The following is a 115,343-nucleotide window of genomic DNA, read 5'->3' as shown; positions in this document are numbered from 1 at the left end:
TCATCATTGGTGTAGAAACGCACATAATCATTCGAAAAAATCTTCTGAATTAGCTTAGCATTTGCATCACTGGTTGAGGCACAGGAAATCGCCGTCAGGTCTTTTTGGGCGACATTTTCGGCATGGCTGGGACCGGAAATTGCGACAATTTTGTCTTCATCGTCGGGATAAATTTCCTCTGACAAAATTTCCGAAATTAATTTTTTGCTGCCCGGTTCAATTCCCTTAGTTGCCGTTACCAGCAGCGGCTTAGTCCCAGAGGTCAGTAAAATCTGGTGCACATTGCGGGCAACACTGCGGATTGCCGGCGTTGGCAGCACAAACAAAATTATTTCTGCGCCAGCCAAAGCCGGCTCCAACTTTTCGGTTGCCGTAATTGTCGGATTTAACCGCCAATCTTTCATATAATGCTCATTGGTGTGCTTCTCATTAATTTCTTGGTTAACCGCTTCGTTATTGCCAAACAGAATCACGTCGTTGCCATTATCCGCTAGCATTGAGGCTAGTACCGAACCCCAAGAGCCGGCACCTAAAACTGCAATTTTTGTCATTTTCTCTCCTAAAACTTTCTCTAAAATATTTTTCTATTAATCTCGTGAATACGGATACTTTAACCCGCTTCCATCAAGATACCACTTTGGTTTGACTTTTACACGCCGATAAATAAATAATGCGACAACTAAAATAAGTAAAAGCAGGCTCAACATTTGCGACACCCGAATTACACCAAACAAGTACAAGCTATCAGTTCTCAATCCCTCAACAAAGAAACGGACAACGGCATACCAGGCCAAGTAAGTCATGAAAACTTCTCCTTGCTTGAAGACATGCTTTTTATGCCGCAAGCTCAAAATAATTATTAAACCGATCAGATTGAAGAATGATTCATACAAAAAAGTCGGCTGATAATAGACACCGTTGATTCTCATTTGACTGATAATAAACTGCGGCAAATGCAGACTCTGCAAAAAATGCAGACTGGTCGGACCGCCGTGGGCCTCTTGATTAATAAAATTACCCCAGCGCCCCAAGATTTGTGCGGCCATCACACCCGGTGTAATCACATCCAGCATTAAAAAGGGCGGCAGCATCCGCTTGTAACAAAAGGCAAGCAAAACAATTAAGCCGGCAATCAAGCCGCCATAGATCGCAATGCCGCCGTTCCAAATCGCAATTATTTGATCGGGGTGCTGGCTATAATAGCCCCATTCAAATATAACATAGTAAATCCTGGCACCGACGTAACCTAAAGGTACTGCCCACAACAATAGGTCAATGAAGTCATCACTCATAATCTGCCGCTTTTTGCCTTCACTAATCGCCATCCATGCCGCCAAAATAATGGCAGCGGCCATAATTACGCCGTACCACTTGACACTTAAACTGCCTAAGTTAAAAGCCACCGGATTAATCGTCAATATCATGTTCAACTTTATCCTTTACTGCATCTTTTTTTGAATTAGCCGCAATCAGTGCAGTCAGATTATCATCAAAGGTTTGAGCGGCATCATAACCTGATCTCTTTGCCCGAAAATTCATGGCGGCAACCTCAATAATATCTTCCATGTTACGGCCAACCTTAACCGGAATCGTAATCTGCGGCAGCTCAACGTTACAAATTTCCCGCTTGCTCTCTTGAAAACCTAAGCGATCGTAATTGGCATGGCTGTCCCAATTAACTAATTTAATTACCAGTCGGATACTAGAACGATTTTTAATGGCGCCAACCCCAAATAATTCCATGATATCAATAATGCCGACACCACGAATTTCCATCAGGTGCTTCAAAATTTTGGGTGCTTCACCCATAACGGTTTCATCGTCGCGCTGGTAAACATCTACCCGGTCATCGGCAATCAGCCGGTGGCCGCGCTGAATTAGGCCCAAGGCAGTTTCCGATTTACCAACGCCGGAATCTCCAGTAAGTAAAACGCCCATGCCCTTAATTTCAACCATGACGCCATGAATGCTGACCCGTTCAGCCAGCCGCTCACGCAAATATCCCGTCAAAATACTGGAAATGTAAGTTGTTGATTCATCCGATGACAAAATAGGAATATGCGCCTGATCCGCTGCCTCTTTCAGCTCTTTTGGAACAGGAAGTGAGCGCGAAACTAAGAAACAAGGCGTCTTGCTGGTACACATTTTGGTAAACACGCGCAAACGACTTTCATGGTCTAAACGCGCGGCATAAGAAATTTCTGTCCGCCCTAAAAGCTGAATCCGCTGTTTAGGATAAAAATCAAAATAGCCGGTTAACTCAAGGCCGGGCCGATAAATATCAGAAACGGTAAGCTGTTTGCCGCTAACATACTGTTTGCCCTGATATATATACACGATATGATTGTCGCGAATCAATTTCTCTAGTTCAACTGCATCTGCCATTTTTATCCCCTTAAACTACTTATCAACGTCTTTTGTATGGACATCCCGCGCTTTTTTACGGTGCTGGTTAGTTGTCTGGCGATTAGTAAAGAAATCATAGTAATTAGACCCGCTAGGCACATTTTCATGATTATTTTTATTCGAAAAGTGATAAATCAGCCAAATTATTAAAATCGCTACTAACGCCACCGGCAACAGGGCAAAAAAGATATGAAAAAACGTAAATAACATACATAAAGCAAGGACAGCAACTAAAACTAAACCGACAATTCCCCAAAAACTCATTTTTTCACCTACTCTGGATTTTCTTGGCTAAGCAGCCACTGTAAATACGCATAAATAAACGGCTGCAGCTTTCCATCCATTACACCATTGATATCAGCCGTTTCATAGCCTGTCCGCAAATCCTTAACTAAATTATAAGGATGAAAAACATAGGAACGAATCTGTGAGCCCCAGCCAATTTCCATCTGGTCGCCCTTCAGGGCCTGCTTTTGCTTACGCTTTTTTTCTTCCTCCAAGTGAAACAGCTTAGCACGCAACTCATTCATCGCCGTTTCCCGGTTTTGCAGCTGCGAGCGCTGCGCCTGGGACGTGGTTACAATTCCCGTCGGCAAGTGGGTAATCCGAACTGCACTGGAGGTTTTATTGATGTGCTGGCCGCCAGCACCGCTTGAACGGTAAACATCAATCCGTAAGTCTTTAGGATCAATATCAATCTGAATGCTGTCATCGACTTCCGGAATAACTTCAACCGAAGCAAAGGAAGTATGCCGCCTTTTAGCCGCATCAAACGGTGAAATCCGGACCAAGCGGTGAACACCATTTTCGGACTTTAACAGGCCATAGGCATTCTTACCGCTAATCCGAACGCTGACGCTTTTAATGCCTGCCTCTTCACCCGCTTCGTAGTTATTAACCTCAAACTGCAGGCCGCTCATATCAGCGTAGCGGTTGTACATTCGAAATAACATCTGACCCCAGTCCATTGCCTCGGTGCCGCCGGCACCCGGATGAATTTCCAAAAGCGCATTATGACTGTCATACTTGCCAGCAAGCAACAGATCTAGCTCATAATTACGGAATTCATCCTGCAATTCTAGCAAATTTTTCTCAATTTCCGTCTGTAATTCCTGATCATTTTCTTCCCGCAACAGTTCAAGCGCCGTGGCCTCGTCTTGGTAAGCTGACTTTAATTTCAAAAACGAATCCCGTTTTTCTTTTAACAGGTTGGTCTCCGCAATCAGTTCTTGTGCCCGGTCTTGATCCTGCCAGAAATCCGGTGCCGCCATTTTCCCTTCATTTACCGCAATGCTCTCGTCAATTGCATCCAGGTCAAAGAGACCCCCTAAAGTTAGCCAGCCGCTTCTGCAATTCGTCCAGCGTACTTTGAATTTCACTAATTTCCATAAATTCTCCTAATTTAGTAAAAAAAGAGAAAGTATATTGCTTTCTCCCTAATTTTATTTTTTACCGGCTAAGATTACGCCTAATTTCTGCCTTCATGAACAGGCGGGTAACGTCAAATTCAATATTTGAAATCATTTCTTCAAACATTCTGTAGCCAGAATCCTGGTATTCAACTAACGGGTTAAGCTGACCATACCCCCGCAGTCCAATCGACTGCCGCAGCTGATCCATCGCGTCAATATGGTCGGTCCAGCGCTCATCAACTACACGTAAGATAACAACTTTTTCAAACTCAAGCATCTGCTCAGGGTCACCTAAGGCCTCTTCTTTTTCTTTGTAATTGGTCTCAACGCTGTCATACAATTTTTGCTTCAGCTCATCAACACTGATATTTTTATAGTCAATCTCATCGGCTTCTTTTTCAGAAATTAAGCTGGAACCAATGAAATCACGCAGAGAATCAAGCCGCCACTTGCTGCGGTCACCTTGGGTAAACATGTCAATCTGACTGCTGATTGTCCGGCGGAGCATTGGAATTAATACGTCCTTAAGTGATTTTTCTTCACCAATGACCTGCATCCGCTCACCGTAAATGATTTCACGCTGGATTCGCATAACATCGTCATACTGCAAAGTTTGCTTACGCGTATCGTAGTTATTACCTTCAACCCGCTTCTGGGCAGATTCAACCTGCCGTGTAATCAGGCGGCTCTCGATCACTTTATCATCATCATTATCGGATAAGCGATCCAAGAAGTCCTTGACCCGGTCGCCGCCAAACCGTTTCATCAAATCATCCTCAAGTGAAAGGTAGAAACGGGTTTCGCCTGGATCTCCCTGCCGGCCGGAACGTCCACGAAGCTGATTATCAATCCGCCGCGATTCGTGCCGCTCGGTGCCGATCACCGAAAGGCCGCCCAGTTCTGTAACACCAGGCCCTAGTTTGATATCCGTACCACGACCAGCCATATTGGTGGCGATCGTGACCGCACCACGTTGACCGGCGTTCATGATAATCTGTGCTTCCTTGGCGTGGTTTTTCGCATTTAAAACCGCATGCGGAATCCGCTCTTTATCAAGCAGCCTGCTGAGCCGCTCTGAACTTTCAACCGCAACCGTTCCAACCAGAATTGGCTGGCCCTTCGAATGCCGTTCCTTGATTTCATCAACAACGGCATGGAATTTTGAGTCCAAAGTTGGATACAAAATATCTGGATTATCGACCCGGATAACCGGCCGGTTGGTCGGAATCGTAATAACCTGCATGTTGTAAATTTCGCGGAACTCTTCTTCCTCGGTTTTAGCCGTACCGGTCATTCCGGAAAGTTTTTTATACATTCTGAAAAAGTTCTGGTAGGTGATTGTCGCCTGCGTTTTTGATTCTTCCTGAATTTTAACGCCTTCCTTGGCCTCAATCGCCTGGTGCAGGCCATCGGAATAACGCCGACCCTGCATTACCCGTCCGGTAAAGGAATCAACGATTAGTACTTCACCTTCCTGAACCACGTAATCGATATCCTTAAGCATGATATAATTAGCCCGCAGCGCTTGATCAAGGTGGTGCACCAGCTTTTGGTTTTCTACATCGTACAGATTCTTCAAGCCAAAATGTTCACAGGCCTTCTGAATACCGGTCCTTGTTAACGAAATCGTCTTGGTCGGCCAGTCAATCTTATAGTCACCATGATCTTCGTCATCATCGGCATCGTCGTCACTCTTGTCTTCCGACAGAGTTTTAACAAAGCGGTCGGCCCGAATATAGTCGCTGTTAGCCCGCTCAGCCTCACCAGAAATAATTAACGGCGTTCTGGCCTCATCGATCAAAATTGAGTCAACCTCATCAATAATTGCAAAGTTAAGCGGCCGCTGCACCATTTGTTCCTTGTAAACAACCATGTTGTCGCGCAAATAATCAAAACCTAATTCTGAGTTAGTTGAATAAGTGACGTCACAACTATAAGCCGCACGCTTCTCATCCGGAGCCATTGAATTCAGGTTCAAGCCTACCGTCAGACCAAGCCACTTATAAAGCTGCCCCATCTCTTCTTCATCACGGCTTGACAAATATTCGTTAACCGTAACAACGTGCACGCCTTTGCCGCCTAGTGCATTCAAATAAACGGGCATCGTGGCCGTCAAGGTCTTACCTTCACCGGTCATCATCTCAGCAATATTACCAAAATGCAGGGCAATTCCCCCTAATACCTGAACATGAAACGGGTATAGGCCCAGCACCCGCTTGGCACCTTCTCGCGCAACCGCAAATGCTTCGGGCAAAATATCCTCTAGACTTTCATCTTTTTGCAGGCGCTCTTTAAATTCCGGCGTTTTGGCCTTTAACTGCTTATCTGAAAGCTTGCCGTATTCATCAGCATAGCTTTCCACCTGATTAGCAATCTTTTCAAATTTTCGTAATTCTCGTTTATCAGTATTGTATAGTTTCCTTAAAATGTTTACCATTTAATCGATCCTTAATATGTAGTTTAAGTATAAAAACACATGATAATTTTAACATGATTAGCAGCAAATTAAAAATATCCAAAACGAAGACCTCACATTCTGTGTGAGGTCTTTTTCATCCTATCTTTATTTTACCATTTATTCCGTTTCAATTAAACCATATTTGCCATCATTTCTGCGATATACCACACTTGTGCCATTGGTTTCGGCATCTTGGAAAACAAAGAAATCATGTTCCAGCATATTCATCTGCAGAATTGCTTCTTCTGGACTCATTGGTTTCAAGCCAATCTGCTTGTTGCGGACGATATCAAATTCACTAGTTTCTTTTTTATCTTCTTTTTCTTCTTCAGCCGTTTCAACAAAGAAGTCTTCATAACCTTTTTCCCGGCTCTTGCGGTTTACCCGCGTCTTATACTTTTTAATTTGCCGTTCAAGCTTTTCAGACACAAAGTCAATACTACGATACATATCATCGGTGGTTTCTTCCGCACGCAAAACTAGGTAAGGCAGCGGGATAGTAACTTCAACTTTAGCAGAATGATCCCGATAAACTTTCAAATTGACATGTGCAACCATGTCCTGACTCAAGTCGAAATATTTTTCCAACTTCTTCAATCTTTTCTCAACATATTCTCTTAAAGCATCAGTTACTTCAATATTTTCACCACGAACGTTGTACTTTAGCATAGAAAACACTCCTTTACTGTTTTTCTTTATACTTTCATTATACAGAAGCTGGAAGCGCTAAACAAGGAAAGAAGCTAACGGCAAATTGAAAAGCTGGAAATCTTTGCCTGGGGGAAAACCGTCAGCAGCTTGTCCCGTGCGTGGTAGAGGGTTCTGCCAGTGGTATAAATATCATCCAGCAATAATATTTTCCCAGAAAAATCTGCCGCAAGATCATTTTTGCGGATAATAAAACTTTGTTTGCTCCGCATCCGTTCCCGCTTATTTTTCTCACCTTGCGCACCGCCGCCCGGCTTCTTATCAAGCAAAAAAGTCAGAGGAACCAGTTCTTGGTAAATTGCACTCACCGTATCAAATTGCCGTTTTTGCCGGTGTTCAGGGGAAGTTGGGACTGGCACATATAAATCAGCGACAATTTTCGCCACTTCTTGCCCGCACAATTCTTGCAAAACCGCATATAATACATAATCCCCGTAGCGTTTATAATTGACCATCAGATCATGAAAGGCATCGTTATAATGATATAAAGAATGATTATACAACAGATTTTTTCCATAAAACTTGCCCCAGGCCCTGCAGTCATTGCAGACATCCCCGTCAGCCCATTCCCTCGAACAAACTTGACAGCGGTTACCGGACAACGGCGTAAAACGCTGCCGGCAGTGCAGACAAATCACAGGTGGCTTTTTCTTCTTAACTGAAAAAATTTGTAAAATTGTGGTGTGCCCGGTAAACTCCTGGCCGCAAAGCAAACAAGTCGTCATCTGTTCATCTCCCTAATCTGCCTAACCGCCAGTTTTATATTTTTAGTATACTGATGATAGCAGTACACAACCAAGCCGGTCGGATCATGCTGCGCACGGCCAACCCGACCAGCAATCTGAACCAAGCTGGCTGTCGTATAAATTGCATCGTCGGCAGCCACGACAATTACCCATACATGGGGAAAGGTGACCCCGCGCTCCAAAATCGTGGTGGTAACTAGTATCTGCAGTCTTTGTTCACGAAAAGCTGCGACCTTTTCTAAACGCTGCTTGTCTGCGGCGTAAACACCTGCTACCTGCGCTTTTTGCAGCCGGTGTTCCTTTCGCAACGCTGCTAAGTAGACAGGAATTTGCTCAATCCGCGGCACAAATAACAATAATGGGTGCCCTGACTCTACTGCTTTGATTATTTCAGAAAGCAGTTTGGAATGGAGCCGCTCTTTTTGCAAAAAAGGCCGTAAAAAAAATTTTTCTTTCGGAACCGGTAAAAGGCCGCCATGAAAACGCCGGTTTAATTTTAGTAACCTTAACTTTTTCTGTTTCACTTCTTCCAGCAAGTCAGCGGTTGGCGTGGCAGTTAGGTAGACTCTAACGCCTGAAGTTTTGACTGCATTCTTAGCCCCGAAGTGAAGCTGCGGATCCCCCACATAAGGAAAAGAATCAACCTCATCAATGACCAGCAGGTCAAAGGCCTGATAAAATTTCAACAATTGGTGTGTCGTACAAATTGTCAGCTGGTCTAAGTCCGGCTCCTTAAATTCACGGCCGTGATACTTGCCAATTTTAATCTCAGAAAAAGCTGCTTTGAATCGAGGATATAATTCATTAACAACATCAATCCGCGGCGTTGCAATGCAGGCACGCTGCCCATTCTTCATACATTCAGCAATTAATTGAAAAAGCATCTCTGTCTTACCGGCACCAGTTACCGCATGAACCAAAGAGTTTTTCTTTTCAAGAAAATTGGTGACCAAACCAGCCGAAATTTTTTCTTGCTGCGAGGTTAAGTGCCCAGACCACGTTAACCCGCCATTTTTTTGCTTAGGAAATTCAGCATGACCCAGATAACGGACAAGCACGTTGCCTTCAACAGCACGGCCAATACCAATGCAGGCACGGCAGTAAAGCTTGCCGTTAGGTAATTTGGCTGAAACAAAAGCACCGCAGCGCTGACAGCGACCATTTTCAATAATATTAACTTGGGTAGCCGCAGCAAGTATGCTAGAATGCCCTTGTTCAGCCGGCCATTGACGGCCAGCTAGTAAAGTTAGATTTTTCATCGCAACCCTCCAAAGAGAAATACGTAAAAAGAGGTAAAAATTTTGGCAGAACAAGAAAATTATTTAACCATTAAAGAAAGCGGCAGCCATGAACTCATTATCAAAAAGAGCAGATTCATCGCCAGCTGTGCAAGAACCCAGACTGTGGTCGAGGCCAATGCCTTTATTCAAGAAATAACCAAAAAATATCATGATGCAACTCATAATACCTACGCTTACGTTGTTGGCCCTAACAATGAACAAGTTAAAGCCAGTGACAACGGTGAACCCTCTGGAACCGCTGGTGTTCCCGAATTAAAAGCACTGGAATTAATGAACCTGCGCAATGTTACCGTCGTGGTGACCCGTTATTTTGGCGGGATCAAACTCGGTGCCGGTGGTCTCATCAGGGCTTATTCCAACAGCGTCACCCAGGCAGCCGAGCACATTGGCGTCGTCAAGCGAGTGCTGCAGCAGGAAATAATTTTTCACCTTGCTTATAATCGTTTTGATGAGGTAAATCATTTTTTAACGCAGCAAAAAATCTATATAAAAAAGGTCGACTACGGCACCGATGTCGCTCTGCATATCTTTCTTGATTATGATGAGCAAAACGCTACTAAAAAAGCACTTACCGACCTGCTTGCAGGTCAGGTCAACTTTAGTAACGGTGAAAAGCGCTATAATGAGCTGCCCGTGAAAGAACACAATTATCACGACAAGTAAAAAGTCGCAGCTTCAGTTGCGACTTTTTACTTATTGTCTTTTTTCTTTAATTGGTTCGGCTTTTCTTCACCCAAATGCCACACTTCAACTGTTGGATCCTTGGCGCTGCGGGCGCTGATTATTTTTTGCGCCAAATGCAGGAGCGGCTTATATTTTTCACCCAACAAGCCAATCGATTCAACAAAGAATTCGAGGGCAAACAGCAATCCAATTGCTAATAACCATGTTCCCCATACCGGCGAAAGCAGGAACAAAAGCGAGATAAAGGAAAAAATTAGCGATAGCGCATAAATAGTCAGCACAGTTTGCCGGTGGGTTAGCCCCATCCGCATCAATTGGTGGTGCAAGTGATGCTTATCCGCTTGTGAGACGGGACGGTTATTTAGTTTCCGGCGGATCATCGCGTAAATTGTATCGGTAATTGGTACACCCAAAATAATAATCGGAATCAGCAGCGAAATAAAAGTTACATTTTTCAGACCTTTTAACGAAAGAACTGCGATCATGAAACCGATATAGAGAGCACCTGTATCACCCAAAAAGATTTTTGCGGGATGAAAATTATAGGGTAAAAAGCCCAGCAGACAGGCCGCCAGCATGAAACAGGCAATTGGGATATATAGCTGCTTGGTATGGAGAAAAAAGTAGCCAACAATTCCCATTGTTGTGAGTGAAATCATGGCCACACCGTCGGCCAAGCCATCCAGGCCATCAATCAAATTAACGGCGTTGGTCAGAGCCAAAATCCAAAAAATGGTAATCGGCAGGCTCCACCAGCCCAAATCAATTGGGTGCTTCACAAACGGCAAATTAAGTACATTCATCCTGATCCCGGCCAAAAAGTAAATAATCAGGGCAGCAACAAAGATGCCAAACATTTTTTGCTTGGGCTTAAGCTCCATAATATCATCAATTATTCCCGTAAGCACAATCACACTGGATGCCAGCAAAATTGAAAAAGCTTCGTGGGTGGGAAATTGCTCCCGCAAGAGAACAAAGACGCCAATGTTAAACGTCACAAAAATGCCTAATCCGCCTAGCGTTGGCATCGGACTTTTGTTAACCCGGCGAGCATTGGGATCGTCAACTGCTCCCAAAACAAAGGCAAGGCGGCGGATAAAAGGGGTAATTGCCACTTGAATAATAACCAGAAAGAATAATTCAACGATAATTTTAAACATAAGATCTGCTTTCTTTAACTTACTTGCCCCTAATTATACAAGCTGTTGAAAAAATGCACAAATATGACCAAAACAAAAAGCTGGATCTTAAAATCCAACTTTTTTATTATCTTACACTTAATTTACTTACTTATTTGCTTTTTCTAATGCACTAGCAACTGCTTCCTTAAATGCCCGACTAGTCGATGAAGCCCCGGAAACAACATCTACATCGCTTGTGTTTTTTTCAAGCATTTCTTTTTGCAATTGCTTTAAAGCTTTTTCACCATAATCTGGTGATTCACTTTCTTGTAAAATTTCAATATTCTTCAACTGTTTTCCGTCATCAACCGTAATCCGAACTACAATTTCATTGCCCATGCCGCTAGTTGACTTGCCTATATATTGATTTTCAGTTGTTGCATAGGTCTTTTCATTCAAATCCGAAGCTGGGAAGTCAGCATTTTGCCAAGATTTAGTTTCGCTAGCAGCACTAACTGCATCAGCTTCTTTCACTTTAGCAGCATTTTCACCCGCAATTTTACCAAAGATTAAGCAATCAGCCACATCTCCACCGCCATTATATTGGTTAGCACCAATATGGCCTAATTCTCCAGCACCATACAGATGCGGAATAACTTTTTGCTCGGTATCCAAAATTTCTGCATTCTCGTTACGACGCGGTCCACCCTGTGTATTCAGCATGGTATGTTGCTGCGCCAAAGCATAAAACGGACCAGTCATTGAAATCTTGGTCATTGTCTTAGGGCTTCTGCCACATTGATAATCAACGCCTTGATCAACAAAGAAATTGTACTCTTCAATCGTTTTTCTCAATACTTCAGGCTTAACGGCAATTTTTTCTGCTAAGCCTTCAATTGAATCAGATTTTATCACTTTGGACATTATTTGCTTTTGAAAATCTGCATTATTAGAATCCATCAATTCATCGTATTTCTTTTGGTCAAAAATCATATGAGGGTGAACCTGTGCTAACGGTATCCGCCAAATACCATGATTATAACGATGACCATGCCTAGTAGCATCATCTTCAGGAACATAACGGGTGCCATCATCGCCAATCGTAATTAGTGATCCACTAAACAGTGCACTCCAACCCATTATGCTATATGCTCTTTCACCCTTGTTAGCAGCAAAGTTAACAGAACCGCCTGGCTCATAATTATTCATGTGCCACAAATCTGCACCTACTTCAATCGCCATTTTAATTCCGTCACCATTATTATATAGAGTACCGTATGGTAATAAATTGGTTTCTCCTAAATAGTCTTGGATCATTTGCTCATTATTTTCAAAGCCACCAAGTGCCATTACAACACCATTATTTGCTTTGACATTAAATTCTTTGCCGTTATTCTCAATTTGAACACCCAAAATTGTCCTGTCTTCAGCCTGAAGTAAATGTTTAGCCGGAGTATCATAAAGAACATCAATTTTGTTTTTACGGTCCAGCACATTTTGGCGTAAAATTTTCCATAAAGCAGCGTCAAAGATCCGATCATGCACTAACAAATCATCACTCGTGTCCGCACCTGCAAATTCCGGATATTCAACTGCCATATAAGCTAATAATGCCACATTTTTATTATCTGGATTTTTTCTTACACTAAAAGCCTTTTTACCCAAATACTTTTCAAAATATTCAGGCAGTTCTACCATTCCAGAAATATATTTATCCAAAACTTTTTCGTCTAAATCTAAAGGTGCTGTCATTTGTTGATAATATTTTTTTAGTTTGGCAAAATCATAACCAGCTTCAACAATTTGTCCACTGTAACGTGTATTACCGCCTTCGTGACCTTCTGGTGCACGATCGATCAGTAAAACTTTAGCATTTTTATCTGCCGCGAAACGTGCAGCAGTTGCACCAGCACCACCAAATCCGATCACAATCACGTCATAATTTGCATCCCATGATATTTTATTATTCACAATCATAATTATTAATCCTTTCCTAACTCATTTACTTAATTATTCGGAAACTGCTTTTTTCATATTTTTATTTAAAATAATTTGGTGTCTATAGTTTAAAACAGTTTTTCCAGTCCATTTTTTAAATGATTTATAAAATGAACTAACACAATTAAACCCAACCAAAAAACTTATTTCTGCAGTGCTTAAATCAGGATCCTGCAACAAATTTAATGCCAAAACCTTTTTTACAAAATTTAATTGCTCCTTAAAATTAGTTCCTTCTTTTTTTAGCCATCTTTGAATCGTTCGTGGTGACATTTTCATTGAGTCAGCTAGATCTGTCAACTGAAATCTGCCACTTACAATCAAATGAAACAAGTTATTTTGAACTGCAACTGAAAACGGAGGTTTAACGCTCGCCTTTTCAATATATTTTTGTAAACCTGGCTGCATAACATTCCAAATAATCTCATTAGTTGTAACAAATCCTTTTAATAAATCTTTTTTCTCAAAAACAAGATAATTATCTGCACTTTTCCGCGGTTTAATCTGCAAATATTTAATGATTTGCGAACCATAATCAAATTTACTCCCAATTGCCTTAGGAATAATATTTAAATTGGTTCCGGTCCTAAGCAAACTAACTAGCGAAAGTTGATCAACAAGTAAGCTAAAACGCGAATTTTTGCGATAATTATCAAGATAGCTAATGTGAATTCTTAAATCTATCCCTTCCTCAAAAGTGCCAATCACAATTGGACCAACTAATTGTTCATAGTTTGCTAGGCGCGTCACAGCTTGTAAACCATTTTTACTTGATAACGCCGCCAAAAAAGATGGAACAAATTTATAGATCTTGCTGGCATCGCTACAAGTCAACAGTTGTGTATCATTAGCATACTTATCAAATAACGCAAAAGAATTAGCAACCTTATTCCAAACAAAACTAAAATCGTCAGCCTTAGACAAATCTGTATTTTTCAAAATAGAATTAAAAGGGTAGCCTAGGCTAAGCAGAGATTTATTCAATTCTTCCCCAGAATCCTTATTCACTGTTGTCCTCCTTTCGCTTGCTATTGTATTCCCTTTCATTTTAGCAAAATATAGTTGCTGACGTCATTTTATGTTCAAACACGCCAAAAATTTTAGCAAAATAAAAAAGCTGAATTTTTCAAAATCCAACTTTTTTATTATTTTGCAATTGTAACAACACGTTTTTCCCGAATAACAGTAATCTTAATATTTCCCGGGTAATCAAGCTCCTTTTCAACCTGATTTCGAATATCACGTGCTAAAACAGTAATTCGGTTGTCCGAAATTTCATCTGGTTCAACCATTACCCGAACTTCACGTCCTGCCTGAATTGCGTATGCTTGCTTAACGCCCTTATAGCGCTTGGCAATCTGTTCCAATTCAGTTAACCGCCTAATATAATTTTCTAGGCTTTCACTTCTTGCACCCGGACGTGCCGAGGAAATCGTATCTGCTGCAACAACAAGTTCAGCAATAAACGATAATTTCGGCACATCGCCATGATGCGCTGCAATTGCATTTACAATTACATCTGATTCATGATATTTTCGTGTTAATTCCACACCGATTTCAACGTGTGAGCCTTCAATATCATGATCAACTGCTTTACCAATATCGTGTAATAATCCCGCGCGAACTGCTAATTTTTCATTTAAGCCAAGCTCAGCAGCCATTGTACCTGCCAGTTTGGCCACTTCAATTGAATGTGCTAAAACATTTTGCCCATAAGAAGTCCGATACTTGAGCCGGCCGAGTATCTTAACTAGCTCAGGATTCATCTTATGAATTCCCAATTCCATTAAGGCACTCTCACCAGCCTCATAAATGTCATCATTAACTTCTTTTCTGGCCTTATCGACCATTTCTTCAATGCGGGCCGGGTGTATCCGGCCATCCTTAATCAAGCGCTCCATTGCCCGTTTGGCGATTTCACGTCTAATTGCATCAAAGCCGCTTAATGTAACCACTTTGGGAGTATCATCAATAATCAAATCAACCCCAGTCAAAGCTTCAAATGAACGAATATTGCGTCCTTCACGGCCAATAATCCGCCCCTTCATTTCTTCGTTTGGCAGATCAACTACCGATACCGTGGACTCAGCCACCGTATCTGCAGAACTGCTCTGAATAGCATCAATTATTACTTTATGAGCGTAATGATCAGCCTTGGCTTTGACCTCTTCATTGCTGCTTTTAATCATTTCCGCACGCTCATTAACCAATTCGTCAGATAATTGACTTAAAACCAGCTTCTTTGCCTGTTCTTGATTTAAATTAGCAACTTCATAAAGCTTCTGCTGTCTTTCCTTAACCAATTCGTCAGCAACGGTTGCTTTTTTCGTTAAATCAGCCTGCTGCTGTTTCAATTGTTTTTCTTTTTGCGAAAGTTCATTCTCACGTTCATCCAATAATGAATTTTTATGGTCAAGATTATCCTCACGCTGCTGAAGACGATTGTTGTCACGAGAAATATTATCGCGTTTAACACTCAGCTCATCCTCAACTTTTTGCCGGTAATCCTGAATTTTTTCTTGAGCTTCGAGAATTTTTTCTTTCTTAGTATTTTGTGCGCTTTGCTTTAGAGCTGCGGCCGCTTGCTTTTGTGCCTTGACTTCGGCTTTGGCGGCAGCTACGTGTACTCTAGCATCAGTTAAAATCTGGTCAGCATTATTTTTTGCATTATGCACTTGCTTTTCCCAGATGTTTTTTCGGGTGCCATAACCCAAGCAAAAACTTAGTAAAATTAAAATAATAGCAGTTGCGACGGGAATCAAAACTTCATTTATCATGATTCTATCGCCTTTTTTCAAATTATTAACACACTATTATGATAAAGAACCTGACTGCTCATGTCAATTAAGACAAAAAAAACCTTGAAATCAAATTCCAAGGTCCAGATCAATTTCCTCAATCTTTTTTACTTTTGCTGTCAGCTTCTTTTTTATCAGAAGCTGGTTCACCTTCATTTTTTTCTTTAACTTTTTCTGGATCTTCGCGATCAGCAACTGACTTTTCATCAATCCCAAACGATGACCGCACTTTTTCCTGAATATCCTGATAAATATCTTGGTGTTCCTCAATGTACTGCTTGGCATTTTCACGTCCCTGACCGATGCGTTCGCCATCATAAGAATACCACGACCCGGCCTTGGCAACAATATCCTTATCGACAGCCATATCAAGCAACTCCCCACTTTGAGAGATGCCCTTGCCATACATCATGTCGACCTCGGCTACCTTAAACGGCGGTGCCACCTTGTTTTTTACAACTTTGATCTTGACCCGGTTACCGATAAAATCGGTCCCCTGTTTAATCTTTTCGGCACGCCTAATTTCTAAACGGATTGTTGCATAAAATTTTAATGCACGTCCGCCCGGGGTCGTTTCCGGATTGCCAAACATTACGCCAACTTTTTCCCGGATTTGGTTGATAAAAATGGCAATTGTCTTAGTTTTAGATATATTTCCCGACAGTTTACGCAAAGCCTGGCTCATCAATCGCGCCTGCAGACCAACGTGTGCGTCACCCATTTCACCGTCAATTTCCGCTTGGGGAACCAGAGCGGCAACAGAGTCGACAACCAAGATATCAATTGCACCGCTGGCAATCAGCGTGTCAGCAATCTGCAGGCCCTCCTCACCAGTATTCGGCTGCGACAAAATCAATGCATCTACATCAACACCTAAAGCCTCGGCATAAGCCGGATCCATGGCATTTTCTGCATCAATGTAGGCTGCTGTGCCGCCCCGCTTCTGTACTTCTGCAACCGCGTGCAAAGCAACCGTTGTTTTACCAGAAGACTCTGGACCATAAATTTCAATGATACGCCCGCGCGGATATCCGCCAACACCAAGCGCTGCATCAAGTGCAAGTGAGCCTGTTGGCACCGTCGAAATTTTGGTATCGGCCTTATCGCCCATGCGCATAACCGCACCTTTGCCAAAATTCTTTTCTATTTTTTTAAGTGCTTTCGCTAAAGCCTCTTTTTTTTCGTCTTTTTCTTCTTTGACCAAGCGTTTTACCTCCTAGTAACTTACATTTTATAATTATACTTTGCTTAACGGCAGGATTGCAAGATTAAAGCGAACAGATGTTTACAGATCTTACTGTTCTTTACTATGTACGCAAAAACATCCATTATTTTTTGCTAGTAATTGCTAAAAATAAATTTTTGAATAAAAAAAGCACTAACTGCTTAGTACTTTCTTACATCGAACCCTTGAAAACACCCCATGATTGATGGAAATAATCATAGCCGGAGTAAATGGTAAAGATTAATGCCAGATAAAGCAAAATGGTACCAATATGGTAAAAATCACCAATTAGCAAAAAGATAATCGACAACATCTGACAGGTCGTTTTTATCTTCCCTGGCATTTTAGCAGCCATCACCTGACCCTTATTTTCGGCTAAAATCAGGCGCAAGCCCGTTACGGCAAGCTCACGGCAGACAATGATTGCCACTATCCAAGCAGGAGCTAAATTCAACGAAATCAGGAAAATAAAGGCGGTCATCGTTAGCATCTTATCGGCTAGCGGGTCGGCAAATTTACCAAAGTTTGTTACCATGTTGCGTGAACGCGCGATATGCCCATCAAACCAATCGGTGGCCGAAGCTCCAGCAAACACAACCGCTGCAACTACCAATTTCCAGTAAACTGTCGTTCCAGCTACCTGTACATGGGCATTACCCCCAAAAATCACAATCAGCGCAAACACTGGTATCAAAAATATTCTAAAAACCGTTAATTTATTAGGTAAATTCATTCTTAACTATTTCTCCTATCTATTGCCCATTGCTGTCATTATCACTTTTTCCATCATCGTGACTGTCTTGCCCACTTTGACCGTTATTGTTATCAGTGGAAGAATTGCTAGAATTGTCGGAATGTGAATTGTTTTGGTTGTGCTGACTATTATTCTGCGTTGACTGGCTATGCTGCGAATTATTGCTGTGCTGCGTTTGACTACTGCTATTATTCTGTTTGTTTTGCGAATTAGTAGTTCCAGTATTGCTATTTGTCGTATTTGTATTATTTTGGTTGGTCTGGGTGTTAGTGTGATTATTTTGTGTCGCTTGTTGATGCTGCGCATTTCCGAGTAAAAATGTTAGAGACAAAGAGCTATTAAGATTATCGTACGGCACTTTGCGGCCGCCAACTGTAATTGCAGTGCCTAAAGCGTTACTAAAGGTAACAACAAAATTTTGGGCGTCGGCCGGAAGATCCATTGTGTGCTTTTGAGCCGCAGCTAGTGTTTGACTCCAGCGTGTAATCCCATTGACTGCAACTGTTACCGTTACTGCCTGCTGACCCGCACGAACAACTAAGCGCCGGTTATTCTTCAAACCGGTTACCCGAAACTGATTGCTGGCCAAGCGGTGAATCTTAACCGGATTTTTCTTGATAACCTTCTTTTTTTCCTTTTTTTCCTTCTTTTTCGGAGTCTTATTCTGTGAAGCAACTGTCACATCATTATTTTCAGGCTTATGACTTTGCTGGTTAGCCATGCTATGAGCATACAAAGCATAACCAACTAGGACAACGACAATCACCGCCAGTCCAATAACAATCCGCGGAAGATAATTTTTCCACAAGCGGCGCTTAGGACTGGCCTTCTTCTGCACCTCTTTACTCTTATTGTCGATTGACTCTTCGACATACTCGTCTGGTTCTGCTTTAGGGACATCCTCACGATATTCACTGAGCAGCTCTTTGCCATCAAGACCCACGATCTGGGCGTACTGCCTGATAAATGCACGTACATAAAAGTCGCCGGGAAGCTTATCAAAATCGTCCTGTTCAATCGCACTTAGGTATCTGCTTTGAATTTTTGTTGCCTTTTCAATGTCCGCAAGCGAGAGTCCCTTTGCCTCTCGAGCACTGCGTAATTTATCTCCGATATCTGCCATAACTACCTCTTCATATTTTTATTATTATATAGAGTATAACATTTTATCACTTATATTTACTATAAAAGCCAGCCGCCGCTAACATAAATTGTTTGTCCTGTAAGATAACCGCTGCTTGGGGAAAGAATGGTCTTGACCCAAAAAGAAATATCTGTTGTCTCAGCTAAGCGACCCGCAGGAATTTCTTCTTTTACTTCTTGCATTGTTTCACTGGAAAAGATCTCGTTCATCGGTGTCTTGACTGCCCCCGGCGCAACAACATTTACCGTCAGATTGGTTGACGCTACCTCACGCGCATATGCCTGGCTAAACCTCGTTAAGCCAGCTTTGCTGGCACTGTAAACTGCCTCAAGGGCACTGCCTTCACCGCCATACACGGATCCCAGATAAACAATGCGGCTAAAATCATTTTTAACCAAGACCGATTCCAGCAAATGCGTCAGCTTAATTGGAACAAGCAGATTAGTCTGAATAATCTGTTCAATCACTGCCATCTTTTGGTCGGCAATAAAATTATAATCCGTAATTCCCTGAGCAAAAACAGCTGCATTGATAGTTAATAAATTTTTAGTAAAAGCCAGTAAGTCCGTATCGCTAACTGCAAAATCCAGTTTAACCGGGATAAAATCCTGCTGAGGGTAGCTGCACATCAACTCGCGACCCATTTTTACTGCTTCATCCCACTTTTGATTGCAATGAAGGTAAAGCGACCAGCCATCTGCTGCTAGGTCAGAACAAATTGCCCTGCCGATCCCGCCAGTTGCACCAAAAACGATTGCTCTTTTCATCAACCACATTCCTCTAGTCTTAAGCCTTTATAAAATCATTTTACCATTAATTACACTTAAATTAAGTGCAAATTATGCTATCTATAAATTTCTTAAAACTTTATTGTTTGCCACTGTCTTTTTCTGGAGGCAATAAGACCTGCCGGGGTTTTGCACCTTCCGATGGACCAACAACCCCTTTAGCTTCCATCTGGTCAACAATTCTTGCCGCACGATTATAGCCGATACGGAAGCGGCGCTGCAATAACGACACGCTTGCCGTTTGCTGCTTTCTGACTAAGGCAACGGCCTCCTGATAAAACTCATCTTGATCATCAGCAGCAGCGGTTTGATTTGTTTCTTCGCCTTTTTTAGGAATCATCTCTTGGTCATATTCAGGTTTTTGCTGCTTTTTAACCCAAGCAATCACCCGTTCCACCTCATCTGAGGAAATATATGCGCCCTGAATTCGCTCAGGCTTTGAAGCACCAATCGGCAAATACAGCATGTCACCGCGGCCCAGCAACTTCTCTGCCCCAGTTTGGTCCAAAATTGTCCGCGAATCAATCCCGCTGGAAACGGCAAAGGAAATTCGCGACGGAATATTGGCCTTAATCAAGCCGGTAATCACATCTACACTCGGCCGTTGGGTTGCCAAAATCATGTGAATTCCGGCAGCTCGCGCCATCTGGCCCAAACGGACAATGGCGCCTTCAACATCATGACCGCCGACCATCATTAAATCACTAAGTTCATCAACTACCACTAGGATATACGGCAGCGGCTGCATAACAGGCTTAGTTTTATCCGCATTATTTTCTCTAACCTTGGAATTATATTCCGTCATGTTGCGGACACCGCCGGCAGCAAATAATTTATAGCGGCGTTCCATTTCCTTGACAACTTTTTGTAAGGCATTAGCAGCTAGTTTGGCATCAGTCACCACCGGGATCAGCAAATGCGGAATGCCATTATAAACCGAAAGTTCAACCATTTTCGGGTCAATCAAAACTAGCTTAACTTCTTCCGGCCGGGCTTTCATTAGGACACTCGTTAAAATTGTGTTGATCGCCACCGACTTGCCCGAGCCGGTTGATCCGGCAATCAGCAAATGGGGCATTTTAACCAAATTAGCGGAAACAATTTTGCCGCTGACTTCTTTACCCAGAGGAACCTCCATCGGTATCTTCTTTGCGGCCGTGTCCTGGTGTTCAATCACATCCCGAAAGGAAACAATTGAGGTCGTCTTATTAGGCACCTCTATGCCAATAAAGGGCTTGCCTGGAATCGGCGCCTCAATCCTGATATCCTTGGCAGCCAAAGCTAGAGCCAGGTCATCTGCCAAATTGACAATGCGGCTGACTTTAACCCCCACAGCGGGCTGCACCTCATACCGCGTGATCGTTGGTCCCAAAATTGCCCGCTTAATCAAAACCTTTACGCCAAAACTCTTAAAAGTTGACTGCAATGTCTGCGTATTTTTCCTAATAGAAGCCTTATCAGACGCCTGGTCAACGTTTTTAACCGCATCAAGCAGTGTCAGCGGCGGTTTTTGATAAGACGGATTAACCTTGCTGTTAATTTGCAGCTCACCGTGACTGACATTTGCCAACTCTTGCAACAGCTTTTCGTCCTCGGCAGCCTCTGCATGGGCCTTTGGCAGCTTTGTCTCCGTCCCAGTTTCGTTTTGGCTTTGCGCCGCAATCTGAATCTGTGGTTCCGGATCAAGCTCTTCTTGTTCACTTGGTGCTTGCGCTGCTTGCTCTGTCTCGGCTGCACCTTTATTCTCCGCAGAAAAGTCGGCTACATCAGGAAAAACTGCCACTTTTTCATTTCCCTTCTCCTCATTTTTCGCCTGCAGTCTTTTTTCTTTTAAATCGCTATATTTGCCCTTTAACTTAACCCCGGCTTCCTTATTTTTGCTGATAAATTTCTGACCAAAAGCCTGTAATCCATTAACTATCGTTCGAAACTTAACGTTAAAAAACATCAACAAACCGATGGGAATAAGCAGAATGGCAACAATTCTAATTCCTAACTGTCCCAGCAGCGAATAAAACAACTGGTAGCCGGCCGCACCAAACAATCCGCCCCCAACGGAAACGGTTACGCTTGCCCGGGTAAATTCAGCTGTCATCTCATGCCAAAAGGAATTCATAAAGGCACTGTTCACTAGTTCGCGCGCAAAATACTGTCCACTTTGAATCAGCAGCAGTCCAAATAAGGCAGCAATTAGCCCTAAACTGCGTTTAAAACCCAAATGAGCCGGCTGGTTGTAAATAAACATCACCACGCCAAACAAGGCCAGCAAGCCGCCAACCAGCAAGTACGAATCACCAAAAAATAGCCGCAGACAATTGGCAACCTGCCTGCCTAAAATACCAATTTTAATAAATGCTAAAACCGCAATTAATATTTCTACAAGGCCGACTATTGCCCAAACAATTGTCTCCTTCTGCTTGCGAACCTTTTTGCCTGTCTTTTTCTTTCTTTTCTTAGGCATCTTCTCACCCGGTAAGAACTAAAAGTTAGCCGTGAAGTTTAAGTTGACCGGCTTATCAAGCGCCACTTGGGTAACCTCATAAGTCAGCGTTTCAATATACTCCACAAGTGGCCGGCTCAGCAATTTGTAGTCCGTCTTATCCAAATCGCTGCCGTCGCCAAAATAATCTTTCAGCTGCACAATTTGGGTGATCACACCGCTGACAGAGAAATCTCCTGGTGCGGGCGCCACATCAAAAATAACCGTTATTTCAAAATAATTGCCATCTTCACCTTCGTCAACTGTGCCGTCATCATTTTGCCTGGTGACTTTTTTCAGGCCAAAATTAACTTTATCCTTTACTTCGCTTTCTTCGTTCATATCGTAATGAAACGCCTGGACCATCACTGGTGTTTCTTTTTCAAAATCCATTATCTTTTTTCTCCTAAAATTCTTTCGTACCTTTCGGGACGGTTGTAATTGTCTTTTAACTTGTCATTGCTGTAATGGTGGCTCGTTTCCATGTTGGGAAAGCCTTGCTGACGCAGTGCCTCAAGCAGAACCATTGCCACCGAGTTAGCCAAGTTATAGCAGCGGATATTATCCGACATCGGAATCCGCAGGTTGCGATCATAGTATTCGCGCATAAAGGTTTCCGGCAAGCCCGTGGTTTCCTTTCCGAACACAAAGTAATAATTCTTATCAGGAGCCGTATAATCAACATCTGAATAATTCTTCGAGGAAAATTTTGAAATTAAATATAACTCATCATTTTTACCTAATGATTTCAGAAAGGCAGCCAGATCGTCATGCCGGTGCACTTCAACCTTGTCCCAATAATCCAACCCGGCCCGCTTCATTTTTTTATTATCAATTTGAAAGCCCAGCGGCTCAATTAGATCGAGAACCGTATTCGTCCCGGCACAGGTACGGGCAATATTCCCCGTATTGGCCGGCATCAATGGCTCGTACAGCACAACATGATTTGTCATAGATATCTTCCTAACCTAAAAATAATGCAGTCTTTGCCAACCACATTATTTTGTTTCCTTCTTAATTACTTTTTTATCTTCCAGCACTTCTTCACGCACCACTTCATTACCTGCTTCCTCCTCGGCAAAAACCTGTGAGACATTGCGGTAATAGTTGTAAATCCGCGTAATAATAATCTTTAAAATTGCATAAATCGGAATTCCAAAAATAACGCCCCACAGGCCCCAAACAGCGCTGGCGCCAATTAACAACAGAATCGTTGTCACCGGATGCATTGCCATTTTATTACCCATTACTAACGGACTGATGAAGCGCGATTCAATCGTCTGCTCAATTGCAAAAACAACCAGCACCTTAATAATCATCGGGACAGAACCCATGATGGCAATCACTAAGGCAGGAATAAAGGAAATAAAGGTCCCAAAATAGGGGATTAGATTCATTACTCCGCTTAAAACCGCCAAGGCAATTGCATAAGGCAGGCCAATAATAGAATAGCCAATGGCGAACATGATTCCAACCCAAAAGGCGACCGTAATCTGCCCGCGGATGTATGAAGACAAAGCATAGTTGATATCATACAATAATTTACTGTAGCTTTTCTGCCATCTTTTAGGAGCAAACTGCGTCATGTAGGGCCGCAGGCGGTGGGCATCCTTCAACATGAAGAAGAGAATAAACGGTGCCGTCAGCAGGGTCATCACAATCACCGTCACAATGCTGATCGCCGAGGAAATATTGCTCAAAGTGGCCTCAACTGCATTACGTCCCGTTCTAAACAATGTTTTCTGGGCGTTGTTGATCATATCATTGATATTATTTTTGACACTATGCAGCGCCGGATCGCGCAGAGCATTCTGGGTAATATTTACCGCATCATTCCAAATATGCGGCCAATTCCTAATCAGTGAATTGATCTGTACTTGGACAATTGGCAGCAGACGGTTAATTACCCAAACTAAAGCCACTGCCACCAGAACAAACAGCAGAACGATGGTAGCGATTCGCGGCACCTTAAATTTCCGCTCAAGGAAATCAACCAACGGATTCATAATGTAAAACTGAATCGTGGCAAGGAGCAGCGGCGGCAGTATTGCACTAAAAAATAAGCGGGCCGGATTCAAAACAAACGATATTTTGTTAAATACCCAGATAATCAGAAAGAACAATAGAATGTTTAACAGGACGACACTAAAGCGGTTATTTAAAAACCACTGCTTAAAAACAGTTTGTTTTTTATGATTTTTTGCTTCTTTCATCCAATCATCCTTACTAAAAATCACTCATCTTCTTAAAACTTAATTTTAGCATAAAAAAACCGCTTATAAACATAAGCGATTCTTCTTTTTACTATTTGTTAGTTTTGTGGTAGAAAAGCCATTTTCTTGCTTCCTCAATTAATACCAACGGAATTGGCAGGCAGAAGAGAAACAGCCAGTCTGAGCCAAGCAGCCTTGTTGTGTTAAATAATTCCTGTAACCCAGGCGTTACCGTCAACAGGAAGAAGAGGAAGATTTCAAAAACAATTCCATACCAGATATTCTTGTTGCTGAATATTCCCTTCTTAAAGAGTGACACCCGGTTTGTCCGACAATTCAAAACATTGGCAATCTGACTAAAGACAATTGAGCCCAGAACCATCGTGGTTGCCCGCATATAAACCGGACCACTGGCAGCAAGCGGAACACCCTTAGGCCAACCGTTCTGGAAGTTAACGAAGAAGTAAGCTCCAACCGAAATGGCACTGGACAGCAAGCCATACCATAAGAAAGCTTTAAGCATAACCTGCTTGTTTAACAAGTGCTCATTGCGTTTTCTTGGGGCCTGGTTCATTACGTCCGGATCACTTGCTTCCGCACCAAGTCCCAGTGCTGGCAGCATATCCGTACCTAAGTCAACCGTTAAGATCTGCATAACGGTCATTGGCAGCGGTATTGCCCCAGCGGAAAACAGGAACAGGATTGACGGAAAGGCTTCCGGAACATTGGAGGTCAAGATATAAGTCAAGAACTTCCGAATATTGCTGTAAACGGCACGTCCCTCTTCGATTGCGGCAACAATCGAGGCAAAGTTGTCATCCGTCAAAACAATATTAGCGGCATCCTTAGCAACATCAGTACCGGTCATTCCCATGGCAATACCGATATCGGCCTGTTTTAAGGCAGGGGCATCATTGACACCGTCACCGGTTGAGGCAACAATCTCACCATTTTCCTGCAAAGTCTTAACAACTTTATATTTTTGCTCAGGCGCAACCCGAGCAAAAATAATCTCACCTTTCAGTGCTTCACGCAAATCACTATCACTCATTGCTTCCAATTCGGTACCGGAAACAACCCGTGCTTTATCAGAAGTTAGGCCGATTTGGACAGCAACGGATTTCGCCGTCAAAGTTGAGTCACCGGTAACCATGATAATCTTAATCTTGGCATCATGACAGCGCCGGACAGCATTATAAATCTCTGGCCGCGGCGGGTCACTCATCGTTGTTAATCCGACAAAAATCAAGTGGCTTTCCGCTTCATCAATTGTCAGCTTATTGATATCGGTACTGTCTTTGTCAACAATCCGGTAAGACATGGCCATACTCCGTAAACCCTTAGCAGCGTAATCGGCATTTACCTTATCTGCACGATCGCGGTCTTCTTGGGTCAGCGCACGCACTTCACCATTAACTTGGACTTGATCACATTGCTTGATCACATCACTAAACGAACCCTTAGTGAAGATGATATATTGCTGATCATTCCAGCGGTGAATCGTGCTCATCCGCTTACGGTCGGAATCAAATGGCAGCTCACGCATTCTTGGATACTTAACCAAAACCTTTTGCCGGTCAAAACCAGCTTTTTCGGCCATGATGATCAACGAAGCTTCGGTTGGCGTACCTAAAATTTTCGGTTTACCACCCTTAACCTTGCTCGGCTGCACCGCCGTATCGTTATCAAGAGAGGCAATTTGGATCAGTTTATGCAGATCCGGATTTTCTTCATACCAGAGCTGTTTGCCGTTAAGTTCAATCTGGCCATTATTGACATAGCCGTTGCCCGTAACCTTGTATTCATTCTGCAGCGTCCAAATGTAATGAATTGTCATTTGGTTCTGCGTCAATGTCCCGGTTTTATCCGAACAGATAACGGTCGTTTCACCAAGCGTTTCGACAGAGTTCAATTCCTTAACCAAGGCATGTTTCTTGGCCATCCGCCGCACACCTTGGGCTAAACTCAAAGTAACGGTCGGCAGCAACCCTTCGGGAATAAACGCAACGATCATTCCTAATGAAAAAATAAAGGCTTTAGCAAACGGATAATGAACGAAAAGGATGGCTGCCAACATGAAGACAACACCAATTGAAACAGCAATGATTGACAGCTGTTTCGTCAGGCGGTCAAGTTCTCTAGTCAACGGACTGTCAACTTTTTCTTGCTTTTGCGTTAATTGGGCAATCCGGCCAAATTCCGTTTCCATCCCCGTCGCAAAGGCAATTGCCCGCGCGGTACCGGAGCCAACAGTTGTTCCTGAATAGATCAGGTTTGTTTCGGCATAGCTGCCCTCTCCTGGAGCATACTTGGTCGTTTTTGATTCGGGAACAGATTCACCATTCAACGCACTTTGGTCAACCTGCATTGAACTAGCAGAAATAATTCGCGCATCAGCTGGAATTGCATTACCGGCCTGAAGCAGAAAAACATCGCCCGGAACCAATTGTTTCGAATCAATTTGGCTAACCTTGCCGTCGCGAACAACACGGACATAAGTCGGCAACATACTGTTTAATGCATCAGTTGCTCGCTTAGCCGCACGCTCCTGCCAATAGCTGAATAGACCGTTAATAACGTTGACCATCCAAATGGCGATTCCTAATTCAAGCGTCCCGCTAAAAATTGCCACTAAACCAGAAATCCACAGCAAAATTGCCATCATGCTGATAAAGTTTTTGAAGAAAACTTTCCACTGGGATTCTTCTTGCGCTTTTTTAATCTCGTTTGGACCATATTTTTCTAATCTCTTGGCCGCTTCGTCAGAACTTAATCCGTCGGCCGAAGAGTGTAAATTAGTAAAAACTTCTGAGACATCGTTCTTAGCATAAAGCTCGCGAATCTTATTTTCATCCATTTCACTTTTACCTTCAATTTTCTATAAATTACTTATACTACTAACATCGACACCATACTTTAACACTTTAAATTAAAATGTGAAGCTCTTACTGGCACTTAAAATATTACATTTTCATGTCAGGCGCTCTCTAAGTGCTGAAGTATATTATAAGAATTATAGTCAAAAATTACCAAAAAGATAGTCTTTAATAAATTTATTTGACTAATTACCTTGTTTTAGTACGACAAATTAGCGTCATATTAGCCCTTTATACAAAAATGCTTAATTTTTTATGACTTGAAGCTCAAGAAAAAATCAAAATCGTTCAAATTCGTTCAAAATTGTTCAAGCAGCGTAAAAATACTTACGAGGGTAGACTAACCGGCAAACTAATTTGCTAGAAAAAGCTCGTGGTATACTAGTAGTATTACATATTGCAATAGTTAAACAATGGAGGTTAGTTATGAAAGTGTTAATCGGTGGCTACACCAAAAATACTTCAAAAGGGATTTATGAATTACCTGTAAATGAAAATGCAGAAGAAGTCACATTAGGTCAAGCAGAACCTATCATTACGGTAGGCGGCCCAACCTATTTTCAAAAAGACGGCCCGTTAATTTTTACAATCAACAATGCGGGAGAAAAAGGCGGAATCAGCGTCTTCAAACAAAAGGGCGACGGCTATGAAGAAACATCTAACTATCTTACCCCTGGTTCCTCACCAGCCTATATCGGCATCAATAAACGGAAAAAGTTGATTTACACCGCCAACTACCACACAGGTGTCTTGCAGGTCTTTAATTATTCAGCAGACGGTAAATTAACCTTGCTTGCCGACTGCACGCATATAGCCGACACCCTGGGACCGCGGCCTGAACAAACAGACGGCCCACACCCACACTTTTTTGATGAGACACCAGCGGGTAATTTGGTCAGCTGTGACCTAGGCAACGACCGTGTTGACTTTTACCGGTTAAATAACAACAAGTTAGACCACTTGGCCGCATACCACAACGAACCCGGCTTTGGCACACGTCACATTGTTTTTTCTAAAGATGGCCATTGCTTCTACGTTGCCGGCGAACTATCCAGCAAGATTAACGTTGTCAAATTCGATGAAGAAAGCTGGCAGTTCGAAAATATTGCCACCTACTCCACCATCCCAGAAGACTTTACCGCCCACAATGGCGCCGCTGCAATTAAGATCAGCGGTGACGACAAATTCATCTATGTTTCTAACCGCGGTCATGACTCAATCACGGTCTTTGGTATTAATGATGACAATACTTTGAAATTAGTCCAGCGTGTTTCAGTCTTTGGTGAATTTCCCCGCGATTTTAACTGGGATCCAGAGGAAAAATACGTTGTCGTTGCTAACCAAAATACCAATAATGCAACTTTGTACACCCGCAGTGCCGAAACCGGCTGCTTGACGCCCGTACAGAAAAAGATTGCCGTTCCAGAAGGCACGCGGGTGTTATTCACAGAAAATTAAAAAAGCAATAATCTTACGTAATAAGACCATTACTTTGATCATTGGGGAATTCATTTATTAATAATGAATTCTTTTTTTAGCTTAAAATTACTAGCCTTCCAAATCCACGTAACTTAAGCTGGCAAATCGCTTTAAACCAAGACTTAAAAATAAACTGAAGAAAATTGTGCCGCCATTAAGCAAGTAAGACTGATTGGTAAAGGCCGTTGAAGAACTGGCCTTAGAACCAAAAAAGTCAAACGGCAGAACGTTTAAATATGTCATCTTGACATCCGGTGTGCTTACGCCCGAGAAAAAGTGCAAAAATTTACCATCATTAAGTTTAATAAAGGCAACGATTTCCAAAATAATCACGGCTGCCGTAAACAATAAAATTAATGTTTTGCCTACCGCTGCCTTGCGCACATTTTTAAATAGGGCACAAAACATAAACAGCAATAGATAAAAGCTCAGCAAAGACAATAATTTCTGTAAAGTATAATCGGCAAAAGCAAAATGATAATTTTCTTGATAGTTATTAATATAATGATATAGGTACCCAAATAAAAGTGTAAACAGCGAATAAAAAGCTATTTCGATTAGCGTTAACCATTCATTAGCAAAAGGCAGAATCCCGATCAACCTGTCGCTGCCGACATAATACATCTGCATTATTTTATAGCTGGTCACAAACACCAAAACTGCACTGGCAGCCAGATACCAAATACCATGAAAAGCAGAAATTGTCTCATTTTTGGGCTTAGCCATCCGGAAGAATAAAAAGACTACTTCCACTAACATCGGCACCAAAAACAGTGGTGCCATTTTCCTTAACCGCAAAGATAAATATTCCCTCATTGTCCTACCTCCTAATTTTCCAAGTCTAAATAATTTAATTTTCCGCGTCGTTTTAAAAAAGTAATTACGCTAATGCTAAGCACTATAGTTATGAAATAGGTTAGATTTTCTTGATGATTGCCATAGTTAAAGGAGATTTCTTCCAAAATAATAACGGCTATGGTAGACAATAAAATCAAACTTTTACCTATTAGCGGCTTACTAATATTTTTAAATAAAGCGCAACAACAAAACAATATTGCATAAAACCATAGCAACAATAATGTTCCTTTTGAAGCATATTTCCAAAAAGAAAATTGCTCCTTTTCACCATACAGGTTTACGTAACGAAACATTAACCCAAATAAAACAGAAAACAAGGTATAAAAACATATTTCAATACCTGTCAGCAACTCATTTGTAAACGGTAAAATAGCAAGCACCTGATCACTGCCAACATAATACATTTTTAAAACATTATGGCTTGTAGCAAAAAGTAATACTGCGGCAGCAGCAATATACCAGGTGTCATGAATATATGGAAGAATATTATCTCTAGGATTAGCAATTCTTAAAAATAAAAAGACTACTTCGACTAACATCGGCACCAAAAACAGCGGTTCCATCTTCTTTAACCGCAAAGATAAATATTCCTTCATCGTCCGACTACCTCAGCATAAGCCGTCTCCAGATTTTGATATTTTTCCAGTAATTCGGCCTGTGAATCCATCGCAATAATTTGCCCATTTTTCATGAAAACCACATCATCAAACATTTCGCCCAAATCACGCAGTAAATGTGTAACGATGATGACCGTACTATTTTTCCGCCGAAAATTTTCAATTGCCTTAATAAAAACCTGCCGGTTCAACGGATCAATTGCCGACAGCGGTTCGTCCATCACGTAAAAATCAACATTTCTCGCCAAAACCAGCGCCAGGTGAACCTGTTCATGATTGCCTTTAGAGCCAGAATGAAGCTTCATACTATGCTCCAGGCCAAAGTGTGCCAATATCCGCTCCGCCCGCTGTTCATCAAAATCTGGAAATGCTTGAGCAAACAACTTAATTGCCTGCCCCACGGTCATGCTTTCATATAAGAAAAATTTATCGGGTAAATATGAGATGCTTTCACTTACCTCACGTTCACCGGTAAATTTATTTATTTTTTGCAAGAGCACGTTAATTAATGTCGTCTTGCCCGCACCATTCTGGCCTAAAATACCAACAATATGGCCCCGATTTGTCAACGTAAAATTGACATTGTCTAACAAAGTTTTCCTGCCGTATTTAACGGTTAAATTAGTTAATTTCATTTTCTTACACCTCTTGTGTATTATTGTAGTGGTACACCATTGAAATGTAAAGAATTTTTTGTAAAAAAACAGCCTTATTTTTTAAGACTGTCCCATAATTTTTTCATGTCCTGCGGATCTTCAACCGTAATTTTTGTCTTCTGCTTGCTAGCAAACGGATCTGGAAAGGCCAAGTAGCAGCAATTCAAGGCCTGCCTGGCAAAAGCATCACTAGCGCCATAGAGTTTGTCGCCAAACAGCGGGTGCCCGATGTACTGCATGTGCACCCGAATCTGGTGGGTGCGTCCTGTTAATAAATGCAGCTCCACTAAACTGGCTCCTGCTGTCTGCTCCAACACCCGATATTCAGTTACTGCCGGCCGCCCCTCCGGCCTAATGCAGCGTACAACACTGGCATCCCGTTTGCCAATCGGTGCCCGCACCACACCGCTTAACTCATTATCAGCAAAGTTGCCGTGAACAACCGCATGATACTTTTTAGTAAAATCCTGTTTCGGAATTTTACTGAACATTGCATGGGTAATCGCATTTTTCCCCACTAAGACTAAACCCGAGGTGTCCTTATCCAGACGAGTAATCACATGTGGCTTAAGCTTTTCTACTTGATCACCAAAGTAAAATAATAGCCGGTTTACCACCGCATCATCGTCCTCATAACGCGAGGGGATCGATAATACCCCAGCCTCCTTGTTCACCACCACGTAATTAGCCGTTTCCCTAACAATCTTAATCGGTTTGACCGAGGGCTTAAGCCACTGATTCTTCTTTTCTCTGCCGGTAACAAAAATCACTTCATCACCAGTTTTTAGTTCATAGCCCGTATAACGCCGGCGGTGGTTAACCAGGATCATTCCCTGACGGTTTTTGGCATTATTAATCGCCCTTCTAGAAAAACCGCTCTTTAACAAAAAAGCCCCCAAATTTTTAGGGCTTTTGGCTTCAACCATTAATTTAAACAGCGTCATTGTCATCACCAATAAACGAGTTTTTTACTCGTGTCCAAAAATGATGGTGGCCAAAGCGGTCGAACTGAATTACATGGCTGGAAATGCGAAAAATTATTTTTTTCGCATTAAGCACATTCAGTCTGCTGCCATCAACGGTCATCACGAAATGGTCGGCATTCGGCACAACGGTAATCCACTGATCAGGTGCGAGCACAATCGGCGACGACAATGTGCGAAAGATCCGATTATTAATTGAGGCAATCTCGGTCATTTGCAGTGCCTTGAGCCGGGGATGGATCACGGCGCCACCTAACGACTTATTGTAGGCCGTTGAGCCCGTCGGCGTTGAAATGCAGACACCATCACCACGAAAGTTTTCAAACAACTGGTCATCAATATAAATATTGGCTTCCAAAGTATGCGACACGCGTTTAACCGCGGACTCGTTCAGCGCCAAATAGCGCTTTTTTTCACCAGCTTCTGTCACCAGCGTAACCTCTAACAAAGGATAAGAAGCAGACTCAGGTTCATGCATGAGTAGAGCGTCGACCATTTTATCCAAGTTGTCACTGTACCAATCGGTATAAAACCCCAAATGTCCTGTGTGAATGCCGATAAAGCGAATTGAGCTGACCTGATTGACATAGCGGTGAAAAGCGTTAATCAAGGTACCGTCGCCGCCGACGGTAATGACAATATCCGGATACTTGGCATCAAACACAACATCTTTTTCCTCCAGGAGTTGTTTCAAGCGTGCAACTACCTTCAAGGTCTCATCATTATTGTTATGAGCAATTGCTACCCTCATGATTTTTCCTTACCCTTATTCTTGGTAAAAATTTTCTGTGCTTCCTGCACCTCATCTTTAATCTGCGACATTTCCTCATCAAGGTGATAAGCCGCTTCGGCGGTTGACTTTAATCGTTTTGAAATGTCAGCGGGATATGAACCGTTATATTTATAATTCAGCGTGTGCTCAACCGTTGCCCAAAAATTCATTGCCAATGTCCGTACTTGAATTTCTGCCAAAAGTTTCTTAGGGCCATCTGGCAAATAAACTGTATAAGAAATTACCATGTGATAAGAGCGGTAGCCTGAAGGCTTGGCATTTTGCACATAATCACGTTCCTCAACAACTTCCATATCATCGCGGGCATGAATCAAATCAACCACTTTGTAAATATCGTCAACAAATTGGCAAACAATCCGAATTCCCGCAATATCCTGCATATCCGTTTCGATTACCTCAGGACTGATCACCCGCCTGGTCATCTTCTCCTTGATCGAATCAACCGTCTTAACCCGGCCAACAACAAATTCAATCGGGGAATGCTCACCCGCGGTCAAAAAACTTTGTCTAAGGGACCGAAACTTTATTTTTAATTCACGAACAGCCTCATCATAAGGCCATAAAAAATTTTCCCAGTCAAATTCCATTAGAAAAATTCCTTTCTTATACCAACCCCTTTATTCTAGCATATAATATAAAAGAAAAAGATCGGAGTAATTTCACATGACAAAAGAACGCGAAATTGAAGCAAAAACAATTTTACCAGAGGCTGTTTACCAAAAATTAGTTAGTGACTTTACAAATAAACAGGTGTTTACGCAGGTAAATTATTACTTTGACACTCCTAATGGCATTCTCAAGGCAAATAACATTGGCTGCCGTGTCCGCGTCTTTGCCGATCATGCCGAGCAAACACTCAAGGTGCCTGACCTTGATCCAGTCCAAAGAAATTTTCATGAGGTAATTGAAATTACCGATCAGCTAACGCCTGAAAATGCAAATAAAATCGTTAAGAAGGCCCAAACAGGAGCTACCTGCACCTTCAACGGAAATGTCGGCCAGTACCTGCAGCAGCACTTCGCTGATGAACAGACCCACCTGCGTTTGCAAACTTGGAGTAAAACCAAACGCATCTTAGCAGATGGTCCTGAAGGCTGTGAACTAACCCTTGATGCCACTTCATATCCTGATCAATACACGGATTATGAACTAGAAATCGAAAATACGAATCCGGCACTAATCAAAAAAGTTTTATTTACATTGGAAAATAATTATAATTTTAGACAAACAAGTAAAAATAAAAACCAAAATAAGATTGCACGCGCATACATGCACAGAAGATAAGCAATAATAGGCATATCTTTTGTTTAGAACTTTAGAATTTGGTAAAGTAAAGTTTATATACACAATAAGTAAGAGGTGTACGTTTATGTTTGAGGTTTTTCTTTTTATTAATCCCATCGGCATTTATTGTTATGATACAGAAAATTTAATAAAGAAAACAATTGATGACCTTAATGTTGACGTCTGTTTTCACTACATTCCGCTTGTCAATTCCGAGGTTATCAAGTCTGATATTATTCGCCGAACCAAGGATGGACAAAACATTTCCAACATTTCCAAGTATACGATTGCAGCCTACCAATCGCTAAAGTATTATCACGCGATTAAACTAAATTATGGCAACAAAAAGGCCCGTTCGTTTCTTTTTCAGTTGCAAAAAGCAATCAACCGGAATTTTGCGGTGTATACTCCTGCCTTGCCAATTAAAATCGCTAAAGAATTAAAACTAGATTCAAAAAGTATCACAAGTTACCAGGATACTAATTATATTTTTGATTCAATTAATGAAGACAAGATGTTGGCTAAAAAATATGATATCAAGCACATTCCCACAACAATTATTTTTAATGAGAGTGACACTTATAACGGTATTTTACTTGAAGGAAGAGTTGCCTATAATAATTTGCTGCAGCTGTTTAAGAATGAGAACGGTTGTAGATTTGGCAAGCTTAACCCTTCTCCCGGCTTGCGCTTGATTTAAGATATGATGTGACATTGTCTTGGCTGTTTATTGGACGGAGTGTGCTAAAAACTTTATCTGGCAGATTTTCAAGTGTCTGGTGTTGCTCATAAAGCTCTTGGGCTATTCTTAACCCCATTATTGATTTTTGCGTAAGTTGCAATTGTAAGTATTTTTTCTGTTCCAGTGAATTAACTGCATAGTTCTTAAGAACTGGACAAAAATGCCAGAAGCGCTGTAAACCGATTTCATCGAGGATAAATTTTTCCTGTTGAAAATAGACCTCATTGGTAATTGGTGCCAGCAAAATATTATATTTAAGCCGCAAGAAATTATTTTGCGGATCAATTTCTAAATAATAATCATGCCACAAATGATTTCTGCGAAAGAAAATTATTTGTGTTTTTTTTATTTTTTTGCGTAAAAAATGGCGGTGCCCAACCACCCAAACGTCAATTATTTTTTCTTTTTTATACAATTGGTGGCGGTGGTTAAACTCATTTTCGCTTAAAGGGGCACACTGAACTTCAAACGCCAAGCTGGGTGAAGCCAACACATCAGCACGCAATTGTCCCGCGGCTAATGGCACTTCTGTCTGAGCAGAAAAGCCGGCTGCAGTTAAGGCAGTTTTAAGCAATAGCTTTGCTGAATGATGTTCTTCCTTTTCACCCATTACTTCAATAGACGATGACAAATGCTTAAAGAAAGCATTCTTACTTTGCGAAATAACTAAAATAATTCTTTTTTTGCACCGCGGGCAATAATAGCGTTCGGCATTTAATTTTTTCTTATTATTTTTAACCAGCTTGGCTTCATTTACGGCCAATACCAGTTTCTTATTTAACATGGCTGCATACAAAAAAGATCACCCATGATTAAATACGAAAAAAAGGCGATTTTCGCCTTTTAAATCATCTAATTTTATTTTTAATGCTTGCTCTTAGTAAAATAATACCGCAACTGCTCCAGCGCATCGTCATGAAAAATGCAGTCGCCCAATTTTTCAATATGTTCCAGCATAATATTTTGGACTTTAAAGCCAAATTCATCTGCCACTACCCAAACATCAGCCGGATTTACCTCATGCTCATTTTCATCGCTGAATGCAAGCGCAAGAAAATACTTATCATTGGCGAAATACAGGCTTGACGTTAACTCACTGACACGCAAATTATCTGCCAGTTCAATTACTGCTCCTAAATTTTTAAAGCAATACAACTGCTTGATTTGCTTCTGCCAAGACGGCTTTTCAGTATCAGAAGCGGAATCAGGCGCGAGATCAAAGAAACTCCTTCGCGAATCTTTCTTTGCCTCTTCTTCCTTATTAACACCAGCGGCAGGATTAGCACCAAGCATCTGAGCAAAATTATCCCCTTGACTGCCGGTAACTTTGGTAATAAGCAAATCTAGGCCACCCTTACTTGGCATTACCTGAAAAGTAACCGGTACATCTTGAGTAAAGGTATGATCAGTATCAATTTCATCCAGTATCGAGTAAAAGAAATGTTGTATCTTATTTTTATCGCCCAATAAATCTAAAACCTTAAGGCCACGCCGTGCCAACTCATCTTTTCCTATTTGAACACGAATTGTGTTTTCATTAATATGATCAACGTGCACGAACTTTCACCTCCATCAATAAGATCTTTTACTTATTGTAGCGTATTTTAGCGACAAAATAAAAGTGTTAGCAAAAAAACTAACACTTTTCTCCAAATATTTAAGTAAATTACAAATTAGCAATCTTTTGCAATTTTTCTAGTTCCAACCTGCGTACTTTACGTGGCAAAAACCGGCGAATTTCATCTTCATTGTATCCCACTTGAAGCCTACGATCGTCCATAATAATTGGCCGCCGAAGCAAGCTTGGGTTTTTTTCTACTAAATCAAGTAACTGATCAATTGACAGGTCGTCTAGATTCACCTTTAACTGTTGAAAAGCTCTTGAGCGTGTAGAGATAATCTCTTCTGTGCCATTTTCCGTCATCCGTAAAATACGAATAAGCTCCTGCTTAGTAAGCGGTTCAGAAAAGATATTTCTTTCGTTAAACGGAATATCATGTTTCTTTAACCACGCTTTAGCCTTACGACATGAGGTACAACTCGGAGATACATACAATTCTACCATCTATTTCACGCTCCTTAGGATAATGCTGCTTTAACTGCATATCATTATTATAGCACAATTACTTCTTTTTTGTAAGCAATATTTAATATTAATTCTATGCTTTACATAATATAACCTAAAAATTAATAATCGGTGAATTTTTTGCTAAGTTTATCTAAAGAAAAATACATACACCAATAAGAGATGTATGTATTTGTGTGCTATTTATTAATTTTAGCCATTAAATCGTTAACTAACTTCTCGTTTTCCTCAGCTGTTTCTGAGACATAGCACGCCTTGTTAGCCAATTCTTTAATGTCGTCTCTACTGATCTTCTTCATTAAGCTTCTAATCCGCAAAATTGAAGTTGCACTCATTGAGTACTCGTCAAGTCCCATTGAAAGCAGAATTGGGAACATTGTGCTGTCGCCAGCGGCTTCACCACACATTCCGCACCAGATACCATTTTCATGTGCAGCATCGATTGTGTGCTTGATCAAACGCAAGATCGATGGGTTAGCCGGCTGGTAGAGATAAGAAACATTATCATTGCCCCGGTCAGCTGCCATTGTGTATTGAATTAGATCGTTGGTACCAATTGAGAAGAAGTCAACTTCCTTAGCAAATTGGTCGGCCAAAACAGCTGCAGCAGGAACCTCAATCATCATTCCGACTTGAAGATCAGAACCAACCTTCACACCTTTAGCTACCAATTGCTCTTTTTCTTCATTCAAAATTGCTTTAGCTTTGCGCAATTCATTCAAAGTACCAATCATTGGGAACATAATGCCTAACTTGCCGTAAGCTGAAGCACGAAGCAAAGCACGAAGTTGTGTCCGGAAAATATCCTCGTTCTTTAGTGAAAGCCGAATAGCCCGCACACCCAAAAACGGGTTCATTTCTTCTGGCAGATCCCAGTAGTCAAGGTGCTTATCACCACCAATATCCATGGTTCTGATGATGACTTGCTTGCCATCCATGCCTTCAATAACTTTTTTATAGGCTTCAAACTGTTCATCTTCGGTTGGGAAATCGGAAGAATTCATGTACAAAAATTCAGTTCTGTAAAGGCCAACTGCTTCAGCACCATTATCGTGAACACCCTGCATATCATCAGGTGTACCAATGTTAGCCGCAATCGTGAATTGCTTGCCATCAGCTGTTAGTGATGGCTCATCTTTCAACCGCTTCCATTCAGCCTTTTGCTCTAAGAAAGCCTTACTCTTTTGTTGATAATCAGAAACTTGTTCAGCACTTGGATCAACAACTGCATCCCCGTTCAGGCCGTCAACAACCAGTGTTTGCCCGCTTTGAATATCCTTAGTAATTGATTCAGTACCAACAACGGCTGGAAGCTCAAGTGAACGTGCCATAATGGCTGAATGTGCTGTTCGACCGCCAACATCTGTGACAAAACCCTTAACAAATTTTTTATTAAGTTGGGCAGTATCACTTGGGGTCAAATCATGCGCAACAACGATCACTTCATGATCGATTGCTGCTGGATTAGGCAGTTCCTTGTTAAGAAGGTGGGCCATTACCCGCTTCGAAACATCACGCACATCAGCAGCACGCTGCTGCATATATGCATTATCTGTCATTCCTTCAAAAATTTTAATAAATTTCTGTGCCGTTTCATCAAGTGCAGCTTCGCTGTTAATCTTTTGGTCTTTAATTTCGGTTTCAATAGCACCAGTGAATTCCGGGTCATTCAAAATCATCAAGTGGGCTTCAAAGACTTGTGCTTCATCTTCCCCAATGCTCTTCTTAGCAGCATCGCGAATTTTTTCAACTTCTTTAGTTGATTCGTCAATTGCTTTCTTATAACGAGCTAACTCACTGTCAGTATCGCTAACAGTGGTCTTGGAAAATGACAAATCAGGCTCTACCAAAAGATAAGCTGGAGCAACGGCGATCCCGTCACTAGCAGCAATTCCCTTTAAAGTCTTTGTCATTATTCAGCCAAACCTTCTTTTTCCATTGTGTCAGAAATTGCCTGAATAGCATCCTTTTCGTCATCACCATCAGCAGTAATTGTAACGTCGGCATTTTGACCAACGCCGAGTGACATCACGCCCATAATTGATTTCAAGTTAACTGACTTGCCGTTGTATTCCAAATTGATATCTGAACCAAATTTTGAAGCAGCCTGAACTAACAGTGTGGCTGGACGTGCATGAATCCCTGTTTCTGCAATAACATGAAAATTACGTTTTTCCATTATAATATCTCCTTTAAATCGAAAAAAATAAATCGGTATAAAATACCCATACAAATATTAGCCTATCATTTTTTTGTGATTAAGACAATAAAATTGTAACAGTTTACATCATTTAATCACTAGCTTCGGCGCGCGTATAAATGATTTTACCGCCACGCAAGGCCCGGCCGGTTATGTTTTGCCGTTTGCCATAGGCGCGTAATGCCGTTTGAAAGTCAAATGCGGTCTGTGGATCAACTTCATACTTCTCTAGCTTACCGTTTGCCAGCTCGTCTAGAATTTTTTGATAATCCACTTTAAACGCCCCACATTTCCCTATCTTACGGCTATTATTTCACTTACAGACAAAACAATTTTACCATACTTAGCATGCTTGTGAAAAAAATAATACTTAAGACTTAGCACTTGATTATTGAGAGTGCTAATTATATAATTTAATAAAATTGCAAAGTGAAAGGCGGTAATATAATTGCTCTGTCAAAATTGTCACAAACGGCCCGCTTCCATTCACCTGTTTGCGAATGTGAACGGTCAAGGGCGAGAAATTAACTTGTGTCAGCAATGCTACCAAGAATTGCAGGCACAACAAGGAAATAAAAATATGAATAATAATGATAACAACGGCTTCTTTGGTGATTTTAATGACATCTTTAATTCACTAAACAGTAATAATGCCAATAATATGCGTCAGGGACAAGGACCCCAGATGCAGATGGGAGGAAACGGCGGCAATGGCCGTTCACTGCTCGATCAATACGGAACAGACCTAACCGCACTTGCCAAAAAAGGCAAAATTGATCCGGTAATCGGACGCGACAAGGAAATTGCCCGGGTGATAGAAATCCTGAACCGCAGAACCAAAAATAATCCGGTTTTAATCGGTGAGGCTGGAGTCGGCAAGACCGCCGTGGTTGAAGGCTTGGCTCAGCAAATTGTCGACGGTTCGGTGCCAGCTAAATTGCAGGACAAGAAAATAATTTCTTTAAACGTTGTTTCCCTAGTTCAGGGAACCGGTATCCGCGGGCAATTTGAGCAGCGGATGGAACAGCTGATCAAAGAACTGCAGAATAGAAATGATATCATTCTTTTTATTGATGAGATTCACGAAATTGTTGGTGCGGGGAACGCTGAAGGCGGCATGGATGCCGGCAATATTATCAAACCGGCTTTAGCCCGCGGTGATCTGCAACTAGTGGGTGCCACGACGATTAAGGAATATCGTGAAATTGAGAAGGATTCGGCTTTGGCGCGGCGCTTCCAACCGGTGGAGGTTAAGGAACCATCAATCAGCGAAACCATTCAAATTCTCAAGGGAATTCAGAAACGCTATGAGGACTACCATCACGTTCATTACACGGACGATGCCATTAAGGCGGCTGCCGAATTATCGGCCCGTTACATCCAAGACCGTTTCTTGCCGGATAAGGCGATTGATTTGCTTGATGAGGCTGGCTCTCGGATGAACCTAACGATTCCATATATTGACAAGGATAAACTGCAGGAACGTATCAACGCTGCCCAGCAGCTAAAGCAAGACTCACTGAAAAATGAGGACTACGAAAAAGCCGCATACTACCGTGACCAAATTGAAAAGTACAACAAGGTAAAAGACCAAAAGGTTGACCCGGATAAGTCACCAGTGATTACCAGTAAGATCATGGATAAAATAGTTGAGGAAAAGACGGGGATCCCAGTTGGCGACATCCAGGCGCAGGAAGAAAACCAGCTGCAGAACTTGGCGGCAACTTTAAAGAAGCATGTCATCGGCCAGGACAAGGCGGTTGATCAGGTCGCCCGAGCAATTCGCCGCAACCGGATCGGTTTCAACAAGTCGGGTCGGCCAATCGGCTCCTTCCTCTTTGTCGGTCCTACCGGCGTCGGTAAAACGGAGCTGGCTAAACAATTAGCTAAGCAGATGTTTGGTTCCGAAAACGCGATGATTCGCTTTGATATGTCTGAATACATGGAATCATATTCTGTTTCCAAGTTAATCGGTTCTGCTCCCGGATATGTCGGCTATGAGGAAGCCGGCCAGTTGACCGAACGCGTGCGGCATAACCCATATAGTTTAATTTTACTGGATGAAATCGAAAAAGCCGACCCGGCAGTCATGAATCTTTTCTTGCAAATCCTAGACGACGGTCGCCTGACTGATTCACAAGGGCGTACAGTTTCCTTTAAAGACACGATTATTATCATGACCTCAAACGCAGGCCAGGGTATTAAAAAGACCAGTGTCGGCTTTGCAGCTGAAAATGATGCGGATGCTCCCGATTCTGCCAGAAATTCAATGACCCAGTTCTTCAAGCCCGAATTTCTAAACAGGCTGGACGATGTCATTGCCTTTAACGAATTATCTAAGGAAGACCTAATCAAGATTGTTAACTTGATGCTGACCAATACCAACAGCATGGTGAAAAATCAGGGCTTGCAAATTACAGTCACTGAGGATGCCAAAAAGAAATTGGTTGACGACGGCTTCAACCCAAGCATGGGAGCACGGCCGCTGCGTCGGACCATCCAGGAAGAAATCGAAGACAAGGTTGCCGATTACAAGCTTGATCATCCGCAAGCAAAAGAATTAGTCGCAGATGTTAAAAACAATGAAATTGTGATTACTGAACCGGCAAACGTAGTCAGCGAAGAAAATTATGCTGCCAAATAATTACTTGCTTACTTCAGAATTACATAAAAACATGCTTAGCCAGCAAGCATGTTTTTTTTTGTAAAATAAGCTATAATTAATAAAAAAGGGAGCAACAGAAACGGGTGAAATCCATGCACTTAATAGATGTAACCAATAGTTATGCAAGCTTAGTTCATAGTCAACTTAATTCAACCGATGTTAACTACGTCAAGGTTTATTCTCTTGGCAACACTTCGGTAATTTACACCGAAAGCAACAACGCGATCGGCATTGTTCTTGAAAACCACAGCCGGCGTGTCCGCAGGGAAGAATTTGAGTTTGTGATCAAGCGGCTTGTTAAAGAAAATGATCCTTCTTATCAAATAACAATTGATAAGAACCAACATGTCCTTGAAATTCATGTCAATAAATAACAAAAAAAGTGATGAGATAAAATTCATCACTTTTTTATTTACTATAACTTTTCTGTCAATTCCACGTCCGGGTACTTATCCTTGAAGAAACGTTCCGCAAACTGATTCTCAAACAAAAATAATGGCTGATCATAACGGTCTTTAACCAATAAATTGCGGCTGTTGGCCATTGCCGGATCAAGTTGGTCTGGCTTAATCCAGCGAGCAACCCGGTGACCAATGCTGGTCATCTCAACGTCTGAATTATACTCGTTTTTCATACGAAACTTAAAGACTTCAAACTGCAGCTGCCCCACCGCACCCAGAATATACTCATCGGTTTGATAATTGCGGTAGAGCTGAATGGCACCTTCTTGAACCAGCTGTTCCATTCCCTTGTGAAAGGACTTCTGCTTCATCACATTTTTGGCGGTCACGCGGACAAATAATTCCGGCGTAAATTCCGGCAAACTGGGGTACACGATTTTTCCCTTTCCGGCATAAATGCTGTCGCCGATCTGAAAATTACCTGTATCGTATAAGCCGACGATGTCACCAGCAACGGCATCCGAAACCTGCACCCGCTCACTGGACATAAATTCAGTTGCGCCGTTTAAACGAATCGGTTTATCGGTTCTTGCCAAGGTAACATCCAAGCCCTTTTTAAACTCACCGCTGCCAATGCGCACAAAGGCAATGCGGTCACGGTGGTGCGGATTCATGTTGGCCTGAATTTTAAAAACAAAGCCCGAAAATTCCGAATCGTCCGGTTCAAGCGTTTCATTTCCATTGACCTGATGACTCTCAGGTGCTGGAGCTAAATTAACAAAACTTTTCAAAAAGGTCTCAACGCCAAAATTGGTCAAAGCCGAACCAAAAAATACAGGTGTCTGCTCCCCCTTAGCAATTTTAGCCAAATCAAACTTGTTGCCCGCCTCTTTAATCAGCGTAATTTCATCCAGCGTTTCTCCAAATTGGGGATCGCTGCTCAGCGGCTCAGAGTCCGGGAGCTGACCGTTTTCATCAAGTGCAACAAATCGGTCCTGCCCGTCCTGATGATAAAATTCCACCTGATTGTTGGCAATATCGTATAAACCTTTAAGCGTCTGACCTGATCCGATCGGCCAATTCATTGCTATCCCTTCAATTCCAAGCAGGTCTTCAAGCTCGGCAATCAAATCCAGCGGCGGCCGACCGTCACGGTCAAGTTTATTCATAAAAGTAAAAATGGGAATACCCCGCTGCTTAACAACTTTAAACAATTTCTTAGTTTGGGGTTCAATTCCCTTAGCCGTGTCAATCACCATCACGGCTGAATCAACTGCCATCAGTGTCCGGTAAGTGTCTTCAGAAAAATCCTGGTGCCCCGGCGTATCCAAAATATTGATCCGTTTACCTTGATACTCAAACTGCATAACCGAACTGGTGACAGAAATTCCTCTTTGCTTCTCAATCTCCATCCAGTCACTAGTAGCGTAATGACCTGTTTTCCTGGCCTTTACTGTTCCGGCACTGCGGATGACGCCACCAAAAAGAAGCAGCTGCTCAGTAATTGTCGTTTTACCCGCATCCGGGTGCGAAATAATTGCAAATGTCCGCCGCTTGTTTACCTTATCCAAAAGTTCTTTACTCATTAACTATCTTGTTCTTCCTTAACTACCTCTTTGGGAATCGTCAATAAAACGGTCAAAAGGCGTGAGCGAATCATCCTCCTGGTTGTCAAAGTCATTCCGTTATCCAGTTTGACCGACAATTTTTCGCCCTTAGCGGGAATAATTCCCAGCTTAGTGATCACATAGCCCGCTACCGTATCAACGTTTTCCATTTTTAAATCAGTGCCAAATTGCTCATTAAAATCATCAAGGGACATTTTGCCATAGATGACATACTTATTGTCGTCAATTTGATTAACCAAAACTTCGGCCTTGTCTACCTCATCGTCGATATCGCCCACAATTTCTTCGAGTAAATCTTCAATACTAGCAATTCCCACAACACCGCCGTATTCATCCATCAAAATCGCAATCTGCTGCTGGGTACGCTGCATCTCAACCAGCAAGTCCGACAAGTCAGTTGTTTCGGGAGCAAACAGCGGCTCGTTCATCACATCGCTGTAGTCAAGTTTATCAAAGCCGATTTCACGCGCCTTGCGTAAAACTGTCCTAATATGAATGACCCCGATAATTTTATCCTTATCACCTTGATAAACCGGAATTCGTGAATAAGGTTCACGCAGAATTTCATCCAAATTATCCTGAAAACTAACATTAGCGTCAACCATAAAGGCATCGGTCCGGGGAACCATCACTTCGTGGGCCATCCGGCCGTGGAAGTTCAGGACTCCCTCTAACATGGAAAATTCGGTTTCACTAATTTCTTTTTCTTGGTGCAGGTCCTTAATCTCCTGCTCCAAATGCTCTTTTGTTTCTTCCTCAGTTTTACCAGAAAACTTACTCTTTAGTTTATCAAGTAAGGTGGTCGCCGCAGGGTCACTGCTCATAATGTCATTCTCTCTTTCTTAAAAGCATATTATAAATAATAACATTATATCATGGACGGCCCGCTTATGTTAAAATAGCTGGTAAGAAATGAGGTTGATCGCCATGAAAAAGAGTCATGTTCTCCTGGTATTCACTTTTTTATTATTAATTCCTTACATTTGCAGCTTAACGATTATCGGAATTTGCTACAACGCATTAGTGCTGCATTCCGCTGATCTTTTTCGGACGACGATTGGGGCAATCGTTGGTGCGCTCATCATGTTTGCCGTCAAGGCAACCATTCAGCGACCGGTAGATTTGCTGGCAACAGAAATTGACGATGGTTTCTTGAAGCAGCTTCTGCGCTTCTTCAGCATCCGCAGGCGTTATTTCCTACTTGGGGCCAACATCGTGCTAGATTTTATCCTGTGCTTTATCGCCACGTTCGTCGTGCGTAATTTTCTTACATTGGACCAAATTGTTGGCAAATCCGTCGGAATTGTTATCCTCGTAATGTTAATTTCCACCTGCCTTGGCGCTTATGTGGAATATGACAACTTGTCAATTGATCCCCAGCAACACTGATTATCTTTAATGACTGACCGCCAAATATAAAGTTTGCGTCAGTTTTTTTGTTGCCAAATTTAGTGTCTGCAAAACATAAGGCGTGTTACTATCGCCAATATTTTCGTAGACCTTCGTCCCAGTAGCCGCAACTTTTTGCAAAAAAGGTGGCAAAACCAAATTTAAGGGTTCATTAAAATAAGTTAGGCTCTGATTAGACAGCTCCTCCTGGGCTACACGTGCTTGTGGCAGCTGATACTTCATCAAACCTGCCGGTACAACTTGCATTTCAGCCACAACTCCGTACCAGTACATAAAATTATCGGGGCCAAAAACTACTAAACTTGAACGACAGTCCGCCAAATTATTTTCCTTAAGAAAATTCTGCCAGTTCTGATCATTTTCCATTTCTGCGTTGCTGGCGGCAAATGACCGCTGCTCATTCATCAAGCTATCGGTAAACGGTCGGCCGATAAAAGTAAGGCTTTCTTGTTCCTTTTCCATCTTAATCTCCTAATATTCATCTAATTCTTCTTCAGAAATAACTTCGCCAGCCAGGAAAGAATTTATTTCTGTGGAAGAAAAACCATGTGTAAACAAGTAATTGCGTATTTTGCGCTCACGCTCACTGCCAGTGAAGCGGCGAAATTTTTTGTAAGCCTTGATTCCCTGCTTTTTCAGGGCATCGAGCTGGTCATCATCATCGGCTGTCAAATCTATTTCGTCAAGAATCAACTCACTAAAACCACTATCAAAACCATGCGTAAGCAGCTTAGCGCGCATTTTCTGCTTCAGCTCACGCTCAGACATCTTGCCAATTTTACTCTTCATCGACTTAAGGACACGCTGACCCACGGGAAGCCAAGCTTCATCAGCAACATTTTTCAGTTCAAGCTGACTAGTTTCAGGAGCAACCCCCTTAGCAGACAACTTTTGCAAAACAGCACGGGGCCCATCACTGCCGATGCGCAAATTATTTTGCAGAACCAGCTTGACATACTTTTGGTCATCCAAATAGCCCAGATTGGTCAATTGATCGACGGCAGAATCAGCCGATTCATCAGAAATTCCGTGCTTTTTTAGATATTGTAAAATTTCAAAAATTGTCCGCGGTTCATAGCTCAGAAAACGTGACGCGAGATTGGTAGCTTTGGCATCGGCATCAAACTGCTTAATTTCCGTAATTTTTTCATTAGTCAATTCTTGGCCCTGAAGCAGAATGAATTCCGCAACGGTTTGCTGACTCGCTGAAAAGGCATACTTCCCGTCTAAAAAAATATTGTAGCGGTCAGCCCGCTTTTGGGCACTGACCTTGGTAATAAGTGGCATTGTTTAACCTCACTAATTAATTCTACTACTATGCTAGCAAATTTTTTAATTCATTGCGAAAAACTTTTTCCAGGTAGTACAATTAACTAGCAAAGAATTAGTTTTTAGTAGAAAGAAAAAAAGATGCAGAAAAATTTTAACCATAATTCAAAAGAAAAAGATGTAATTATCACTATCAAGCGCTTAGGGATCAACGGTGAAGGGATCGGCTATTACAAGAAAAAGATCATCTTTATCCCTGGAGCTCTACCTGAGGAAGTGGTGGTTGCTAAAATCACTAAAGAATATCCCCACTACATTCAAGCAGAATTAGTGCGAATTAAGGAAAAAAGCCCCGACCGGGTTGCTTTTCCTAAAGATGTCAGCCCGGCTGTCGGAGGTTTGGAGCTTGCTCATCTTGCATATTCAAAGCAGCTTGAATTTAAACGCAACAATGTCCTTGAAGCCCTCAAAAAGTATCATCCTCGCGGCTACAGCAAGTACAAGGTTAAAAGGACAATTCCGGCACCGGACGAGTGGCATTACCGCAACAAGGCGCAGTACCAAATTGAACAAGAACACCGCGAAACTAAGCTGGGGCTATTTGCGCCCAATTCTCATGAATTGTATGATCTGCCGATCATGCCAACCCAAAATAAAGATACGCAAAAAACGGAAAGAGCAATTAAAAGGTTAATTATTAAATTACACGTGGCAGTTGCCAATCCTTTCCGGCACTTTTCCGGAATTAAAACGATTGTCGTCCGTCAGGCAGAAGCCAGCAAGGAAATTCAGGTGACCTTAATCACCGTTGGCCGTGAAATTAAAAATTTGCCCGCATTAGCCCAAGAAATTATGAAATTGCCGCATGTTGTCAGCCTTTTCCAAAACGAAACCGATTGGCGCAACCCGCAGGTGTGGGGCAATAAAACTACCAAGCTTGCAGGAAAAGACCAAATCATGGAAGAAATTTTAGGGAAAAAGTTTGCGCTCTCGCCCCGAGCCTTCTTCCAACTGAATCCCAAGCAAACGGTCAACCTTTATTCCGAAGCACTCAAGTTTCTGGATCTGACACCTGACCAGACCTTGATTGATGCATACAGCGGTGTCGGTACTCTCGGCATTCTCGCCGCTGACCAAGTCAAGCAAGTGGTTGGCATCGAAACTATTCCGGATGCGGTTGCCGATGCCCGGCACAATGTACAGCTGAATCACATCAAAAATGCCGATTATTTTCAGGGAAGTGTTGAAAAAGTTTTACCGCGCTTGCAGGACGAAGGCCTAAAAGTTGACGCTTTAATCGTTGACCCGCCAAGAACCGGTTTAGCCAAGAGCTTAATCAAGACAATTTTACACACAAAACCGCAAACTTTCGTTTATATCTCCTGCAACCCATCAACTTTGGCCCAGGATTTAGTTCTACTGACCGAAGTTTATGATGTGCGCGTAATTGAAAATGTTGATATGCTGCCACAAACACCACGTTGCGAATGTGTCGTCAAATTAACCTTACGCAAATAAAAAAATCACGAAATTACTTGTTCTAATTTCGTGATTTTTATTAAACTTTAAAATTTTTAATCAATTATTCTTTCGGCAAGCGATGGATAAAAGTACTGGCTGATCTTTTGCTTGATCACGCCCTCGCCGGAAGCAGCAGCATGGATAAATTCGTTATTACCGATACAAATTCCAACATGGGTTGGTGCCGAAGCTGGTCCCCAGAATAAAAGGTCACCCTTCTTCAAATTTTTAAGAGAAACTTTTTTGCCAGCACTGACTTGCGTATATGTTGTCCTTGGCAAAGCCTTATTGCAGGCATTATCATAAACGTACTGCACCAATCCAGAGCAATCAAACGCATTGGGGCCAGTTGAACCATAAACATAGTTCTTGCCCAATTGCTGTTTTGCCAATTCCACAATAGCAGCACGCTGCTCTTTCTTAGAAAGCTCAGCCGCATCGACTTGCTGTACACCATTACCAACAGAAAAGTCAGTAACCGTAATTCCAACAAAAACTAAAGAAAAAAATGTAATTAACTTTAATAAACAATGTTGATGCTTCAATGCCTTTTCCTCTACTTACCCTATAAAAACTGATAGCATTTATAATAATGATTAAATGTTACAAATTCGTTTCAAACCTGCTACCGTAAAGTTAAAAATTTTATATGCGAAGTTACCCAGCTTTTACCTGCTGCTTACGCAAAATTTTTTTGCAAATAAAAGCAGTTGCCGAAAACTCAGCAACTGTTTTTATCATGTGAATGAGAAAGTTCAAGATTAGCAGATTTATATTACCATTTACCAATTTTGCATATAGTTAGCTTGCAATAACAGCCCTATACATTTAAGCTGTTAAAAATTTACTCTAAAATAAGGACATATTTTATCATGAATATTTCTCTTCACGCTTATTATTATAGCTGATTTATGTAAGCGATTGCAACAGCTAATTTATATATTTAGCAAGAAAAGTCTGCAACCGCAGTTTGTATTCTTGGGGATGCTTGGCAAATGACTGCGCATGCTTGGCATTAGGAGCAACCCATAATTCCTTCTGTCCTCGGGTAGCTTGGTAGTTGCGGTAAACCATTTTTGTCGGCACGAAAGTATCTTTGGCACCATGAATAAACAGCATTGGTCGGTGATTTTTATGCAACTGAACAATGCTTGAACCATCATTTAAAAAATAGCCAACTTTTATTCGGTTAATTCCGCTTAGAATTTCTACTAACGGAAAACGAGGAAAAGCCGGCATCCCGTACAGGACTTTGGCTTCATGTTCAATCTCGTCTTTAACACTGGTATAGCCGCAGTCTTCAACAAAGGCCTTAACCTGGGCCGGTAATTTTAGACCGCTGACCATCATCGCTGTGGCGCCACCCATACTGACACCAAAAATGACAATTTGCTGCTTTTTACCCTTCTTCGCAAGTAGAAGATTCAACCACTTTTTAATATCATCTTTTTCCGGCCAACCGTAACCAATATATTTTCCCTGGCTCTCACCCTGACTGCGGGGATCAGGCGTTAAAGAGTTGTAGCCCAGCTGGTGAAACAGAGTAGCATACTCGCCCATATCCTCTTTCGTATCCATGTACCCGGGCAAGATAATGACGCTCTTACGTGAATTTTTATCCGGAATATAATTGGCAACCAGACGATATTTCCCGTCTGCGGACTTAATCGACCATTTCTGCTTCTTATGTTTTTTAAACCAGATCTTTTGCGAATATAACGGATCAGACTTTTTCACATAAGCACTGTGACCACTCAAAAAACTCTTGTGACCAGGAACACAGGCAACCTTAAAGAAATAAAGGCCAGCGCCCACAAAAACCCCAGATACTAGTACAATAAAGACAATTAATGTCAGCCATAGTTTTTTATGTTTTATCCGTTTCACAAGTAACCCCTCAATCCTTTATTCAAAATTCAATATCAAGTAGTATACCACTTTAGAATGCGCAAAATTATGAGATTAACAGATTTCTTACAAATTACAGCAGACCTAGATCAGCAGACAAAATTTTATCTTTCACTTGGAAAAAACATGCTGCCGCTTGCCAAAATCAAAATTGCAGGAAATGAGTGCTTGCTCTACCCAGGCAAGATCGCCATGACTAAGGAAAAGTTTAACCGTTTAATTAAAAATCTCCACCACCGCTCAATCACACTTTGGCTGGTTGATGGAAAGAAAAAAATTGCCACCTTCGGCATCCAAATTGCCCCAGATGGTCAAAAAATCAAACTTACTTAGATTATTTCTTTCTGTACTGCCGCTGACGTTCGCTAATACCGGCAAAATACCAGGTACCTTTCTCAGCATCACTTGTTAACTCTACGTCATCTTGCGGCTCAGTCAAAGCCTGAGTAAATACCTCTTCGTATTCGGCAATTGTCAGCTTGCGCCGCTTTTGCAGCTGCTGCTCATCACTACCTCGCATCAGCATGTTTTGATGGCCAATGATCACCTTACCAGAAAGAAATTCGCCCATGGCACCCGAACCATAGGAAAAAAGTCCAATCCGCGCAGAAGGCGCAAGCGCCCCATTTTCCAACAAGCTCAGCAGGCTGAAATAAAGTGCGGCGGTATAAGTATTGCCGATCCGTTGCCCCAATTGAATCGAAGCAGTAAAGCTGTTATTCAAACGCTTAGTTGTCACCTCATCTTGTCCCGCTACCGCTATCCGGTTGGCCTTCAGACCCATTTTGCTGAAAGGTAAGTGATAGATAAGAGCAGCAAAATCGTTTGTTTTCAATCCCGTCATTTTTTGGTAGGCCGTAAAAGTTGTTTTAAAGAAATCAAGGTAAATCGCTGTTGAAAACTTGCCGTCTACCAAAGCAAGCTTACTTTCGTTAGGGCGCCAAAAATCATTGATATCCGCACTGCAAGCACTACTTTGCGGGTCAAGTGCAAGAATGCCCGGATCTTTTTTAACCAGCAGGCTGATGCTGCCAGCTCCTTGCGTCACTTCGCCCGCTGTCTTTAAGCCATAACGCGCAATATCACTCCCGATCACAATAGCTGTTTTATCGGGATGAGCCTGAATATAATCACGTGCTGTCACCAAGGCCGCCGTCAAGCCGAAACAGGCCTCTTTAATTTCAAAGGTGCGCACATCCGGGCCAAGGCCCAGCGCGCTATTGATAAATAATGAGCCCGACTTTGACTGATCAACTCCGCTTTCGGTTGCTAAAAGCAGCAGACCGACTTTTGCCGAATCAATTCGGTCAAAATAACGCAGCGTTGCATTTATTCCCATCGAAACCGCATCCTGTGTTTCATCGGCCACACTCATTTCTTTTTGCCCGATACCAATCAAGAACTTGGCTGGATCCTCATTGCGCGCGTGGGCCAGATCCACCAGATCAATATACTTATTAGGGGTATACATCCCTATCCGGTCAATTCCAATCTGCATTAATTGTTTCTCCTTAGTTCTTTTAAGATATCCTTACTAGCCTGTTCGCTATATTTTTCAGTGGCAATCATTTCCCTAAGAACTGCCTTTTTTTCTTCTTCGCTGGCGGTAAGCCGTGCAACTACATTTCGCGCCTGTAATTTCATGTGTCCGGCCTGAATGCCTTCCGTAGAAATCGCCAAAAGTGCCGCAAAGTTATTCGCTAGCCCTATACTTGCCGTCACATTGGCTAATTCACTGCTCGTGATTCCGCTGCCTAAAATATTAAAACTCTGCTGAATATCAGCCCGCGAATCGATCGAGCCGCCAACTGTCCCAAGCGGCAGCGGCAGTGTCAATTCACCCACCAATTTTTCGTCTTTAAGCTGCCACTTGCTTAAGCTGTGATATCGTCCACCGCTACTAGCAAAAACAGCCGTTGCCGCTTCCACGGCACGAAAATCATTGCCCGTCGCCAGCAAAACCGCATCAACTCCGTTCATAATCCCCTTGTTATTGGTTACGCCGCGATCGGGATCCGCTTGACCAATTTTGCTCAGCAAAGCGATCTTTTTAGCAACGTCGTGGCCGCCAATCATTGCGGGTTCCAGTTCCACCTTGGCTGCCGTTAACTGGCTGGGGCAATTCGTCAAAATAGCAAATAACTTTTCCACAATTCCAGGCAGTTCTGTTATTTTTTTACCTAAAAATTCTAGAATTGTATTTACCTTATTGGCTCCCATGGCTTCTGCAGGGTCAACCAAAACTCTAAGAAAAAGCAAATCCGCTTCTCTTCTAGCCGTGATCTCCTTGACGCCGCCACCGTGATTGACCAAACTAGCAAATTCATCGTTGACCAAATTAAGCAGCTCAGGAAACTTAGCTTCAAACTGTGATAATGAGAAATCTGCTTTAACCCGCAAAACAATTTGACCATAAATGCCATTGCGAACACTCTTGGCCTCGACGCTGCCATTTTGCGCAAAAATTTTGGCCCCGTGATTAGCTGCTGCGACAACTGACGGCTCTTCTGTCGCCATTGGAACCAGATAATTCCGGTCATTGACCACTAATTTCCCCACCAGACCCAAAGGCAAACTAATCTGGCCCACAACATTTTCGCTTAATTGTTCCAACTTCTTTAGCTCATTTTCATTAACTTTTGTCAGCTTAATTCCCTGGCTACGCAAAAGCTGACGTCGGTCTTTCGCAGACATCTGATAAAACTTCATTTAAAAATCCCTCACGACTTCATAAGCAATCGCCTGCCCACCGCCAATACAAAGGGTAACAAGTGCCCGTTTACCGTTAATCTTTTTAAGACTACTAATAGCGGCCATAACTAGCCGTGTTCCAGAAGCGGCCAGTGGGTGCCCCAAGGCAATGGCCCCGCCAGCAAGATTTAACTTTTCCTCTGGAACCTGCAAATCACGGGCAACTGCAATTGCTTGAGCGGCAAAGGCCTCGTTTATTTCAACAGCATCGTAGTCCGTGATTCTTCTTCCGCTTTTCTGCAATAGCTTTTTAACCGCATAATATGGCGCGTAACCCATATAAGCAGGATCAGTGCCTGACTCGGCAAATTGCCCTAATCGGGCCAGCGGCTGCAAGGCCATTTCTTGTACTTTTTCTTCAGATGCAAGCAGCACTACGCTGGCACCATCACTTAGAGGCGATGAATTTCCCGCCGTCACCTGACCGTTTTCACTGAAAACCGCCGGTAATTTTGCTAGTGCCGATAAGCTGGAATCCGCCCGAATATTTTCGTCTTGGCTAAAAATTATTCCGTTGATGGTTAGCGGGACAATCTCATCCTTGAAAAAATCTTCTTTTACCGCCCTGCTCGCTTTCCTGTGCGATTGCAGGCTAAAAAGATCCATCTCTTCCCGCGAAACTTGGTACTTTCGGGCAATATTTTCCGCTGTTAACCCCATATGCTTACCCGAAAATGGATCCTGCAGCCCATCAATCAGCATCGTGCTGGCAAGCGGCTTGGCGGGATTTTTTTGTACGGAAAAATAAGGGGCATTCGTCATGCTTTCGGCCCCGCCAACGGCAACGAGGTCTAAATCTCCCAGTTCAATCTGGCCCTGAGCGAGACGCAGCGCCTTCAAGCTCGAACCGCAAACTTCGTTCACCGTTACGCTAGCACTTTCCTCAGTCATTCCGGCTTTTAAAGCAACCTGACGCGCCATGTTCTGCCCTAAACCGGTACCAAGGACATTGCCCATAAAAAGGCCATCAAGGGCCCGGGCATTTAAATTAATACTCTCAAGTGTCGCAGTTAACGCAATTTCGCCAAGAGCAACTGCATTTTTTCCACTTAGAAGGCCGTGATAGCGACCAAATGGAGTCCGTTTAGCTGCAACTACATAAATATTTTTCATTAAGAAATCTCCTAGCTCCAATTGTTAAGCACAATCTTAACGGATTGGTTTGATAATGGATAGCTATTCACTGCCAGATTAACTTAATCTTTATAAAAAAGAAATAGGACTCACAAGTCTAATTGAATCCTATTTCTAAACTTTTATATTTTATTTCTGTGTTTTATTTTTCTGATCTTCAGCTTGCAGCTGGTTGCCCAGCATAATCACATACTTTCTGAGGTCATCCTTGATTTCTGGATGACTCAGGCCATATTCAATTGCCGTTTCCATGTATCCTTCTTTGTTACCAACATCATGCCGCTCACCCTTAAAAACGTGGGCAAAAACGCGCTGTGTTTTATTCATCGTATCAATCGCATCGGTCAATTGAATTTCTCCGCCGCGGCCCGGTTTTTGTGTCGCTAAGACATCAAAAATTTCCGGTGTTAACAAATAACGGCCGATAATTGCATAGTCACTCGGCGCCTTGTCAACTTCTGGTTTCTCCACAAAGGACTTCACGTTAATCAAACCGGGCATGATCTCGGTGTCGGGCTCAATCACACCATATTTGGAAACTTCTTGATGGGGCACCTGCATAACGGCAATTGTTGACGCGTGCGTTTTATTATAACGGTCAATCAGCTGCTTGGTCAGCGGCACCTTGTCGTTCATGAGGTCATCCCCCAGCATCACAACAAACGGCTCATCACCAATAAAACTGCGGCTGCGGGCAATGGCATCGCCTAACCCAGCGGGATGCGGCTGACGCGTGTAGTACAGATTAATACCAAGATTTGTAATATTCTGCGACAAATTAAGTAATCCGGTTTTCCCAGTTTCCTGTAAATTCTGTTCAAGTTCGGGATTAGAATCAAAGTGGTCTTCAATCGGTCGCTTATTTTTTCCGGTCACGATTAAAATATCTTCAATCCCCGACTTTTTCGCTTCTTCAACAATAAATTGAATTGTCGGCTTATCAACAATCGGCAGCATTTCTTTCGGCATTGCCTTGGTTGCAGGTAAAAACCTGGTTCCAAGACCAGCAGCCGGAATAACAGCCTTCCTAACTTTCATATAAATACGCTTTCTATTTAAAACTTGTTCCTAATATACCAGATTTAAACGCAATCTGCCAGAACTAATGACGGCGTTTTTGGCGAAAATACTCAGCCAATTTCCCCGCTGAATACTGAACTTTACCATACTTCATTTCCACCAATGCCGAATTGACGCAGCAGCCAACCAGCAAAAGGACCGAAGAAATATTAAGCCAGAGCATAAAAATAATAAAAGTGCCGATAATGCCGTAATTTTCCCAGCTAATGTGAAAATGGTGCAGGTAAAAACTAAAAAGATAAGATAACAGCAGCCAGCCAATTACTGTTGTAACAACCCCCGGCCAGATAATTCGTTTTTTCAATTTGATATTGGGCAAAACATAATTCAAATAATAGACCGCAATAATCAAAATGATGATGACAACAGGATAACGGTAATTAAAGATTTTTTTCACTTCATCAACCGAAAACGAAAAAATCGGCTGAAGAAAATCCAGAACTTGTTGGCCAAATAAGAAAACCACACCCAACAAAGTAAAAAGTAAAATCATTAATGTCGTCAGTAAAATTGTGATCGAGCGCGTCCACACTGTTACCAGCAATTTTTGTTTTAGTTCAATCGCGTGAACCCCATATATCCGGTTCATCCCGATTCTGATGGCATTTACAAGCGACGAAAACGACCAGAGGGCGACCACAATACCAAACGAAATATAACCCGTTGAGTTACTCTTAAGGAGTGAATTAACAATCGGCATGATAAACTTGGCAATCCGGTCGGGAAAAATCAGATTCACATAACTTGCTATCGGCCCCGTATCAATGTGAAACAGCGGCAAAACGTTCCCGATAATAATGATAATCGGAAAAATCGAGAACAAAATATAATAGGCAATCACAATCGAGCTCGCGATTACTTCGCCCTGACCAAATTTGCGTGATACTAATTTATAAAATTGGCCAATCCGCCGATTAATTGCCGCCCTAGTTGCTTGCATTCTTTTACCTAATCATCCATCTCGTCAAAATGCGGCAAATATTTTTCATAGCCGTCGTAAGGTTTCTGCAGTGTTAAAATCTTGGGACCATCCTTAGTAATGGCAAAAGTGTGTTCAAATTGCGCCGATTTTGAACCGTCCGGCGTTGCGTAATAAACCCAGTCATCTTTGGGATCGGCAACCGACTTTTGGACGATCCGCCAATCGCCACCGGCTTCAACCATTGGCTCACAGGTGATGGTCATGCCTTCACGCAGCCTAATTCCATGACCGGCCTTACCCCAATGAGGCACCTCAGGGTCTTCGTGGATACTTGGCTGGATGCCGTGTCCGACAAGTTCGCGCACATCACCGTAATGGTGCTCTTCTTCAACAAAATTTTGAATTACTGCACCAATATCGCCAACGCGGTTTCCTAAAATCGCCTGGTCAATTCCAAGGTACATCGCCTTCTTGGTAACGTCCATCAAATCCTGATCTTCTTTAGAGATCTTGCCTACTGGATAAGTCGTACAGGAATCCGTTTCAAAACCATCTAAATTACAAGTGACATCGACTTTAACCAGGTCGCCCTCTTTCAGGACAAAATCCTTTCTGGGTGTGGCGTGAGCAATTTGGTCATTAACAGAAATGCAGGTGCCATACTGGTAGCCCTCAAAGCCTTGTTCCGACAGCCGACCGCCCCGGTTCTTAACAAATTCTTGACAAAACTCTTCAATTTTCCAGGTTGTAATCCCCGGCTTAATTACTTCACGCAGACCTTCAAACATTGAAGCTAGCAGCCTGCCTGAAGCCTGCATCCCTTTAAGTTCACGAATAGATTTTATTGTAATCAAAATAACTCTCCCCTTAATCAATATACTTGTTTCCATTATATCGTTTTTTAAAAGTTTGCTAAAGCAAATCGAAAAATCACATAATTTATGTATAATGTTTATAATGGATAATATATATGAAGGGTATGAAACATCAATGAAAGCTAGAATTGTTTATGCTAGTATGACCGGAAACGATGCAGACATGGCGGAAATTCTTGAGGAAGATTTACAAGATTATGGATTCGAGGTGGAAACTAGTGAGGCTAGTTTTACCGACGCTAGTGACTATTTGACAACTGATTTATGTATTTTTATCACCTATACCTACGGCGAGGGCAAAATGACCGATGATGTTGCTGACTTTTATGACCAGCTTCAAGAACTTGACCTTACTGGCAAGTTTTTTGCAGTAATGGGTAGTGGTGATAAAAGTTATGGTGAACATTTTTGTGAAAATGTGCTTGATTTTGAAAAGATGTTCAAGCAACTCGGTGCTCAAGAAGTTACTAAGGCAGTTCTAATTGAAAATGCACCGGATGATGACGCGATCGACCAGATTGATCAGGCGGCAAAGGAAATGGCTGATAAACTAAATGACTAAGGAAAGAAACAGAACTTCTTCAGGCGACCCCAATATCCGCACTTTGGGGGCAAAATTAATTAGACGGCACCGTAATTTGTTTGTCTACATGGTCTTTGGCTTCATTGCCGCCCTGATTAATACTGTCGTTTTCATGATGCTGCACCAGTGGTGGCACAGTGTTGTGGTTGTTTCCAACACGATTGCGTTCATTATTTCCAATTTGGCATCGTTCTTCTTTAATCAGAAGGCTGTTTTTATTAATAATGTGGACGAAGAACATACAACTTGGCATAAGCTGGTAGTCTTCTTTGCCTACCGTATTATTAGTTTAATTCCCGATACATTGATCATGCTAGTTGGGCTATCCTGGCTGCACTTGAACGCACTGCTTGTGAAAATTGTCGATCAGGTTCTGGTGGGGATTTTCAACTATTTAACGACAAGATCAGTTTTTCAGGCTCAGGAAACCACGATGGTTGAGCGGGCTAAAAGAAAAATTCAAGAAAAACGGCATAGCAGATAAAAATTCTACATAATAAAACTCCGTGATTGAGCAAACTAATTACGGAGTTTTATTTTGGTTAAATTATCTTTTCAAGCTGACGATATTGAAACTTTATTCCAGCTTAGCTTCAAGCGCATCGGTTAGCACCTGAGACAGATCAAGCTGTTTTTTCTTACCCAAGTCCACCAAATAATCTGGTACCAAAACTTCTTTACGAATTTTTTTTGAATTACGATGTCGGTATTCTCTCATATTGACAGAAACGACAGTTTTTATTTCATTTTTAACTGTTTTAATATCTTCAAGCTTGGAAGACTTAGGATAATCCACCGCATCATACAAAACACAGCCAATCGCATCACTAGCCATAAAAATTGCGTTAGCTAAATCTGTACCTTCTGTCCAAAGACCATCTTCATTGCCGATATCAGGAATATTGACCAGATACATTCCTTTTTCCTCAGGACGTAAAATAATTGGGTAAGTTAATAATTCTAAGTCTTTCATTATTTTAAACCTGCTTCCTTTAGTATCTGCTGTTCCATTCCTTTTCCAAGATTAATTACGCAAAATCTCGCGGCTTTGCACCTTTTTTATCAGAAAAATAATAAGCAATCGCATTTATAATCCGGTCGCTGGCCTTGCCGTCGCCGTATGGATTTTTCGCATCAGCCATTGCCTGATACACTTCCTTATTTTCCAGTAATTCCAGCATTGCCTGTTTAACAGCTGCAGTCTGTGTGCCAACTAATTTGAGCGTTCCGGCTGCAACTCCTTCAGGCCGCTCCGTCGTATCCCGCAAAACTAGCACCGGCTTTCCTAGCGATGGCGCCTCTTCCTGCACCCCACCGGAATCGGTCATAATAAAATAGCTGCGTTTAGCAAGATTATGGAAATCAACCACGTCAAGCGGCGAAATCAGATGAATTCGCGGATCATCATCCAAAATTTCGTGTGCCGTTTTCTGCACAGCTGGCGACAAATGAACCGGATAAATAATCTCAACATCCTCGTGGCTGTCAACCACTTCTTTCATTACCTTAAAGACCCGCTTCATCGGCTCACCCTGATTTTCTCGGCGGTGCATGGTCACCAGAATTACCCGATTACCCGGGCTAATCTCATCCAAGACTTGGTGGTGGTAATCCTCTTGCACCGTTTGCTGGAGCGCATCAATTGCCGTATTGCCGGTAACGAAAATATTTTTGCCTGAATGATTTTCCTTAAGCAGATTTTCCTTGCTGAGCTTGGTCGGCGCAAAGTACAAGTCAGACAAGTCATCTGTCATCTGACGGTTCATCTCTTCGGGAAACGGCGAATACTTATTCCAAGTCCTTAGACCCGCTTCAACGTGCCCTAAAGTCTTCTGTTCGTAAAAAGCCGCAAGGCTAGCCGCAAAACTGGTTGTAGTATCACCATGAACCAAAACAAGATCCGGCTGTTCCTGATGAATTACCTGGGCCAGATCTAACATGACCTTGCTGGTAATTTCTTCCAAAGTTTGCTTTTGCCGCATGATATTAAAATCATAGTCCGGCTTAATTTTAAAAATTTCCAGCACCTGATCCAGCATTTCCCGGTGCTGCGCACTGACAACCGTTACCTCATCAAACCGATCATCCGCCTTTAATTTAAGAACAAGCGGGGCCATTTTAATTGCTTCTGGCCGCGTGCCAAAAACGGTCATTACTTTAATTTTTGTCATTTTTATCTCCGAATTATCTTCAAAAAAATAAAGGTACTATTTTACTAATACCTTTATTTTTTCTATAAGGTAATGTCCCCACTAGCTAACAGCTCATCACACTTAGTCGGCTCAAACTCGCCGCCGGTTGCAAAATTATCCGGCACAACCATGATGCCGCGTTTTTGCGGGGCATGCTTTAAACCAAGCTCACGTGCTGAACAGATCATCCCATATGAATCGACACCGCGCAAACTGCCTGGCCAAATTTGCTGGCCGTTCGGCATCAGTGTTCCCGGCAATGCGACAACCACTTTTTGCCCCTGAGCAATATTCGGTGCACCGCACACAATTTGGTGTTCTTCATTACCAACATCAACTGTTGTTACATGAAGGTGATCAGAATCCGGATGCGGGTCGCATGTTTTAACATAACCGTATACCAAAGTCGGCCTGCCATAAGCCAATTTATCATTAAAACCTGCAGCAGCTATCTTGTCATTCAGCGCTGCCAGCTCCTTATCAGTCAGCCTAACCTGTCCATCGGGCAATTTATCATAGTCAATTAACTGTTCAACATTGAAAAAGTTAAAACCAATTAAATTACCTTCTTCATCCGTAATTCTGGTGACATCATCTTTTTCTTCAAATTCACTCTTACCGTTATCTTGTGCCAAAATAACGATTAACGTATTGGGATAACTGCGCTTATTAATGCTCGTAATCATTTAAAAATTCCCTTCTATCACTTAGTCTAGCGACCGCAAAAAGTCTTCAACTTCTTGTTTAGTTTTGCGATCCTTATTGACTAGTCTACCAATTTCTTGCCCATCTTGGTAGACAACAAATGAAGGAATTCCCATAATATTCAATTCTTTAGCCACATCAACGGCACCATCACGGTCAATCTGATAAAACTTGCTGTCAGAAAAATCTGCTTCAATTTCCGGCATAAACGGAGCCAAAAAACGGCAGTCTGGGCACCAGTCAGCAGAAAATTCCAGCACAACCCGACCCGATTTAGTAATTTCTGTCAACTTATTTTGATCTAATTTTTTAATTTGTTCCATTTTGTTACCTCGCTAATCAAGTATACAAATATTATAATTTTAAACCGACGTTATTCAAATCATTTTGTTTCAAATTTTGCATGCAGGGCATAAATCGGGTTACCTTTAGCCGCAAATTTATGTTCATACTCGGTTTCAATATTTTGTGCTAAAATCTCCGGTTTTTCATGATGCAGATCGACTGAGACAAAGTTAAACTTCATGCCAAAATTGTTCATACTGAGAAGAGAATAGGCAAACAAGCCCGCATTATCGGTTTTAAACTCAATTTGCCCCTTGTCAGTCAGTACTTTTTGATATTGACATAAAAATGACCTGTAAGTTAAACGTCGTTTTTCATGACGCGTTTTCGGCCATGGGTCACTAAAATTCAGATAAATTTTTTCAGCTGAAGCGGGAGGAAAGAAAGAAGCAATCTCTGCAGCATCTGCACATAAAATCTGTAAATTATCCAAGTGATTCGCTAATTTTGTTCGTAAGATCATCCCCGCCGCAGTTATTTGCAGTTCAAGCGCGACAAAATTTTTCTCCGGATATTCCTGCGCCAAGGTCGTAATAAATTGTCCCTTACCCGAACCAACCTCAATTTCAAGCAGTTGATCAGGGTGAGAAAAACGACTGGCCCAATCGATCCTCTTTTCCGGATCCGGCCAATCCAGCACACTTTCTGGATGCTCATGAACTAAATCAACAGCCCAAGGCTTGTTGCGTAATCTCATCTACTTCTCCCCTTCCTTAATTTTATAAGGTAAATATCCCAGTGTCACTAAAGCTGCAAAGACTAATAGCAGCAAAATTGCTGAGAAACGAAAAACACCAACAGGTAAAACAATTTTCCAGGAAATAGCAATTATCCCCCATTCAAGCAAAATTGCTTCACTAACCACCTGCGCCATTGCCCGGCCACGGTTTGCTCGCTCAATCGGATAAACCCGATACATGATGTTTTGGTCAAATTCACCTGTTAACGGCAGCAACTGGTAAACTGTTAGAAAAATTACCAGGCATGACAATCCCAGCGCCCAGGCCCAATTTTGCACCAGCCACGAAATTAGAACTGCAAAGACCGTCATCCGCACCAGTAGGTTTAAATATTCCGGATTACGCAAAAGCGACCTGCGATATAAAAATTTATTGGGATTTTCCTTAGCCAAACTGCGCGGCAACAGCCAATCCAAATATTTCCGCCGCTTAATCGTAACGCGGCGCTCCTTAACATCGGTAAACATGCTAAATAGCGAGTAAACCTGATTTTTCCGTGCTTCTTCCGCCTTAATTGCAAAGCGCCAGTTAAATAGACCGCCGGTTTGCTTAACCACCAAGACGCCTGCCAGCATAACCAAAATAAGGCCAAGAATTAAGGCCAAAGGATAATACAAACCTGCAAGTAAAAAAAGCACACTAACAATATTAAACAGCCAAAATGGTAGCCTCTGGCTGAAAAACAGATTATGTTTGCTAATCTCAAGCTGGATAAATTTGCAGACCAAAACAAGTAAGACCGCCAGCAAATAATACAATGGTTTGATGCCGGCCTTGATTGCTGCAAACGGGAATAAAATTCCCGCTAGAAGCAATAAAATAAGACTGGGCACAATCATACTGTAAAGAAGCAGCGGCCGCAAATAGGCCTTCATTTGTCTATCTTGCGTAAATAGAAACTGCGCGTCTGCTTTTTTCAGTAAAGTAACCAGCTTGCCAATTAATAATGGTACCGCCAAGAACAGCCCCACCAGTAACTTGTAAAACCAAAGATTTGCGGGAATTTCTTTCATTGCCTGTGCATACCAAAACATTAATGCTCCAAACAGAAAGATCAGAGCCAAAATGAAAAAGTCATTGAAAACCAGCAGCAAATACTTGAGCGACTGCTTAAAGTTTTCTACCAGCCGTTTTTTTGCTAATTCTGCCATTAAGCCTGCTCCTGATTTAAAACTTGATAAAGCCGATCGAAAGAATCATCCGGCTTCAAGCCGTAATGCTGGCGAATCTCAGTTAAACTGCCAATCATCTCAATTGTTCCGTTGTTAAGCACCGCATAGTTGGAAATTGCTTGCTGGGCATCCGCTAAAACATGCGTGGTCATCAAAACCATTTTCCCAGAGGAAATTGCCTGCTTAATCAGCGCCAGAAGCTTGGCCACCGCTAACGGATCAAGTCCAGTAAAAGGTTCATCAATTACCAGCAAAGCGGTGTCTGCCAAAAAAGCGGCAACAATCATTACCTTTTGCTGCATCCCTTTAGAAAAGTGAATTGGTAGCCAGTCCAACTTGTCAGCCAAGCGAAAATCTGTCAGCAATTTTTGCGCACGCGGCCAGGCTTCGGTCTCTTTTAGTCCGTAGCTCATCATTGTCAACTGCAGATGCTCTTTCAAAGTTAATTCCGGGTACAAAACCGGCATCTCTGGAATATACGCTACCTGCCTTTTAAACGCAGTCGGCTGCGCCGTTAAATTAACCTCATTTAAGGTAATTGTCCCTTTTTGCGGCCGTAATAAGCCCAGCAAATGCTTGATTGTTGTCGACTTTCCGGCACCATTGAGGCCAATCAGGCCCAATGCCTCACCAGGCTTTATTTCTAAATTAATGTCTTTAATTACTGGCACCCCCGTATAGCCACCAGTCAGATGTTCAATTTTTAGAACCATTTTTCCTATCTTTCTTTACTGAATTTATTTACTTTCTATGATAGCATGAAACATATAGGAAACTAAATTACAAAATCGAGGTTTAAACATGAATAAATTAGATGAAGATTGTTTATTTTGTAAAATTATTCGCGGTGAAGTTCCAAGCTATACCGTTTTTGAAAATGATGACGTCAAAGCCTTCTTGGATATTTCACAAGTAAATCCCGGCCACACCCTGATGGTGCCGAAAAAGCATATTACTAACTTTTTCGATTATAGCCCGGAAGATATTAAAAAATATCTGCAGTACATTCCGGCGATTGCCAACGCCATCAAGAAGTTTGATCCCAAAATCACAGGAATGAACATTAACTCCAACAATGGTAAAAGTGCCAACCAGGTTGTCATGCATTCACATATTCATTTTGTCCCCCGCTTTGAGGGCGATGGCTTGAAATTAACCACTCGCAATAATGCCGACAAGTATACTGAGGAAGATTATCAGGCAGTTGCTGCTAAAATTCGGGAGCAATTTTAATGAAGAAATGGAGCTTAGGGCTGGTAATCGGCGCTGCGGCAGGCGTTATTATTTCTCTTGTAAAAGATAAGAATGGTCACCGTCTTGGTGGGCCGTTGAAAAATGAAGTGACTGCTTTCGGCAACGATGTCAGCGAACTTGCTTTAAATATCGGCAAATTAAAAAATGCAAAGCGGCAGTTGGCAGCTGAACTACCAGCAGCGCAACAAACCGTCAGCGAGCTCAACTCTAAAATTAAGCATTACCAGGATGATACCGCCGAGTTAACGAACAAAATGAAAAAGTCGTACACCGATTTTGCCAGCAAACCCGGTGAAAATCACTAAGAAAAGCTAAAGAAAAAACGACTTTTCTGTGAAAATTTGAAATTTGAAATCAGGACTGGTCAATTTATGTTATATTAGTTGTCGGTACTTAAATTATTAAGGATGTGGAGAATTTATTTTATGAAGAAATATATAAAGAAAATTGCCGCAGTTGCACTTGTCGCAGGAATGGCACTCTCAACTGCTGCATGTTCGAATGGCGGTAAAACTGTTGCTTCTTACAAGGGCGGCAAGATTACGCAAGACGATTATTACAACGAAATGAAAAAATCGCAGGCGGGACAAACCACTTTAGCCAACATGATTATTAATCATGTTTTGGATCAACAATACGGCAGCAAGGTTTCAAGTAAACAAGTTAATGCACAGTATAATAAATATAAGAAACAATACGGTTCCAACTTTGGTGCTGTTTTACAGCAAAACGGCATGACCGCATCTGCTTTCAAAGATAACCTGAAGACAACGCTCTTGTCTGAAGCTGCTTTGAAAGACATCAAAAAGGTCAGCAAGAGTCAAGAAGACAGCGCTTGGAAGGCCTATGAACCTAAAGTTACTGTTCAGCATATCCTTGTTTCAAAGAAGTCAACAGCACAAGATATTATCAATCAGCTAAAGAACGGCGCCAGCTTTGCTAGTCTCGTTAAAAAATATTCACTTGATCCTGGTACCAAGAAAAACGAGGGTAAGCTTCCTGCTTTTGACTCAACCGACACAAGTTTAGATGCTGCCTTTAAAGCTGCCGCATTCAAACTTAAGACCGGTGAAACTACTAAGAGTCCGGTTAAATCACAATCCGGTTACCACGTAATCAGAATGATTAAACATCCTGACAAAGGGTCATTTGCTTCTCACAAGAAGGAAATTGACGACCAAATCTACCAATCAATGTCGCAAGACCAAGAAACAATGAGAAGTGTTATTGCAACGGTTTTAAAGAAAGCCGATGTTTCGATCAAAGACAAAGATTTGAAGAACGTTTTGTCAGCATACGTTTCAACTTCAGGTTCAAGCGTAACTAAGTAATTTAACTTAGAATAAAAAAATCTATCAACGTTTTTGTTGGTAGATTTTTTTCTACCCAAAGTCAAGTGTAAGAAGGAATCAATTAATGTTTTCATTGGAAAGCCTCTAAAATTAGTTTGAATAGCTTTATTTGGGAAGGATAAAACGTAAAACAAATAAGCTTAGACCAATTGCATTTTTGAACTAAGCTGTTATAGTTATCTTGTGACCAGTGATTCTAGTTAAAGCCCTATTATTTTTTGACTACGCTATAATCATATAATTGGTCATGCACAATCAAATAGTAGATAGTCCTTGTTAGTTTGTGGACTGCTGCGATGGCGATTTTCTTGAAGCTTTTGCTTTGGGAAGATCGTTTTTTCTTTTCGTAATAATCCGCAATATGACAAGGCTCATAGTGCCTAACTGAATCAATTTGTCCGATTGTATGATAAAGAATTTTACGGCCAATTGGGTTGCCACGTTTACTGATATGATCAGTAAGCTCCATTTCACCTGACTGATAATGGCGCAAGTCTAAACCAACAAAGGCATTTAAAGCATTAGGATTCCGAAAACGTCTAATGTCGCCTAATTCACCTAACAGTCTTACTGCCGTAATTTCAGAAATTCCGGGAATACTTTTTAATATTTTTAAGTCATTTTTAGGCAGTTTAGCCGCTAACTCAACCATTTTTTGAATTATTTGTTTGCGTTGCCTGTTTAATAACATTAATCTTTGAGCATAGTATCTGGCTTCCTCAACCTCAAAAGTATCTTTATCGACTGTAGGATAGGCTTTGTCAGCTAATTCAATTAAGCGGTTAGCTAATTTGTCAGCCCGATGTTTGCCAATACCGTGGAAATTCAATAAGCATTTTACGATGGCATCATAGCCCAAATTTTTAACAACTTGTGGATGAGTAAAAGCTTGGACATAACGCCAATAATTTAACCCATTAGTTGTGCTGGTAATAGTTTCTAATTCAGGAAAGATAAACTGTAAAACCCGATGTAAACGATTCTTAGCTGAAACGAAATCATGAGTTAATTGCTCATAAAAACGGCTCATGGCACCCAACTGCTGATAGTTAGGATTTTGTAAGTAAGTTGGTGCACGGTGGTAAATAAACTGTGAGTAAGCCAAATCGCGCGCATCGTGCTGATCTGTTTTACTCTTTCTGAATTGATTCAATTGCAGCTTAGCTTTAAGGGGATTAAGCATAGTATAGCGATAATTGTGGTGGTTAAGAAAAGCTTGCAATCTGCAGGAATAAACACCTGTCGCTTCAAAAACGATTTGCGGTTGTTCTTGATAAAATTCCAGTTCGTCAAGCAATTGTTTAAAGCCAATGGCATCATTGGTAATATCAAATTGTTTGATGGCAAGCTTATTAATCATAATACAAACAGCAGATTTACGGCTGCTAACATCAATTCCAACTACAACTACATTTTCATCCTAAAAGGCCTCCTACTAACTTAATTGTGCAGGAAGAAGTTAAAAGCTAGATCAAGTTAAACTGTATCTAATTTTCTATACCGGACATCAAGTGCCAACATACTACGAAGAGATTTTAGTTTAAATGATGAAGTTGTCAGTTTAGTGTGGGGCGTCAAATACTTGATTAAGTATAAGCGTCAAAAAGCTACAGGGCATATTAACTTCAACCCTGCTTCAATTTTAAAACAAAGAAAAAGCAGTGAATCAATATTCCGTCGAATATCGACCCACTACTAGGTTAGTATGTTTAGTATATTTAAAATTACTAAAGTTATTCGGCTTGAGCAGCTTTTTGATATTTCGCCAGTTCATCTTCTGAACAAAAAACGAAATGTCCCGGTGCCACTTCACGCAGCTTTTGGTCTGGCGACTGATTTTCAACGCTGGCATCGTACGGCAAACGTGTTCGTTTCCGTTCAATTTCCGGATCGGGCAAAGGCACCGCTGACAACAGGCTCTTGGTATACGGATGAAGCGGATGATTATAAATTGTATCAGCCTCACCCAGTTCCATCAACTTGCCGTGGTGCATTACCGCAATTCGGTCGCTAATGTACTTAACCATCGACAAATCATGTGCAATAAAGAGGTATGTCAGCTTCCCCCGGTCCTGGATATCTTTAAGTAAATTTACAACCTGAGCCTGAATGGAAACATCTAGAGCGGAAATCGGTTCATCTGCAATGATAAATTTGGGGTCAACCGCTAACGCGCGGGCAATTCCGATTCGCTGCCGCTGCCCGCCGGAAAACTCATGCGGATACCTTGTTGAATGGTCGGGATTTAAGCCAACTACTTTTAATAATTCGTTGACACGCTGACTGCGTTCCGCGTCATTTTTGACCAAGCCGTGAATATCCAGACCTTCGGCAATGATGTCCTTAACCTTCATCCGGGGATCCAACGAAGCATACGGATCCTGAAAAATCATTTGCACATTGCGCCGAAAATTTAGCATTTTTTTACTGCGTTTTTTGATCTTGCTAATATCCTGCCCATCATAGATGACCTTGCCAGCAGTTGGGGTGTACAAGCGGATGATGCTGCGGCCAGTTGTGCTTTTACCCGAACCGGATTCACCCACTAAGCCAAAAGTTTCACCCTCATAGATGTCAAAACTAACGTCGTCAACCGCTTTAACTTCATTAGCTTTACCTTGATTAAAATATTGTTTAAGATGCTGCACCTGCACAATTTTTTTTCGTTCAGTCATTTATTTAACTTCTTTCTTTTGCACCGTTAGCAAGCATCTGCTCGTACTCTTTGGCACGTTCAACAATTGCCTTCGGCGGCTCAACTTTCGGGGCATCAGGATGCAACAGCCAAGTTGCCGCATAATGCGTATCACTCACTTTAAAGAACGGCGGCTGCGCCTCTAAATCAATCTGCATCGCGTACGGATTACGCGGCGCAAACGCATCTCCTTTAGGCGGATTCAATAAATCCGGCGGCGTCCCCGGAATCGACGGCAGTTTTTCCTGATTGGTGTCTAAAGTAGGCATTGAACTTAGCAATCCCCAAGTGTAAGGGTGTTTGGGTTGGTAAAAAATTTCATCTACCGTGCCAATTTCAACAATTTTTCCGGCATACATTACGGCTACGCGGTCGGCTATACCGGCAACCACCCCTAAATCATGCGTAATAAAAATGATTGAAGTGTCCAATTTTTTCTGCAAATCACGCATCAAATCGATAATCTGTGCCTGCACAGTTACATCCAGGGCTGTGGTCGGCTCATCAGCAAGCAAAATTTCGGGATTATCAACAATGGCAATGGCGATAACAATTCTTTGACGCTGCCCACCAGAAAATTGATGGGGATAGTCCTTCATCCTATTTTTGGCATCGGGAATGCCGACCAACTCCAAAACTTCTTGAGCACGCTCAAGGGCCTTTTTCTTAGAGATTTTATTATGAATGAGCAGGGGTTCCGCTACCTGACGCCCAATATTCATCGTTGGGTCTAGTGAAGTCATTGGATCCTGAAAAATCATCGAAATATCATTCCCCCGGTGGTGATCCATTTCCTTATTCGATTCCTTCAACAAGTCCTTACCTTTGAACAAAATTTTTCCCTGTTCAATCACGGCATTCGGGGCTAACAAGCCCATAATGCTGCGTGTGGTGACTGATTTACCAGAACCGGATTCACCTACAATTGCTAACGTTTCACCTTTTTTGAGATTAAAACTAACATCACGAATCGCCTGCACAGTGCCGGCAAAAGTTTTGAAATTAATTTTTAGGTGGCTAATTTCTAATATATTATTTGACATTCAGTTCTATTCTCCTTATTCCGATTTTGGATCGAATGCATCACGCAGGCCATCCGCAAAAAGATTAAACGCAATCATTAAGATACACAGCATCAGTGCTGGATACCACATTTGGTATGGCAAAAAGCGGAAGGCTTTCTGCCCGTCGGATAATAACGTTCCCAAAGAGGCATTCGGGGCAGGAATCCCTATTCCGATAAAGCTTAAGAAGGCTTCAAAGAAAATTGCGTTCGGAATCGAAAACATTGTTTGAATGATGATGGTTGACGACAAGTTAGGAATCAGGTGCTTTAGTGCGATTTTAAAGCTTGATTCGCCCAGCGTCAGCGAAGCCAAGATATATTCCTGCTCCTTAAGCTGCATCGTCTGCGCCCGAATCAGCCGCGCCATCGTTACCCAGCTGCTGAAGGCGATCGCAATAATAATCGATGACAGGCCCGGCTTTAAAATCAGCAGGAGCAAAATAACCACAATCAAGTTAGGCACAGACGAAATTATCTCAATAATCCGCTGCATGATCGTGTCAACCTTGCCACCCATCCAGCCGGAAATAATGCCATAGGGCAATCCAATTAGTAAATCAACCAACGCCGCAACGAAGGCAATAATTAATGACAAACGTGTACCATACAGCACCCGTGAAAACAAATCGCGTCCAAGATAATCTGTTCCTAAAACATAGGTCCGATTTTTCGGAACATTGTTAGTATCGTAGGGATAGGTCACGACTCCAGCAGCATTTTTAATCTCGCCCCGAAAGCCCGGAATATTGGTATTGGCAATGCGCGGGGGCAAGTTGGCGTAATCAGGATTTTGTGCATTCGGGTCATGCGGCGCAATAATCGGCGAACAAAAAGCCAGCACCGCAATGATCACTAAGATAAAGAAAGAAACAACCGCAACCTTATTTTTGCGTAAACGGCGAACCGCATCCTGAAAAAAGGTTAAAGACGGTGCACTAATTTTTTCTTGATTAGCAGATTGATCCCCGCTAAGTCTTTTGAAACTATCAGCCGTAATTTTAATCTCTTCCATTTAATTATTCTCCTTGCCAGCTATTCTAATCCGTGGGTCAATCACACTGTACAAAATATCCGTAATCAGTAACATAATCATAAAAAGTAATGCGTAAAAGATCGTTAAACCCATAATTGTCGGGTAATCATTGGTCATAATTGACTTGACAAACTGCTCACCGATTCCCGGAATTGAGAAAATATTTTCAACTACCAGCGAGCCGGTTAAAATATTTGCCGTCAGCGGTCCCAAAATCGTTATTACTGGAATCAAGGAATTACGCAAAGTATGCTTAACAACTGTTTGCCAGCGGGTATTGCCCTTCGCCTTGGATAATTCAATGTAGTCACTGTTCAGCACATCAACCATTTCCGTCCGCATAAACCGAGCGGTTTGGGCTAACGGCGAAACAGCTAGTGCCAGAGATGGTAAAATACTGGATTTCCAATCCGTCCATAATGCAATTGGAAAAATATTCCACTTGAAAGCTAAAAAGAATTGCAACAAAACGGCTAAGACAAAACTCGGGACCGAAATTCCCAAGATTGAAACAAAAGTTGCCAGGCTGTCAACCCAATTATTTTTATTCACGGCGGCAACCGCACCAAGCAAAATACCTAGCAGCGAACCAATAACCATTGCCTGTGCACCGATTAATAGCGACGGTTTCAAACGTGAAACGATTAATTGTAAAACGGGTTGGTTATTAAATTGAAAAGATGTGCCAAAATGTCCGTGCAGCATATTTCCTAAATAAATTAGATATTGCTGCCAGATTGGCTTATTCAGACCGTATTGCTCATTCATAATTTTTAATTGCGCCGCTGATAGCTTATCTTGATTGGAAAAAGGTGTTCCAGGCATCAATTTCATCATAAAGAAGGTAATACTTGCGACGAGAAACAAGGTTATAATCATATAGCCCAGCCGCTTTAAAATATATTTACCCATTTATCAATTAACCCTCCTAAAATAAAATAAAAACGAAGTCCCAGACTAACTGGCAACTTCGTTTTCACTTTAGTAATTTTACTTATTTTTGAAGACGAAGTAAAACTGTATTGTAACTGCCGTTTGGTGTTACCGCGTAATTCTTAATGCTTGACTTCGTCATGTGTGCATCACCTTGTTGATATAGCGGAACAATTCCCTGCTCTTCGTTCAGAACATCCTGGGCATCCTTCATGTCTTGCCAACGTTTTTTAGGACTATTGGCATCATCGGTTAAACTCTTGTTCACAAAATTGTCAAAAGTGCTGTTAGACCATTTGCCACGGTTATAGGCTGCTTTCGAAACCTGCAAAGTTAAAAAGTTGATTGGGTCTGGGAAATCTGCGTTCCAGCCGGTCATTACCATATCAAAATCACCATCATTTGAACGGCTCAAACGTGTCTTAAACGGCACATTACTCAAGGTGATTTTCATTCCCGGAAGCTTCTCTAACGCATTTTGTAAGAATTCGGCCTGTTTCTTGGCAATATCGGTATCGTCACCCAAAAGAACAAAGTTAAATTTCTTACCTGTGTTACCCGTTTCGGCTAAGCCCTCTTTCCAGAGTTTTTTAGCTTCTTTCGGATCATACCTAGCATATTTGCTTGCACTTGCATCCGTTTCTTGGGTAAAGTCTTTTGTCTTATCTGTCGGATCGAATGACATTCCCTTGGGAATAAATGTATCGGACGGACGACTACCATCGCCAAGAACCTTCTTAGTCAACTGCTGCCGGTCAATTGATAGTGAAATTGCCTGCCGAATCTTCTTATTTCTAAAGATTGTTTTGTGACGCTGGTTCATTTCAATATAAGAAGTCGAATTCTTTAACTGTGCATTGTAACCTTTGCTGCCGCGCATTTGCTTGGCATTGTCGCCGGTAAGCGTAATATCATCCAATTTATTAGATTGATACAAGTTTAAGGCCGTCGTCGGATCCTTAACAACCTGATATTGCAACTTCTTGACCTTAACCGCTTTGGCATTCCAATAACTGTCGTTTTTTACTTCATTCCATGTGTTGTCGGGGCCATCCCAGTTAACCAGCTTATATGGTCCGTCAAAAACCAATGTCTTAGAATTAGTACCGTACTTCTTGCCCCATTTTTTAACCGTTCGTGGATTTTGCGGGAAGTAGAAGTAAGCTGCCATTAATTCGTTGAAATAGGAAATCGGCTTCTCTAACGTTACTCTTAAGGTATGCGCATTAACTGCTTCAACACCCAGTGTACTTGCCGGTTTTTTCCCAGCAGTTATTGCTTTAGCATTCGCAATGCCCTCATAAATATAAGCATATTGCGACTTCGTACTAGGATCAACTGTTCGCCGCCACGCGAAAACAAAATCGTTGGCAGTTACAGGATCACCATTGCTCCATTTGGCGTTACGCAACGGAAAAGTATAAGTTAAACCATTATTCGTTGGTTTAACAACTTTCGTAGCAATACCCGGCTTAAGTTCTTTGCCCTCATACCGATAAAGGCCTTCCATCGTATCACTACCAGCCTGAGCACCAATTACGTCAGTATTCAATGATGAGTCCATTGTTGCAATAACGTCTTTAGTCATAATTTTAACGGTGTCATCAGCAGCAGGAGCTTTCGAACTAGACGACTTGCCACAGCCAGCTAAAATTCCGGCACTTGCTAAAATTGTCATGCCAAGTGTTAACCATTTCTTTGCTTTCATTATTTCTCCTCTCAATTAAAAAATTTAGTGTTTTTTATAATATACTACCTTTTAAATTAAAAGTAAACTAGATTAATAATAAAAAATAAGCAAAATAATTATATAAAGTTAAAGCAGCAGATATTTACTAAGCAAAATTTTTCCATAATTGCCAGCAAATATTGGCATCCACGTGCCACTAAAATTGCTACATAAATTAAAAGTAAACAAATCAATAATTAAATTTTTTGTATATTTAATTCGCCAGTCGAAGCGCAACCATATTGTAAGTACCATTTGGTGTTAACACGTAATTTTTAAGCCGCGGCTTGGTCATATGTGCGTCGCCAAACTGATAAAGCGGAACTACTCCCTGCTCTTCATTTAAAATTGTTTGCGCAGCTTTCATATCCTGCCAGCGCCCGGGCAAGTTGTTGGCATCTTCGGTTAGGCTCTTGTTGACCAATTTATCAAAGGCAGGGTTAGACCATTTGCCATCATTGTAGCTTACATTTGATGTTAACAATGTTAGAAAGTTAATTGGGTCCGGGAAATCCGCACTCCAAAATGACATATACAGGTCAAAATCCGTTTCTCGTGCACGGCTATACTGCGTCTTGCGCGGCACATTGCTTAAGGTAATGTTCATTCCCGGAAGTTTTTCTAGCTCATTTTGTAAAAACTCAGCTTCTTTTTTCATGATATCGGTGTCGCCGCCCAAAAGCACAAAGTTGAATTTCTTGCCGGTATTGCCTGTTTCAGCCAAACCCTCTTTCCACAGCTTCTTTGCCTCTTTTGGATCGTACCTGGCATATTTACTTGCGCTGGCATCCGTTTCAGCCACAAAATCTTTTGTCTTATCGGTAGGATCGTACGCCATTCCCTTGGGGATAAACGAGTCAGCCGGCCGACTGCCATCACCTAAAACCGTCTTGGTTAACTGCGCGCGGTTGATGGAAAGCGATATTGCTTGACGAATTTTTTTATTTCTAAAAATAGTCCTGCGCTTTTGGTTCATTTCGATGTAGAAAATTGCGTTGCGCAGCTGAGCATTGTAGCCCTTGCTTCCCTTCATCTGCTTGGCATTATCACCAGTAATCGTAACATCATCTAATTTGTTGGACTGGTAGAGATTTAGCGCCGTTGTTGGGTCCTTGACAACTTGGTACTGCAGTTTTTTAACTTTAACCGCCTTGGCATTCCAATAACTTTCATTTTTTACTTCAGTCCAAGTATTATCTGGACCATTCCAATTGACCAATTTATAAGGGCCATTAAAAATTAGGGTCTTAGAATTTGTGCCATATTTTTTGCCCCACTTTTCAACTACTTGCTGTTTTTGAGGAAAATAAAATTCTGACGCCATCAATTTATTAAAATATGAAATTGGTTTCTCTAACGTAACCTGCAAAGTATGGGCATTTATCGCCTTAACCCCTAACGAAGAAGCAGGTTTCTTACCCTCATTGATTTCGTCAGCATTTTTAATTCCGTCATAAATGTATGCATATTCCGACTTGGTTTTTGGGTCAACGGTGCGCCGCCAGGCAAACACAAAATCATCTGCGGTTACCGGATCCCCGTTGCTCCACTTGGCATTCCGCAAAGGAAAGGTATAAGTTAGACCATTATTGGTGGGTTTAACAACTTTTTTAGCGATACCAGGCTTAAGTGTTTTGCCTTCATAGCGGTATAAGCCTTCCATCGTATCAGTAGCGATTTGAAATCCCAACACATCGGTATTCACCGATGAATCCATTGTGGGAATATTGTCCGCAACCATAATTTTTGCTGTATCATCAGGTGCTTTTGAATTAGATGACTTACCACAGCCAGTCAGAATTCCGGCACTAATAATCAGTGTCGTACTAAGTATCAGCCACTGTTTTACTTTCATTTTTCCGCTCCTTAATTAAAAAATTTGTATTGCAAATAGTATATAGTTTTTAAAATTAAAAGTAAACGAAAATATTAATAAAACATAAGCAGATTATTAATTAAAAGCTGCTAATCGATTCAAAAGCTGCTTACCGGTATAGTATTATAAATACAAGTTAATGTGAGCAAATTGACATTATTCGTCAAAAAAATAAGCTTAACCGTGCTGACCAACAGCAAAAGCTTATTTCTGTTTATTCTAATTTTTTTGACTGATCCAATTCTTGATCAACCTTAGGCCGGTAAAACCTGCGGTTGCCCTGACTCATAATCGTTTCGGTAAAATTCCCCGGTTTTGTGTGCTGTAAAGCATTAGTGATCGCATAAATGGCGGCATCCAGATCGTCAATCCGGTGCAGCAATTCTGCTTCCAAAAGTGCCGGCAATTTGGGCGAACCGTATTCATATTTGCCATGGTGGGACAGGACCAAGTGACGCAAAAGCAGCAGATCTTCAGACTCCGGATCAATCTTCATTTCTCGCGCTGCCAGCATAATTTGTTCATCAATTAAAACTAAATGGCCAACCAGATTACCTTCAGTCGTATACTGCGTCGCTACCGGACCCGACAATTCCAGCACCTTGCCCATATCATGCAAAATGCAGCCGGCATACAATAATGAACGGTTTACTTGGGAATAATTATCAGCAAGACCCTTGGCATCCCGCAGCATCGAAATCGTGTGGTAGGCTAAGCCTGATCTAACCGCGTGATGGTTGCTCTTTCCTGCCGGATAATCGAAAAAGCGTTTGTCCCATTTTTTCAATAGGTAACGTACGATGCGGTTCCAAGTCGGATTTAAAATTTCAAACACATACTGGTTGATCTCTTCTTTCATGTCCTGCGTTTTTTCAGGAGCTGCCTTGATGAACTGGTTGAGATCATAACCTTCGCTCGGTCCCACAACCCGCAGGCTGTAAATTTTAATTTGCGGTTGACCATGATACTCTTCACGCTTGCCATTCAATTCCACGATCGTGCCCTCATTGAACATCGCGGCATCCTGGTTGCTTGCATCCCAATAATTGCCGCGCAGTTCACCCGAGCTGTCACCAAAAATCAGTGCCAGATAAAGTTTGTCATTCTTGGTATGACGCAACTGTGAATTCTTAATTAAAACAACTATCTCAAGCTCTTCTCCGTCATTATAATCTAGCAAACGTTTAAACATTTTGCTTCCCTTTCGTAAAAGTCAGCGGCGTAACTGCTAGGCGCTCAACCAGTGCGGTTTGAGCGGTGAAAATCAATATCTGATTATTCGCCGCAACCTTGTCCAATAATTGCTTGATTAAATCTGTCCTTTGATCATCAAAGTTAACAAACGAATCATCAATTAAAATTGGTAGATTAATCTGATCTTTAATTTGCCCAATAAAAGCCAGTTTAAGCGCAAAATAAAGCTGTTCGGCAGTTCCCCGCGATAAGTATTCAACTTTTCGTTTCTTGCCATCACTGCGCGTAACAGTGATTTTTTTATCAAGTTGAATATCATTATACCGCCCGGCCGTCAAAAGCCCAAAATATTCTTTTGCCGCCGCTAACATTTTAGGAAAACGTTCATTGGATGCCAGATCAAGTGCCCGGCCAATCCATTTTGCGGCGAGCAGATTGGCCAAATATTCGGCACTGGCATTTCCAAATTTGGTTTCCGTGTTCGCCAATTCTTGTTTCGCCGCGAAAACAGCGGTGGAATTTGCTAACTGCCTCATTTTAACCTGAATTTCCGCAATCGTCTTCTGATACTGGCTTCTTGTTTCTTCAGCGGCAGCAAATTGCCTGCTTAATTCATGTTCATCTTTTTCTAGCAGTGCTGTTTCCTTCTGCATTTTCGCCAGTTGCGGCAAATCATCGTGCAGATTTTCTTCCAAGGCACTGATTTGCGTTTGCAACTTAGTTTGGCTGAGATATTCTTGGTGGCGCTGCTGATATTCCGTCATGTCCTTAACCTGATCTTGCGCTACAACTGCTCGCAGCTGCAAGTCTAATTCATGCAGATTTTTCTGTTCATCATTTAGACTAGATTGTAAATTTTGCTTTTGATCTTCTTGGTGCTGCTGCTTTTTAAGGTTATTTTCAAGAAACGTCAATGCGTCTAGCAGCGCTGCAAAATCATGTTTTATTTTCTTATGTAAAAAGTCGGCAATTTTATCTGCCAGCTGATCAACATGCTCATCAATCTGCTTTTTTTGCTGCAAATTACTGGCTGCTACCAGCTCTTTTGCCTGATATTGCCGCCAATCATTGATTAGATTAGTCAAATTCAAAGTTGTCGGATCTAAGCCATATTGCTCGGCAAAATGCGTCTGCGCCTGCTTTGCTTGATCGCGTTGCTTCTGAACATTCTCCCCCTGTTTTTGTGCTTCTTTTTCCTTTACTTTATCCCAGGCAATCATGCCGACGCCCAAAATGACGCCAAAGACACTAACTAGTGACATTTTCAAAGCGAAACCAGCAAGCAATCCCACGACCAGCAGAGCAATACCGATCATCGACAAATATGATTTGCTTTTGGACAACGGCTCAGCTTCTTCTTTTGGTGCTTTTGGCAGTGCCTGGTAATCATTCTCCAGCTGCACTATTTGCTCCTGTGACAAGGGAACAACGGCTCTCGCATCCGAATTCAAAGCTAAAATTTGTTCCTCTTCGGCCTGAATTTGTTCCTTTTTTTGCAGACAAGACTGGTATTCTGACTGCCACTGCAAAACCTGCGGACGCGTCTGCAGCAGCTCCGCACCGATTTTACTTACCTCGCCAGTTTGTCCCAACTGACTAAGTCTTTTTTCTAATGAAGCAATATTTTTTTGTAAATTCTTTTCCTGAACAGCAAGCTCTTGGGCTTTTTGGTAATTTCGCACATTAAACTTAATATCCCGCAAGTTTGCTTTTAGTTCCTGCAGCTTCAAATAGTTGGTCTGCTCCCTTTTTAACGCCTGCAGCCGCTCTTGCCGGCTCCGCAGCTGCTTTAACTGCGCGTCGGTCTGTTCTAACTGACCCTGCAGCTTCTGCAAATCTAAATTGAGAGCCTGATAATCGCCAAATTCACTTTTAGTGCTGCTAACTTCTTGTCTTTGCTCCGCTATTTCCAATAACAGCTGGTTAACTTCCGGTTTTTTACCAGTTTTCTTGAACAATGTATCGGCTTTTTTGGCAAACTGGTCGCGTAGGTTCAGCAAACGATTGCTGTTAGCCGCCCCCAGATAATAAATTCGCTCCAGCAGGTCAGCTTGGCTTAAGTTCGTGACCTGCCCCAGCATTTCCTGATTAAAAATAAAACTATCGGCATAAAAGTCGCCGTCAATATTTTGAATCTGGTCAAAAAATACACTTGCCGGCACAAGCTGGTCATTGCTTTTAACTGTCAGCTTGCCAAGCTTGGTTTTATCACCCTTGGCCCACAGCCGCTCCAACTCAAACTGGTTACCCTTTTCACCAACAAAAACGAGCGACCCGCCCATTGGGCTGACCTGTGCCAAAGGTTTATAATTTTCGAAAAACCGGGCAGCATGATTATTTAAGTGAAAACCAAATAAAATCTGTTTAATAAAGGCAACGACCGTACTCTTACCCGCTTCATTTTTACCAAAAAACACATTTAAACGGTCGCTGGGCAGCGTAAAAGTTAAATCAGACAGCTGACCAAAATGAATAATCTTAATCTTTATCAGTTTCATCGTTAACTCCCTTCAACCTGCTGCTTAATTTTACTTCGGTTAATTCCCTAACGGCTTTGATAAAATCTGGTGCAGCTGCAAGACCGGCTGCCAATTCATCCTTACCTGCCCAATCTTTAATCGTCTTAGCCAAATTTTCAGGAGCAAAGACTTCATCCTCTGCTTTTTGGAAGAAAGTCTGATCACTTGCACCTATCTCAAGTTGACTGTTAGTTTCAAAGCGTACATCCACTAAAAATGAGCCCGAATTAAGCTGCAGCGAAATAGTTCGCCAAAAATCACTGTCTTGAACCAGTTCCCGTTCATCTTCAGTGAGAAATTCGGCGCCGACAAGATGCAGGCTAAAATAAGTCAGGGCGTCATTCTTATTCATCTGGGCAATAATCTCTTCCTGCAACTCATTCTTGGAAATTGGCTCAGTAAGTCGCAAGCTGATTGACTGCCAAACAATCGGACCAGTTGCAACAAAGGTTAGCTTGGTTTGGTGAGTTTCCTCATTAATTTCACCCAAGTAGCAGCCTTTTGCACCCAATTCGTTGATGTGCCGGCCTTGAGTGTTGCCGGAATAAACAATCAGCGGCTCCTGTGCCAAAGTCTGCCGCAGGTGGATATGGCCTAAGGCAAAATAATCATATGCTAAGGCCTTTACTTCGCTCAATTTAAACGGGGCATAAACATTTTGGCTTGCCTTGCTTGTTTGTTCCTGTGCATGCATCAGGCCGAAATGGTAATCCGTGCTTTTTTTGGGAAAGTCGGGAATTTTATCTTCAGTAATATGGTTATTTAGGTAAGAAAAGCCGCTGACGGAATACGTAAAACCATCTTTGGTGGTGAAAGAAGCAGTTTCAACGTGTTCATCATTGCCCAGCAATTTGAAATACGGACTGGGTTTAACCAGTAAATCAGCTTCATGCATGTGGTCGTGATTACCAAAAATCATCACCACCTGGATTTGTGCCTCGGTCAGACGCTGAATTTCTTTTGCCAAAAACAGTTGACTGCTGGGTGTAGGCCGGCTGCTGTCAAAGGTATCACCAGCAATCAAGACCAGATCAACCTTTTCCTGCAGTGCCAGGTCCACAATTTTGGTAAACGATTGGTTGGGCGCCTGTTGGATTTGCTGCAGACTCTTAGATGGCAAAAAAGATAGCCCCAAAAATGGACTATCTAAATGTGCATCTGCTAAATGAATAAACTTCATGATTGTTAATTTCTAAGGCCGTCGTAAAGGTCATTAATCGGCTTAGTGATTGCCTTTTGAACATCGTCGATTGTCTTATACAGACCTTGCTCCGCCTGCAGTAACTGCACTATGCCGGCATCCTTTTGAACTTCCTCACTGAGTTTTTGGTATTCTTTTTGCTCCTCATCAGACAAAGTTTTTCCTGCCTGCTGCGCACTGACAATTTTCGACTGCAATTCGTCCATTTTTTTAAACAGTGCCAAGCTTGTCGGATTATCCTTAATCCCCTTAATTGCTTTTTCCAAAGCCTTATATTCATCAATTTGCTGTAAATCAGTTGCCAATTGGTTAGCTGAATCATAAATATTGATCATTAAAAAATCCTCCTAAATTAATTGCCAAGTAGGCCTTTGATGTTATTATACCATTCATTAATCTTCTGACTCGCCGAATCAATCCCTTTTTCAATTTTATCGCCTAAGCCATGGGTCCAGTCAGAACTAGAACCGTTTTGCCTAATGATCTGTCCTGGAGCCCGTTCACTGAACTGCGTTTGCGCGGTATACGGCAGTATACCCTCCATCTCCGCCTTGTACAGCCGGGTAATTCCGGTTTCCGAGATTCCGTGCATGTAATGGTCGCGGTTGGTCCGGTCAAACCCGACCCAGGTTGCTACCACAATATCCGGCGTATAACCGACAATCCACTGGTCCTTGGTGCCAAAACCATAGGAATTAGGAACTTCCGTTGAGCCCGTTTTGCCGGCAACCCGGAAACCGCTCGGCTGTGCCGACTGACCAGTACCGCTGGTAAAGACGCCCAGCAGCATGGTCGTCATCTCCTTGGCCGTGTTGGCCGACATGATTCGGTGCGTCCCCGGATTATTATTCTGCGCCAAAACTCTGCCGCTGGCATCGGTAATCTTAGTAATAAAGTAAGAATTATTCGGTAAATTACCGTTGTTAGCAAAAGCCGAGTATGCACGCGCCATCTGTATCGGCGACACACCGGTTGAAAGTCCACCCAAAGCCAGGGCCAGATTTTGGTCATTCTTTGGAACCTTGATGCCGAAATTTTGCGCAGACTGCACGCCTTTAGAAACACCGATACGATCAAGCAGCCAAACTGCCGGAACATTTTTACTTTGTGCCAAAGCTTGATACATCGGAATTTTATCCGAGTAACCATTATCTACGTTATGCGGTTCATAACCATTTTTGCCAAATTTTTGTAGATTATTGGAAAGCTGTGAATCATAGTGGTAACCAGCTTGGAGAGCCGGTGTATAGACGACTAGTGGTTTGATCGATGAGCCGGGCTGCCGTTTCATCTGTGTCGCCCGGTTATAACCGCGGAAGACATGTTTGCCGCGACCACCGACAACACCCCGCACCGCGCCAGTTGACGGATCCATTACCACGCTGGCACCCTGCGGCGCCACTCCGTCTGTTCCGTTAGGCGGGAAATACCAGCTTTGTTCAAACTTGAACTGCAGCTGCTGTTGATAATTTTGGTTGAGGGTCGTATAAATTTTCAGGCCCTTGTTCATCACATCTTCTTCTTTTAGGCCGTAACGGTTAATTGCCTCATCAACAACAGCATCAAAAAAGTAGGGATAACGGTACCCATCCTTATTCCTAAAGGTATTGTTCAGGACTAAGCCGGTTTTCTGTGCTGTCTGGGCTTGTGCTTGAGTAATTTTGCCATTTTGCACCATCAAGTTTAAAATCAAGTTTCTGCGTTTCAAAGCATTTGCCATATGGTCGATTGGGTTATAATTACTAGGATTACGCAACATTGCGGCCAGCGCGGCCCCTTCACCGAGGCTGATATCCTTGGCATTTTTACCAAAATATCGGCGGCTGGCATCCTGCACACCCCAGACACCATTACCAAAATAGGCATTATTGAGGTACATCGTCAGAATGTCCTTTTTCGAATAGACATGAGTAATTTCAACCGCAAAAAATAATTCTTCGATCTTTCGCGAAAAGGTTTGCTGCTGGGTCAAAAGTGAATTCTTTGCCAGCTGCTGGGTAATGGTTGAGCCTCCTCCGGAAATTTGCCCGTGATGCAGGACCAAACCCAGCGCTGCACGCGCCATTCCCTTGATGCTGAAACCGGGATTATGCCAAAAAGTGCGGTCTTCAGTTGAAATTACCGCATTTTTGACATTAGGCGAAATTTTATTGTATTCGACAAATGTGCCCTTCTGCGAATAAAGCGACCCGGCTTTCTGGCCCTTATAATCGTAAATTGCCGTGGTTGTTGACAGCGATGCCTTCAGATTAGAAATGTTTGAGGTTTTAACTTTGACTGTATAATATGTACAAACCAAGAGAATGACGCTCAGAAAAAGTAAAATAATCCAGCGTCCAATATAAAAACGGTTGTCAAAACGGTGCCACAGACCGCTTAAGCTACCTTTTTCTTGTTGGTTATTTTCCATTAAATCTGCTCCTTTTAGAAACACTTCAAATTGTACCATATTAACCAAAAATTATTTTTACTTACGAAAAGACTTAATAAATACTTATGAGCTATTATTTTACACTTATCTATCCTGAAAATCTAACACCCTGTTCTGTCAGCAATCTGCTGAGACATTTACTGATTCCGCGCAAGTGGCGGCATTTTTTGCGAACAGAAGAAAAGGTAACGGTTAACGGCAGTTATCGTCATTTTAATGAATTAATTTATCCCGGTGAAAAAGTTGCCCTTGAACTTGAGCATGTTGAAAGTTTGCAGCAGCAATATCCCGCAAGTGGGAAAATGCCGGAGATTATTTTTGAAGATGAAAATTTACTGGTGATTAACAAACCTGCTGGGCAAAAAACGCATCCTAATTTAAACGAGACCAATACAGCGCTCAACGATTGCACCACTTATCTTGGAAAAAGCCCTTTTATCGTCCATCGCCTGGATATGCTGACCAGCGGTCTATTGCTGGTTGCAAAAAATCCGGCAGTGGTGCCAATTTTAAATCGTGAATTAACCACGAAAATTTTTCACCGTGAATATTTGACCGTAGTTAACCATGCCGACAAACTGGACCAAAAAGGCACAATTGCCTTGCCCATCGGACGCGATCCGCTTGATCAGCGCAAAAGAATGATTACAGAAGATGGACTAAAAGCTATCACCAATTATACTGTTCTAGAAAAAAAGGCAGATAATACCGCCTTGCTTAAGGTTAGTCTTGAAACCGGACGCACCCACCAGATTCGTGTGCATTTGTCAGCACTTGGTTGTCCAATTGTTGGTGATCCGCTGTATAGCCCTGATTTTAAAACGAGCAAATTTCTACACCTAACGGCCTACAAAATGTCTTTTACTCAACCCTTTTCATTTACAACAATTAAGGTAAAATTGCCAGAAGAAAAAATTAGAATCTAAAAAGAGAGAAACACATGGTTTTCTCTTTAATCTGCTAAAAGTCTTGTCCGAATTTCTAAAACATCAGGAAATATTATATAAGGTGACTTTGTACTTTTAACAATGTTTAATACTTTGTTTGCTTTTATTTCTAATTCACGTGCTAGCCTTCCGTCAATCTGAACATCGATTCCGTGATCAAGATAGACATTATTAATATATTTTTCCGTGACAGGACACATATTTTGAATTAGAAAAGCTTTTTCTTCGCCTAATACGCGACCAAAAACAATTGTGTCACAGCGTTTATTATTTCTTGTCTTTTTATAATAAATCTTCCGGTATTTCTTTACTTCGTGTGAGATTGGAATCATCCAATATATTTCTGGGTATTCCTTATCACTGAAAGAATAAAAACATGGGTGCTGATGCAAATCACCGTGATTTTTCATCAAATAAGGATCATTAAATCTAACAAAATATTCTTGTCGTAAAAAATAAAATCGCTGTTGCTTCACTTCATCCCTCGTTTAGATAAAAAAAGCACCTTACGGTGCTAAAACATTTGAAACGCAGCTTTTATTAGCCGCTTCTGCGTTCGCGGCAATATTTGAAACGCAGCTTTTATTAGCCGCTTCTGCGTTCGCGGCAATATTTGTTTTATGTCTTTATTATACCCAGCAATATTTAGTAAAGCAATTAATAAAGAGATTAAATAAAAAGATTACGGTTAAAAAGCCTAGCCTCACCTCATAGGTAAAGTTAGACTTTTTAATTTATACAATTAATCCGAAATTATTCTTCGTTTAATGAGCTTCTGTCAAATGCAGCATTCTTAAGTTCTTCATCAATTGAAGGGGTACCTAACCAGCCAATCATTTCTTTCATGGCATCAGTAATTGCTTCAGTACCTGGCAATAACAACTTACGTGGGTCATAACCCTTGTTACCCTTGTCTTCATCTTTATGAGCTTCAAAGTACTTACGGGTAGCTGCTTGGAAAGCTAACTGGAATTCAGTGTTGATATTTACCTTAGAAATTCCAAGTGAAATAGCCTTCTTAACTTGATCTTCAGGAATACCGGAACCACCATGCAAAACAAGCGGAACTGGAACTGCATCAGCAATTTCCTTTAAACGATCAAAGTTAAGACCCTTCCAGCCTTCTGGGTAAACACCGTGAATGTTGCCGATACCACAAGCAAGCTTGTCAACACCAGCAGCAACAAATGTCTTCGCATCTTCTACAGAAGCCAATTCACCACCATCAGCACCTTGATTTTCACCAATTTTACCGATTTCAGCTTCAACAGAAATTCCGCGCTCGTGAGCTAACTTGATAATTTCCTTAGTCTTGGCTAAGTTCTCATCAGTTGGCAGTGCATGGCCGTCAAACATAACTGACGAATAACCAAGGGCAATACATTCTTTAGCAGATTCAAAATCACCGTGATCCAAGTTTAATACAACCGGAACAGAAATGTTCATTGCGTCCATCGTGTCGCACACAATATCCTTAACAATCTTGTAGCCGCCCATGTACTTAGCAGCACCAGTTGAAACTTGAATTAAAACCGGGGTTCTGGTTTCTTCAGCAGCCCGCAAAATTGCGCGGGTCCATTCCAAATTATTGGTGTTATAAGCACCGACTGCATAATGGTTTTTACGAGCATCTTTAAAGATTTGATTACCGTTATCTAAATAAGCCATTAAAATACCTCCTATAAAAACTTACACTGCTATTGTACCGTATAAATTAAGTAATGAACAATCTTTAATCTAAAGTAAGCGCTATTTATAGATGATTTATTTTACATTTCTTTTGGTGCGTTAACACCTAACAAGCGCAAGGACTCGGTTAGGACGATTGACGTTGCCTGAACAAGAGCCAAGCGATCACCAATTTGCTCATCCACTGTCAAAATCTTGACATTGGCATAATATTTATTAAACTTTTTCGCTAAATCTAAGGAATATTTGGCAATCACCGAGGGCTCAAATTTTTCACTTGCACGGGCAACAATTTCTGGAAAATCTGCCAAATCCTTGGCAACGGCAAAGGCCCAGTCATCGGTCAGACTAATCGCCTTTGTCTTGGCTTGCTGCTTAAGCTTGGCAGCTTTGCGCAAAACGCTTTGGGCGCGGGCGTTGGTATATTGGACATACGGGCCCGTATCGCCTTCAAAGCGCACAACTTCTTCCAAGTCGAAGTCAAAGTTGTCTGTGCGGTCATTTTTCAAATCATGAAAAATCACGGCACCCACCCCAACATCGTGAGCGACCTGTTTTTGGTCGGCCAAGTCCGGATTCTTCTGTTCAATCTGTTTTTGTGCCAAGGATACGGCATCCCTTAAAACCTGATCCAAGAAAACAACATTACCCTTACGTGTTGAAAGTTTTTTACCGCCTTGGGTAATTAAGCCAAACGGTACATGATAAATATCATCGGCCCAAGCATAACCCATTTTTTTCAAAACGGTTTTCAATTCAACAAAGTGTTGGGCCTGCTCATTGCCCACAACATAGAGCATCTTGACAAAATGATAAGTCTTCATCCGGTAAATTGCGGCCGCAAGGTCACGCGTCAAATAAATACTGGTACCGTCCGACTTAACAATCATCGCCGGATTTTCGCCTTCACCCATGTCAACGACTTGGGCACCGCGCGATTCGTGCAGAAGGCCCTTTTCCTTTAATTCGTCAATTACGGGCTGCATTTTATCGTTAAAAAAGGCCTCACCCTTGTATGAATCAAAACTAATGCCCAGCTCATCATAGATGCGCTTAAAATCAACCAGTGATACATCGCGGAACCATTGCCACAACTTAACGGCCTCCGGATCACCGTCTTCGAGTTTCTTGAACCAAGCACGACCCTCATCATCAAGCGTCGGATCCTTTTCCGCTTCCTCGTGAAATTTAACATAATAATGAAAGAGATTCATGATCGGGTCTTTCTTAACATCTTCCTCATTACCCCAATGCTTATATGCAGCAATCAGTTTACCGAACTGGGTGCCATAGTCACCGATATAATTGATTTTGATCGGCGTGTAGCCCACCTTAGCTAAAGTTTTAGCAATCGAATTACCGATTACCGTTGAGCGCAAATGGCCCATCGACATCGGCTTGGCAATATTCGGGCTGGACATGTCAATTGGCACATTGCCTTTGCCCAAGGTTTGGTCACCGTAATGTTGTCCGTAACGCAAGACCATTGTCAGGGTTTCCGCAATTAATTTTTGGTGGTTAATTGCAAAGTTGACATAGGGGCCAACCGCCTTAATTTCAGAAAAATCCTCACTGCTGAGCTGGTCAGCAATATTTTTAGCAATTTCGACCGGGTTTTTATGCAATGTTTTGGCAAGCACGAAACACGGAAAGGCATAATCACCTAATTTTGCATTCTTGGGACGCTCAATCAACGCCGTAATTTTTTCCTGAGGCAGGTCAACCTGCCCGCCAATTAATTCAACAACTTCTTTTTTAAAATCCATCAGCAATCTCCGTCAATAAAAAAACTCTTCCTACATCCGTAGAAAGAGACGAGTTATTACCCGCGGTACCACTCTATTTGATACAAAGTATCCGCTTCTTAAATTTATTACTTAGTCTGGCTAAACACGCCTTCACAAACTTTTTTTGCCTAGCTCACACCGGCCCAGACTCGCTGAAAAAATCACCTGCTACTACTTTTAACCTTTACAAGCATTGATTATAACAGGAAAAAGCCGGGCTGCCAATTTAATTGACATAGCTTTTCATTAATTTTGGCAGCAAAGCCGCTAATTTTGTCGGCCGCACAAGATAATTTTCTTTATATATCTCATCCCCAGCCAGTGAATGCAGGTAAACGGCTGCCAAAACCGTTTTTACCTGTGAGCCGAACTGAGCCACAAAGCCAGCAATGATTCCGGCTAAAGTATCACCCATACCGCCGGTGGCCATTCCCGGATTGCCAAGGGGATTAACAAAAATTTGCCCATCAGCAATATAAATATGCGTGTGGTTAGATTTCAAAACCAGTACCACGTTCTTATTTGGTACCAATTTAGCTAAAGCAGCAATATTGGCTTCATCCGTTTGAAACGGAATATGGATCCTACTCAGCCGCTGCCATTCCATTTGGTGCGGAGTTAAAATGATATTTCCGGCATTCACCGGCATTAATGACGAATCCTGGGCAATCAGGTCCAGGGCACTGGCATCCAAAATCAGTGTCTGCTTGGCCGTAACCATGTCTTTTACCGTTAATAAAATTTTCTTAGCAAAATCATTGGTTCCCAATCCCGGACCGCACACAACCACATTCATTTTTTTAATTAAGCTGCCTAAAGTCTTATCCTGCCAATCAATAAACATTACTTCCGGATCCCGGGAATGCAAAGCCGATAAATTTTGCTGGTGCGAGGCAACTGCCACCAGACCGCTGCCCGCATTAAGCGCGCCCTCAGCCGCCATAATTATCGCTCCACCGTAGTTTTCGCTGCCGCCGATTAGTAACACTCTACCGTAATTACCCTTGTGAGAGACGCTCTTACGCCGCTTAATCACTTCATGTAAAATTTCTTCTGTGATTTCTGCCATCATCTAGCCCCCAAACAGCCAGCGCCAAAACCTGACCAAGAAATTCACTTTACCGGTTGCCTGCAGAGCTTGCGCCTTGATTTGCATCCCAGACGGATTATCCAGCGAAGGTAATTTCCTGCTTCCTGATTTGAATTGATAATAATTGACAACCTGACCCTTAGTAATTGGCGCTTCGATTTCTTTTCTTTGCAGACTGGTGGTCACGGTTTTACCGTCAAGCGGATCCCAAACAGTCGTTTTCGTTTTAAAGCCGAGCCGAATCTGTTCTTCCTGACCGTCCTTGGCCTTCATCATCGTCTGCCCGGATAATTTTTCACCCGCGGTAAAATTAAGGGGATGGTAGTTGGCGAAAACATGCTTCAGCAAAGCCCTTGTTTGAATAAAGCGGGCCGGATCAGTTCCATCACGGTGCCGCGCCCCCATAACGACACTGATAACCCGTCCGCCTTTATACTTGGCCGTCCCAATAAAACAAGCACCTGCAGCGTCGGTCGTACCGGTTTTTAAGCCATCAATTTTAATTGCAGGATCATTCTGAGGCAAGCCCGGCAGCATTGAGTTAAAGTTTGTCATGCGCGTCACTTTGCCGACATCTACAAAATTAAGGTGAGCCAATTTAGTCGTTTGCAGAACTTGCGGGAACTCTAACAAAAGGTGCTGACCAACTATTGCCATATCCTTAGCCGACATTTTATTTTCGACATTTTTTGCTACGCCCGGATAAGCTGCCTTGCCCACATTTTTATTCGGCAGACCGCAAACGGTATAAATCTGTGCGTCATTAATGTGCCATTGCTTCAGCTGATGGCGCATTTGCCGAACAAATGCACTCTGACTGCCAGAAACTGCCTGGGCCAAGCACATTGCTGCCCCATTCGCCGATTCAATCAGCGTTGCTTGATAGAGCTGCTTAACTGAATACTTGTGTCCCCGCTTAAGCGGAACATTCGAAAAGTCGGGATTGTTGGCAACGCGCACAATCTCTGCATCGGGCTTAACGCGAGTTGCCCAGTTAATTTTCTTTTGCCTGATTGCCAGCAAAGTCAGATAAACGGTAACTAATTTGGTCATGGAAGCAATTGGCAACGGCTGGTTTATATTTTTGCCGTACAGCACTTGTCCCGTGCCGCTATCAATCACCAAGGCGGACTTAACCGGCAGCTCAAGTTGACCTGCCTGATAATTATCTGCGCTACTGGCAAGGACGCTTTGCCCCGCCGTGCAAACCAGCAAAATCATTGCTGTGAAGCCGATAATTGCCTTTTTTACTTTGATAACCACTGTTCAAATTGCTCCTTTTCAAATAAAAATCAAGATTAATTAAATTTTATGATTACATTTTAGCAAATTTTTGGTATCATTATCTATGTACTAATGAAATATCTGCCCCGATGGCGGAATTGGCAGACGCGCAGCGTTCAGGTCGCTGTTCAGGCAACTGAGTGAAAGTTCGAATCTTTTTCGGGGCATCAAGTTAAGGCTAGTCAATTGACTAGCTTTTTTTCTTGCAAAAAAACGTATTGCCGCCAGCAGCAATACGTTTTTACGCGTGAAGATGAAATTTGTGCAAAACCTGAACAATCCGGTCACCCAGGACTTTCTGCGCTAGCCCTGTCTTAAGCGTCACAAAAGCATAAAAGATGATGCCAACTAAAACGGAAGCAAACACGATAATAAATGCTTGTCCGCGTCTTGTTGGTGTGAGAACAAAACCCAGCAATTTTTCAGTTAAAAGAACCAGCAGAAACATCCCAATTGAGAATGCCATCACTCCAATAAAGCGGCGATTGGTACGGCTACTGTTGAACGAAAAATTAATTTTCAAATGTTTGAGTGCCAAAAAGATAATGGTCAGCATACCCAGATTGGTTGATGCAAGAGGGCCATATATTTTAAACAAGAAAATCATCGGGTACTGCATAATGGCTTTGATAATTAAGCCTAGAACCAAATATTTAATCGCTAAACTATTTTCTGACAGGCCCTGCAGGATTGCCATTAAGACGGTAAACAAGCCCAGTGTAATGGCCGTAAACGCAGACACATACAGGACACTGGAACCCAAGATGTCATAACCATAAAAAATAGTATAAATCGGTGTCGCAATTGCAGCCATGCCGAAAGCTGCCGGGATCATCACAAACAAAAATAGGTCAAGCGTATTTCCAATTTGCAACGAAATATTTTGGTAATCCCGCCGGGCATGGGCAGCAGATAACAACGGAATTGCTGTAACCGCCATCGCAGTTGCCAAAGACACAATAATCATAATTAACTTGTTGGCATTCAGGGAAAACAGAGCATACCATGTTTCAATTGTGTCGTAATTAGCATTAACCAGACTGGCAATTATTGGGTGAAAGGTGTACTGATCAACCAGGTAGAAAAGTTGAATCCCCGCATCAATGATGATAAACGGGATTGCCTGGGCAATAATTTCTCGCACAAGGCTGGAAGTTGAAACCTTAATTTGATTATTGGAATTTTCAACCAGGACATTCAATTTTTGCCTGCGTGATAGTAAAAACCAGACCAAAACGGCAATGCCAAAAACTGCTCCAATTGCCGCCGCCAAATTAAATTGAATAACTGCCCGAACAAACGAACCATGCTGAATCTTCATAATGACGTAGGCCGTCAGAAGTATCCAGATAACCCGCGCAAACTGCTCAATAAACTGTGACATTGCGGAGGGCATCATATCTGCATAGCCCTGAAAATACCCCCGCATAATACTCAAAATTGGAATAATTAAAATCGCGTACGATAGACTGCGCATTACTTCAATCTGGCGCGGATCACTTTGGCTGCCATTAGAAGCCAGAATCGGCGAGGCCCAATACATTACTGCTGCAGAAATGATTCCCAAAAACATCATCAAGATTAGTCCGCGTCTAAATAATTTGCGGCCAATTCCATACTCATTGAGTGCATTATACTTTGCCACCTGCTTGGCAACGGCACCCGGAATTCCTGCAGTCGAAATCAAAATAAAAATACTGTAAATATTATAGCTTCTTGCGGTCATTGCATTAGCAATGTTGCCGTAAGGCCACATCCAAGCAAACCAAGGAATAATATATACCGCACCGAGAATCCGTGAAGTAATTGAACCAACGGTCATCCAGGCCGAGCCCTTGATAAAAGTGCTTTGTGTATTTCTTCCTTTTATTTTATTTTCTTTCATCTAATTTTCCTAAATCTAGTATACTAACTATCTTATTTTGCAAGCAATGCTGTCAATTCTCAACAAAATAATTATCCATTTTAAGAAAAATTAACTATTATCTGGCCAGTTTTTCAATAAATTATTCTTAGATGTAAAAAAGTGATTCTACTCCATTAAAAATAGAATCACTAAATTTTTACTCTTAGAAACACAATACATGATTAACTACAAAAAGATTTACATATAATAGCCTATTTAGCAACAATGTTCACGATTTTGTTCGGAATCACAATTACCTTTTTGACTTCTTTACCAGTTAAAAACTTCTGAACATGCGGCAAAGCTAACGCATCTTTTTGTAAGGTTTCATTGTCTGTATCTTTAGCCGCCTCGAACTTGCCCCGCAATTTCCCATTAATCTGGACCATCATTTCAACCGTTGCCTCAATTAACTTAGAGGCATCATATTTTGGCCACTTAGCAAAAGTAACCGATTCATCATGACCAAAAATCTGCCAAATTTCTTCCATCATGTGCGGTGCTACTGGTGCAAGCAGGGTAATGAAGCCTTCCGCATATTCCCGCGGAATTGTTTTTGCCTTTTGGGCTGCATTCACAAAGACCATCAACTGCGAAATTGCGGTATTAAAGTGCAGTGCCTCAAAATCTTCCGTAACTTTCTTAACCGTTTCATTATAGACTTTATCCAATGTGCCATCATTTTCTGCTACGATATTTTCTTGCGGAATGGCCTTTAAATCAAGATCATTTACGAATAAACGCCATACCCGGTCCAAAAATTTCTTTGTTGAAGCCGGACCGTTATCATCCCAGTCAATCGATGCGTCCAGCGGGCCCATGAACATCTCATACATTCGAAGGCTGTCTGCACCATATTCCTCAATCACGTCATCCGGGTTAACGACGTTACCCTTGGACTTGGACATTTTTTCATGGTTCTTTAAAATCAGGCCTTGATTGTATAGACGCTGGAACGGTTCCTCGTTTGGAATCACACCTAAATCATACAAAACCATGTTCCAAAAGCGCGCATACAGCAAATGACGCACTGCGTGTTCCGCCCCGCCGATATAGAGATCAACAGGCAGCCATTTCTTAAGAAGGTCATAATCAGCCAATTTTTGGTCATTATGCGGATCAACATAACGGATAAAGTACCACGAAGAGCCAGCCCAATTTGGCATGGTATTGGTCTCACGCTTGCCTTTACGGCCGTTCTTATCAACAACGTTCACCCAGTCGGTCAGGTTAGCCAGCGGGCCCTCCGGCGTGCCAGATGGCTTAATATCAGTTTCATGCGGCAAAACAAGTGGCAGCTGGTCTTCCGGAACCAGTGTTGTTTCCCCATCTTCCCAATGGATGACAGGAATAGGTTCACCCCAGTAACGCTGCCGGCTAAAGTCCCAGTCACGCAGCTTGTAATTAACCTTCTTTTTACCGACATTATGTTCTTCCAGCCAGTCAACAATTTTTGTCTTAGCTTCCTCAATTTTCAACCCATTCAAAAATTCAGAATTAATGTGGACACCATCGCCGGTATAAGCTTCTTTTTCTATGTTGCCGCCTTTAACAACTGTCTTGATCGGCAAATTAAACTTTTTGGCAAATTCATAATCACGACTGTCATGAGCAGGTACCGCCATCACCGCACCAGTACCGTAACTCGCCAAAACATAATCAGAAATCCAAATCGGTATTTCTTCGCCATTTACCGGATTAATCGCATACGCACCAGTAAAGACACCGGTCTTATTTTTATTAAGATCTGTTCTTTCAAGATCGGATTTTGATTCAATTTCTTTTACATATGCATCCACTTCTGCTTTGCAGCCAGCAGCAGTAATTTCTCCAACTAGCTTATTTTCTGGTGCTAACACAGCGTAAGTGGCACCAAACAAAGTATCCGGCCGTGTCGTGAAGACATCAAAGGTTCTGTTTGAATTTTTAATTTTAAAAGTAACCTGTGCACCAACGGAACGACCGATCCAATTGCGCTGCATTTCCTTAATATTTTCCGGCCAGTCCAACTTATCAAGGCCAGCAAGCAAGCGGTCAGCATAAGCTGTCATCTTCAGCATCCACTGCTTCATATTGCGCCGATAAATTGGAAAACCGCCACGCTCGGTTTTGCCGTCGACAATATCTTCATTGGCCACAACCGTTCCTAAATCCGGTGACCAGTTAACCGGAACTTCAGCCTCGTATGCCAAGCCATTCTTGTACATTTGCTCAAAAGTCCACTGGGTCCACTTATAATATTCTGGATCACAGGTGGCAATTTCCCGATTCCAATCATAAGAAAAGCCCAGCTTGTGCAGTTGTTCCTTGAAATTGGCAATATTCTGCCTGGTAACGATAGCGGGATCCTGTCCTGTCTGCAGCGCATATTGCTCTGTCGGCAAACCAAAAGCATCCCAACCCATCGGATAAAGCACATTGTAACCCTGTGCCCGTTTCATTCGCGCTGTGATATCAGTCGCGGTGTAACCCTCTGGGTGCCCAACATGGAGGCCCTTACCAGATGGAAACGGGAACATATCCATCACGTAATAATTTTTCTTCTTGGGATCGTCCCCCGTCTTAAAAGTATCATGGTCTGCCCAATACTTCTGCCATTTCTTTTCAACAACTTTATGATTATACACAGCTTTTAGCTCCTTCATAAAAAAAGTCCTATGAAATCAATTCATAGGACGAACAATCGCGGTACCACCTAAGTTTCATGCTTATTCAGCATAACCCTTGCTGCCCCTTAACGCGGATGGCAATACGCACGGCAATATCTAGGCTCAGTTCACAGTTTGTTTTTTAGATTTTACACCAACCAATCCATCTCTGTACAAAAACTTAACTGCTATTAGTTCCTAACCTTTATTTTTTTATTGATATTGATTATAATTTACCACATATGCTAAAAAAAACAAGGGGAGAAAACTTTGATTAATACAAAACATCCACCAAAAGACGTGTTACCTATTACTTGTATTTTTACAATTATTTATGCTATATGGGCTACTTTAGTATCCTCTGGTAATCAATTTATTCATGATTTTGATAACACCGTCATTAATTTTATTTGTAACGATAAGCCGGAAAACATTAAATTTGCCACTACCTTTACCAACTTGGGTAACACGAGTGTCATTGTTATCGAGACCACTATTTTATTTATTATCCTAGTAGTTTTTCGGCAATATGCCTATGCCCTATTTACGGCAGGAACGATGATTGCCGCTAACGGCTATAATTGGATCATCAAGCACGTAATCGCCAGGCCAAGGCCCAGTGCCCACCATTTAGTTTCAGCAAGTGGTTACAGTTTTCCGTCGGGTCATTCAGTCGGCAGTGCCGCATTATTTGGAATCCTAATTGTTTTAACAATTTTATTAATAAAAAATCGCCTGCTTAAATCTATTCTGATTTTTTTATGGGTCTGCTTTCCGTTATTAATTGGCTACACGAGAATTTTTACTCATGTTCATTACCCATCGGACGTTGTAGGCGGCTTTCTTGAAGGGATCACATTCTTGTTGCTGGGCTATTCCTTCCTCTACCATTTTTATCTTAAAGAAAAAAGCGACAGATAAGTAAAAAATTCACATCCTTACCGATGTGAATTTTTTTATTCCTTAATTTGATGATCCTGGTAGATATGGTTAAGAACAAACGAAATGATAATAACTACAAGTGAAACAACATAAACACCCTTTAAAGCGCTAAATAACACCTGCCTAAGTTGTGGAATCAAGTTAGGTGCCAATTCCTTCGCTTTTTCGGCAGAGACAATTTTATTCATCATTCCTTCGTTTAACGACGGATGCTGAGCAAGGTGCCGGGCAACAACCGTATTAAAAGTGATGCCGTAAATTGAAACCATCATGGTTTGGCCCAAATACCTCATTAAAGTATTAAACGAAGTTGCCACCCCAATATTTTCTTTTTCTACAAGCACTTGCGAGCGCACCTGGGAAGCAGTAATCACCGAACCAAAGGAAAAGCCGTTCATCGCCGCAATCACACAAAATACCCAAAACGGTGTATGTAGCGGTACAAGCAGCAGCAATACATCGGCAACTGTCAGCAAAAGCAAAAAACCATCAAAAGACTTTTTAATTCCAAACCTATTTAATAATCCACCAATTGTAAATGAACCAACAACCCACATTACCGAGCTTGGAGTTACCGCAAAACCGGCGATTGAAGCATTGGTACCATTAATTCCTTGCATCCAAGTTGGAATATAAAATTCAAAACCAATCACCACTCCCGAAATGAACAGTGTAATTAAGTTAAGAGCTAGAAACTCCCGATCTTTTAACATTCCAAGCGGCATAATCGGATCAGTTGCTTTTGTTTCTGCCTTAAAAAATGCCACAGCTGCGGCAACAATTAACAACAGAAGTGCCAGTGTAACAAGCAAGCTGAGGCTGCCTAATTCCTGCATGAAAAACATCAGTGAAAGAAGAAGAACTATTAAATATGAGGTGCCCTTTATGTCCAACGAAGTTTTAGCATTTCTTTTTGGCTCTTTTAAAAAGAAAATAATCAATAAAAATGCAATAACTCCAATTGGCACATTAATATAGAAAACCCAGTGCCAAGAAAGATTCTGAACAATAAAGCCGCCAAGCAGCGGAGCAATAACTGAGGCAAAGCCCCAAAAACTAGAATTAAGCCCTAGCATCTTAGTTCTTTTATCCAATGTGTATAAATCAGCAATGATAGTTATTGCAACCGGTTGAATCGCACCGGATCCTAAACCTTGAATTACCCGGAAAAGGATTAATTCAATCATATTGTTTGCCTGCCCGCAAAGTGAAGAACCAATTACAAACAGGGCAATTCCGAATAAGAAAACCGGTTTTCTACCCATACTATCGGCTAATTTACCGTATAATGGCGTTGAAACGGCGGTCATAAATAAAAAAATTGATACAACCCAATTCATTATTTTTAGACCATTCAGATCCGAAACAATCGTCGGCATTGCCGTTGAGACAATCGTTCCTTCAATTGCGGTCATAAAAGTTGTCATAAAAATTGCCAGCATCACTACTGGCACTTTTGTCTTTTTCATCAATTACCTCATACTACTCATTTACATTTTTCACAAAGTCTTGCAATTCTTTAACTTTATCCGTCTTCTCCCATGGCAGGTCAATATCAGTTCTACCAAAGTGACCATATGCAGCTGTTTGTTCATAAATTGGTTTCTGTAAATTCAACATTTTAATGATTCCGGCTGGACGCAAATCAAAAATTTGCCGAATTGCAGCAGTCAAAACCTCATCGCTGACCTTTCCTGTACCAGATGTATCTACCATCACAGATACCGGGTGAGCAACCCCGATTGCGTATGCGAGTTGCACTTCACAGCGATATGCAAGACCCGCAGCAACAATATTTTTAGCAACATAACGCGCAGCATAACTGGCGCTCCGGTCAACCTTTGTCGGATCTTTTCCAGAAAAAGCGCCACCACCATGACGTGCATAACCGCCATAAGTGTCAACAATAATCTTACGTCCAGTTAAGCCAGAATCTCCTTTTGGCCCACCAATAACAAACCGACCAGACGGATTGATCAAAAAGCGTGTATTTTCATCTAAATATTTAGCTGGAATAACCTTTTTAATTACCTGATTAATCATTGCCTGACGAATTTCATTATTGGGCACTTGAGTATCGGTCTGCGTAGAAATTACAACCGTATCAACCCGTTTAGGTTTATTATTCTGATCGTATTCAACGGTAACCTGGGCTTTAGAATCCGGACGAAGCCATTCCAAAGTGCCATTTTTCCTTAATTCAGCTACCTTTCTCATCAAGCGATGTGCAAGTGAAATTGGCAGAGGCATTAATTCCGGTGTTTCCTTAATTGCAAAGCCAAACATCAATCCCTGATCACCAGCACCAATTTGATCTAATTTATCAGTCGAATTTTCTCTTGTTTCAAGCGAATGGTCTACACCTTCAGCGATATCAGATGATTGCTCATCAATATCAACTAGTACCGCACAATTATTACCATCAAACCCCAATTCTGGCTTATCATAACCAATTCGTAATACAGTTTTTCGAACCACATTTTGAATATCAACATACGCATTAGTAGAAATTTCGCCAAAAACATAAACTAAACCAGTAGTAACAATAGTTTCACACGCCACATGCGCTACTGGATCCTTTGCCAAAATAGCATCTAAAATAGCATCAGATATCTGATCAGCCACTTTATCCGGATGTCCTTCAGAAACAGATTCTGAAGTAAACAAACGCTTTTCCATAATAGTCCCCCTATAGACAATAGCCACTCGGTTACAAGGCATCTTCATTATTTCATGCTAAACCAAATTTAAGCAATAAAACTTGAATCCTCTCAGGACTTGAACCGATAAAATTATTCGTTCTACATTTTAAATATTAAAAAAGACTACCATTTCATCTGGTAGTCTCAGAACGATGGAGGATACAGGGCTCGAACCTGTGACCTCCTGCTTGTAAGGCAGATGCTCTCCCAGCTGAGCTAATCCTCCATAGTGACCCGTACGGGATTTGAACCCATGTTACCGCCGTGAAAGGGCGATGTCTTAACCACTTGACCAACGGGTCATGAGCTCTTGAATAAGCACATTTACTAGTATACTAAACAAATGATAAAAATCAAGAACTTTGGGATAATAAGCAGCAAATTTTTACTAATACCACTTTTAATGGAGGATACAGGGCTCGAACCTGTGACCTCCTGCTTGTAAGGCAGATGCTCTCCCAGCTGAGCTAATCCTCCATTAATGACTTAAAACTAAGTCAACGGAGTGTGAGGGATTTGAACCCTCGATACAGGATTAAACCCGTATACATGATTTCCAATCATGCTCCTTAAGCCGCTCGGACAACACTCCATTACTCCGGCTGTCAGACTCGAACTGACGACATCTTGATTAACAGTCAAGCGCTCTACCAACTGAGCTAAGCCGGATTATTAAAAAAGCACGGCAGCTTCCTACCCTCGCAGGCAGTCTCCCACCAACTACTCTCAGCGTTAAGAAGCTTAACTTCTGTGTTCGACATGGGAACAGGTGTTTCCTTCTTGCTTTTGCCACCGTACTTCTTCTCTGAGCTTTTACACTCAAAACTAAATATAATCCATCTTCTAATATCAACCTTCCAGATCGCTTCGCTTTTGGTCAAGTCCTCGACTGATTAGTACTAGTCCGCTCCAAACCTCACGGCTCTTCCACTCCTAGCCTATCTACCTCTTAGTCTTAGAGGTGTCTTACTACTTTACGTATGGGAAATCTCATCTTGAGGGGGGCTTCGCACTTAGATGCTTTCAGCGCTTATCCCGGCCATACTTAGCTACCCAGCTATGCCTTTGGCAAGACAACTGGTACACCAGCGGTATGTCCATCCCGGTCCTCTCGTACTAAGGACAGCTCCTCGCAAATTTCCTACGCCCACGACGGATAGGGACCGAACTGTCTCACGACGTTCTGAACCCAGCTCGCGTGCCGCTTTAATGGGCGAACAGCCCAACCCTTGGGACCTACTTCAGCCCCAGGATGCGACGAGCCGACATCGAGGTGCCAAACCTCCCCGTCGATGTGAACTCTTGGGGGAGATAAGCCTGTTATCCCCAGGGTAGCTTTTATCCGTTGAGTGATGCCCCTTCCATGCGGTAACACCAGATCACTAAGCCCGACTTTCGTCCCTGCTCGAGTTGTCTCTCTCGCAGTCAAGCTCCCTTATACCTTTACACTCTGTGAATGATTTCCAACCATTCTGAGGGAACCTTTGGGCGCCTCCGTTACATTTTAGGAGGCGACCGCCCCAGTCAAACTGCCCGTCTGACACTGTCCCCGACCGCGCTTAGCGGTCTAGGTTAGAGTAGCCATCAAACAAGGGTAGTATCCCAACATTGCCTCTGCTAAGACTAGCGTCCTAGCTTCTCTGGCTCCTACCTATCCTGTACATGTTTAACAGCTACCCAATATCAAATTGCAGTAAAGCTCCATGGGGTCTTTCCGTCCTGTCGCGGGTAACCCGCATCTTCACGGGTATTATAATTTCACCGAGTCTCTCGTTGAGACAGTGCCCAAATCATTACACCTTTCGTGCAGGTCGGAACTTACCCGACAAGGAATTTCGCTACCTTAGGACCGTTATAGTTACGGCCGCCGTTTACTGGGGCTTCAATTCGAACCTTCGACTTGCGTCTAAGCTCTCCTCTTAACCTTCCAGCACCGGGCAGGTGTCAGCACCTATACGTCGTCTTACGACTTTGCAGATACCTGTGTTTTTGATAAACAGTTGTTTGGGCCTATTCACTGCGGCTGATCTTGCGACCAGCACCCCTTCTCCCGAAGTTACGGGGTCATTTTGCCGAGTTCCTTAACGAGAGTTCTCTCGCTCACCTTAGTGTTCTCCACTCGACTACCTGTGTCGGTTTCTGGTACGGGTACGCTCTCTCTTGCTAGAAGCTTTTCTTGGCAGTGTGACTACAGAACCTTCGCTACTTTAATTTCGCTCCTCATCACAACTTGTGTTGTCTGTTAGCAAGCATTTCACTCACTTACGCACTTGTTGCTTAAACATGGTTTCCAGCACCATGCGTTCCTTGCCTCCTGCGTCCCTCCTTCGCTATTAACGATTAAACGCAGTACAGGAATTTCTACCTGTTATCCATCGGCTACGCCTTTCGGCCTCGTCTTAGGTCCCGACTTACCCTGGGCGGACGAGCCTGCCCCAGGAAACCTTAGTCTTTCGGCGGACAGGATTCTCACCTGTCTTGCGCTACTCATACCGGCATTCTCACTTCTAAACGCTCCAACTATCCTCTCGGTTAGCCTTCGCCGCATTTAGAACGCTCTCCTACCACGTACACTCTCGTGCACATCCACAGTTTCGGTACTATGCTTAGCCCCGGTAAATTTTCGGCGCAGCGTCACTCGACTAGTGAGCTATTACGCACTCTTTTAATGATGGCTGCTTCTAAGCCAACATCCTAGTTGTCTACGCAACTCCACATCCTTTTCCACTTAGCATAGATTTTGGGACCTTAACTGGTGATCTGGGCTGTTTCCCTTTCGACTACGGATCTTATCACTCGCAGTCTGACTCCTGTGTATACATATCTGGAATTCGCAGTTTATCTGAATTCAGTAACCCCTGACGGGCCCTTCGTCCAAACAGAGCTCTACCTCCATTATGCTCTTCCACAAGGCTAGCCCTAAAGCTATTTCGGAGAGAACCAGCTATCTCCAAGTTCGTTTGGAATTTCACCGCTATCCACAACTCATCCCCGCAATTTTTAACTTACGTGGGTTCGGTCCTCCAGTGAGTTTTACCTCACCTTCAACCTGGTCATGGATAGGTCACTTGGTTTCGGGTCTACATCAACTAACTTACTCGCCCTCTTCAGACTCGCTTTCGCTTCGGCTCCATCTTTTCTGACTTAACCTCGCTAATTAACATAACTCGCCGGTTCATTCTACAAAAGGCACGCCATCACCCTTTAATGGGCTCTGACTACTTGTAGGCACACGGTTTCAGGTTCTCTTTCACTCCCCTTCCGGGGTTCTTTTCACCTTTCCCTCACGGTACTGGTTCACTATCGGTCACAAACTAGTATTTAGCCTTACGGAATGGTCTCCGCTAATTCAACCGGAATTCCTCGTGTTCCGGCCTACTCAGGATCCTACTCGGCTTGCTTGCAATTTCGCTTACGGGGCTCTCACCCTCTCTGGCTTAGTTTCCCAACTAATTCTGCTATCACTCACAATACCTCTTTGTAGTCCTACAACCCCAAATGATAAATCATTTGGTTTGGGCTCTTTCCTCTTCGCTCGCCGCTACTAAGGAAATCGATTTTTCTTTCTCTTCCTGCAGCTACTTAGATGTTTCAGTTCACTGCGTCTCGCCTCATTAACCTATTTATTCAGTTAATGATAATACAATCTCTTGTACTGGGTTCCCCCATTCGGACATCTCCGGATCTCTGTTTACTTACAACTCCCCGAAGCATTTCGTCGTTAGTCACGTCCTTCTTCGCCTGCTTGTGCCTAGGCATTCACCGTGCGCCCTTCTTTACTTGACCTTATTACTTTAAGATCTTACTCTCTCGGTCGCTCTACAATCTGTTCTCTATCTTTATGATTGTCTCGGTTTTTATTATCTTTCTTGGATTATATTCAGTTTTCAATGTACTAACACTTTTTGAGGTATTACCCTCAAAACTAAACAATGTCTCGCTCCATGTGCTTCCGTTGACTGCTTCTTTAGTAGTTTGCCTACTCTTCCACTGTCTTCTTCCTTAGAAAGGAGGTGATCCAGCCGCAGGTTCTCCTACGGCTACCTTGTTACGACTTCACCTAATCATCTGTCCCACCTTAGGCGGCTGACTCCTTTACAGGTTATCTTACCGACTTTGGGTGTTACAGACTCTCATGGTGTGACGGGCGGTGTGTACAAGGCCCGGGAACGTATTCACCGCGGCGTGCTGATCCGCGATTACTAGCGATTCCAGCTTCATGCACTCGAGTTGCAGAGTGCAATCCGAACTGAGACTAGCTTTAAGAGATTCGCTTAACTTCACAGTCTCGCTCCTCGTTGTACTAGCCATTGTAGCACGTGTGTAGCCCAGGTCATAAGGGGCATGATGACTTGACGTCATCCCCACCTTCCTCCGGTTTGTCACCGGCAGTCTCATTAGAGTGCCCAACTTAATGCTGGCAACTAATAATAGGGGTTGCGCTCGTTGCGGGACTTAACCCAACATCTCACGACACGAGCTGACGACAGCCATGCACCACCTGTCTTCCTGTCCCCGAAGGGAACTACATATCTCTATGTATTGCAGGAGATGTCAAGACCTGGTAAGGTTCTTCGCGTTGCTTCGAATTAAACCACATGCTCCACCGCTTGTGCGGGCCCCCGTCAATTCCTTTGAGTTTTAACCTTGCGGTCGTACTCCCCAGGCGGAGTGCTTAATGCGTTAGCTGCAGCACTGAGAGGCGGAAACCTCCCAACACTTAGCACTCATCGTTTACGGCATGGACTACCAGGGTATCTAATCCTGTTCGCTACCCATGCTTTCGAACCTCAGCGTCAGTTACAGACCAGAGAGCCGCCTTCGCCACTGGTGTTCTTCCATATATCTACGCATTTCACCGCTACACATGGAGTTCCACTCTCCTCTTCTGCACTCAAGAAAAACAGTTTCCGATGCAATTCCCCGGTTAAGCCGGGGGCTTTCTGATTTGACTTATTCTTCCGCCTGCGTTCGCTTTACGCCCAATAAATCCGGACAACGCTTGCCACCTACGTATTACCGCGGCTGCTGGCACGTAGTTAGCCGTGACTTTCTGGTTGATTACCGTCAAATAAAGATTAGTTACCCTCTCTATCCTTCTTCACCAACAACAGAGCTTTACGATCCGAAAACCTTCTTCACTCACGCGGCGTTGCTCCATCAGACTTGCGTCCATTGTGGAAGATTCCCTACTGCTGCCTCCCGTAGGAGTTTGGGCCGTGTCTCAGTCCCAATGTGGCCGTTCAGTCTCTCAACTCGGCTATGCATCATTGCCTTGGTAAGCCGTTACCTTACCAACTAGCTAATGCACCGCGGGGCCATCCTTTAGCGACAGCTTTAATAGCCGCCTTTTAAACTTGAAGCATGCGCTTCTCGCTCTTATCCGGTATTAGCATCTGTTTCCAAATGGTATCCCAGTCTAGAGGGCAGGTTCCCCACGTGTTACTCACCCATCCGCCGCTCGCTTATTTTTCTTCCTACCCGAAAGTATTCCGTTAAATATGCTCGCTCGACTTGCATGTATTAGGCACGCCGCCAGCGTTCGTCCTGAGCCAGGATCAAACTCTCATTTTTATCTGTTTGTTTGAATGTTTGCTCATTCGTTTCTGAAATTGTTTATCTCAGATTTATTTGCTTGCGAAATTGACTTCGCTCTTTTGTTTGGGTTCTTTCACCCGCACATTTTGCGAAAACATTGTTCAGTTTTCAAGGTACTACCTGTTGCTTCCTCTTTCAAAAGCAGCTTATTTATATTAGCAAACTTTTGCTCTCTTTGTCAAGAACTTTTTTCGCTCGCTTGTCGCTTTCTTTTAAGCTCTTTTTGCTTACCTCCCGGCGACAGTTATTTATATTAGCAATTTATCCTCCCCTTGGCAAGTCTTTTTTATTCTTTTTTGAATTAAGCTGCTTATACATATCTATATAATTTATCTATCATTCTTTAAATACTCTTCAATTACTGGAAGAAACAAATTTATACATTGATATATATCTCTTATATCTTCTTTAAAATCATTCGCTACCCAATGAAAAATCACTGCGTACACGCCCTCGGCAACCAATTCGATTTTTCTGACTGAAAAGGGACCTTTAGGTCTCATATAACCTTCCAGCGAATTAGCGATTTCTTTTTTTAAGGTAGTATGAAACTCATTGGGATTCGTCACAATATTATAGATATTTATATAAAATTGCTTATTTTGATACATCTTAAGCAGAAGATCATAAACTAAACGATTAATTGGCTTATTACGAGGATTGCGTAGGGCTCTTTTTAGCTGAAGTACAAGAACAGATGTAAAAAGGCCCGCGGCATTTTTGTACTGCTTATAAAATACAGTTCTTGAAATGCCAGCTGTCTCACAAAAATCAATGATAAAATACTTGTTTATTTTCTTTGTACCTAAATCCTGCTTTAAAACTTTTTCAGATATTGAGAGTACCATCAATATTCTCCTCCTTATCGTATTTTAAAATTATATTTATATTAAGTAATATATCATACAAATATAAGAATTTCAATATAAAATTATACTTCAGTAAAAATAATCTATGCATATTAAAATTTTAATGTAAGCACAAAATAACTGGCCGTCTTCTGCTAATCTGTTAGTTTTGCGATAATTAGCTCAAGAAATAATTTTTGAGGTGATTTATTTTGGAAAATAAACGTGATTTCGTTGAAGTTAAGGTAACTATCCTCAAACCAAGATCATTACATCAACTAACTAAGGTTGGCTGTTAACTACTCCAGAATAAGCTGCGCTATATTCCGGCTAAGTTGGTCAAAGAAGAAATTTATACCGGCAGCTGCAGAACTGGCAACGCTTAGGCTGGCAGACTAGTAATGCAACTCTAGCCAATTGGGTAATTAATGGTGTTAAGCTTGTCAAACCAGTCTGTGATGCAATTCATAAGCATTTGCTGGCACAGCAATATCTTCAAGGTGATGAAACAACTGTCCAGGTCTTGCGTGAAGCAAAGCGCCCAGCCCAGTCCAAGTCATATGCTTGGGTGATGCGAACGGTTGAAAGAGCTAAGCAGGCAGCAGTTTATTATGCTTATAGCCCCACGCGTGCTAGTAGTTTTGCTCAAGAACTATATCAAGGATTCACTGGCGTTTTGCAGTGTGATGGTTATGCTGGTTACAATCAAGTTGCTAGCAAGGCACGGATTGGCTGCTGGGCTCATACTAGGCGAAAATTCTTTGATGCTTTAAAAACTGACGAGCAGGCTCAAGCGCCATTTGACATTATTCAGAAAATGTTCGCTAAAGAACGAATGTGGCAAGATTTGCCAGCGGCCGATCGTTTAGTGATGCGGCAAAAAAAATGAAACCATTACTAGCTGAATTTTGGAAATGTGTGTCAGAAATCAAGGTATTGCCTAAGTCACGTTTAGGTAAAGCCATTGCTTATGCAAATGGACAACAGGAATATTTAAACCATGTCTTAGATTATGGTGAAGTCGATCTAAGCAATAATACTTGTGAACAAGCAGTCAAGACTTTAGTGATTGACCGCAAGAATTTCCTTTTTAGTACAAATCCTAAAGGTGCGGAAGCGAATGCAATTTGGTTAACGCTAATTAAAAGTGCGACTGAAAATGGCATAGATATACTTGCATATCTATAGCTTTTATTAGAGGAGCTGCAAAAATTAGGAGCCTTTCTCCAAGAAGAAGCATTGAATACATATATGCCGTGGGAACAAAAGTCTGCAAGTCAAGAAAGAAAGAATCTTGACGCTTTTATGCTGCTATTTGTATGCCTTCAAATACATGTGGTTATTTTGTGCTTACACTTGACAGCAATTCAGGTTCTACAATTAATCCTGTTGACGAATACTCTATGGTATTATGTTAACAGGATATTTTTTGTACAAAAAAGAGGCCTTAGCCTCCACTTAAATTTCCTAATACCACTTAAAAAGATTGGAGCTTTGACTATGACCTCTCTCAATAATTCTATTAAATTTTTACTCGATATTAAAGACCCTAACATTATTTTTTCTGATTTTTATTTGGCTAAGGATCAATTAACCAAGATATTAGTGGCTAAACTGCTGTCTTCTTTAAAGCAATGCCCTAATTGCCATAGTTCGCTTGCTCCTTATGGCGGCTATATTTCTACTCTCAGCTATCCTTCTTATGATGCCTCTCGGCCTATTAAGATTAAGCTTTATAAGCAAAGAATGATTTGTAATAATTGCCAGCATACTTTCCAAGCAACTAGCTCTTTGGTTAATAAACATTGCTTTATTGCCAATCCTAGCAAGCAGAAAATTATTCAAGAATTAACCACTGATCGTTCAATGAAGGATATTGCCAAAGCTAACAATGTTTCTGACCATACTGTTTTGCGCGAACTCACCAAGTTCAAGCATCAGCCGCAAATGTGTGACTATGAATACTTATCAAAACACCTAGGAGTCGATGAATTTCGTGGAGTAAAAGGAGAATTGCACTTTATCTGTATTGATGGTGACAGTCACCGCATTATTAAAATCTTAGAAAGCCGGCGTAAAAAGGACATTAAAAATTATTTTATGAAATTTCCTTTGCTAGTTAGAAGACAAGTTAAGACCATTACCATGGATCTCAATGCTTATTATCAAGATCTTGCTCGGGTACTTTTTCCCAATGCGCAAATTATTATTGATCGCTTTCATCTCGTTCAGATGCTTAATCGTTCCTTTAACCAGCTGCGAGTCCAAACCATGAAACAGTATGAACATAGCGACAGCCATTACAAACTGCTCAAGTATTACTGGAAGTTTTATTTAAAGCCGGTAGCTGATTTAAAAGGCGATAAACTCAAGTACTATCACCATCTCAAAAGGATGTCTAATCAAGCTTTTATCGTAGATGAGGGACTTGATTGTTCGTCCAAGCTGAGAAACACCTATAATTTCCTGCAAGGCTTTAGTAAAGCATTGAGAACAAAGAATGTGGGACGAATGTTGGAATTACTAGACTGCCAAGAAGATTTAGGTACACAAATGAAGATTACGTTTAAAAGTTTTAAGTGTCGTTTTCATTTGCCCACCCACGTCAGCTCGACTTTTTAGCAGCTTGGCCATTTGTTTAGAATCATGTTCGGTAAGCGACTGTCTTAGGGTCTGCATTAAATCGTAAGCAGCCCGTAATTTGGGACTTGCATCCAACCCTTCCTCAACGATTTGCTCTTGCGTCATGCAATCTCTTAGGTGCTTGTAATACTTGACCCTTTTAACTTCCAGCTTGTTGTAGGGTGTTAGATATGACTTCCAGTAGTATTTGAGCAAGATGTAACGGCGGTCACGATGATCAAACCGTTTCATAGTTTGGACGCGCAATTGGTTGAAGGAACGATTAAGCATTTGAACGATATGGAAACGGTCAATGATGACTTGGGCGTTAGGGAAAAGCGCATGGGCAATATCTTGATAATAGGCATTGAGATCCATAGTAACAGTTTTGACTTTACTTCTGACGATTAGGGGAAATTTTTCAAAGAAAGCCATAATATCTTTTTTTAAGCGCGTGGGCAAAATTTTGATGATCTGATGGGAGTCGCCATCAACGCAGATAAAGTGCAATTGGCGGTTGACACCGCGGAATTCGTCAACCCCAATATGTTCTGGCAAGTAATCATAGTCATCAACCTGAGGCTGCTTTTTAAACTTAATTAGTGTCCGTAACACGGTATTAGAAGAAACATTGTCAGAGCAGGCAATGTCTTTCATGGAACGATCAACAGTTAAGTCATTAATGACCTTTTGCTTAACAGGATTGGCAATAAAGCAATGCTTATTAATTAGCGGGCTGGTGGCCATAAAAGAGCGGTGACAAGTTCGACAATACAAGCGCTGCTTATGCAATTCGATTTGAATCGGCTTAGAAGCATCAAAAGCAAGATAGTGAATGTGAGAAAGGCAGTGGCCGTTATGGACTAAAGGGTCATGACAATTGGGACAAGAAGTTATAGGCAATATAAGTTCAGCGATGAGAACCTTGGTAACATGATCCTTAGCAAGATAAAAGCCAGAAAAAACAAGGTTATTATCTTTAATATCAAGCAAAAGTTTAGTAGAATAATCATCAAGAGAAGACATAACAAAGCTCCTTAAAAAACATAATGGTAGAGCGTTAATGGATAATTGAGGGAAGACAGTTTTGAATGTCTTCTTTTTTGCTTTTAAACAGCAATAAATCCTATTAATAAGATACCATAAGGTACTCATCAACAGGATTTATTCTACAACCATTTAAAATCAAATATTATTTTTCATCAACAGCACTTGACGGAGAGCCGCAATTCAGCACCCATTTAGTCCAAATTTAGTCCTACAAAGCAAAAGAACGTTGATAAATCAACGTTCTTTTATACTATATAACGGAGACTGAGAGATTCGAACTCTCGCATCAGAATAACCCGATCTACACCCTTAGCAAGGGCGCCTCTTCAGCCACTTGAGTAAGTCTCCAATGGGCCTAAATGGACTTGAACCATCGACCTCACGCTTATCAGGCGTGCGCTCTAACCAGCTGAGCTATAGGCCCATTAAAGCGGGTAACGAGAATCGGACTCGCGACTAAAGCTTGGAAGGCTTTCGTTTTACCACTAAACCATACCCGCAATTATATTATTAAAATCAATGGCGCGGGACGGAATCGAACCGCCGACACAAGGAGCTTCAATCCTTTGCTCTACCGACTGAGCTACCGAGCCATCTTACGGTCCATATCAGATTTGAACTGATGATCTTCTCCGTGACAGGGAGACGAGATAAACCACTGCTCCAATGGACCAATTGCGGGAGCTGGATTTGAACCAACGACCTTCGGGTTATGAGCCCGACGAGCTACCAGACTGCTCCATCCCGCGATAACATAAATGGACCTTGTAGGACTCGAACCTACGACAGGACGGTTATGAGCCGTCTGCTCTAACCAACTGAGCTAAAGGTCCACGCTCTAGCAAATAGCGGCGGGGGGGATCGAACCCTCGACCTCCCGGGTATGAACCGGACGCTCTAGCCAGCTGAGCTACACCGCCAAAATAAGTAATCAAATGATTACAATCGGGAAGACAGGATTCGAACCTGCGACCCCCTGGTCCCAAACCAGGTGCTCTACCAAACTGAGCCACTTCCCGCTTAATGCGCCCTGAAGGATTTGAACCTTCAACCTTCTGATTCGTAGTCAGACACTCTATCCAGTTGCGCTAAGGGCGCATCATTAATGCCGAGGACCGGAGTCGAACCGGTACGGTTGAAACCAACCGCGGGATTTTAAGTCCCGTGCGTCTGCCAATTCCGCCACCCCGGCAAGTAATGAAAGCGGAAGACGGGATTCGAACCCGCGACCCCCACCATGGCAAGGTGATGTTCTACCACTGAACTACTTCCGCAAAATATAAATGCCGATTATACGACTTGAACGTACGACCCCCTGTTTACAAGACAGATGCTCTACCAACTGAGCTAAATCGGCATAATGTAAAATATGGTAATAAATAAAATTGACGAATACGGGTGATGGGACTTGAACCCATACGTCCGAAAACACTAGAACCTAAATCTAGCGCGTCTGCCAATTCCGCCACACCCGCATAATGGGGCCATGAGTCGTGACGGGCTTGAACCGTCGACCCTCTGATTAAAAGTCAGATGCTCTACCGACTGAGCTAACGACTCGATATATGGAGGATACAGGGCTCGAACCTGTGACCTCCTGCTTGTAAGGCAGATGCTCTCCCAGCTGAGCTAATCCTCCATTTGCACGGCAGCTTCCTACCCTCGCAGGCAGTCTCCCACCAACTACTCTCAGCGTTAAGAAGCTTAACTTCTGTGTTCGACATGGGAACAGGTGTTTCCTTCTTGCTTTTGCCACCGTACTTCTTCTCTGAGCTTTTACACTCAAAACTAAATATAATCCATCTTCTAATATCAACCTTCCAGATCGCTTCGCTTTTGGTCAAGTCCTCGACTGATTAGTACTAGTCCGCTCCAAACCTCACGGCTCTTCCACTCCTAGCCTATCTACCTCTTAGTCTTAGAGGTGTCTTACTACTTTACGTATGGGAAATCTCATCTTGAGGGGGGCTTCGCACTTAGATGCTTTCAGCGCTTATCCCGGCCATACTTAGCTACCCAGCTATGCCTTTGGCAAGACAACTGGTACACCAGCGGTATGTCCATCCCGGTCCTCTCGTACTAAGGACAGCTCCTCGCAAATTTCCTACGCCCACGACGGATAGGGACCGAACTGTCTCACGACGTTCTGAACCCAGCTCGCGTGCCGCTTTAATGGGCGAACAGCCCAACCCTTGGGACCTACTTCAGCCCCAGGATGCGACGAGCCGACATCGAGGTGCCAAACCTCCCCGTCGATGTGAACTCTTGGGGGAGATAAGCCTGTTATCCCCAGGGTAGCTTTTATCCGTTGAGTGATGCCCCTTCCATGCGGTAACACCAGATCACTAAGCCCGACTTTCGTCCCTGCTCGAGTTGTCTCTCTCGCAGTCAAGCTCCCTTATACCTTTACACTCTGTGAATGATTTCCAACCATTCTGAGGGAACCTTTGGGCGCCTCCGTTACATTTTAGGAGGCGACCGCCCCAGTCAAACTGCCCGTCTGACACTGTCCCCGACCGCGCTTAGCGGTCTAGGTTAGAGTAGCCATCAAACAAGGGTAGTATCCCAACATTGCCTCTGCTAAGACTAGCGTCCTAGCTTCTCTGGCTCCTACCTATCCTGTACATGTTTAACAGCTACCCAATATCAAATTGCAGTAAAGCTCCATGGGGTCTTTCCGTCCTGTCGCGGGTAACCCGCATCTTCACGGGTATTATAATTTCACCGAGTCTCTCGTTGAGACAGTGCCCAAATCATTACACCTTTCGTGCAGGTCGGAACTTACCCGACAAGGAATTTCGCTACCTTAGGACCGTTATAGTTACGGCCGCCGTTTACTGGGGCTTCAATTCGAACCTTCGACTTGCGTCTAAGCTCTCCTCTTAACCTTCCAGCACCGGGCAGGTGTCAGCACCTATACGTCGTCTTACGACTTTGCAGATACCTGTGTTTTTGATAAACAGTTGTTTGGGCCTATTCACTGCGGCTGATCTTGCGACCAGCACCCCTTCTCCCGAAGTTACGGGGTCATTTTGCCGAGTTCCTTAACGAGAGTTCTCTCGCTCACCTTAGTGTTCTCCACTCGACTACCTGTGTCGGTTTCTGGTACGGGTACGCTCTCTCTTGCTAGAAGCTTTTCTTGGCAGTGTGACTACAGAACCTTCGCTACTTTAATTTCGCTCCTCATCACAACTTGTGTTGTCTGTTAGCAAGCATTTCACTCACTTACGCACTTGTTGCTTAAACATGGTTTCCAGCACCATGCGTTCCTTGCCTCCTGCGTCCCTCCTTCGCTATTAACGATTAAACGCAGTACAGGAATTTCTACCTGTTATCCATCGGCTACGCCTTTCGGCCTCGTCTTAGGTCCCGACTTACCCTGGGCGGACGAGCCTGCCCCAGGAAACCTTAGTCTTTCGGCGGACAGGATTCTCACCTGTCTTGCGCTACTCATACCGGCATTCTCACTTCTAAACGCTCCAACTATCCTCTCGGTTAGCCTTCGCCGCATTTAGAACGCTCTCCTACCACGTACACTCTCGTGCACATCCACAGTTTCGGTACTATGCTTAGCCCCGGTAAATTTTCGGCGCAGCGTCACTCGACTAGTGAGCTATTACGCACTCTTTTAATGATGGCTGCTTCTAAGCCAACATCCTAGTTGTCTACGCAACTCCACATCCTTTTCCACTTAGCATAGATTTTGGGACCTTAACTGGTGATCTGGGCTGTTTCCCTTTCGACTACGGATCTTATCACTCGCAGTCTGACTCCTGTGTATACATATCTGGAATTCGCAGTTTATCTGAATTCAGTAACCCCTGACGGGCCCTTCGTCCAAACAGAGCTCTACCTCCATTATGCTCTTCCACAAGGCTAGCCCTAAAGCTATTTCGGAGAGAACCAGCTATCTCCAAGTTCGTTTGGAATTTCACCGCTATCCACAACTCATCCCCGCAATTTTTAACTTACGTGGGTTCGGTCCTCCAGTGAGTTTTACCTCACCTTCAACCTGGTCATGGATAGGTCACTTGGTTTCGGGTCTACATCAACTAACTTACTCGCCCTCTTCAGACTCGCTTTCGCTTCGGCTCCATCTTTTCTGACTTAACCTCGCTAATTAACATAACTCGCCGGTTCATTCTACAAAAGGCACGCCATCACCCTTTAATGGGCTCTGACTACTTGTAGGCACACGGTTTCAGGTTCTCTTTCACTCCCCTTCCGGGGTTCTTTTCACCTTTCCCTCACGGTACTGGTTCACTATCGGTCACAAACTAGTATTTAGCCTTACGGAATGGTCTCCGCTAATTCAACCGGAATTCCTCGTGTTCCGGCCTACTCAGGATCCTACTCGGCTTGCTTGCAATTTCGCTTACGGGGCTCTCACCCTCTCTGGCTTAGTTTCCCAACTAATTCTGCTATCACTCACAATACCTCTTTGTAGTCCTACAACCCCAAATGATAAATCATTTGGTTTGGGCTCTTTCCTCTTCGCTCGCCGCTACTAAGGAAATCGATTTTTCTTTCTCTTCCTGCAGCTACTTAGATGTTTCAGTTCACTGCGTCTCGCCTCATTAACCTATTTATTCAGTTAATGATAATACAATCTCTTGTACTGGGTTCCCCCATTCGGACATCTCCGGATCTCTGTTTACTTACAACTCCCCGAAGCATTTCGTCGTTAGTCACGTCCTTCTTCGCCTGCTTGTGCCTAGGCATTCACCGTGCGCCCTTCTTTACTTGACCTTATTACTTTAAGATCTTACTCTCTCGGTCGCTCTACAATCTGTTCTCTATCTTTATGATTGTCTCGGTTTTTATTATCTTTCTTGGATTATATTCAGTTTTCAATGTACTAACACTTTTTGAGGTATTACCCTCAAAACTAAACAATGTCTCGCTCCATGTGCTTCCGTTGACTGCTTCTTTAGTAGTTTGCCTACTCTTCCACTGTCTTCTTCCTTAGAAAGGAGGTGATCCAGCCGCAGGTTCTCCTACGGCTACCTTGTTACGACTTCACCTAATCATCTGTCCCACCTTAGGCGGCTGACTCCTTTACAGGTTATCTTACCGACTTTGGGTGTTACAGACTCTCATGGTGTGACGGGCGGTGTGTACAAGGCCCGGGAACGTATTCACCGCGGCGTGCTGATCCGCGATTACTAGCGATTCCAGCTTCATGCACTCGAGTTGCAGAGTGCAATCCGAACTGAGACTAGCTTTAAGAGATTCGCTTAACTTCACAGTCTCGCTCCTCGTTGTACTAGCCATTGTAGCACGTGTGTAGCCCAGGTCATAAGGGGCATGATGACTTGACGTCATCCCCACCTTCCTCCGGTTTGTCACCGGCAGTCTCATTAGAGTGCCCAACTTAATGCTGGCAACTAATAATAGGGGTTGCGCTCGTTGCGGGACTTAACCCAACATCTCACGACACGAGCTGACGACAGCCATGCACCACCTGTCTTCCTGTCCCCGAAGGGAACTACATATCTCTATGTATTGCAGGAGATGTCAAGACCTGGTAAGGTTCTTCGCGTTGCTTCGAATTAAACCACATGCTCCACCGCTTGTGCGGGCCCCCGTCAATTCCTTTGAGTTTTAACCTTGCGGTCGTACTCCCCAGGCGGAGTGCTTAATGCGTTAGCTGCAGCACTGAGAGGCGGAAACCTCCCAACACTTAGCACTCATCGTTTACGGCATGGACTACCAGGGTATCTAATCCTGTTCGCTACCCATGCTTTCGAACCTCAGCGTCAGTTACAGACCAGAGAGCCGCCTTCGCCACTGGTGTTCTTCCATATATCTACGCATTTCACCGCTACACATGGAGTTCCACTCTCCTCTTCTGCACTCAAGAAAAACAGTTTCCGATGCAATTCCCCGGTTAAGCCGGGGCTTTCACATTTGACTTATTCTTCCGCCTGCGTTCGCTTTACGCCCAATAAATCCGGACAACGCTTGCCACCTACGTATTACCGCGGCTGCTGGCACGTAGTTAGCCGTGACTTTCTGGTTGATTACCGTCAAATAAAGATTAGTTACCCTCTCTATCCTTCTTCACCAACAACAGAGCTTTACGATCCGAAAACCTTCTTCACTCACGCGGCGTTGCTCCATCAGACTTGCGTCCATTGTGGAAGATTCCCTACTGCTGCCTCCCGTAGGAGTTTGGGCCGTGTCTCAGTCCCAATGTGGCCGTTCAGTCTCTCAACTCGGCTATGCATCATTGCCTTGGTAAGCCGTTACCTTACCAACTAGCTAATGCACCGCGGGGCCATCCTTTAGCGACAGCTTTAATAGCCGCCTTTTAAACTTGAAGCATGCGCTTCTCGCTCTTATCCGGTATTAGCATCTGTTTCCAAATGGTATCCCAGTCTAGAGGGCAGGTTCCCCACGTGTTACTCACCCATCCGCCGCTCGCTTATTTTTCTTCCTACCCGAAAGTATTCCGTTAAATATGCTCGCTCGACTTGCATGTATTAGGCACGCCGCCAGCGTTCGTCCTGAGCCAGGATCAAACTCTCATTTTTATCTGTTTGTTTGAATGTTTGCTCATTCGTTTCTGAAATTGTTTATCTCAGATTTATTTGCTTGCGAAATTGACTTCGCTCTTTTGTTTGGGTTCTTTCACCCGCACATTTTGCGAAAACATTGTTCAGTTTTCAAGGTACTACCTGTTGCTTCCTCTTTCAAAAGCAGCTTATTTATATTAGCAAACTTTTGCTCTCTTTGTCAAGAACTTTTTTCGCTCGCTTGTCGCTTTCTTTTAAGCTCTTTTTGCTTACCTCCCGGCGACAGTTATTTATATTAGCAATTTATCCTCCCCTTGGCAAGTCTTTTTTATTCTTTTTTTCAATGATTATTCCTTCTTTTCATGTTAAAGTTGATCTATCAGCTTTTTTAAGGAGTGGTTATAATAAAAAAATTTGATTTAGCAATCGTTGGTGGTGGACCTGTTGGTCTGTTTGCTGCTAATTTTGCACATTTACATGGATTAAAAACTATTTTGTTTGAAGCTTTACCAGATATTGGCGGGCAACCCAAACAACTTTATTCTTTTAAAAGAATTTATGATATACCAGCTTATCCAGAAATTACTGGTGTAAATTTAATTACCCAGTTGGCACAGCCAAATTTTACGGTTAAAACTAGCCATTGTGTCAAAGACATTGTCAAAAACGGCGAAAGTTTTATCATTGATGAAGATTTTACTGTAAAGTCTGTTATTATAGCAACCGGCATTGGCTCTTTTAAACCACGAAAATTTCCGCTTAGTGGTGATTCCAAAACTAGTCAACACATTCATTATTATGTAAAAAATCCGCAAGATTTTGCAAAACAAGATGTCGGAATCTTGGGTGGTGGTGATTCTGCTCTAGATTGGGCAAATGAATTGGCTAAATATGCCCATGTCAGCTTAATTCACCGCCGCAATCAATTTCGCGGACTTGAGTCCAGTGTAAATAAACTGCAAAGTTTAAAAAACGTTGAAATTTTGACGCCTTTTCTTCCCAAAGAAATTAACCTAGTTGATAATAAATTACAGATCGCACTGAAAAAAGTCGGTAGCGATGAGGTCCTGAACAAAACTTTTTCACAAATTATTGTTGCTTACGGCTTCCAAGCCAATAATCAACTTGCTAAGAATTGGGGAATTGGCCTTACTGGCACACATATTAAAGTCAGCTTTGAAATGAAAACCAACATTGCTGGCATCTATGCTATCGGCGATGCCGTCGATTATCCAGGCCGTGTACCAGTGATTGGCTTGGGCTTTGGCGAAGCCCAAGTCGCCGTGGCAGCAGTTATGCGTGAATTGTTTCCAGAAAAAACATTAACTATTCATTCAACCAGTATTTAGGAGAAATATGGCAATAATCAACTTTATTCTTCACATTGATGAGCACTTAGTCACCATTGTGAATCAATTTGGCAATTGGAGCTATTTAATCCTGTTTGCGATTATTTTTATTGAAACGGGACTCGTTGTTTTCCCATTTTTACCGGGAGATTCATTAATTTTTGCTGCCAGTGCAATGGCAGCAAATCCGCGCTATGCTTTAAATATTTGGCTGGTATACCTTACAGTTCTGCTCGCGTCAATCCTTGGCAATAGTACCAATTATGAAATTGGTGCGTGGTCACGGACGGCAGGCAGTAAATTTTCGTGGTTCAACCGGCTAATCAATCAATCAAAACGAGCGGCAGCCGAGAAATTCTTTTCTCGGCATGGGGCGATTACCATTGTAGTTGGACGCTTTATTCCATTCGTTAGAACCTTTATTCCCTTTATTTCGGGTGGAAGCAAGATGCATTATGGTAAATTTACTGTCTATAATATCATCGGCGGAGTTTTATGGACCGGGTTATTCGCCATTATTGGTTATTTCTTTGGGAATATCAAATTTGTCAAGGAACACTTTAGTATTTTAATTCTTGGTATAATCCTAATCTCGCTTGTGCCGCTATTGTTAATTTCATTAAAAAAATATTTTACAAGAAAAAAGGAGTTCCATTAGGAACTCTTTTTTCAGCGCTGCAGCAGCTTATCCGCAAAGTATAGCTCATAAATTATACCTGCAACTGCAAAGCATGAAGCAAAAAAGCCTTCTGTTAAAACATTGATGATCGGGTCCGTACTTGGATCAAATAACCAATTATTGTTATTAAACAACATGTGGTGAAAAATAACAAAAAAGCTATCGAAATTTGTCATGGCAAACGGAACAACGACAATTGGCAGCAATAAAAAAAGCAATGCCCAGGTTTTATTCAACCGCAGTGACTTTTTCTTTTTTGTCAGAAAATAAATAAGCAGGCAGCAAATAAAT

At 42.3% G+C, this 115,343-nt stretch carries 96 protein-coding genes, 22 tRNA genes, 6 rRNA genes, 1 pseudogene and 1 riboswitch (2 of these 126 running past the window's edge); of the genes and pseudogenes, 21 read left to right on the top strand and 104 right to left on the bottom strand.

Features of this window, described 5'->3' with window-relative positions:
• From PT285_RS04030 to PT285_RS03990, 9 genes are all read right to left on the bottom strand, one after another.
• Positions 1–551, bottom strand: the 5' portion of a protein-coding gene (locus tag PT285_RS04030) for an NAD(P)H-dependent glycerol-3-phosphate dehydrogenase (protein WP_277148018.1). It extends 469 nt beyond the left edge of the window; 551 of the gene's 1,020 nt are visible here — the first part of the coding sequence; the start codon lies at positions 549–551; its stop codon lies beyond the left edge, outside the window.
• Between the two features lie 36 nt (positions 552–587).
• On the bottom strand, positions 588–1,424 hold the full coding sequence (lgt, locus tag PT285_RS04025) for a prolipoprotein diacylglyceryl transferase (protein ID WP_277148017.1): 837 nt from the start codon (positions 1,422–1,424) through the stop codon (positions 588–590).
• A complete protein-coding gene (gene hprK / locus PT285_RS04020; RefSeq protein ID WP_277148015.1) occupies positions 1,408–2,385 on the bottom strand; it encodes an HPr(Ser) kinase/phosphatase in 978 nt (325 codons plus the stop codon). Before hprK ends, lgt begins: the two co-directional genes overlap by 17 nt.
• Before the next feature lie 15 nt (positions 2,386–2,400).
• On the bottom strand, positions 2,401–2,670 hold the full coding sequence (locus tag PT285_RS04015; protein WP_277148013.1) for a hypothetical protein: 270 nt from the start codon (positions 2,668–2,670) through the stop codon (positions 2,401–2,403).
• 8 nt (positions 2,671–2,678) lie between these two features.
• Positions 2,679–3,795 (bottom strand): peptide chain release factor 2 gene (gene prfB, locus PT285_RS04010; protein ID WP_277148011.1). Its coding sequence is split into 2 segments (ribosomal slippage): positions 2,679–3,722 and positions 3,724–3,795, totalling 1,116 coding nucleotides; the frame shifts between segments, so codons are not numbered across the junction.
• A gap of 60 nt (positions 3,796–3,855) precedes the next feature.
• On the bottom strand, positions 3,856–6,255 hold the full coding sequence (secA, locus tag PT285_RS04005) for a preprotein translocase subunit SecA (protein WP_277148009.1): 2,400 nt from the start codon (positions 6,253–6,255) through the stop codon (positions 3,856–3,858).
• A 138-nt stretch (positions 6,256–6,393) separates the two neighbouring features.
• Positions 6,394–6,945: a ribosome hibernation-promoting factor, HPF/YfiA family gene (gene hpf / locus PT285_RS04000; protein ID WP_277148007.1), complete on the bottom strand. Its 552-nt coding sequence runs from the start codon at positions 6,943–6,945 to the stop codon at positions 6,394–6,396.
• Positions 6,946–7,019: 74 nt separating this feature from the next.
• Positions 7,020–7,709, bottom strand: coding sequence for a ComF family protein (locus PT285_RS03995; RefSeq protein ID WP_277148005.1), 690 nt, complete (start codon positions 7,707–7,709; stop codon positions 7,020–7,022).
• Positions 7,706–8,989 (bottom strand): helicase-related protein, encoded by a 1,284-nt coding sequence (locus tag PT285_RS03990; protein WP_277148004.1) that lies wholly within the window; start codon positions 8,987–8,989, stop codon positions 7,706–7,708. Before PT285_RS03990 ends, PT285_RS03995 begins: the two co-directional genes overlap by 4 nt.
• 42 nt (positions 8,990–9,031) lie before the next feature.
• On the opposite strand from PT285_RS03990, the gene PT285_RS03985 reads away from it, so the two are divergent.
• The gene (locus PT285_RS03985) at positions 9,032–9,694 is read left to right on the top strand and encodes a YigZ family protein (RefSeq protein ID WP_277148002.1); all 663 of its coding nucleotides are present in this window, start codon (positions 9,032–9,034) and stop codon (positions 9,692–9,694) included.
• Positions 9,695–9,720: 26 nt separating this feature from the next.
• On the opposite strand, the gene PT285_RS03980 is transcribed toward PT285_RS03985, so the two are convergent.
• The 13 genes from PT285_RS03980 to PT285_RS03920 form a co-directional block, all read right to left on the bottom strand.
• Positions 9,721–10,875 carry a glycosyltransferase family 4 protein gene (locus PT285_RS03980; protein WP_277148000.1) on the bottom strand — a complete coding sequence of 385 codons (1,155 nt, stop codon included), beginning with the start codon at positions 10,873–10,875 and terminating at the stop codon, positions 9,721–9,723.
• Between the two features lie 126 nt (positions 10,876–11,001).
• Positions 11,002–12,813 (bottom strand): FAD-dependent oxidoreductase, encoded by a 1,812-nt coding sequence (locus PT285_RS03975; protein ID WP_277147998.1) that lies wholly within the window; start codon positions 12,811–12,813, stop codon positions 11,002–11,004.
• A gap of 33 nt (positions 12,814–12,846) precedes the next feature.
• Positions 12,847–13,842, bottom strand: coding sequence for a helix-turn-helix transcriptional regulator (locus PT285_RS11380; protein WP_277147996.1), 996 nt, complete (start codon positions 13,840–13,842; stop codon positions 12,847–12,849).
• A 137-nt stretch (positions 13,843–13,979) separates the two neighbouring features.
• Positions 13,980–15,611 (bottom strand): ribonuclease Y, encoded by a 1,632-nt coding sequence (gene rny / locus PT285_RS03965; RefSeq protein WP_277147994.1) that lies wholly within the window; start codon positions 15,609–15,611, stop codon positions 13,980–13,982.
• Between the two features lie 118 nt (positions 15,612–15,729).
• Complete coding sequence (gene recA / locus PT285_RS03960) at positions 15,730–16,836, bottom strand: recombinase RecA (protein ID WP_277147992.1); 1,107 nt, start codon at positions 16,834–16,836, stop codon at positions 15,730–15,732.
• 193 nt (positions 16,837–17,029) lie between these two features.
• Positions 17,030–17,590, bottom strand: a complete 561-nt coding sequence (gene pgsA / locus PT285_RS03955; RefSeq protein ID WP_277147990.1) for a CDP-diacylglycerol--glycerol-3-phosphate 3-phosphatidyltransferase — start codon at positions 17,588–17,590, stop codon at positions 17,030–17,032.
• Between the two features lie 19 nt (positions 17,591–17,609).
• Positions 17,610–18,734: a RodZ family helix-turn-helix domain-containing protein gene (locus PT285_RS03950; protein ID WP_277147988.1), complete on the bottom strand. Its 1,125-nt coding sequence runs from the start codon at positions 18,732–18,734 to the stop codon at positions 17,610–17,612.
• 59 nt (positions 18,735–18,793) lie between these two features.
• Positions 18,794–19,522: an elongation factor P 5-aminopentanone reductase gene (gene ymfI / locus PT285_RS03945; protein WP_277147986.1), complete on the bottom strand. Its 729-nt coding sequence runs from the start codon at positions 19,520–19,522 to the stop codon at positions 18,794–18,796.
• 100 nt (positions 19,523–19,622) lie between these two features.
• Entirely contained in the window at positions 19,623–22,004 is a 2,382-nt protein-coding gene (locus PT285_RS03940; RefSeq protein ID WP_277147984.1) for a DNA translocase FtsK, read from the bottom strand.
• 18 nt (positions 22,005–22,022) lie between these two features.
• Positions 22,023–22,415 carry a DUF1149 family protein gene (locus PT285_RS03935; protein ID WP_277147982.1) on the bottom strand — a complete coding sequence of 131 codons (393 nt, stop codon included), beginning with the start codon at positions 22,413–22,415 and terminating at the stop codon, positions 22,023–22,025.
• Entirely contained in the window at positions 22,415–22,975 is a 561-nt protein-coding gene (locus PT285_RS03930) for a tRNA (cytidine(34)-2'-O)-methyltransferase (protein ID WP_277147980.1), read from the bottom strand. Before PT285_RS03930 ends, PT285_RS03935 begins: the two co-directional genes overlap by 1 nt.
• Before the next feature lie 45 nt (positions 22,976–23,020).
• Complete coding sequence (locus tag PT285_RS03925; RefSeq protein WP_277147978.1) at positions 23,021–24,235, bottom strand: AI-2E family transporter; 1,215 nt, start codon at positions 24,233–24,235, stop codon at positions 23,021–23,023.
• A 91-nt stretch (positions 24,236–24,326) separates the two neighbouring features.
• Entirely contained in the window at positions 24,327–27,092 is a 2,766-nt protein-coding gene (locus tag PT285_RS03920) for a cation-transporting P-type ATPase (protein ID WP_277147977.1), read from the bottom strand.
• A 445-nt stretch (positions 27,093–27,537) separates the two neighbouring features.
• On the opposite strand from PT285_RS03920, the gene PT285_RS03915 reads away from it, so the two are divergent.
• Positions 27,538–28,569 carry a lactonase family protein gene (locus PT285_RS03915; RefSeq protein WP_277147975.1) on the top strand — a complete coding sequence of 344 codons (1,032 nt, stop codon included), beginning with the start codon at positions 27,538–27,540 and terminating at the stop codon, positions 28,567–28,569.
• A gap of 90 nt (positions 28,570–28,659) precedes the next feature.
• On the opposite strand, the gene PT285_RS03910 is transcribed toward PT285_RS03915, so the two are convergent.
• The 6 genes from PT285_RS03910 to PT285_RS03885 all read right to left on the bottom strand — a co-directional run bounded on the left by PT285_RS03910 (position 28,660) and on the right by PT285_RS03885 (position 33,084).
• On the bottom strand, positions 28,660–29,406 hold the full coding sequence (locus tag PT285_RS03910) for a hypothetical protein (RefSeq protein ID WP_277147973.1): 747 nt from the start codon (positions 29,404–29,406) through the stop codon (positions 28,660–28,662).
• 11 nt (positions 29,407–29,417) lie between these two features.
• Positions 29,418–30,044, bottom strand: a complete 627-nt coding sequence (locus tag PT285_RS03905) for a hypothetical protein (protein WP_277147971.1) — start codon at positions 30,042–30,044, stop codon at positions 29,418–29,420.
• Positions 30,041–30,700 (bottom strand): ABC transporter ATP-binding protein, encoded by a 660-nt coding sequence (locus tag PT285_RS03900; RefSeq protein WP_277147969.1) that lies wholly within the window; start codon positions 30,698–30,700, stop codon positions 30,041–30,043. The genes PT285_RS03905 and PT285_RS03900 overlap by 4 nt, the downstream gene beginning before the upstream one ends.
• Positions 30,701–30,774: 74 nt before the next feature.
• Positions 30,775–31,665: an RluA family pseudouridine synthase gene (locus PT285_RS03895; RefSeq protein WP_374211462.1), complete on the bottom strand. Its 891-nt coding sequence runs from the start codon at positions 31,663–31,665 to the stop codon at positions 30,775–30,777.
• The gene (locus PT285_RS03890) at positions 31,652–32,455 is read right to left on the bottom strand and encodes an NAD kinase (protein ID WP_277147967.1); all 804 of its coding nucleotides are present in this window, start codon (positions 32,453–32,455) and stop codon (positions 31,652–31,654) included. Before PT285_RS03890 ends, PT285_RS03895 begins: the two co-directional genes overlap by 14 nt.
• Positions 32,452–33,084 (bottom strand): GTP pyrophosphokinase family protein, encoded by a 633-nt coding sequence (locus PT285_RS03885; protein WP_277147965.1) that lies wholly within the window; start codon positions 33,082–33,084, stop codon positions 32,452–32,454. Before PT285_RS03885 ends, PT285_RS03890 begins: the two co-directional genes overlap by 4 nt.
• Positions 33,085–33,160: 76 nt before the next feature.
• On the opposite strand from PT285_RS03885, the gene PT285_RS03880 reads away from it, so the two are divergent.
• Both PT285_RS03880 and PT285_RS03875 read left to right on the top strand, forming a co-directional pair.
• Complete coding sequence (locus PT285_RS03880) at positions 33,161–33,781, top strand: CYTH domain-containing protein (protein ID WP_277147963.1); 621 nt, start codon at positions 33,161–33,163, stop codon at positions 33,779–33,781.
• Positions 33,782–33,866: 85 nt separating this feature from the next.
• On the top strand, positions 33,867–34,481 hold the full coding sequence (locus tag PT285_RS03875; protein WP_277147961.1) for a DsbA family protein: 615 nt from the start codon (positions 33,867–33,869) through the stop codon (positions 34,479–34,481).
• Here the strand turns inward: PT285_RS03875 and PT285_RS03870 are convergent.
• The 6 genes from PT285_RS03870 to PT285_RS03845 form a co-directional block, all read right to left on the bottom strand.
• Positions 34,450–35,307 carry a competence protein CoiA family protein gene (locus tag PT285_RS03870; protein WP_277147960.1) on the bottom strand — a complete coding sequence of 286 codons (858 nt, stop codon included), beginning with the start codon at positions 35,305–35,307 and terminating at the stop codon, positions 34,450–34,452. The genes PT285_RS03875 and PT285_RS03870 overlap by 32 nt on opposite strands.
• An 80-nt stretch (positions 35,308–35,387) precedes the next feature.
• A complete protein-coding gene (locus PT285_RS03865; protein WP_277147958.1) occupies positions 35,388–36,080 on the bottom strand; it encodes an adaptor protein MecA in 693 nt (230 codons plus the stop codon).
• A 109-nt stretch (positions 36,081–36,189) separates the two neighbouring features.
• Positions 36,190–36,588 carry a transcriptional regulator SpxA gene (gene spxA, locus PT285_RS03860; protein ID WP_277147956.1) on the bottom strand — a complete coding sequence of 133 codons (399 nt, stop codon included), beginning with the start codon at positions 36,586–36,588 and terminating at the stop codon, positions 36,190–36,192.
• 200 nt (positions 36,589–36,788) lie between these two features.
• A complete protein-coding gene (gene ptsP, locus PT285_RS03855) occupies positions 36,789–38,522 on the bottom strand; it encodes a phosphoenolpyruvate--protein phosphotransferase (protein ID WP_277147955.1) in 1,734 nt (577 codons plus the stop codon).
• Positions 38,522–38,788: a phosphocarrier protein HPr gene (locus tag PT285_RS03850; RefSeq protein WP_277147953.1), complete on the bottom strand. Its 267-nt coding sequence runs from the start codon at positions 38,786–38,788 to the stop codon at positions 38,522–38,524. Before PT285_RS03850 ends, ptsP begins: the two co-directional genes overlap by 1 nt.
• Before the next feature lie 112 nt (positions 38,789–38,900).
• Positions 38,901–39,083 carry a hypothetical protein gene (locus tag PT285_RS03845; protein ID WP_277147951.1) on the bottom strand — a complete coding sequence of 61 codons (183 nt, stop codon included), beginning with the start codon at positions 39,081–39,083 and terminating at the stop codon, positions 38,901–38,903.
• 174 nt (positions 39,084–39,257) lie between these two features.
• Here PT285_RS03845 and PT285_RS03840 point away from each other — a divergent pair, with 174 nt between their 5' ends.
• Complete coding sequence (locus PT285_RS03840) at positions 39,258–41,453, top strand: ATP-dependent Clp protease ATP-binding subunit (protein ID WP_277147949.1); 2,196 nt, start codon at positions 39,258–39,260, stop codon at positions 41,451–41,453.
• A gap of 113 nt (positions 41,454–41,566) precedes the next feature.
• The gene (locus PT285_RS03835) at positions 41,567–41,848 is read left to right on the top strand and encodes a DUF1827 family protein (RefSeq protein ID WP_277147947.1); all 282 of its coding nucleotides are present in this window, start codon (positions 41,567–41,569) and stop codon (positions 41,846–41,848) included.
• A gap of 41 nt (positions 41,849–41,889) precedes the next feature.
• Here the strand turns inward: PT285_RS03835 and PT285_RS03830 are convergent, their stop codons facing one another.
• Positions 41,890–43,461, bottom strand: a complete 1,572-nt coding sequence (locus PT285_RS03830) for a peptide chain release factor 3 (protein ID WP_277147945.1) — start codon at positions 43,459–43,461, stop codon at positions 41,890–41,892.
• Positions 43,461–44,327, bottom strand: coding sequence for a hemolysin family protein (locus PT285_RS03825; protein ID WP_277147943.1), 867 nt, complete (start codon positions 44,325–44,327; stop codon positions 43,461–43,463). Before PT285_RS03825 ends, PT285_RS03830 begins: the two co-directional genes overlap by 1 nt.
• A gap of 103 nt (positions 44,328–44,430) precedes the next feature.
• Between PT285_RS03825 and PT285_RS03820 the strand changes: the two genes are divergently transcribed.
• Positions 44,431–44,892, top strand: a complete 462-nt coding sequence (locus tag PT285_RS03820; RefSeq protein WP_277147941.1) for a hypothetical protein — start codon at positions 44,431–44,433, stop codon at positions 44,890–44,892.
• Positions 44,893–44,898: 6 nt separating this feature from the next.
• Here the strand turns inward: PT285_RS03820 and PT285_RS03815 are convergent, their stop codons facing one another.
• Both PT285_RS03815 and recX read right to left on the bottom strand, forming a co-directional pair.
• The gene (locus PT285_RS03815; protein ID WP_277147939.1) at positions 44,899–45,375 is read right to left on the bottom strand and encodes a hypothetical protein; all 477 of its coding nucleotides are present in this window, start codon (positions 45,373–45,375) and stop codon (positions 44,899–44,901) included.
• A gap of 9 nt (positions 45,376–45,384) precedes the next feature.
• Positions 45,385–46,200 carry a recombination regulator RecX gene (gene recX, locus PT285_RS03810; RefSeq protein ID WP_277147937.1) on the bottom strand — a complete coding sequence of 272 codons (816 nt, stop codon included), beginning with the start codon at positions 46,198–46,200 and terminating at the stop codon, positions 45,385–45,387.
• Between the two features lie 123 nt (positions 46,201–46,323).
• On the opposite strand from recX, the gene rlmD reads away from it, so the two are divergent.
• Positions 46,324–47,700 (top strand): 23S rRNA (uracil(1939)-C(5))-methyltransferase RlmD, encoded by a 1,377-nt coding sequence (gene rlmD, locus PT285_RS03805; RefSeq protein ID WP_277147935.1) that lies wholly within the window; start codon positions 46,324–46,326, stop codon positions 47,698–47,700.
• Between the two features lie 56 nt (positions 47,701–47,756).
• Here the strand turns inward: rlmD and PT285_RS03800 are convergent, their stop codons facing one another.
• Together PT285_RS03800 and PT285_RS03795 are read right to left on the bottom strand one after the other, a co-directional pair.
• The gene (locus tag PT285_RS03800; protein WP_277147933.1) at positions 47,757–48,248 is read right to left on the bottom strand and encodes a C40 family peptidase; all 492 of its coding nucleotides are present in this window, start codon (positions 48,246–48,248) and stop codon (positions 47,757–47,759) included.
• Between the two features lie 385 nt (positions 48,249–48,633).
• The gene (locus PT285_RS03795; RefSeq protein WP_277147931.1) at positions 48,634–49,590 is read right to left on the bottom strand and encodes an alpha/beta hydrolase; all 957 of its coding nucleotides are present in this window, start codon (positions 49,588–49,590) and stop codon (positions 48,634–48,636) included.
• A gap of 69 nt (positions 49,591–49,659) precedes the next feature.
• Here PT285_RS03795 and PT285_RS03790 point away from each other — a divergent pair, with 69 nt between their 5' ends.
• Entirely contained in the window at positions 49,660–49,944 is a 285-nt protein-coding gene (locus PT285_RS03790) for a hypothetical protein (protein WP_277147930.1), read from the top strand.
• Position 49,945: 1 nt separating this feature from the next.
• Here the strand turns inward: PT285_RS03790 and PT285_RS03785 are convergent, their stop codons facing one another.
• The 6 genes from PT285_RS03785 to map form a co-directional block, all read right to left on the bottom strand.
• Positions 49,946–51,109 carry a hydroxymethylglutaryl-CoA synthase gene (locus PT285_RS03785; protein WP_277147928.1) on the bottom strand — a complete coding sequence of 388 codons (1,164 nt, stop codon included), beginning with the start codon at positions 51,107–51,109 and terminating at the stop codon, positions 49,946–49,948.
• Positions 51,109–52,320: a hydroxymethylglutaryl-CoA reductase, degradative gene (locus PT285_RS03780; RefSeq protein ID WP_277147926.1), complete on the bottom strand. Its 1,212-nt coding sequence runs from the start codon at positions 52,318–52,320 to the stop codon at positions 51,109–51,111. Before PT285_RS03780 ends, PT285_RS03785 begins: the two co-directional genes overlap by 1 nt.
• Positions 52,321–53,475 (bottom strand): thiolase family protein, encoded by a 1,155-nt coding sequence (locus PT285_RS03775; RefSeq protein WP_277147924.1) that lies wholly within the window; start codon positions 53,473–53,475, stop codon positions 52,321–52,323.
• Between the two features lie 150 nt (positions 53,476–53,625).
• Positions 53,626–54,534, bottom strand: coding sequence for a UTP--glucose-1-phosphate uridylyltransferase GalU (galU, locus tag PT285_RS03770; RefSeq protein WP_277147922.1), 909 nt, complete (start codon positions 54,532–54,534; stop codon positions 53,626–53,628).
• 64 nt (positions 54,535–54,598) lie between these two features.
• On the bottom strand, positions 54,599–55,516 hold the full coding sequence (locus PT285_RS03765) for a YihY/virulence factor BrkB family protein (RefSeq protein ID WP_277147920.1): 918 nt from the start codon (positions 55,514–55,516) through the stop codon (positions 54,599–54,601).
• An 8-nt stretch (positions 55,517–55,524) separates the two neighbouring features.
• Positions 55,525–56,352 (bottom strand): type I methionyl aminopeptidase, encoded by an 828-nt coding sequence (gene map, locus PT285_RS03760; protein WP_277147918.1) that lies wholly within the window; start codon positions 56,350–56,352, stop codon positions 55,525–55,527.
• A 136-nt stretch (positions 56,353–56,488) separates the two neighbouring features.
• On the opposite strand from map, the gene PT285_RS03755 reads away from it, so the two are divergent.
• Entirely contained in the window at positions 56,489–56,935 is a 447-nt protein-coding gene (locus PT285_RS03755) for a flavodoxin domain-containing protein (RefSeq protein WP_277147917.1), read from the top strand.
• The gene (locus PT285_RS03750; RefSeq protein ID WP_277147915.1) at positions 56,928–57,440 is read left to right on the top strand and encodes a GtrA family protein; all 513 of its coding nucleotides are present in this window, start codon (positions 56,928–56,930) and stop codon (positions 57,438–57,440) included. Before PT285_RS03755 ends, PT285_RS03750 begins: the two co-directional genes overlap by 8 nt.
• A 93-nt stretch (positions 57,441–57,533) precedes the next feature.
• On the opposite strand, the gene PT285_RS03745 is transcribed toward PT285_RS03750, so the two are convergent.
• The 7 genes from PT285_RS03745 to PT285_RS03715 form a co-directional block, all read right to left on the bottom strand.
• Positions 57,534–57,929: a type II toxin-antitoxin system HicB family antitoxin gene (locus PT285_RS03745; RefSeq protein ID WP_277147913.1), complete on the bottom strand. Its 396-nt coding sequence runs from the start codon at positions 57,927–57,929 to the stop codon at positions 57,534–57,536.
• Between the two features lie 55 nt (positions 57,930–57,984).
• Complete coding sequence (gene wecB, locus PT285_RS03740) at positions 57,985–59,127, bottom strand: non-hydrolyzing UDP-N-acetylglucosamine 2-epimerase (protein ID WP_277147912.1); 1,143 nt, start codon at positions 59,125–59,127, stop codon at positions 57,985–57,987.
• 62 nt (positions 59,128–59,189) lie between these two features.
• Positions 59,190–59,834 (bottom strand): YtpR family tRNA-binding protein, encoded by a 645-nt coding sequence (gene ytpR / locus PT285_RS03735; protein WP_277147910.1) that lies wholly within the window; start codon positions 59,832–59,834, stop codon positions 59,190–59,192.
• 21 nt (positions 59,835–59,855) lie between these two features.
• Positions 59,856–60,176 (bottom strand): thioredoxin family protein, encoded by a 321-nt coding sequence (locus tag PT285_RS03730; RefSeq protein WP_277147908.1) that lies wholly within the window; start codon positions 60,174–60,176, stop codon positions 59,856–59,858.
• Between the two features lie 59 nt (positions 60,177–60,235).
• Positions 60,236–60,895: a tRNA (guanosine(46)-N7)-methyltransferase TrmB gene (gene trmB, locus PT285_RS03725; protein WP_277147906.1), complete on the bottom strand. Its 660-nt coding sequence runs from the start codon at positions 60,893–60,895 to the stop codon at positions 60,236–60,238.
• Positions 60,896–62,089 carry an ABC transporter permease gene (locus tag PT285_RS03720; protein WP_277147904.1) on the bottom strand — a complete coding sequence of 398 codons (1,194 nt, stop codon included), beginning with the start codon at positions 62,087–62,089 and terminating at the stop codon, positions 60,896–60,898.
• A complete protein-coding gene (locus PT285_RS03715) occupies positions 62,089–62,823 on the bottom strand; it encodes an ABC transporter ATP-binding protein (RefSeq protein WP_277147902.1) in 735 nt (244 codons plus the stop codon). Before PT285_RS03715 ends, PT285_RS03720 begins: the two co-directional genes overlap by 1 nt.
• Positions 62,824–62,911: 88 nt before the next feature.
• On the opposite strand from PT285_RS03715, the gene PT285_RS03710 reads away from it, so the two are divergent.
• The 3 genes from PT285_RS03710 (at position 62,912) to PT285_RS03700 (ending at position 64,695) form a co-directional block, all read left to right on the top strand.
• The gene (locus PT285_RS03710) at positions 62,912–63,343 is read left to right on the top strand and encodes an HIT family protein (RefSeq protein ID WP_277147900.1); all 432 of its coding nucleotides are present in this window, start codon (positions 62,912–62,914) and stop codon (positions 63,341–63,343) included.
• Positions 63,343–63,669 carry a hypothetical protein gene (locus tag PT285_RS03705; protein ID WP_277147898.1) on the top strand — a complete coding sequence of 109 codons (327 nt, stop codon included), beginning with the start codon at positions 63,343–63,345 and terminating at the stop codon, positions 63,667–63,669. The genes PT285_RS03710 and PT285_RS03705 overlap by 1 nt, the downstream gene beginning before the upstream one ends.
• Before the next feature lie 120 nt (positions 63,670–63,789).
• Entirely contained in the window at positions 63,790–64,695 is a 906-nt protein-coding gene (locus PT285_RS03700; protein WP_277147896.1) for a peptidylprolyl isomerase PrsA, read from the top strand.
• Positions 64,696–64,927: 232 nt separating this feature from the next.
• Here PT285_RS03700 and PT285_RS03695 read toward each other — a convergent pair whose 3' ends face one another.
• The 12 genes from PT285_RS03695 to PT285_RS03640 all read right to left on the bottom strand — a co-directional run bounded on the left by PT285_RS03695 (position 64,928) and on the right by PT285_RS03640 (position 81,372).
• Positions 64,928–66,112 carry an IS110 family transposase gene (locus PT285_RS03695; protein WP_277150602.1) on the bottom strand — a complete coding sequence of 395 codons (1,185 nt, stop codon included), beginning with the start codon at positions 66,110–66,112 and terminating at the stop codon, positions 64,928–64,930.
• Between the two features lie 337 nt (positions 66,113–66,449).
• Positions 66,450–67,391: an ABC transporter ATP-binding protein gene (locus PT285_RS03690; protein ID WP_277147894.1), complete on the bottom strand. Its 942-nt coding sequence runs from the start codon at positions 67,389–67,391 to the stop codon at positions 66,450–66,452.
• 4 nt (positions 67,392–67,395) lie between these two features.
• A complete protein-coding gene (locus PT285_RS03685) occupies positions 67,396–68,454 on the bottom strand; it encodes an ABC transporter ATP-binding protein (RefSeq protein ID WP_277147892.1) in 1,059 nt (352 codons plus the stop codon).
• A 15-nt stretch (positions 68,455–68,469) separates the two neighbouring features.
• On the bottom strand, positions 68,470–69,489 hold the full coding sequence (locus PT285_RS03680; protein WP_277147890.1) for an ABC transporter permease: 1,020 nt from the start codon (positions 69,487–69,489) through the stop codon (positions 68,470–68,472).
• Positions 69,490–70,422 (bottom strand): oligopeptide ABC transporter permease, encoded by a 933-nt coding sequence (opp3b, locus tag PT285_RS03675; RefSeq protein WP_277147888.1) that lies wholly within the window; start codon positions 70,420–70,422, stop codon positions 69,490–69,492.
• An 82-nt stretch (positions 70,423–70,504) separates the two neighbouring features.
• A complete protein-coding gene (locus PT285_RS03670; RefSeq protein WP_277147886.1) occupies positions 70,505–72,151 on the bottom strand; it encodes a peptide ABC transporter substrate-binding protein in 1,647 nt (548 codons plus the stop codon).
• Positions 72,152–72,386: 235 nt separating this feature from the next.
• The gene (locus tag PT285_RS03665; protein WP_277147884.1) at positions 72,387–74,027 is read right to left on the bottom strand and encodes a peptide ABC transporter substrate-binding protein; all 1,641 of its coding nucleotides are present in this window, start codon (positions 74,025–74,027) and stop codon (positions 72,387–72,389) included.
• Positions 74,028–74,262: 235 nt separating this feature from the next.
• Positions 74,263–75,240: a 3'-5' exoribonuclease YhaM family protein gene (locus PT285_RS03660; protein WP_277147882.1), complete on the bottom strand. Its 978-nt coding sequence runs from the start codon at positions 75,238–75,240 to the stop codon at positions 74,263–74,265.
• Positions 75,233–77,740: an AAA family ATPase gene (locus PT285_RS03655; protein WP_277147880.1), complete on the bottom strand. Its 2,508-nt coding sequence runs from the start codon at positions 77,738–77,740 to the stop codon at positions 75,233–75,235. The genes PT285_RS03660 and PT285_RS03655 overlap by 8 nt, the downstream gene beginning before the upstream one ends.
• Positions 77,721–78,941 (bottom strand): DNA repair exonuclease, encoded by a 1,221-nt coding sequence (locus tag PT285_RS03650; RefSeq protein WP_277147878.1) that lies wholly within the window; start codon positions 78,939–78,941, stop codon positions 77,721–77,723. Before PT285_RS03650 ends, PT285_RS03655 begins: the two co-directional genes overlap by 20 nt.
• A 5-nt stretch (positions 78,942–78,946) precedes the next feature.
• Positions 78,947–79,297: a YlbF family regulator gene (locus tag PT285_RS03645; RefSeq protein ID WP_277147876.1), complete on the bottom strand. Its 351-nt coding sequence runs from the start codon at positions 79,295–79,297 to the stop codon at positions 78,947–78,949.
• 17 nt (positions 79,298–79,314) lie between these two features.
• A complete protein-coding gene (locus tag PT285_RS03640; protein ID WP_277147874.1) occupies positions 79,315–81,372 on the bottom strand; it encodes a PBP1A family penicillin-binding protein in 2,058 nt (685 codons plus the stop codon).
• Positions 81,373–81,458: 86 nt separating this feature from the next.
• On the opposite strand from PT285_RS03640, the gene PT285_RS03635 reads away from it, so the two are divergent.
• On the top strand, positions 81,459–82,319 hold the full coding sequence (locus PT285_RS03635) for an RluA family pseudouridine synthase (protein ID WP_277147872.1): 861 nt from the start codon (positions 81,459–81,461) through the stop codon (positions 82,317–82,319).
• Positions 82,320–82,345: 26 nt separating this feature from the next.
• On the opposite strand, the gene cptIN is transcribed toward PT285_RS03635, so the two are convergent.
• The 5 genes from cptIN to PT285_RS03610 form a co-directional block, all read right to left on the bottom strand.
• Positions 82,346–82,816 carry a type III toxin-antitoxin system CptIN family toxin gene (gene cptIN / locus PT285_RS03630; RefSeq protein WP_277147870.1) on the bottom strand — a complete coding sequence of 157 codons (471 nt, stop codon included), beginning with the start codon at positions 82,814–82,816 and terminating at the stop codon, positions 82,346–82,348.
• A 277-nt stretch (positions 82,817–83,093) separates the two neighbouring features.
• The gene (gene fba / locus PT285_RS03625; RefSeq protein WP_277147868.1) at positions 83,094–84,008 is read right to left on the bottom strand and encodes a class II fructose-1,6-bisphosphate aldolase; all 915 of its coding nucleotides are present in this window, start codon (positions 84,006–84,008) and stop codon (positions 83,094–83,096) included.
• Positions 84,009–84,109: 101 nt separating this feature from the next.
• Positions 84,110–85,795 carry an arginine--tRNA ligase gene (argS, locus tag PT285_RS03620; RefSeq protein ID WP_277147866.1) on the bottom strand — a complete coding sequence of 562 codons (1,686 nt, stop codon included), beginning with the start codon at positions 85,793–85,795 and terminating at the stop codon, positions 84,110–84,112.
• Positions 85,796–86,042: 247 nt separating this feature from the next.
• Complete coding sequence (locus PT285_RS03615) at positions 86,043–86,885, bottom strand: NAD(P)H-hydrate dehydratase (protein ID WP_277150600.1); 843 nt, start codon at positions 86,883–86,885, stop codon at positions 86,043–86,045.
• 3 nt (positions 86,886–86,888) lie between these two features.
• The gene (locus PT285_RS03610; protein WP_277150598.1) at positions 86,889–88,127 is read right to left on the bottom strand and encodes a D-alanyl-D-alanine carboxypeptidase family protein; all 1,239 of its coding nucleotides are present in this window, start codon (positions 88,125–88,127) and stop codon (positions 86,889–86,891) included.
• Between the two features lie 146 nt (positions 88,128–88,273).
• On the opposite strand from PT285_RS03610, the gene PT285_RS03605 reads away from it, so the two are divergent.
• Positions 88,274–88,357: transfer RNA gene (locus PT285_RS03605), tRNA-Leu, on the top strand.
• A 74-nt stretch (positions 88,358–88,431) separates the two neighbouring features.
• Here the strand turns inward: PT285_RS03605 and PT285_RS03600 are convergent.
• Positions 88,432–90,075, bottom strand: coding sequence for a polysaccharide biosynthesis protein (locus PT285_RS03600; protein ID WP_277147864.1), 1,644 nt, complete (start codon positions 90,073–90,075; stop codon positions 88,432–88,434).
• A 233-nt stretch (positions 90,076–90,308) separates the two neighbouring features.
• On the bottom strand, positions 90,309–92,741 hold the full coding sequence (leuS, locus tag PT285_RS03595) for a leucine--tRNA ligase (RefSeq protein WP_277147862.1): 2,433 nt from the start codon (positions 92,739–92,741) through the stop codon (positions 90,309–90,311).
• Positions 92,742–93,014: 273 nt separating this feature from the next.
• Here leuS and PT285_RS03590 point away from each other — a divergent pair, with 273 nt between their 5' ends.
• Positions 93,015–93,665: a phosphatase PAP2 family protein gene (locus PT285_RS03590; RefSeq protein WP_277147860.1), complete on the top strand. Its 651-nt coding sequence runs from the start codon at positions 93,015–93,017 to the stop codon at positions 93,663–93,665.
• Positions 93,666–93,700: 35 nt separating this feature from the next.
• On the opposite strand, the gene PT285_RS03585 is transcribed toward PT285_RS03590, so the two are convergent.
• The 11 genes from PT285_RS03585 to PT285_RS03535 form a co-directional block, all read right to left on the bottom strand.
• Complete coding sequence (locus PT285_RS03585) at positions 93,701–95,155, bottom strand: MDR family MFS transporter (protein WP_277147858.1); 1,455 nt, start codon at positions 95,153–95,155, stop codon at positions 93,701–93,703.
• Between the two features lie 13 nt (positions 95,156–95,168).
• Positions 95,169–96,365: a methionine adenosyltransferase gene (gene metK / locus PT285_RS03580; RefSeq protein WP_277147856.1), complete on the bottom strand. Its 1,197-nt coding sequence runs from the start codon at positions 96,363–96,365 to the stop codon at positions 95,169–95,171.
• A riboswitch (SMK box riboswitch) is annotated at positions 96,363–96,475 on the bottom strand. (Overlaps the previous gene by 3 nt.)
• Before the next feature lie 66 nt (positions 96,476–96,541).
• Positions 96,542–96,614: transfer RNA gene (locus PT285_RS03575), tRNA-Val, on the bottom strand.
• A gap of 4 nt (positions 96,615–96,618) precedes the next feature.
• Positions 96,619–96,690: transfer RNA gene (locus PT285_RS03570), tRNA-Glu, on the bottom strand.
• 102 nt (positions 96,691–96,792) lie between these two features.
• Positions 96,793–96,865: transfer RNA gene (locus PT285_RS03565), tRNA-Val, on the bottom strand.
• Between the two features lie 24 nt (positions 96,866–96,889).
• A tRNA-Ser gene (locus PT285_RS03560) sits at positions 96,890–96,980 on the bottom strand.
• Positions 96,981–96,984: 4 nt separating this feature from the next.
• Positions 96,985–97,057: transfer RNA gene (locus PT285_RS03555), tRNA-Asn, on the bottom strand.
• Between the two features lie 11 nt (positions 97,058–97,068).
• Positions 97,069–97,185 (bottom strand): 5S ribosomal RNA (gene rrf, locus PT285_RS03550).
• Between the two features lie 76 nt (positions 97,186–97,261).
• A 23S ribosomal RNA gene (locus tag PT285_RS03545) occupies positions 97,262–100,174 on the bottom strand.
• A gap of 220 nt (positions 100,175–100,394) precedes the next feature.
• Positions 100,395–101,962 (bottom strand): 16S ribosomal RNA (locus PT285_RS03540).
• The 16S, 23S and 5S rRNA genes sit together here with 5 tRNA genes alongside, the layout of an rRNA operon.
• 353 nt (positions 101,963–102,315) lie before the next feature.
• A complete protein-coding gene (locus tag PT285_RS03535; RefSeq protein WP_277147854.1) occupies positions 102,316–102,834 on the bottom strand; it encodes a TetR-like C-terminal domain-containing protein in 519 nt (172 codons plus the stop codon).
• Positions 102,835–103,198: 364 nt separating this feature from the next.
• Here PT285_RS03535 and PT285_RS11430 point away from each other — a divergent pair.
• A pseudogene (locus tag PT285_RS11430) lies at positions 103,199–104,022 on the top strand (IS66 family transposase).
• Positions 104,023–104,334: 312 nt separating this feature from the next.
• Complete coding sequence (locus PT285_RS03520) at positions 104,335–105,456, top strand: ISL3 family transposase (RefSeq protein ID WP_277147850.1); 1,122 nt, start codon at positions 104,335–104,337, stop codon at positions 105,454–105,456.
• Here the strand turns inward: PT285_RS03520 and PT285_RS03515 are convergent.
• The 20 genes from PT285_RS03515 to PT285_RS03420 form a co-directional block, all read right to left on the bottom strand.
• The gene (locus PT285_RS03515; protein ID WP_277147848.1) at positions 105,376–106,482 is read right to left on the bottom strand and encodes an ISL3 family transposase; all 1,107 of its coding nucleotides are present in this window, start codon (positions 106,480–106,482) and stop codon (positions 105,376–105,378) included. The genes PT285_RS03520 and PT285_RS03515 overlap by 81 nt on opposite strands.
• Before the next feature lie 282 nt (positions 106,483–106,764).
• Positions 106,765–106,854: transfer RNA gene (locus PT285_RS03510), tRNA-Ser, on the bottom strand.
• Positions 106,855–106,856: 2 nt separating this feature from the next.
• A tRNA-Ile gene (locus PT285_RS03505) sits at positions 106,857–106,930 on the bottom strand.
• Between the two features lie 5 nt (positions 106,931–106,935).
• Positions 106,936–107,006: transfer RNA gene (locus PT285_RS03500), tRNA-Gly, on the bottom strand.
• 20 nt (positions 107,007–107,026) lie between these two features.
• Positions 107,027–107,099 (bottom strand) — tRNA-Phe (locus tag PT285_RS03495).
• A gap of 6 nt (positions 107,100–107,105) precedes the next feature.
• Positions 107,106–107,179, bottom strand: a tRNA-Asp gene (locus PT285_RS03490).
• A 2-nt stretch (positions 107,180–107,181) separates the two neighbouring features.
• Positions 107,182–107,255: transfer RNA gene (locus PT285_RS03485), tRNA-Met, on the bottom strand.
• Positions 107,256–107,265: 10 nt separating this feature from the next.
• Positions 107,266–107,339 (bottom strand) — tRNA-Ile (locus PT285_RS03480).
• Between the two features lie 13 nt (positions 107,340–107,352).
• Positions 107,353–107,426: transfer RNA gene (locus PT285_RS03475), tRNA-Met, on the bottom strand.
• Between the two features lie 25 nt (positions 107,427–107,451).
• Positions 107,452–107,525, bottom strand: a tRNA-Pro gene (locus PT285_RS03470).
• Positions 107,526–107,530: 5 nt separating this feature from the next.
• Positions 107,531–107,604: transfer RNA gene (locus tag PT285_RS03465), tRNA-Arg, on the bottom strand.
• Positions 107,605–107,612: 8 nt separating this feature from the next.
• A tRNA-Leu gene (locus tag PT285_RS03460) sits at positions 107,613–107,698 on the bottom strand.
• 10 nt (positions 107,699–107,708) lie between these two features.
• Positions 107,709–107,780, bottom strand: a tRNA-Gly gene (locus tag PT285_RS03455).
• Between the two features lie 10 nt (positions 107,781–107,790).
• Positions 107,791–107,863 (bottom strand) — tRNA-Thr (locus PT285_RS03450).
• A gap of 36 nt (positions 107,864–107,899) precedes the next feature.
• Positions 107,900–107,981: transfer RNA gene (locus PT285_RS03445), tRNA-Leu, on the bottom strand.
• A 12-nt stretch (positions 107,982–107,993) separates the two neighbouring features.
• A tRNA-Lys gene (locus tag PT285_RS03440) sits at positions 107,994–108,066 on the bottom strand.
• 6 nt (positions 108,067–108,072) lie between these two features.
• Positions 108,073–108,145 (bottom strand) — tRNA-Val (locus PT285_RS03435).
• A 4-nt stretch (positions 108,146–108,149) separates the two neighbouring features.
• Positions 108,150–108,266: ribosomal RNA gene (gene rrf / locus PT285_RS03430) — 5S ribosomal RNA — on the bottom strand.
• Between the two features lie 76 nt (positions 108,267–108,342).
• Positions 108,343–111,255, bottom strand: a 23S ribosomal RNA gene (locus tag PT285_RS03425).
• A 220-nt stretch (positions 111,256–111,475) separates the two neighbouring features.
• Positions 111,476–113,042 (bottom strand): 16S ribosomal RNA (locus PT285_RS03420).
• Positions 113,043–113,419: 377 nt separating this feature from the next.
• Between PT285_RS03420 and PT285_RS03415 the strand changes: the two genes are divergently transcribed.
• Positions 113,420–114,373, top strand: a complete 954-nt coding sequence (locus PT285_RS03415) for an NAD(P)/FAD-dependent oxidoreductase (RefSeq protein ID WP_277147846.1) — start codon at positions 113,420–113,422, stop codon at positions 114,371–114,373.
• 7 nt (positions 114,374–114,380) lie between these two features.
• Complete coding sequence (locus tag PT285_RS03410; RefSeq protein ID WP_277147844.1) at positions 114,381–115,031, top strand: VTT domain-containing protein; 651 nt, start codon at positions 114,381–114,383, stop codon at positions 115,029–115,031.
• An 11-nt stretch (positions 115,032–115,042) separates the two neighbouring features.
• Here PT285_RS03410 and PT285_RS03405 read toward each other — a convergent pair whose 3' ends face one another.
• Positions 115,043–115,343, bottom strand: partial view of a TIGR01906 family membrane protein gene (locus PT285_RS03405; protein ID WP_277147842.1) — the 3' portion only. It continues 299 nt past the right edge of the window; the window shows 301 of its 600 coding nt (coding positions 300–600); the start codon falls outside the window, past its right edge; its stop codon occupies positions 115,043–115,045.

The sequence above is a fragment of the Lactobacillus sp. ESL0791 genome (assembly GCF_029433255.1).
GTDB lineage: Bacteria > Bacillota > Bacilli > Lactobacillales > Lactobacillaceae > Lactobacillus.
Note: the sequence above shows the minus strand (reverse complement) of the source record. Positions and strands in the feature narration are given on the sequence as shown.

Excerpts from the sequence above, each read along its gene's own strand:
- PT285_RS03940 (WP_277147984.1), bottom strand. The coding sequence starts at position 22,004 with ATGCCTAAGAAAAGAAAGAAAAAGACAGGCAAAAAGGTTCGCAAGCAG.
- secA (WP_277148009.1), bottom strand. The coding sequence starts at position 6,255 with ATGGTAAACATTTTAAGGAAACTATACAATACTGATAAACGAGAATTA.
- PT285_RS03950 (WP_277147988.1), bottom strand. The coding sequence starts at position 18,734 with ATGGCAGATATCGGAGATAAATTACGCAGTGCTCGAGAGGCAAAGGGA.
- PT285_RS03660 (WP_277147882.1), bottom strand. The coding sequence starts at position 75,240 with ATGTTTAAACGTTTGCTAGATTATAATGACGGAGAAGAGCTTGAGATA.
- fba (WP_277147868.1), bottom strand. The coding sequence starts at position 84,008 with ATGGCTTATTTAGATAACGGTAATCAAATCTTTAAAGATGCTCGTAAA.
- PT285_RS03700 (WP_277147896.1), top strand. The coding sequence starts at position 63,790 with ATGAAGAAATATATAAAGAAAATTGCCGCAGTTGCACTTGTCGCAGGA.
- hprK (WP_277148015.1), bottom strand. The coding sequence starts at position 2,385 with ATGGCAGATGCAGTTGAACTAGAGAAATTGATTCGCGACAATCATATC.
- PT285_RS03890 (WP_277147967.1), bottom strand. The coding sequence starts at position 32,455 with ATGAGGGTAGCAATTGCTCATAACAATAATGATGAGACCTTGAAGGTA.
- opp3b (WP_277147888.1), bottom strand. The coding sequence starts at position 70,422 with ATGGGTAAATATATTTTAAAGCGGCTGGGCTATATGATTATAACCTTG.
- rlmD (WP_277147935.1), top strand. The coding sequence starts at position 46,324 with ATGCAGAAAAATTTTAACCATAATTCAAAAGAAAAAGATGTAATTATC.
- PT285_RS03670 (WP_277147886.1), bottom strand. The coding sequence starts at position 72,151 with ATGAAAGCAAAGAAATGGTTAACACTTGGCATGACAATTTTAGCAAGT.
- spxA (WP_277147956.1), bottom strand. The coding sequence starts at position 36,588 with ATGGTAGAATTGTATGTATCTCCGAGTTGTACCTCATGTCGTAAGGCT.
- PT285_RS03995 (WP_277148005.1), bottom strand. The coding sequence starts at position 7,709 with ATGACGACTTGTTTGCTTTGCGGCCAGGAGTTTACCGGGCACACCACA.
- PT285_RS03815 (WP_277147939.1), bottom strand. The coding sequence starts at position 45,375 with ATGGAAAAGGAACAAGAAAGCCTTACTTTTATCGGCCGACCGTTTACC.
- PT285_RS03720 (WP_277147904.1), bottom strand. The coding sequence starts at position 62,089 with ATGGCAGAATTAGCAAAAAAACGGCTGGTAGAAAACTTTAAGCAGTCG.
- PT285_RS03600 (WP_277147864.1), bottom strand. The coding sequence starts at position 90,075 with ATGAAAGAAAATAAAATAAAAGGAAGAAATACACAAAGCACTTTTATC.
- PT285_RS03785 (WP_277147928.1), bottom strand. The coding sequence starts at position 51,109 with ATGCAGATTGGAATTGACCGGATAGGGATGTATACCCCTAATAAGTAT.
- PT285_RS03715 (WP_277147902.1), bottom strand. The coding sequence starts at position 62,823 with ATGGTTCTAAAAATTGAACATCTGACTGGTGGCTATACGGGGGTGCCA.
- hpf (WP_277148007.1), bottom strand. The coding sequence starts at position 6,945 with ATGCTAAAGTACAACGTTCGTGGTGAAAATATTGAAGTAACTGATGCT.
- PT285_RS03650 (WP_277147878.1), bottom strand. The coding sequence starts at position 78,941 with ATGAAGTTTATTCATTTAGCAGATGCACATTTAGATAGTCCATTTTTG.
- PT285_RS03535 (WP_277147854.1), bottom strand. The coding sequence starts at position 102,834 with ATGGTACTCTCAATATCTGAAAAAGTTTTAAAGCAGGATTTAGGTACA.
- ytpR (WP_277147910.1), bottom strand. The coding sequence starts at position 59,834 with ATGATTACGAGCATTAATAAGCGCAGTTATCCCAATACGTTAATCGTT.
- PT285_RS03870 (WP_277147960.1), bottom strand. The coding sequence starts at position 35,307 with ATGTTAAATAAGAAACTGGTATTGGCCGTAAATGAAGCCAAGCTGGTT.
- PT285_RS03980 (WP_277148000.1), bottom strand. The coding sequence starts at position 10,875 with ATGTTTAAAATTATCGTTGAATTATTCTTTCTGGTTATTATTCAAGTG.
- PT285_RS03685 (WP_277147892.1), bottom strand. The coding sequence starts at position 68,454 with ATGTCAAATAATATATTAGAAATTAGCCACCTAAAAATTAATTTCAAA.
- PT285_RS03910 (WP_277147973.1), bottom strand. The coding sequence starts at position 29,406 with ATGAGGGAATATTTATCTTTGCGGTTAAGGAAAATGGCACCACTGTTT.
- PT285_RS03730 (WP_277147908.1), bottom strand. The coding sequence starts at position 60,176 with ATGGAACAAATTAAAAAATTAGATCAAAATAAGTTGACAGAAATTACT.
- PT285_RS03665 (WP_277147884.1), bottom strand. The coding sequence starts at position 74,027 with ATGAAAGTAAAACAGTGGCTGATACTTAGTACGACACTGATTATTAGT.
- PT285_RS03410 (WP_277147844.1), top strand. The coding sequence starts at position 114,381 with ATGGCAATAATCAACTTTATTCTTCACATTGATGAGCACTTAGTCACC.
- PT285_RS03880 (WP_277147963.1), top strand. The coding sequence starts at position 33,161 with ATGACAAAAGAACGCGAAATTGAAGCAAAAACAATTTTACCAGAGGCT.
- PT285_RS03765 (WP_277147920.1), bottom strand. The coding sequence starts at position 55,516 with ATGCAAGCAACTAGGGCGGCAATTAATCGGCGGATTGGCCAATTTTAT.
- rny (WP_277147994.1), bottom strand. The coding sequence starts at position 15,611 with ATGATAAATGAAGTTTTGATTCCCGTCGCAACTGCTATTATTTTAATT.
- PT285_RS03690 (WP_277147894.1), bottom strand. The coding sequence starts at position 67,391 with ATGACTGAACGAAAAAAAATTGTGCAGGTGCAGCATCTTAAACAATAT.
- PT285_RS03895 (WP_374211462.1), bottom strand. The coding sequence starts at position 31,665 with ATGACGCTGTTTAAATTAATGGTTGAAGCCAAAAGCCCTAAAAATTTG.
- PT285_RS03830 (WP_277147945.1), bottom strand. The coding sequence starts at position 43,461 with ATGAGTAAAGAACTTTTGGATAAGGTAAACAAGCGGCGGACATTTGCA.
- PT285_RS03585 (WP_277147858.1), bottom strand. The coding sequence starts at position 95,155 with ATGAAAAAGACAAAAGTGCCAGTAGTGATGCTGGCAATTTTTATGACA.
- recX (WP_277147937.1), bottom strand. The coding sequence starts at position 46,200 with ATGCCACTTATTACCAAGGTCAGTGCCCAAAAGCGGGCTGACCGCTAC.
- PT285_RS03520 (WP_277147850.1), top strand. The coding sequence starts at position 104,335 with ATGACCTCTCTCAATAATTCTATTAAATTTTTACTCGATATTAAAGAC.
- ymfI (WP_277147986.1), bottom strand. The coding sequence starts at position 19,522 with ATGAAAAGAGCAATCGTTTTTGGTGCAACTGGCGGGATCGGCAGGGCA.
- PT285_RS03990 (WP_277148004.1), bottom strand. The coding sequence starts at position 8,989 with ATGAAAAATCTAACTTTACTAGCTGGCCGTCAATGGCCGGCTGAACAA.
- PT285_RS03515 (WP_277147848.1), bottom strand. The coding sequence starts at position 106,482 with ATGTCTTCTCTTGATGATTATTCTACTAAACTTTTGCTTGATATTAAA.
- PT285_RS03640 (WP_277147874.1), bottom strand. The coding sequence starts at position 81,372 with ATGGAAAATAACCAACAAGAAAAAGGTAGCTTAAGCGGTCTGTGGCAC.
- PT285_RS03635 (WP_277147872.1), top strand. The coding sequence starts at position 81,459 with ATGAGCTATTATTTTACACTTATCTATCCTGAAAATCTAACACCCTGT.
- PT285_RS03850 (WP_277147953.1), bottom strand. The coding sequence starts at position 38,788 with ATGGAAAAACGTAATTTTCATGTTATTGCAGAAACAGGGATTCATGCA.
- PT285_RS03710 (WP_277147900.1), top strand. The coding sequence starts at position 62,912 with ATGAATAAATTAGATGAAGATTGTTTATTTTGTAAAATTATTCGCGGT.
- PT285_RS03820 (WP_277147941.1), top strand. The coding sequence starts at position 44,431 with ATGAAAAAGAGTCATGTTCTCCTGGTATTCACTTTTTTATTATTAATT.
- PT285_RS03745 (WP_277147913.1), bottom strand. The coding sequence starts at position 57,929 with ATGAAAGACTTAGAATTATTAACTTACCCAATTATTTTACGTCCTGAG.
- trmB (WP_277147906.1), bottom strand. The coding sequence starts at position 60,895 with ATGAGATTACGCAACAAGCCTTGGGCTGTTGATTTAGTTCATGAGCAT.
- PT285_RS03645 (WP_277147876.1), bottom strand. The coding sequence starts at position 79,297 with ATGATCAATATTTATGATTCAGCTAACCAATTGGCAACTGATTTACAG.
- pgsA (WP_277147990.1), bottom strand. The coding sequence starts at position 17,590 with ATGAATTTACCTAATAAATTAACGGTTTTTAGAATATTTTTGATACCA.
- galU (WP_277147922.1), bottom strand. The coding sequence starts at position 54,534 with ATGAAAGTTAGGAAGGCTGTTATTCCGGCTGCTGGTCTTGGAACCAGG.
- PT285_RS03885 (WP_277147965.1), bottom strand. The coding sequence starts at position 33,084 with ATGGAATTTGACTGGGAAAATTTTTTATGGCCTTATGATGAGGCTGTT.
- PT285_RS03925 (WP_277147978.1), bottom strand. The coding sequence starts at position 24,235 with ATGAAAGAAGCAAAAAATCATAAAAAACAAACTGTTTTTAAGCAGTGG.
- PT285_RS03900 (WP_277147969.1), bottom strand. The coding sequence starts at position 30,700 with ATGAAATTAACTAATTTAACCGTTAAATACGGCAGGAAAACTTTGTTA.
- PT285_RS03975 (WP_277147998.1), bottom strand. The coding sequence starts at position 12,813 with ATGATTGTGAATAATAAAATATCATGGGATGCAAATTATGACGTGATT.
- PT285_RS03905 (WP_277147971.1), bottom strand. The coding sequence starts at position 30,044 with ATGAAGGAATATTTATCTTTGCGGTTAAAGAAGATGGAACCGCTGTTT.
- PT285_RS03930 (WP_277147980.1), bottom strand. The coding sequence starts at position 22,975 with ATGACAAATCATGTTGTGCTGTACGAGCCATTGATGCCGGCCAATACG.
- metK (WP_277147856.1), bottom strand. The coding sequence starts at position 96,365 with ATGGAAAAGCGTTTGTTTACTTCAGAATCTGTTTCTGAAGGACATCCG.
- PT285_RS03755 (WP_277147917.1), top strand. The coding sequence starts at position 56,489 with ATGAAAGCTAGAATTGTTTATGCTAGTATGACCGGAAACGATGCAGAC.
- PT285_RS03680 (WP_277147890.1), bottom strand. The coding sequence starts at position 69,489 with ATGGAAGAGATTAAAATTACGGCTGATAGTTTCAAAAGACTTAGCGGG.
- PT285_RS03655 (WP_277147880.1), bottom strand. The coding sequence starts at position 77,740 with ATGAAACTGATAAAGATTAAGATTATTCATTTTGGTCAGCTGTCTGAT.
- PT285_RS03920 (WP_277147977.1), bottom strand. The coding sequence starts at position 27,092 with ATGGATGAAAATAAGATTCGCGAGCTTTATGCTAAGAACGATGTCTCA.
- PT285_RS03780 (WP_277147926.1), bottom strand. The coding sequence starts at position 52,320 with ATGAAGTTTTATCAGATGTCTGCGAAAGACCGACGTCAGCTTTTGCGT.
- PT285_RS03935 (WP_277147982.1), bottom strand. The coding sequence starts at position 22,415 with ATGGATTTTGAAAAAGAAACACCAGTGATGGTCCAGGCGTTTCATTAC.
- PT285_RS03750 (WP_277147915.1), top strand. The coding sequence starts at position 56,928 with ATGACTAAGGAAAGAAACAGAACTTCTTCAGGCGACCCCAATATCCGC.
- PT285_RS03825 (WP_277147943.1), bottom strand. The coding sequence starts at position 44,327 with ATGAGCAGTGACCCTGCGGCGACCACCTTACTTGATAAACTAAAGAGT.
- lgt (WP_277148017.1), bottom strand. The coding sequence starts at position 1,424 with ATGATATTGACGATTAATCCGGTGGCTTTTAACTTAGGCAGTTTAAGT.
- leuS (WP_277147862.1), bottom strand. The coding sequence starts at position 92,741 with ATGAAGGAGCTAAAAGCTGTGTATAATCATAAAGTTGTTGAAAAGAAA.
- PT285_RS03610 (WP_277150598.1), bottom strand. The coding sequence starts at position 88,127 with ATGATTTTGCTGGTTTGCACGGCGGGGCAAAGCGTCCTTGCCAGTAGC.
- PT285_RS04015 (WP_277148013.1), bottom strand. The coding sequence starts at position 2,670 with ATGAGTTTTTGGGGAATTGTCGGTTTAGTTTTAGTTGCTGTCCTTGCT.
- PT285_RS03875 (WP_277147961.1), top strand. The coding sequence starts at position 33,867 with ATGTTTGAGGTTTTTCTTTTTATTAATCCCATCGGCATTTATTGTTAT.
- PT285_RS03705 (WP_277147898.1), top strand. The coding sequence starts at position 63,343 with ATGAAGAAATGGAGCTTAGGGCTGGTAATCGGCGCTGCGGCAGGCGTT.
- PT285_RS03915 (WP_277147975.1), top strand. The coding sequence starts at position 27,538 with ATGAAAGTGTTAATCGGTGGCTACACCAAAAATACTTCAAAAGGGATT.
- ptsP (WP_277147955.1), bottom strand. The coding sequence starts at position 38,522 with ATGACAAAGACTTTAAAGGGAATTGCTGCTAGTGACGGGATCGCCGTT.
- PT285_RS03790 (WP_277147930.1), top strand. The coding sequence starts at position 49,660 with ATGAGATTAACAGATTTCTTACAAATTACAGCAGACCTAGATCAGCAG.
- PT285_RS03835 (WP_277147947.1), top strand. The coding sequence starts at position 41,567 with ATGCACTTAATAGATGTAACCAATAGTTATGCAAGCTTAGTTCATAGT.
- PT285_RS03615 (WP_277150600.1), bottom strand. The coding sequence starts at position 86,885 with ATGGCAGAAATCACAGAAGAAATTTTACATGAAGTGATTAAGCGGCGT.
- wecB (WP_277147912.1), bottom strand. The coding sequence starts at position 59,127 with ATGACAAAAATTAAAGTAATGACCGTTTTTGGCACGCGGCCAGAAGCA.
- argS (WP_277147866.1), bottom strand. The coding sequence starts at position 85,795 with ATGGATTTTAAAAAAGAAGTTGTTGAATTAATTGGCGGGCAGGTTGAC.
- PT285_RS03775 (WP_277147924.1), bottom strand. The coding sequence starts at position 53,475 with ATGAAAAATATTTATGTAGTTGCAGCTAAACGGACTCCATTTGGTCGC.